General features: G+C 65.0%; 103 protein-coding genes, 3 tRNA genes and 4 pseudogenes (1 of these 110 running past the window's edge). 66 read left to right on the top strand and 44 right to left on the bottom strand.

What is annotated here, in order from left to right:
* The 10 genes from WAX14_RS07325 to rpmH form a co-directional block, all read right to left on the bottom strand.
* On the bottom strand, positions 1–219 hold the 5' portion of the coding sequence (locus WAX14_RS07325) for a GNAT family N-acetyltransferase (protein WP_422627429.1). It extends 477 nt beyond the left edge of the window; 219 of the gene's 696 nt are visible here — the first part of the coding sequence; the start codon lies at positions 217–219; its stop codon lies beyond the left edge, outside the window.
* Between the two features lie 73 nt (positions 220–292).
* Positions 293–1,432 carry a ParB/RepB/Spo0J family partition protein gene (locus WAX14_RS07320; protein WP_422627427.1) on the bottom strand — a complete coding sequence of 380 codons (1,140 nt, stop codon included), beginning with the start codon at positions 1,430–1,432 and terminating at the stop codon, positions 293–295.
* Positions 1,429–2,400: a ParA family protein gene (locus tag WAX14_RS07315; protein ID WP_422627426.1), complete on the bottom strand. Its 972-nt coding sequence runs from the start codon at positions 2,398–2,400 to the stop codon at positions 1,429–1,431. Before WAX14_RS07315 ends, WAX14_RS07320 begins: the two co-directional genes overlap by 4 nt.
* Before the next feature lie 373 nt (positions 2,401–2,773).
* Positions 2,774–2,896, bottom strand: a complete 123-nt coding sequence (locus WAX14_RS07310; RefSeq protein ID WP_422627425.1) for a hypothetical protein — start codon at positions 2,894–2,896, stop codon at positions 2,774–2,776.
* 9 nt (positions 2,897–2,905) lie between these two features.
* The gene (gene rsmG / locus WAX14_RS07305; RefSeq protein ID WP_422627424.1) at positions 2,906–3,586 is read right to left on the bottom strand and encodes a 16S rRNA (guanine(527)-N(7))-methyltransferase RsmG; all 681 of its coding nucleotides are present in this window, start codon (positions 3,584–3,586) and stop codon (positions 2,906–2,908) included.
* A gap of 129 nt (positions 3,587–3,715) precedes the next feature.
* Positions 3,716–4,276, bottom strand: a complete 561-nt coding sequence (locus WAX14_RS07300; protein WP_422627423.1) for a protein jag — start codon at positions 4,274–4,276, stop codon at positions 3,716–3,718.
* A gap of 22 nt (positions 4,277–4,298) precedes the next feature.
* Entirely contained in the window at positions 4,299–5,399 is a 1,101-nt protein-coding gene (gene yidC, locus WAX14_RS07295) for a membrane protein insertase YidC (protein ID WP_422627422.1), read from the bottom strand.
* A gap of 80 nt (positions 5,400–5,479) precedes the next feature.
* Entirely contained in the window at positions 5,480–5,746 is a 267-nt protein-coding gene (gene yidD / locus WAX14_RS07290) for a membrane protein insertion efficiency factor YidD (RefSeq protein WP_422627421.1), read from the bottom strand.
* Entirely contained in the window at positions 5,743–6,120 is a 378-nt protein-coding gene (gene rnpA / locus WAX14_RS07285) for a ribonuclease P protein component (protein WP_422627420.1), read from the bottom strand. Before rnpA ends, yidD begins: the two co-directional genes overlap by 4 nt.
* A 21-nt stretch (positions 6,121–6,141) precedes the next feature.
* Positions 6,142–6,285, bottom strand: a complete 144-nt coding sequence (rpmH, locus tag WAX14_RS07280) for a 50S ribosomal protein L34 (protein ID WP_040744549.1) — start codon at positions 6,283–6,285, stop codon at positions 6,142–6,144.
* A gap of 583 nt (positions 6,286–6,868) precedes the next feature.
* On the opposite strand from rpmH, the gene dnaA reads away from it, so the two are divergent.
* The 15 genes from dnaA (at position 6,869) to WAX14_RS07205 (ending at position 25,488) form a co-directional block, all read left to right on the top strand.
* Entirely contained in the window at positions 6,869–8,473 is a 1,605-nt protein-coding gene (gene dnaA / locus WAX14_RS07275; protein ID WP_422627419.1) for a chromosomal replication initiator protein DnaA, read from the top strand.
* Positions 8,474–9,064: 591 nt separating this feature from the next.
* Positions 9,065–10,249 (top strand): DNA polymerase III subunit beta, encoded by a 1,185-nt coding sequence (gene dnaN, locus WAX14_RS07270; protein WP_422627418.1) that lies wholly within the window; start codon positions 9,065–9,067, stop codon positions 10,247–10,249.
* A gap of 24 nt (positions 10,250–10,273) precedes the next feature.
* Positions 10,274–11,491 (top strand): DNA replication/repair protein RecF, encoded by a 1,218-nt coding sequence (gene recF / locus WAX14_RS07265; RefSeq protein WP_422627417.1) that lies wholly within the window; start codon positions 10,274–10,276, stop codon positions 11,489–11,491.
* A complete protein-coding gene (locus tag WAX14_RS07260; RefSeq protein ID WP_422627415.1) occupies positions 11,488–12,054 on the top strand; it encodes a DUF721 family protein in 567 nt (188 codons plus the stop codon). Before recF ends, WAX14_RS07260 begins: the two co-directional genes overlap by 4 nt.
* 246 nt (positions 12,055–12,300) lie before the next feature.
* A complete protein-coding gene (gyrB, locus tag WAX14_RS07255) occupies positions 12,301–14,337 on the top strand; it encodes a DNA topoisomerase (ATP-hydrolyzing) subunit B (protein WP_422627445.1) in 2,037 nt (678 codons plus the stop codon).
* Positions 14,338–14,665: 328 nt separating this feature from the next.
* Positions 14,666–18,127, top strand: coding sequence for an ATP-binding protein (locus WAX14_RS07250; RefSeq protein ID WP_422627414.1), 3,462 nt, complete (start codon positions 14,666–14,668; stop codon positions 18,125–18,127).
* Positions 18,124–18,540, top strand: a complete 417-nt coding sequence (locus WAX14_RS07245) for a roadblock/LC7 domain-containing protein (protein WP_422627413.1) — start codon at positions 18,124–18,126, stop codon at positions 18,538–18,540. Before WAX14_RS07250 ends, WAX14_RS07245 begins: the two co-directional genes overlap by 4 nt.
* A gap of 13 nt (positions 18,541–18,553) precedes the next feature.
* On the top strand, positions 18,554–18,928 hold the full coding sequence (locus WAX14_RS07240) for a DUF742 domain-containing protein (RefSeq protein ID WP_422627412.1): 375 nt from the start codon (positions 18,554–18,556) through the stop codon (positions 18,926–18,928).
* Positions 18,929–18,941: 13 nt separating this feature from the next.
* Positions 18,942–19,496 (top strand): GTP-binding protein, encoded by a 555-nt coding sequence (locus WAX14_RS07235; RefSeq protein ID WP_422627411.1) that lies wholly within the window; start codon positions 18,942–18,944, stop codon positions 19,494–19,496.
* Entirely contained in the window at positions 19,496–20,323 is an 828-nt protein-coding gene (locus tag WAX14_RS07230) for a signaling protein (RefSeq protein ID WP_422627410.1), read from the top strand. Before WAX14_RS07235 ends, WAX14_RS07230 begins: the two co-directional genes overlap by 1 nt.
* 166 nt (positions 20,324–20,489) lie before the next feature.
* Positions 20,490–21,323: an MHYT domain-containing protein gene (locus WAX14_RS07225; protein ID WP_422627409.1), complete on the top strand. Its 834-nt coding sequence runs from the start codon at positions 20,490–20,492 to the stop codon at positions 21,321–21,323.
* A 155-nt stretch (positions 21,324–21,478) separates the two neighbouring features.
* A complete protein-coding gene (gene gyrA, locus WAX14_RS07220) occupies positions 21,479–23,983 on the top strand; it encodes a DNA gyrase subunit A (RefSeq protein ID WP_422627408.1) in 2,505 nt (834 codons plus the stop codon).
* Complete coding sequence (locus tag WAX14_RS07215; protein WP_422627407.1) at positions 23,984–25,129, top strand: DUF3566 domain-containing protein; 1,146 nt, start codon at positions 23,984–23,986, stop codon at positions 25,127–25,129.
* A gap of 75 nt (positions 25,130–25,204) precedes the next feature.
* Positions 25,205–25,278, top strand: a tRNA-Ile gene (locus WAX14_RS07210).
* 137 nt (positions 25,279–25,415) lie between these two features.
* Positions 25,416–25,488 (top strand) — tRNA-Ala (locus WAX14_RS07205).
* A 99-nt stretch (positions 25,489–25,587) separates the two neighbouring features.
* Here the strand turns inward: WAX14_RS07205 and WAX14_RS07200 are convergent.
* Both WAX14_RS07200 and WAX14_RS07195 read right to left on the bottom strand, forming a co-directional pair.
* Positions 25,588–26,667: a tyrosine-type recombinase/integrase gene (locus tag WAX14_RS07200; protein ID WP_422627406.1), complete on the bottom strand. Its 1,080-nt coding sequence runs from the start codon at positions 26,665–26,667 to the stop codon at positions 25,588–25,590.
* Positions 26,654–27,343 carry a hypothetical protein gene (locus WAX14_RS07195; RefSeq protein WP_422627405.1) on the bottom strand — a complete coding sequence of 230 codons (690 nt, stop codon included), beginning with the start codon at positions 27,341–27,343 and terminating at the stop codon, positions 26,654–26,656. Before WAX14_RS07195 ends, WAX14_RS07200 begins: the two co-directional genes overlap by 14 nt.
* Between WAX14_RS07195 and WAX14_RS07190 the strand changes: the two genes are divergently transcribed.
* The 10 genes from WAX14_RS07190 to WAX14_RS07145 all read left to right on the top strand — a co-directional run bounded on the left by WAX14_RS07190 (position 27,342) and on the right by WAX14_RS07145 (position 33,034).
* Positions 27,342–27,518, top strand: a complete 177-nt coding sequence (locus WAX14_RS07190; RefSeq protein ID WP_422627404.1) for a helix-turn-helix transcriptional regulator — start codon at positions 27,342–27,344, stop codon at positions 27,516–27,518. The genes WAX14_RS07195 and WAX14_RS07190 overlap by 2 nt on opposite strands.
* A complete protein-coding gene (locus WAX14_RS07185; RefSeq protein ID WP_422627403.1) occupies positions 27,515–27,772 on the top strand; it encodes a hypothetical protein in 258 nt (85 codons plus the stop codon). The genes WAX14_RS07190 and WAX14_RS07185 overlap by 4 nt, the downstream gene beginning before the upstream one ends.
* Entirely contained in the window at positions 27,769–27,915 is a 147-nt protein-coding gene (locus WAX14_RS07180; protein ID WP_422627402.1) for a hypothetical protein, read from the top strand. The genes WAX14_RS07185 and WAX14_RS07180 overlap by 4 nt, the downstream gene beginning before the upstream one ends.
* Positions 27,916–28,215: 300 nt before the next feature.
* A complete protein-coding gene (locus tag WAX14_RS07175) occupies positions 28,216–30,168 on the top strand; it encodes an AAA family ATPase (protein ID WP_422627401.1) in 1,953 nt (650 codons plus the stop codon).
* Positions 30,165–30,455: a WhiB family transcriptional regulator gene (locus WAX14_RS07170; RefSeq protein WP_422627400.1), complete on the top strand. Its 291-nt coding sequence runs from the start codon at positions 30,165–30,167 to the stop codon at positions 30,453–30,455. Before WAX14_RS07175 ends, WAX14_RS07170 begins: the two co-directional genes overlap by 4 nt.
* Positions 30,452–30,625, top strand: a complete 174-nt coding sequence (locus WAX14_RS07165) for a hypothetical protein (RefSeq protein ID WP_422627399.1) — start codon at positions 30,452–30,454, stop codon at positions 30,623–30,625. Before WAX14_RS07170 ends, WAX14_RS07165 begins: the two co-directional genes overlap by 4 nt.
* Positions 30,622–31,020, top strand: a complete 399-nt coding sequence (locus tag WAX14_RS07160; RefSeq protein WP_422627398.1) for a hypothetical protein — start codon at positions 30,622–30,624, stop codon at positions 31,018–31,020. Before WAX14_RS07165 ends, WAX14_RS07160 begins: the two co-directional genes overlap by 4 nt.
* A gap of 112 nt (positions 31,021–31,132) precedes the next feature.
* Complete coding sequence (locus WAX14_RS07155) at positions 31,133–31,276, top strand: hypothetical protein (RefSeq protein ID WP_422627397.1); 144 nt, start codon at positions 31,133–31,135, stop codon at positions 31,274–31,276.
* A gap of 8 nt (positions 31,277–31,284) precedes the next feature.
* Positions 31,285–31,503, top strand: coding sequence for a hypothetical protein (locus WAX14_RS07150; RefSeq protein WP_422627396.1), 219 nt, complete (start codon positions 31,285–31,287; stop codon positions 31,501–31,503).
* Between the two features lie 265 nt (positions 31,504–31,768).
* The gene (locus tag WAX14_RS07145; protein WP_422627395.1) at positions 31,769–33,034 is read left to right on the top strand and encodes a phage major capsid protein; all 1,266 of its coding nucleotides are present in this window, start codon (positions 31,769–31,771) and stop codon (positions 33,032–33,034) included.
* Positions 33,035–33,524: 490 nt separating this feature from the next.
* On the opposite strand, the gene WAX14_RS07140 is transcribed toward WAX14_RS07145, so the two are convergent.
* A complete protein-coding gene (locus tag WAX14_RS07140; protein WP_422627394.1) occupies positions 33,525–34,514 on the bottom strand; it encodes a pirin family protein in 990 nt (329 codons plus the stop codon).
* A 48-nt stretch (positions 34,515–34,562) separates the two neighbouring features.
* On the opposite strand from WAX14_RS07140, the gene WAX14_RS07135 reads away from it, so the two are divergent.
* Positions 34,563–35,036 (top strand): carboxymuconolactone decarboxylase family protein, encoded by a 474-nt coding sequence (locus WAX14_RS07135; RefSeq protein ID WP_422627393.1) that lies wholly within the window; start codon positions 34,563–34,565, stop codon positions 35,034–35,036.
* Positions 35,037–35,071: 35 nt separating this feature from the next.
* Here the strand turns inward: WAX14_RS07135 and WAX14_RS07130 are convergent, their stop codons facing one another.
* Positions 35,072–35,656, bottom strand: coding sequence for a TetR/AcrR family transcriptional regulator (locus WAX14_RS07130; protein WP_422627392.1), 585 nt, complete (start codon positions 35,654–35,656; stop codon positions 35,072–35,074).
* Between the two features lie 96 nt (positions 35,657–35,752).
* On the opposite strand from WAX14_RS07130, the gene WAX14_RS07125 reads away from it, so the two are divergent.
* The 3 genes from WAX14_RS07125 to WAX14_RS07115 all read left to right on the top strand — a co-directional run bounded on the left by WAX14_RS07125 (position 35,753) and on the right by WAX14_RS07115 (position 38,029).
* Positions 35,753–36,247, top strand: coding sequence for a hypothetical protein (locus tag WAX14_RS07125; RefSeq protein ID WP_422627391.1), 495 nt, complete (start codon positions 35,753–35,755; stop codon positions 36,245–36,247).
* An 83-nt stretch (positions 36,248–36,330) separates the two neighbouring features.
* A complete protein-coding gene (locus WAX14_RS07120) occupies positions 36,331–36,843 on the top strand; it encodes a copper chaperone PCu(A)C (protein ID WP_422627390.1) in 513 nt (170 codons plus the stop codon).
* Positions 36,836–38,029, top strand: coding sequence for a Dyp-type peroxidase (locus tag WAX14_RS07115; RefSeq protein WP_422627389.1), 1,194 nt, complete (start codon positions 36,836–36,838; stop codon positions 38,027–38,029). Before WAX14_RS07120 ends, WAX14_RS07115 begins: the two co-directional genes overlap by 8 nt.
* A gap of 65 nt (positions 38,030–38,094) precedes the next feature.
* Here WAX14_RS07115 and WAX14_RS07110 read toward each other — a convergent pair whose 3' ends face one another.
* Positions 38,095–39,285 (bottom strand): hypothetical protein, encoded by a 1,191-nt coding sequence (locus WAX14_RS07110; protein ID WP_422627388.1) that lies wholly within the window; start codon positions 39,283–39,285, stop codon positions 38,095–38,097.
* 139 nt (positions 39,286–39,424) lie between these two features.
* Between WAX14_RS07110 and WAX14_RS07105 the strand changes: the two genes are divergently transcribed.
* Positions 39,425–41,068, top strand: a complete 1,644-nt coding sequence (locus WAX14_RS07105) for an alpha/beta hydrolase (RefSeq protein WP_422627387.1) — start codon at positions 39,425–39,427, stop codon at positions 41,066–41,068.
* A gap of 132 nt (positions 41,069–41,200) precedes the next feature.
* Complete coding sequence (locus WAX14_RS07100; RefSeq protein WP_422627386.1) at positions 41,201–42,496, top strand: lipase family protein; 1,296 nt, start codon at positions 41,201–41,203, stop codon at positions 42,494–42,496.
* A gap of 74 nt (positions 42,497–42,570) precedes the next feature.
* Here the strand turns inward: WAX14_RS07100 and WAX14_RS07095 are convergent, their stop codons facing one another.
* Positions 42,571–44,514, bottom strand: a complete 1,944-nt coding sequence (locus WAX14_RS07095; protein ID WP_422627385.1) for an acyl-CoA dehydrogenase family protein — start codon at positions 44,512–44,514, stop codon at positions 42,571–42,573.
* Between the two features lie 279 nt (positions 44,515–44,793).
* Here WAX14_RS07095 and WAX14_RS07090 point away from each other — a divergent pair, with 279 nt between their 5' ends.
* Positions 44,794–44,949, top strand: a complete 156-nt coding sequence (locus WAX14_RS07090; RefSeq protein WP_422627384.1) for a hypothetical protein — start codon at positions 44,794–44,796, stop codon at positions 44,947–44,949.
* A 37-nt stretch (positions 44,950–44,986) separates the two neighbouring features.
* Here WAX14_RS07090 and WAX14_RS07085 read toward each other — a convergent pair whose 3' ends face one another.
* Positions 44,987–45,415, bottom strand: a complete 429-nt coding sequence (locus tag WAX14_RS07085) for a hypothetical protein (protein ID WP_422627383.1) — start codon at positions 45,413–45,415, stop codon at positions 44,987–44,989.
* A 94-nt stretch (positions 45,416–45,509) separates the two neighbouring features.
* Between WAX14_RS07085 and WAX14_RS07080 the strand changes: the two genes are divergently transcribed.
* Together WAX14_RS07080 and WAX14_RS07075 are read left to right on the top strand one after the other, a co-directional pair.
* Positions 45,510–46,037, top strand: a complete 528-nt coding sequence (locus WAX14_RS07080) for a peptidylprolyl isomerase (RefSeq protein ID WP_422627382.1) — start codon at positions 45,510–45,512, stop codon at positions 46,035–46,037.
* A gap of 11 nt (positions 46,038–46,048) precedes the next feature.
* Positions 46,049–46,975 (top strand): rhomboid family intramembrane serine protease, encoded by a 927-nt coding sequence (locus WAX14_RS07075; protein WP_422627381.1) that lies wholly within the window; start codon positions 46,049–46,051, stop codon positions 46,973–46,975.
* On the opposite strand, the gene WAX14_RS07070 is transcribed toward WAX14_RS07075, so the two are convergent.
* Together WAX14_RS07070 and crgA are read right to left on the bottom strand one after the other, a co-directional pair.
* Positions 46,960–47,409 carry a PH domain-containing protein gene (locus WAX14_RS07070; protein WP_422627380.1) on the bottom strand — a complete coding sequence of 150 codons (450 nt, stop codon included), beginning with the start codon at positions 47,407–47,409 and terminating at the stop codon, positions 46,960–46,962. The two genes, WAX14_RS07075 and WAX14_RS07070, sit on opposite strands and share 16 nt — an antisense overlap.
* Before the next feature lie 80 nt (positions 47,410–47,489).
* Positions 47,490–47,753: a cell division protein CrgA gene (gene crgA / locus WAX14_RS07065; protein ID WP_422627379.1), complete on the bottom strand. Its 264-nt coding sequence runs from the start codon at positions 47,751–47,753 to the stop codon at positions 47,490–47,492.
* Between the two features lie 104 nt (positions 47,754–47,857).
* Here crgA and WAX14_RS07060 point away from each other — a divergent pair, with 104 nt between their 5' ends.
* Together WAX14_RS07060 and WAX14_RS07055 are read left to right on the top strand one after the other, a co-directional pair.
* Entirely contained in the window at positions 47,858–48,583 is a 726-nt protein-coding gene (locus tag WAX14_RS07060; protein WP_422627378.1) for a DUF881 domain-containing protein, read from the top strand.
* Between the two features lie 21 nt (positions 48,584–48,604).
* Positions 48,605–49,267: an aminodeoxychorismate/anthranilate synthase component II gene (locus WAX14_RS07055; RefSeq protein WP_422627377.1), complete on the top strand. Its 663-nt coding sequence runs from the start codon at positions 48,605–48,607 to the stop codon at positions 49,265–49,267.
* Between the two features lie 98 nt (positions 49,268–49,365).
* Here WAX14_RS07055 and pknB read toward each other — a convergent pair whose 3' ends face one another.
* From pknB to WAX14_RS07020, 7 genes are all read right to left on the bottom strand, one after another.
* A complete protein-coding gene (pknB, locus tag WAX14_RS07050; RefSeq protein ID WP_422627376.1) occupies positions 49,366–51,273 on the bottom strand; it encodes a Stk1 family PASTA domain-containing Ser/Thr kinase in 1,908 nt (635 codons plus the stop codon).
* Positions 51,270–52,829, bottom strand: coding sequence for a serine/threonine-protein kinase (locus WAX14_RS07045; protein ID WP_422627375.1), 1,560 nt, complete (start codon positions 52,827–52,829; stop codon positions 51,270–51,272). The genes pknB and WAX14_RS07045 overlap by 4 nt, the downstream gene beginning before the upstream one ends.
* Before the next feature lies 1 nt (position 52,830).
* On the bottom strand, positions 52,831–54,315 hold the full coding sequence (locus tag WAX14_RS07040; RefSeq protein WP_422627374.1) for a peptidoglycan D,D-transpeptidase FtsI family protein: 1,485 nt from the start codon (positions 54,313–54,315) through the stop codon (positions 52,831–52,833).
* The gene (locus WAX14_RS07035; RefSeq protein WP_422627373.1) at positions 54,312–55,760 is read right to left on the bottom strand and encodes an FtsW/RodA/SpoVE family cell cycle protein; all 1,449 of its coding nucleotides are present in this window, start codon (positions 55,758–55,760) and stop codon (positions 54,312–54,314) included. The genes WAX14_RS07040 and WAX14_RS07035 overlap by 4 nt, the downstream gene beginning before the upstream one ends.
* Complete coding sequence (locus WAX14_RS07030) at positions 55,760–57,274, bottom strand: protein phosphatase 2C domain-containing protein (RefSeq protein WP_422627372.1); 1,515 nt, start codon at positions 57,272–57,274, stop codon at positions 55,760–55,762. The genes WAX14_RS07035 and WAX14_RS07030 overlap by 1 nt, the downstream gene beginning before the upstream one ends.
* Entirely contained in the window at positions 57,271–57,732 is a 462-nt protein-coding gene (locus WAX14_RS07025; RefSeq protein WP_422627371.1) for an FHA domain-containing protein FhaB/FipA, read from the bottom strand. The genes WAX14_RS07030 and WAX14_RS07025 overlap by 4 nt, the downstream gene beginning before the upstream one ends.
* A gap of 157 nt (positions 57,733–57,889) precedes the next feature.
* Complete coding sequence (locus WAX14_RS07020) at positions 57,890–59,260, bottom strand: DUF3662 and FHA domain-containing protein (protein WP_422627370.1); 1,371 nt, start codon at positions 59,258–59,260, stop codon at positions 57,890–57,892.
* A 201-nt stretch (positions 59,261–59,461) separates the two neighbouring features.
* Between WAX14_RS07020 and WAX14_RS07015 the strand changes: the two genes are divergently transcribed.
* From WAX14_RS07015 to WAX14_RS06965, 11 genes are all read left to right on the top strand, one after another.
* Positions 59,462–59,544: transfer RNA gene (locus WAX14_RS07015), tRNA-Leu, on the top strand.
* A 385-nt stretch (positions 59,545–59,929) separates the two neighbouring features.
* Positions 59,930–60,238: a type II toxin-antitoxin system RelE/ParE family toxin gene (locus WAX14_RS07010; RefSeq protein WP_422627369.1), complete on the top strand. Its 309-nt coding sequence runs from the start codon at positions 59,930–59,932 to the stop codon at positions 60,236–60,238.
* Between the two features lie 14 nt (positions 60,239–60,252).
* Positions 60,253–61,350: a HigA family addiction module antitoxin gene (locus tag WAX14_RS07005; RefSeq protein WP_422627368.1), complete on the top strand. Its 1,098-nt coding sequence runs from the start codon at positions 60,253–60,255 to the stop codon at positions 61,348–61,350.
* A 95-nt stretch (positions 61,351–61,445) separates the two neighbouring features.
* The gene (locus tag WAX14_RS07000) at positions 61,446–62,393 is read left to right on the top strand and encodes a type I restriction-modification system subunit M (protein ID WP_422627367.1); all 948 of its coding nucleotides are present in this window, start codon (positions 61,446–61,448) and stop codon (positions 62,391–62,393) included.
* Positions 62,374–63,837 carry a site-specific integrase gene (locus WAX14_RS06995; protein ID WP_422627366.1) on the top strand — a complete coding sequence of 488 codons (1,464 nt, stop codon included), beginning with the start codon at positions 62,374–62,376 and terminating at the stop codon, positions 63,835–63,837. The genes WAX14_RS07000 and WAX14_RS06995 overlap by 20 nt, the downstream gene beginning before the upstream one ends.
* Positions 63,834–65,636 (top strand): hypothetical protein, encoded by a 1,803-nt coding sequence (locus tag WAX14_RS06990; RefSeq protein WP_422627365.1) that lies wholly within the window; start codon positions 63,834–63,836, stop codon positions 65,634–65,636. The genes WAX14_RS06995 and WAX14_RS06990 overlap by 4 nt, the downstream gene beginning before the upstream one ends.
* The gene (locus tag WAX14_RS06985; protein WP_422627364.1) at positions 65,633–67,768 is read left to right on the top strand and encodes a hypothetical protein; all 2,136 of its coding nucleotides are present in this window, start codon (positions 65,633–65,635) and stop codon (positions 67,766–67,768) included. Before WAX14_RS06990 ends, WAX14_RS06985 begins: the two co-directional genes overlap by 4 nt.
* Positions 67,768–68,181, top strand: coding sequence for a hypothetical protein (locus tag WAX14_RS06980; protein ID WP_422627363.1), 414 nt, complete (start codon positions 67,768–67,770; stop codon positions 68,179–68,181). The genes WAX14_RS06985 and WAX14_RS06980 overlap by 1 nt, the downstream gene beginning before the upstream one ends.
* Before the next feature lie 55 nt (positions 68,182–68,236).
* The gene (locus WAX14_RS06975; RefSeq protein WP_422627362.1) at positions 68,237–70,921 is read left to right on the top strand and encodes a DNA methyltransferase; all 2,685 of its coding nucleotides are present in this window, start codon (positions 68,237–68,239) and stop codon (positions 70,919–70,921) included.
* Positions 70,918–72,882, top strand: a complete 1,965-nt coding sequence (locus WAX14_RS06970) for a DEAD/DEAH box helicase (RefSeq protein ID WP_422627361.1) — start codon at positions 70,918–70,920, stop codon at positions 72,880–72,882. Before WAX14_RS06975 ends, WAX14_RS06970 begins: the two co-directional genes overlap by 4 nt.
* Positions 72,879–74,030: a GIY-YIG nuclease family protein gene (locus WAX14_RS06965; RefSeq protein ID WP_422627360.1), complete on the top strand. Its 1,152-nt coding sequence runs from the start codon at positions 72,879–72,881 to the stop codon at positions 74,028–74,030. Before WAX14_RS06970 ends, WAX14_RS06965 begins: the two co-directional genes overlap by 4 nt.
* A 45-nt stretch (positions 74,031–74,075) precedes the next feature.
* On the opposite strand, the gene WAX14_RS06960 is transcribed toward WAX14_RS06965, so the two are convergent.
* The 4 genes from WAX14_RS06960 to WAX14_RS06945 are packed head-to-tail and all read right to left on the bottom strand — an operon-like array spanning position 74,076 to position 76,073.
* Positions 74,076–74,930 carry a hypothetical protein gene (locus tag WAX14_RS06960; protein WP_422627359.1) on the bottom strand — a complete coding sequence of 285 codons (855 nt, stop codon included), beginning with the start codon at positions 74,928–74,930 and terminating at the stop codon, positions 74,076–74,078.
* On the bottom strand, positions 74,927–75,199 hold the full coding sequence (locus tag WAX14_RS06955; protein ID WP_422627358.1) for a DUF7701 domain-containing protein: 273 nt from the start codon (positions 75,197–75,199) through the stop codon (positions 74,927–74,929). Before WAX14_RS06955 ends, WAX14_RS06960 begins: the two co-directional genes overlap by 4 nt.
* Before the next feature lie 2 nt (positions 75,200–75,201).
* Positions 75,202–75,732 carry a RipA family octameric membrane protein gene (locus tag WAX14_RS06950; protein WP_422627357.1) on the bottom strand — a complete coding sequence of 177 codons (531 nt, stop codon included), beginning with the start codon at positions 75,730–75,732 and terminating at the stop codon, positions 75,202–75,204.
* On the bottom strand, positions 75,687–76,073 hold the full coding sequence (locus tag WAX14_RS06945) for a TIR domain-containing protein (protein WP_422627356.1): 387 nt from the start codon (positions 76,071–76,073) through the stop codon (positions 75,687–75,689). The genes WAX14_RS06950 and WAX14_RS06945 overlap by 46 nt, the downstream gene beginning before the upstream one ends.
* A gap of 168 nt (positions 76,074–76,241) precedes the next feature.
* On the opposite strand from WAX14_RS06945, the gene WAX14_RS06940 reads away from it, so the two are divergent.
* From WAX14_RS06940 to WAX14_RS06910, 7 genes are all read left to right on the top strand, one after another.
* Positions 76,242–77,372 carry an HsdM family class I SAM-dependent methyltransferase gene (locus WAX14_RS06940; protein WP_422627355.1) on the top strand — a complete coding sequence of 377 codons (1,131 nt, stop codon included), beginning with the start codon at positions 76,242–76,244 and terminating at the stop codon, positions 77,370–77,372.
* Positions 77,369–78,667 carry a restriction endonuclease subunit S gene (locus WAX14_RS06935; protein WP_422627354.1) on the top strand — a complete coding sequence of 433 codons (1,299 nt, stop codon included), beginning with the start codon at positions 77,369–77,371 and terminating at the stop codon, positions 78,665–78,667. The genes WAX14_RS06940 and WAX14_RS06935 overlap by 4 nt, the downstream gene beginning before the upstream one ends.
* Positions 78,668–78,670: 3 nt before the next feature.
* Positions 78,671–82,126 (top strand): type I restriction endonuclease subunit R, encoded by a 3,456-nt coding sequence (locus WAX14_RS06930; protein ID WP_422627353.1) that lies wholly within the window; start codon positions 78,671–78,673, stop codon positions 82,124–82,126.
* Entirely contained in the window at positions 82,126–84,372 is a 2,247-nt protein-coding gene (locus WAX14_RS06925) for a 3'-5' exonuclease (protein WP_422627352.1), read from the top strand. The genes WAX14_RS06930 and WAX14_RS06925 overlap by 1 nt, the downstream gene beginning before the upstream one ends.
* Positions 84,373–84,383: 11 nt before the next feature.
* Entirely contained in the window at positions 84,384–84,767 is a 384-nt protein-coding gene (locus WAX14_RS06920; protein ID WP_422627351.1) for a hypothetical protein, read from the top strand.
* Between the two features lie 104 nt (positions 84,768–84,871).
* Complete coding sequence (locus tag WAX14_RS06915; RefSeq protein WP_422627350.1) at positions 84,872–88,648, top strand: GTPase; 3,777 nt, start codon at positions 84,872–84,874, stop codon at positions 88,646–88,648.
* Between the two features lie 56 nt (positions 88,649–88,704).
* Positions 88,705–90,267, top strand: a complete 1,563-nt coding sequence (locus tag WAX14_RS06910) for a GTPase domain-containing protein (RefSeq protein ID WP_422627349.1) — start codon at positions 88,705–88,707, stop codon at positions 90,265–90,267.
* A 727-nt stretch (positions 90,268–90,994) separates the two neighbouring features.
* On the opposite strand, the gene WAX14_RS06905 is transcribed toward WAX14_RS06910, so the two are convergent.
* Positions 90,995–91,465, bottom strand: a complete 471-nt coding sequence (locus tag WAX14_RS06905) for a hypothetical protein (protein WP_422627348.1) — start codon at positions 91,463–91,465, stop codon at positions 90,995–90,997.
* 1,326 nt (positions 91,466–92,791) lie between these two features.
* Between WAX14_RS06905 and WAX14_RS06900 the strand changes: the two genes are divergently transcribed.
* Positions 92,792–92,965 (top strand): hypothetical protein, encoded by a 174-nt coding sequence (locus WAX14_RS06900; RefSeq protein WP_422627347.1) that lies wholly within the window; start codon positions 92,792–92,794, stop codon positions 92,963–92,965.
* A 13-nt stretch (positions 92,966–92,978) separates the two neighbouring features.
* Here the strand turns inward: WAX14_RS06900 and WAX14_RS06895 are convergent, their stop codons facing one another.
* The gene (locus tag WAX14_RS06895) at positions 92,979–93,644 is read right to left on the bottom strand and encodes a FadR/GntR family transcriptional regulator (protein ID WP_422627346.1); all 666 of its coding nucleotides are present in this window, start codon (positions 93,642–93,644) and stop codon (positions 92,979–92,981) included.
* An 11-nt stretch (positions 93,645–93,655) separates the two neighbouring features.
* Between WAX14_RS06895 and WAX14_RS06890 the strand changes: the two genes are divergently transcribed.
* Positions 93,656–94,894 (top strand): MFS transporter, encoded by a 1,239-nt coding sequence (locus tag WAX14_RS06890; RefSeq protein ID WP_422627345.1) that lies wholly within the window; start codon positions 93,656–93,658, stop codon positions 94,892–94,894.
* A gap of 35 nt (positions 94,895–94,929) precedes the next feature.
* Here the strand turns inward: WAX14_RS06890 and WAX14_RS06885 are convergent, their stop codons facing one another.
* The 3 genes and pseudogenes from WAX14_RS06885 to WAX14_RS06875 all read right to left on the bottom strand — a co-directional run.
* Positions 94,930–95,580, bottom strand: coding sequence for a nucleotidyltransferase domain-containing protein (locus WAX14_RS06885; protein ID WP_422627344.1), 651 nt, complete (start codon positions 95,578–95,580; stop codon positions 94,930–94,932).
* A gap of 123 nt (positions 95,581–95,703) precedes the next feature.
* A complete protein-coding gene (locus WAX14_RS06880) occupies positions 95,704–95,901 on the bottom strand; it encodes a zinc-binding dehydrogenase (protein WP_422627343.1) in 198 nt (65 codons plus the stop codon).
* An 85-nt stretch (positions 95,902–95,986) separates the two neighbouring features.
* Positions 95,987–96,214: pseudogene (locus tag WAX14_RS06875) on the bottom strand (zinc-binding dehydrogenase); the annotation flags it as partial.
* A gap of 528 nt (positions 96,215–96,742) precedes the next feature.
* Here WAX14_RS06875 and WAX14_RS06870 point away from each other — a divergent pair.
* Positions 96,743–97,430 (top strand): annotated as a pseudogene (locus WAX14_RS06870) (IS982 family transposase); the annotation flags it as partial.
* Positions 97,431–97,653: 223 nt separating this feature from the next.
* Here WAX14_RS06870 and WAX14_RS06865 read toward each other — a convergent pair.
* From WAX14_RS06865 to WAX14_RS06855, 3 genes are all read right to left on the bottom strand, one after another.
* Complete coding sequence (locus WAX14_RS06865; RefSeq protein WP_422627342.1) at positions 97,654–97,908, bottom strand: Txe/YoeB family addiction module toxin; 255 nt, start codon at positions 97,906–97,908, stop codon at positions 97,654–97,656.
* The gene (locus tag WAX14_RS06860; RefSeq protein WP_422627341.1) at positions 97,905–98,153 is read right to left on the bottom strand and encodes a type II toxin-antitoxin system Phd/YefM family antitoxin; all 249 of its coding nucleotides are present in this window, start codon (positions 98,151–98,153) and stop codon (positions 97,905–97,907) included. Before WAX14_RS06860 ends, WAX14_RS06865 begins: the two co-directional genes overlap by 4 nt.
* Before the next feature lie 244 nt (positions 98,154–98,397).
* Entirely contained in the window at positions 98,398–98,667 is a 270-nt protein-coding gene (locus WAX14_RS06855) for a helix-turn-helix transcriptional regulator (protein WP_422627340.1), read from the bottom strand.
* A 281-nt stretch (positions 98,668–98,948) separates the two neighbouring features.
* On the opposite strand from WAX14_RS06855, the pseudogene WAX14_RS06850 reads away from it, so the two are divergent.
* Positions 98,949–99,449 (top strand): annotated as a pseudogene (locus tag WAX14_RS06850) (transposase); the annotation flags it as partial.
* Between the two features lie 113 nt (positions 99,450–99,562).
* Here WAX14_RS06850 and WAX14_RS06845 read toward each other — a convergent pair.
* On the bottom strand, positions 99,563–100,009 hold the full coding sequence (locus tag WAX14_RS06845) for a MarR family winged helix-turn-helix transcriptional regulator (protein ID WP_422627339.1): 447 nt from the start codon (positions 100,007–100,009) through the stop codon (positions 99,563–99,565).
* A gap of 64 nt (positions 100,010–100,073) precedes the next feature.
* Here WAX14_RS06845 and WAX14_RS06840 point away from each other — a divergent pair, with 64 nt between their 5' ends.
* The gene (locus tag WAX14_RS06840) at positions 100,074–101,312 is read left to right on the top strand and encodes a multidrug effflux MFS transporter (RefSeq protein ID WP_422627338.1); all 1,239 of its coding nucleotides are present in this window, start codon (positions 100,074–100,076) and stop codon (positions 101,310–101,312) included.
* A 145-nt stretch (positions 101,313–101,457) separates the two neighbouring features.
* Here the strand turns inward: WAX14_RS06840 and WAX14_RS06835 are convergent, their stop codons facing one another.
* On the bottom strand, positions 101,458–102,360 hold the full coding sequence (locus WAX14_RS06835) for an aldo/keto reductase (RefSeq protein WP_422627337.1): 903 nt from the start codon (positions 102,358–102,360) through the stop codon (positions 101,458–101,460).
* A 282-nt stretch (positions 102,361–102,642) separates the two neighbouring features.
* On the opposite strand from WAX14_RS06835, the gene WAX14_RS06830 reads away from it, so the two are divergent.
* The 5 genes from WAX14_RS06830 to WAX14_RS06810 all read left to right on the top strand — a co-directional run bounded on the left by WAX14_RS06830 (position 102,643) and on the right by WAX14_RS06810 (position 107,158).
* Positions 102,643–103,380 carry a TetR/AcrR family transcriptional regulator gene (locus WAX14_RS06830; protein ID WP_422627336.1) on the top strand — a complete coding sequence of 246 codons (738 nt, stop codon included), beginning with the start codon at positions 102,643–102,645 and terminating at the stop codon, positions 103,378–103,380.
* Positions 103,377–105,929 carry an excinuclease ABC subunit UvrA gene (locus tag WAX14_RS06825; protein WP_422627335.1) on the top strand — a complete coding sequence of 851 codons (2,553 nt, stop codon included), beginning with the start codon at positions 103,377–103,379 and terminating at the stop codon, positions 105,927–105,929. The genes WAX14_RS06830 and WAX14_RS06825 overlap by 4 nt, the downstream gene beginning before the upstream one ends.
* Entirely contained in the window at positions 105,899–106,318 is a 420-nt protein-coding gene (locus WAX14_RS06820; RefSeq protein WP_422627334.1) for a (R)-mandelonitrile lyase, read from the top strand. Before WAX14_RS06825 ends, WAX14_RS06820 begins: the two co-directional genes overlap by 31 nt.
* A complete protein-coding gene (locus tag WAX14_RS06815) occupies positions 106,315–106,707 on the top strand; it encodes a hypothetical protein (protein ID WP_422627333.1) in 393 nt (130 codons plus the stop codon). The genes WAX14_RS06820 and WAX14_RS06815 overlap by 4 nt, the downstream gene beginning before the upstream one ends.
* A gap of 85 nt (positions 106,708–106,792) precedes the next feature.
* Positions 106,793–107,158 (top strand): DUF2255 family protein, encoded by a 366-nt coding sequence (locus tag WAX14_RS06810; protein ID WP_422627332.1) that lies wholly within the window; start codon positions 106,793–106,795, stop codon positions 107,156–107,158.
* Positions 107,159–107,177: 19 nt separating this feature from the next.
* Here the strand turns inward: WAX14_RS06810 and WAX14_RS06805 are convergent, their stop codons facing one another.
* Complete coding sequence (locus tag WAX14_RS06805) at positions 107,178–108,152, bottom strand: pseudouridine synthase (protein WP_422627444.1); 975 nt, start codon at positions 108,150–108,152, stop codon at positions 107,178–107,180.
* Positions 108,153–108,241: 89 nt separating this feature from the next.
* Here WAX14_RS06805 and WAX14_RS06800 point away from each other — a divergent pair, with 89 nt between their 5' ends.
* On the top strand, positions 108,242–110,269 hold the full coding sequence (locus tag WAX14_RS06800) for an Hsp70 family protein (RefSeq protein WP_422627331.1): 2,028 nt from the start codon (positions 108,242–108,244) through the stop codon (positions 110,267–110,269).
* Positions 110,270–110,569: 300 nt separating this feature from the next.
* On the opposite strand, the gene WAX14_RS06795 is transcribed toward WAX14_RS06800, so the two are convergent.
* Together WAX14_RS06795 and WAX14_RS06790 are read right to left on the bottom strand one after the other, a co-directional pair.
* Positions 110,570–112,036, bottom strand: coding sequence for a hypothetical protein (locus tag WAX14_RS06795; RefSeq protein ID WP_422627330.1), 1,467 nt, complete (start codon positions 112,034–112,036; stop codon positions 110,570–110,572).
* A gap of 42 nt (positions 112,037–112,078) precedes the next feature.
* Positions 112,079–113,032: a TetR/AcrR family transcriptional regulator C-terminal domain-containing protein gene (locus WAX14_RS06790; protein ID WP_422627329.1), complete on the bottom strand. Its 954-nt coding sequence runs from the start codon at positions 113,030–113,032 to the stop codon at positions 112,079–112,081.
* A 192-nt stretch (positions 113,033–113,224) separates the two neighbouring features.
* Here WAX14_RS06790 and WAX14_RS06785 point away from each other — a divergent pair, with 192 nt between their 5' ends.
* Complete coding sequence (locus WAX14_RS06785; protein WP_422627328.1) at positions 113,225–114,463, top strand: FAD-dependent monooxygenase; 1,239 nt, start codon at positions 113,225–113,227, stop codon at positions 114,461–114,463.
* Here WAX14_RS06785 and WAX14_RS06780 read toward each other — a convergent pair.
* Positions 114,451–115,343: pseudogene (locus WAX14_RS06780) on the bottom strand (Hsp70 family protein); the annotation flags it as partial. The gene WAX14_RS06785 and the pseudogene WAX14_RS06780 overlap by 13 nt on opposite strands.

The raw sequence follows: 115,343 nt of genomic DNA, 5'->3' as shown, positions 1-115,343 counted from the left end.
GCAGCCGGCAGGCTTGTCGTCGACCGTCGCAACCTGAGCGCACGAACCCCACTCCAGCAGGACCATCGACAGCCACGCCTCTTTCTCGAATTCCGGGTCGTAGAAGTCGCGGGTATTGCCGGACGCCGGCGGATCCATTTCCCAGAACACACAGCGCCGTGCATGCGCAGGCAACTGGTCGATCCCACTCAGCGTGAGTGATGTGACTCGAGTCGACACCGGTCTACTTCGCCTCCCCGTCCGTATTCTCGACTGTCGTCATTCTCGACTGTCGTCCTGCATGGGCGGCCCGTCAAGAAGGGTCGACCTGCGACTCCATCATTGTCACGATGCGTTGCAGATCGTCGACCGATCCGAATTCGACGACGATCTTTCCTTTGCGCTTGCCGAGACTCACGGTGACGCGGGTGTCGAACGAGTCGGAGAGTCGGTCGGCGACATCCTGAAGGCCGGGCATCTGGATCGGCTTGCGACGCGGCGCCGCAGCGGAATCAGGGCCGTCACCACGGTTTGCGAGGATCACCGCTTCCTCTGTCGCACGCACCGACATGCCCTCCGCAACGACACGCGCGGCGAGAACCTCCTGAGCATCGGCACCGGCTTCGAGGGACAACAAGGATCGCGCGTGCCCGGCCGACAGGACGCCTGCGGCGACGCGGCGTTGTACCGCGACCGGAAGCTTGAGGAGCCGGATCATGTTGGTTACGACGGGCCGCGACCGGCCGATGCGTGCCGCAAGTTCCTCATGAGTCACCTCGAACTCCTCGAGCAACTGCTGATATGCCGCGGCCTCTTCGAGAGGGTTCAGCTGGACACGATGAATGTTCTCGAGCAGCGCATCCCGCAGCAGGGCGTCGTCGTCGGTGTCACGGACGATCGCCGAGACCGTTTCCAGCCCCGCCTCCTGGCATGCCCGCCAGCGGCGCTCGCCCATGACGAGCTGGAAACGATCGTCGTCGAGGCGGCGGACGACGATGGGCTGCATGAGTCCGAACTCGCGGATCGAATGAACCAGCTCCGCGAGTGCTTCCTCATCGAACACCTGACGGGGCTGGCGCGGGTTGGCTTCGATTCGGTCGATCGGCACTTCCAGATACACCGCGCCGGTGGGGGAGGGGAGGGGTTCACTCGCGGGTGCGGCGGAGGCGACCGGAACGGACGGTGTTCCGTCGCCGATGATCACGTCGGCGGCGGCGGTGCCGAGTCCGGACGGCGGGATGGTCATCGCGGGCGCCTCACCCGCCTTCCTCGGTGCAACGGTCTTGCCGGGAGTCGTGATCGGCACCGTTCCGGACGGTGCCGGTGCGGCAGGCGCGGTCGCGGTGCCGGCGACGGCGGAAACCGTCGCTGGCACCGGTGATCCGTCGACCGGCCCGGTCGGGATGAGCGCCGCCAGACCCCGTCCGAGACCACCCTTGCGTGTCGCGCTCATGCATTCCCCTGATTCTTGTGGTGACCCCGTGCCGCCAATTCACGCCCGGCGTCGAGGTAGCTCATCGCACCGCGCGATCCTGGATCGTAGTCGAGAACGGTCATCCCGTACCCGGGAGCCTCGGAAACCTTCACACTGCGGGGAATGACGGATCGCAGTACCGCAGCCCCGAAGTGGGACCGCACTTCTGCCGCCACCTGATCGGCGAGTTTGGTTCGTCCGTCGTACATGGTCAGGAGGACGGTCGAGACGTGCAATTCGGGGTTCAGATGTGACTGCACGAGTTCGATATTGCGCAACAGTTGGCCTACACCTTCGAGGGCGTAGTACTCACACTGAATCGGGATCAACACTTCTTTCGCCGCAACGAGCGCATTGACGGTCAACAGGCCCAGCGACGGCGGGCAGTCGATAATGACGTAGTCGTAGTCGCGGTCACCGAGCGCGGCCTGGTTCAGCGCGTTCTTGAGCCGGTTCTCTCGTGCGACCATCGACACCAATTCGATTTCCGCACCGGCGAGGTCGATGGTCGCCGGAATGCAGAACAGGCGCTCACTGTGGGGGCTTTGCTGCACGGCCTCCGACGCCTTCACGTCGCCGAGTAGGACCTCATAGCTCGATGCGATGCCGGAGTGGTGAGGAACTCCGAGGGCTGTGCTCGCATTGCCTTGCGGATCGAGATCGACGACGAGCACTGTCAGACCTTGCACCGCGAGTGCGGCCGCGAGGTTCACGGTCGTCGTGGTTTTACCGACCCCGCCCTTCTGGTTCGCGACCGTGAGGATCCGCCGTTCCGAAGGCTTCGGAAGCGCGTTCGTCGCATTCGGATGGAGGATTTGGCTCGCGCGATGAGCCGCTGCACCGATCGGTGTATCCGCGGCGGAGATCCCGTCGAACGGCACCGGGAAGAAATCGTCGTCGGTGTCTTCGGTTTCACGTGAAACAGCAGGCTCGGATCCACCCGACATTGAACGCTCCTTTGTCGTCGACCCGCACCCCGGGACGGTCGGCGTTGAAGTGGTTGAGGCGTGAGTTCGACAGTCTCGATGTGACGCCCGAGGTCCATCGACCATCGTTGCCGCATCGTCCCCGTTTCGTTCAGTATTCCACCCAGCATTCTAGGGTGGCACGGTGACATCGCAGACTCTTCTGTTTCACGTGAAACATGCCCGACTCGATGTTTCACGTGAAACATCGAGTCGGGCATCGTCCACACGGTCCACACGAAGATCCGACACGGGAACGAATCGAAGAACTCACTTTGGACGCAAATCTGCGCGAATCTACTGTCGTTCAAAGAATCGAATAGAGCACTGTCGATTCCGTACCCTCGTTGTGGCGTCACAGTGACGAAATGCGATCGACCTTCCATCTACCGCCTCCCGCGACCATTCCCGCCTTCTCCATGACCGTGTTGCTCATCGAGTTACCGACCGGGATGCAACCCACCAGGGCGCGGGACATGGAACAGACCTATCGCTTCTTGTGTCGTCGCGTTCCTCGGCTCATCCGCTCGGCCTTCACCACGACGGTGGGAACTTCCAACAGGCCGACACCGCATTCGAGCACCTCGAGTCCGCCGGCCCCGAGTCGCGTCAGTTCCGCGCGGTCACGTTCGATCTCGTCCGCGGCCGAACTACCCTTGAGCGCGAGCATCCGCCCACCCTCCCGGATCAACGGCAGCGACCACTTCGCGAGCTTCGCAAGGGGCGCGACGGCACGAGACGTGACGACGTCTGCACCACCCGCCTCCTGCAGAACTCCCGGCTGCTCGGCGCGTCCCCGCACCACCAGAACATTGTCGAGTCCGTGTGTTTCGACGAACTCCGCAAGGTAAACGGAGCGGCGCAGCAACGGCTCGACGAGCGTGATGCGGAGATCGGGACGCGCGATCGCAAGCGGAATACCGGGGAGACCGGCGCCGCTACCGACATCGACGACGCTCTCGTCCTTCTCGATGAACTCACCGAGGACCGCGCAGTTCAGCAGGTGCCGGTCCCATAGGCGCGGGACCTCGCGGGGCCCGATGAGTCCTCGTTCGACGCCGTCGGTCGACAACGACCGGTGATACGCCTGCGCGAGTGCACACCGCTCGCCGAACACCTGATGCGCCACCTCGGGGACGCGCTCCTCAACATGTTCCACGTGAAACATCCTCTCCCCGCCACCCGCCCGCCACAAATGCCGCGGGACGTAAACGAACGGAGGGGACCGGCGCGACCGCCGATACCCCTCCGCTGACAAATCTCACCGAAACCGGTGACGCTCAACCCTTGAAAGCGTTCAGTCCTTGATGACGACGACCCGCCGCTGCGGCTCGGCCCCTTCGCTTTCGCTGGACACACCCTCGATCTTCGCCACTGCGTCGTGCACGATCTTGCGTTCGAACGGAGTCATCGGCGCCAAGGATTCACGCTCACCGGACTCGCGCACACGCTGTGCCGCGGCAGTGCCCAGTTCGGTCAGCTCTGCCCTCTTGCCCGCGCGCCAACCTGCGATATCGAGCATCAGCTTGCTGCGTTCACCCGTGGCCTGTTGCACCGCAAGCCGCGTCAGCTCCTGCAACGCGTCGAGCACCTCACCCTGCCGACCGACGAGCTTCGCCAGGTCGGTGCCGCCGTCGATACTGACGACCGCGCGATCACCTTCGACATCGAGGTCGATATCTCCGTCGAAATCGAGCACGTCGAGTAGTTGCTCGAGATAGTCGCCGGCGATCTCACCTTCCTCGACCAGGTAGTCGTCGTCCTCCGAGTCGTCCTGGGAATCGAGGTCCGCGTCGAGCTGCGCGGATTCGGCGGTCACGTCGATGTCCTCCTGTGCCTTGTCCAGGTCACTGGCCATGGTTCGCCCTCTTCTACTTCGGTCAGCGCCGCTTGCGCTTGGAGTTCTTGGAACCGCCCTGATTCTTCCGTGCCGACGTTCCGGAGCCACTCGAGGGCTTCGCAGGTTCGTCGCTCGCATCGGGCTTCTCGAGCGACAGGTTGTTCCCGTCGCCCCCGGAAGTCGCGGGATTCTCGGGAGTATCAGGATTCACGGCAGTCGCGTTCTTCTTCTTCGCACGGTCGGGCCGAGCACCGGGCTTCGGTGCATTCTCGTTGCGACGCGCGACCACGGCTGCCTTCTTCTCGGCTTCTTCCTGGTCGATCTTGCGGAACACGAGGTGCTGCTGGGCATAGGTCCAGATGTTGTTGCTGACCCAGTAGATCAGAATGGCGATCGGAAGGAACGGACCACCGACGAGCACACCGAGCGGGAAGACATACAACGCAAGCTTGTTCATGATCGCCGACTGCGGGTTCGCAGCCGCCTGCTCGCTCTGACGCGCGACGGATGCGCGCGAGTTGAAGTGCGTCGCGACGCCCGCGATCACCATGAGTGGAATTGCGACCGCGGCGATCTCCCAGCGACTAGGGATACCACCGAACGGTGCGAACGCTTCGAGAGAGGCCATCGGCTGCGTGATCCATGCCGAGATCGGAGCGCCGAAAAGTCGGGCACTCAGGAAGGACTGCACGTCCTCGGGACTGAATGCGTAGTTGCCGATCTGTGCGTTCGTCACGGGGTCCAGACCGAGCTGTCCCATACCGGTGCCGGTTCGGTTGAACGAACGGAGCACGTGGAACAGACCGATGAACACCGGAACCTGCAGCAGGACAGGCAGGCAGCCCATCAACGGGTTGAAGCCGTGCTCCTTCTGCAGCTTCTGCATCTCGAGCGCTTGCCGCTGACGATCGTTGGAGTACTTCTTCTGCAGCGCCTTGATCTGCGGTTGCAGTTCCTGCATCTGTCGGGTCGTGCGGACCTGCTTGACGAACGGCTTGTACAGGATCGCTCGGAGCGTGAACACCAGGAACACCACGGCCAGTGCCCAGGAGATGCCATTGTCGGGACCGAAGAGGGCACCGAAGGCTTTGTGCCAGACCCACAGGATCCAGGACACGGGATAGTAGATGAAGTCGAGCACGGCTCTGTGTACTCCTCTGGTCGTCCATGATCGCCGTCCGCGGCGTCGGTCTCGAGGTCTTCGCTCGCCCTGCCGAGAACTCAGCCGGGTGAGCGGGACCGACGGTCGGGAACCGGATCCCACCCACCAGGGTGCCAGGGCCCACACTTGAGCAAGCGCACGATCGCCAGGGACAACCCGACGACGACACCGCGGGTGCGCAACGCCTCGACAGCGTATTCGCTGCACGTCGGAGTAAATCTGCAGGTCGGCATCCGTGTCGGCGACACATATGTGCGGTAGACCTCGATACAGCCGATCAGTGCCCGAGTGGGCGCTGATCGAATCCTGGACCAGACGACGGTCATCCGGATGGCCGTTCGGCTTCGAACAAGCCCAGCTTGGCCAGACCTGTGCGAATCTGTCGGTCGAGATCCCGTGATGTTGCAGTCGCAGCGCCGGGAAGCGCGCGCAGGACGACGTCGGTGCCGGAGGGCACGTCGCTCACGATTCCGGCACAGATATGACGAAGCCGGCGAGCGACTCGATGTCGAATCACCGCCGGCCCGACAGCTTTACTCACAACCAGCCCGAAACGGGGGCCGTCGCTACGCACCACGAGCTCCGACCGATCACGCACGATGGCATGAACGACAAGATCGCGTCGCCCCTGCCTGCGTCCGCGGCGGACTGTTTCGGAGAAGTCCGCGCGGCGACGTAGACGATGCGGCTCAGGCAGCACCCCGAGCTCCCGTAACCGGGATCAGGCGGTGAGAGAGGCGCGGCCCTTACGGCGACGCGCCGTCACGATCGCGCGACCCGCACGGGTACGCATCCGGAGACGGAAGCCGTGAACGCGCGCGCGGCGGCGATTGTTCGGCTGGAACGTCCGCTTGCCCTTGGCCACGGTCGACACTCCTCGAGTCTGTGACGCCTGAGTGCGTCAACGGTCTAACATTTACGGAAATCGCATGACCCGGACGAACGATGCTGTGAAGCAACGCAGCACGGATCCGTCACTGCCTTATGAGTGACTGTTCGAGGCTACTCGGAGGGCGACGCGAAATCAAACCGCGTGCCCGTCGCGAGCGCAACCCGACACGCCGCCCGTCGGCCGTTCACCCTGCCGCGCAATGCGTGTGATGACAGTCACTCCGGGTGTAGGCTCCGCTCATGGTTTCGCAGGGGACGAATATCCGTGCGTGCTGTCGGCCCGTGTATTGCCGGCTCTCGCGGCTTCCCGACCATCGTCGATGCGCCCGGCCTCCGGTCGTAGGTTCGACGCGAGAATCCTGATCGAACCGCTGTCCCGGAGTCCGAACGACAGTCGCCTCGCGCAGTCCAGATCGGCACCGGTCTCGTGCCGGACAGATCCGAAGTTCACCCGCGCCCCGCCACCTCCCGCGACGTAACAGGGCGTGGCACCATACTTGTCCACACCTGTGGATAATCATGTGGAATTCGAACCGTGGGACAGGGAGGACAACTACGTGACCGACGAGCCGAACGCGCTTGCCGATGTGTGGTCGGACGTCGTCGCCGAACTCACCGCCGACGGCGGTGCGCTGACCAAAGGGCAGAAGGCCTGGCTTGCGCTGGTCAAGCCGCTGACCCTGGCACAGGGATTCGCCCTGCTGTCGGTCCCGTCGTCGTTCGCGCAGGAAGCCATCGAACGGGATCTGCGCGAGCCTATTCTGCGGTCACTCAACCGCAATCTGGGTCGCCGAGTGGAGGGCCTCGGTGTGCGTATCGAACCTACCGAGGACACCACCGATCCCAGTGAGGATCCGTACGCGGTTCCACGCGACACCCTTCCATTGGAGGGCCTGCCGATCGAGTCCCGGACGGCTGAGCCGCGCTCTCGCAAGCCCAGCCCACGCGACATGGTCCCTCCGTTCCGGCACCGACGTGCGGCGTCGCTCGACCACGAAGTGCTCGAGGTCGAGGCAGGCGACCTCGAGGAGGTGGACGACGATCGGGAGGCCATCACGGCCGTCCGCGAGTCCTGGCCGTCGTACTTCACGCAACCACCCGCCCCCGCTTCGCCACCACCGACGGGTGGCAGCAGCAGTCTCAACGCCAAATACACCTTCGACACCTTCGTCATCGGTGCGTCGAACCGCTTCGCCCACGCTGCGGCGGTCGCGATCGCGGAGGCGCCTGCCCGCGCCTACAACCCGCTGTTCATCTGGGGGGCGTCCGGTCTGGGCAAGACCCATCTGTTGCACGCGGCCGGGCACTACGCTCAACGACTGTTCCCCGGCTTGCGGGTCAAGTACGTCTCCACCGAGGAGTTCACGAACGACTTCATCAACAGTCTGCGTGACGACCGCAAGGTGGCGTTCAAGAAGCGCTACCGCGAGACCGACATCCTGCTGGTCGACGACATCCAGTTCATCGAGGGCAAGGAAGGAATCCAGGAGGAGTTCTTCCACACCTTCAACACGTTGCACAACGCGAACAAGCAGATCGTGGTGTCGTCGGACCGTCCACCGAAGCAGCTCGCGACGCTGGAGGAACGCCTGCGCACCCGGTTCGAGTGGGGATTGATCACCGATGTACAACCGCCGGAACTCGAGACGCGCATCGCGATTCTCAGCAAGAAGGCCCGGATGGACCGGCTGGACGTGCCGCACGATGTGCTCGAGCTGATCGCCAGCCGGATCGAACGCAACATTCGAGAACTCGAGGGTGCCCTGATTCGGGTCACGGCGTTCGCGTCGCTCAACCGGCAGCCACTGGACCTCACCCTCGCCGAGGTGGTGCTGCGCGATCTCATTCCGGACTCGACAACGCTCGAGATCAACTCGGCCACGATCATGGCGGTGACCGCCGAGTACTTCGGCATCTCCATCGACGACCTGCGCGGTCCTGGTAAAGCCCGTCCGCTTGCGCAGGCACGACAGATCTCGATGTATCTGTGCCGGGAACTGACCGACCTGTCGCTACCGAAGATCGGGCAGACATTCGGTCGAGACCACACCACAGTCATGTACGCGGACAAGAAGATTCGCAAGGAGATGACCGAACGGCGCAAGGTCTACGACCAGGTGCAGGAACTCACGGCACGCATCAAGCAGCGTTCCAAACGCTGATCGGCACAGCATGAGAGCAGGGTCCGGACTTCCGAGTCCGGGCCCTGCTCTCGTTTGTCCACAATCTGCCCACAGGCCGTGCACACCTGTGGGGAATCCCAGATCTCGAGACCGCGCAATGCGTGCTCATCTGTGGATTAGCATGTGCACAACGTGGAATCTCTGTGGACGAACGGTGCACCGAACGTGGATAGTCTCGAGATACTCACATCCATCCTCGAGTAGTCCTCGAGTTCATCCTCGAGTAATCCAGGGGGTGGGGGCGCGCTTCACCAGCGTAGACGGTCGTTCATCCACAGATTCCACAGCCCCTATTACTGTTTTTGAGTTCCTTTCAAGAAAACTCTTTTGAAAACAGGGATGTGGAGCACTCGAGTCCACAGGCTCTCGCGAGCATCCACTCGTCGGAGCGCTCGGCTTTCCAACCCGCAGCAGAAGGCCTACCGTGAAGCGACGTTCCCGACGCCGCCTTCCCGGCACACATCCAGATGCCGCGTCCCGGTGTCGGAGCCCTGTGTCAGACTTCTAGGACTTGTCAGCCCACCCGACGTGCCGACGCACGTCAGCTCGGACGAGAGGATTCCCCGGCAGATGGAGCTTGGAACCATGAAGTTTCGTGTTGCCCGCGAGGACTTCGCCGACTCTGTCGCCTGGGTGGCGCGTAGCCTCCCGTCACGTCCCCCGGTTCCCGTTCTCGGCGGCGTGCTGCTCGCCGCGGAGGAGCAGGGCCTGACCGTGTCCGGATTCGACTACGAGGTCTCCGCGCAGGTGCACGTCTCGGCCGAGGTGATCACTCCCGGTCAGGTACTGGTGTCCGGCAAACTGCTCGCCGACATCACCCGCTCGCTGCCGAACAAGCCAGTCGACGTCGTCCTCGACGGCACCCGCGTGCTCATCAACTGCGGCAGCGCGAAGTTCTCGCTGCCCACGATGCCGGTCGAGGACTACCCGCAACTGCCGGAACTGCCGCAGCAGACCGGGTCGCTGCCCGTCGATGTGTTTTCCGAAGCGATCAGCCAGGTCGCGGTCGCCGCAGGCAAGGACGACACGCTGCCGATGCTCACCGGCATCCGCGTCGAGATCGACGGCACCGACATGGTCCTCGCGGCCACCGACCGGTTCCGTCTCGCGGTCCGCAAGGTCGAGTGGATGCCCACCACGGATTCCACCAGTTCAGCGGTCCTGGTTCCCGCCAAAACGTTGTCGGAAGCCGCAAAAACTGTTGGTGGATCCGGTAATTCGCCGGTTCAGCTCGCTTTGGGCAGTGGATCGGCGGTTGGTGCGGACGGGCTTCTCGGCATTGTCGCGGACGGCAGGCGCACCACTACCCGGCTGCTCGACGCCGAGTTCCCCAAGTTCCGCCAGCTGCTGCCGAACGAGCACACCGCGATGGCGACGGTGGTGATCGCGCCGCTCGTGGATGCCATCAAGCGCGTCGCCCTGGTCGCCGAGCGCGGCGCTCAGGTCCGGCTCGAGTTCGCGGACGGTGGCCTGCTGCTGTCCGCCGGTGGCGACGACGCCGGTCGCGCCGAGGAATCGCTGCCCGCCGAGTTCTACGGCGAGCCGCTTGTGATCGCATTCAATCCCGGTTACCTGCTCGACGGTCTTGGTTCGCTGCACACCGAGAAGGTCTCGTTCGGCTTCACGACGTCGAGCCGGCCCGCCGTGCTGCGGCCGGCCGTCGACGACGAGCCGGAGCCCGATGCGTCGGGCACGTTCGCGGCTCCGGAGAGTGACTACACCTACCTGTTGATGCCCGTTCGTCTTCCAGGCTGACCGGTACGGACGAGGTGAGCGGCCGTGTACGTTCGCACCTTCGCACTGCGCGACTTCCGATCCTGGGATGCAGTCTCGGTAGATTTGGCACCTGGTCCGACGGTGCTGCTCGGGCGCAACGGCCACGGAAAAACCAATGTGCTCGAGGCCCTGGGTTATCTGTCGACACTGACCTCGCATCGAGTTTCCGGTGATGCACCGCTTCTCCGCGCAGGCACCGCGCGGGCACTGGTGAGCGCACACGTCGTGAATGCGGGCCGCGAACTGGCCCTCGACGTCGAGATCAACGACGGCAAGAGCAACCGGGCCCGGATCAATCAGTCACCCACGCGGCGGCCCCGCGACATCCTCGGAATCCTGCAGACCGTGTTGTTCGCCCCGGAAGACCTGTCGTTGGTACGCGGTGATCCTGGAGAGCGCAGGCGCTTGCTCGACGAACTGCTCACCACGCGCGTCCCGAGGCTCGGTGGCGTCCGCGCGGACTACGACAAGGTTCTGCGGCAGCGTTCGGCGTTGCTGAAGACCGCAGGCGGTGCGTTGCGGCGGAACGCACGTGCGGCGGACGGCGCCGGGGCACTGGCAACACTGGAGGTGTGGGACGGACATCTGGCGTCGCACGGAGCCGACCTTGTTGCGGCACGCATCGCGCTGCTGCACGATTTGGCCCCGCATGTGGCCGCCGCGTACCGCTCGATCGCGCCCGAATCACGTCCTGCGCTACTGCGTTACCGCAGCAGCCTCGGCGACGCGCTCCCGCCCGAGTTCGCAGATCCGGCGCGCAGGCCCCAGCCCGAGGACCGCGAGACGATCGAAGGGGCGTTCACGGTGGCCCTGTCGGACGCCCGGACCCGGGAGATCGAGCGTGGAGTCTGCCTGGTCGGTCCGCACCGCGACGAACTCGAGTTGCTCCTCGGGGACCAGCCGGCGAAAGGCTATGCCAGCCACGGCGAATCGTGGTCGTTTGCGCTGTCGTTGCGGCTCGGGGCATTCGAGTTGCTGCGGTCCGAGGGCACCGATCCGGTGCTGATGCTCGACGATGTGTTCGCGGAGCTGGATCGCAGGCGGCGTACCGCGCTCGCGTCGGTCGCCGCCTCCGCCGAGCAGGTACTGATCACCGCGGCGGTTCCGGAGGACGTGCCGCCGGAATTGTCTGGCGCCCGGTTCTCGGTGCGTGCCGAGGACACCGACCGCGGCCGCTTGTCGGTGTTGAGCCGGACCGAGGTCGAGGAGGTGTGGTCGTGAGCGACGGCGGTGCAGGTGCTTCTCCACATGATCCACAGAATGATCCACAGGAACCGTTGCGCGGCGTCGATCTTGCGCGCCGGGCACTCGAGGAGGCTCGAGCGGCGGCGAAGGCCAGCGGCAAGTCCGTCGGGCACGGTCGAGCGTCGCGGGGCTCCCTGCGTCCGCGTCGTCGCCGGCGTGGGTGGTCCGGACCAGGCCCCGACGATCGCGACCCGCAGCCGTTCGGTGCGCTCGTGAGTTCCGTGTCGAAGCAACGTGGTTGGTCCGGGCACGTGTCGGAAGGCACCGTGCTCGGCAGCTGGTCTCGTGTCGTCGGCGAGGACATTGCCGCACACGCGTCGCCGACGACGCTGCGCGACGGGATCCTGCACGTGTCTGCCGAGTCGACGGCGTGGGCGACCCAGCTACGGATGATGCAATCTCAGATTCTCGCGAAGATCGCCGCAGCGGTCGGGAACGGCGTGGTCAAAGAACTGCGGATCACGGGACCGGCCGCGCCGAGCTGGCGCAAGGGCGAGCGGCACATCCGTGGCCGCGGACCACGGGACACCTACGGCTGATCGCGGACCACAGATCTACCGGTCACCCATTTGTTCGGATGAACTTCGTCCGATAGGCGGCCGAATGGGCATCCTGTAGCAAATTTGATGCACAGAGCTGTGCGATAGCCGCTGTGAGGCAATGAGCGGTACCGCACACCCATCCTGTGTCGTCCCCGGGAGTTACCGTTGCTGCAAGTAGGATGAGTGGACATGCGTGGCGCGAACGCGCGCGAGGCCGAAGCGGAGAAGGAGAGCTACCCACCCGTGGCTGCCCAGAAGTCGAACACGAACAAGAGTGAGTACGGTGCGTCGTCCATCACCGTTCTCGAGGGTCTCGAAGCGGTGCGCAAGCGCCCCGGCATGTACATCGGCTCGACCGGTGAACGCGGTCTGCACCACCTGATCTGGGAGGTTGTGGACAACTCTGTCGACGAGGCGATGGCCGGATACGCGACAAAGGTCGAGGTGACGCTCCTCGAAGACGGCGGCGTGCAGGTCGTCGACGACGGTCGTGGTATTCCCGTCGGGATGCATGCGTCCGGTGCGCCGACCGTCGAGGTCGTCCTGACACAGTTGCACGCAGGCGGCAAGTTCGATTCCGATGCCTACGCCGTTTCCGGTGGTCTGCACGGCGTCGGTATCTCGGTCGTCAACGCGCTGTCCACGCGACTGGAAGTCGACATCGACGTCGACGGCTACCACTGGTCACAGACCTACCATGCGTCCAAGCCCGGTGAGCTCGTCCAGGGATCCGAGACCAAGGACACCGGCACCACGGTCCGTTTCTGGGCGGACCCGGAGATCTTCGAGACCACCACCTACAACTTCGAGACCGTCGCGCGCCGCCTCCAAGAGATGGCGTTCCTCAACAAGGGCCTCACCATCACGCTCACCGACGAGCGTGTCACACCCGAGGAAGTCACCGAAGACGTCGTCAGCGAGCTCGCCGAGGCGCCGAAAACCGCAGACGAGCAGCAGAGCGAACAGTCGACCGAGGCGCCGCACAAGGTCAAGTCCCGCATCTACCACTATCCGGGTGGTCTCGAGGACTACGTGCGGCACATCAATCGCACCAAAGCACCCATCCACAACTCGGTCGTCGGCTTCACCGCGCGCGGTACCGGTCACGAACTCGAAATCGCGATGCAGTGGAACTCGGGCTACTCCGAATCCGTCCACACCTTCGCCAACACCATCAACACCCACGAGGGTGGTACACACGAGGAAGGCTTCCGTGCAGCGTTGACCACCGTGGTCAACAAGTACGCGAAGGACAAGAAGCTTCTCAAGGAGAAGGATCCGAATCTCACCGGCGACGACATCCGTGAGGGACTCGCGGCGATCATCTCGGTGAAGGTGTCGGAACCTCAGTTCGAGGGCCAGACGAAGACGAAGCTGGGTAACACCGAGGTCAAATCGTTCGTGCAGAAGGCGTGCAACGAGCATCTGACGCACTGGCTCGAGTCGAATCCGGCCGACGCTAAGACGATCGTGACCAAGGCCGTCTCGTCGGCACAGGCGCGTGTCGCGGCGCGGAAGGCTCGTGAACTCGTCCGACGCAAGAGCGCGACGGACCTCGGCGGTCTGCCGGGCAAGCTGGCCGACTGCCGTTCCAACGATCCGGGCAAGTGCGAGATCTACATCGTGGAGGGTGATTCCGCGGGTGGTTCCGCGAAATCGGGCCGCGATTCGATGTACCAGGCGATTCTGCCGCTGCGCGGCAAGATCATCAACGTCGAGAAGGCACGCATCGACCGGGTCCTGAAGAACACCGAGGTCCAGTCGATCATCACGGCGTTCGGAACCGGCATCCACGACGAGTTCGACCTCGCGAAGCTGCGTTACCACAAGATCGTGCTCATGGCGGACGCCGATGTCGACGGCCAGCACATCGCGACACTGCTGCTGACGCTCCTGTTCAGGTTCATGCGCCCGTTGGTCGAGAACGGTCACGTCTACCTCGCTCAGCCGCCGCTGTACAAGCTCAAGTGGCAGCGGTCCGAGCCGGAGTTCGCATATTCGGATCGTGAGCGCGACGGGCTGCTCAAGGCGGGTCTCGAGTCCGGTAAGAAGATCAACAAGGACGATGGTATTCAGCGATACAAGGGTCTCGGTGAGATGAATGCCACCGAGTTGTGGGAAACCACAATGGACCCGAGCGTCCGGGTTCTCCGGCAGGTCAGTCTCGACGATGCAGCTGCGGCAGACGAGCTGTTCAGCGTCCTCATGGGGGAGGACGTCGAGGCTCGTCGCAGCTTCATCACCCGGAATGCAAAGGATGTCAGGTTTCTGGACGTGTGATGCCTGTGTGACAGCAGGGTACGAGGCGGTGACGTAAATCACGTCTTTAACCCTGCTGTTCTCGCGTGTCGGTGACGTGTGGAATGGCGCGCACGCATTACCCGTGAGTACTATCTGACAAGATCGTGTGTCCGCGATTGTCGATCGGGGGACGGTGGCCGGGAATCGGAAGGTTCTTCCATATTTCCTGTATGTCCAGATAAGGTGCCCTCACCCAGAAACGCCTCATTCGACTGCATCCACGCGGTACCTTGCGCTCGGTCTTCGAGCGTGTCGTGTGGAATAGCCGTGCGGAGTCGTGAACGGGGTGGAAGGAGAGCTTGATCCAATGAGTGACGATTCGCCGCCTCGGCAGCGGTGGTGGAACATCGAGGCCTGGGGTCTTCGCTGGAAGGTCACCGCGGTCCTCGCTATTCCGGTGACGGTGGCGATGGTGCTGGGCGGTCTCCGTGTTCAGCAGGAACTCTCCAATGCCGTCCACTTCTCGGCGGCAGCAGACCAGGTCGCAATCGTCCCCGACCTCGTCGATCTGGAAACCACGGTCGGAACCCTGGCCGGATCGACCGCCGCGGGCATGAGCACGGCCGAAGAAGTCGACCGGCTCGACGAAACGATCGACCGCGTGCGTGACGTTGCGGCGAGCCCCGATCTCGATCCGGCCATCGCCGCAAGCCTCACCGAGGTGCTGACCTCCGCTGAGGCCCTGCGCGATCGGCTCAAGGCCGGCCAACTACCGATCACCGAACTCCGAGACCGCGCGAACACGGTGCGATTCGGGCTCTCCGACATCGTCAGCGAGATCGTCGAACCGATCCAGGACGAAGACGTCCTCATCGAAGGTTCCCGGCTCGTCGATGCCTGGGCATCGCAGCGTTACCTGTTCGATCAGGTCCTCGGTATGGTGGCGATCCTGCAGGACCCCACGCAGCCCGGCACCGAACTGGTGTCGGCATCGGGCGCGGAACTCGCCATGCTGGAAACACTCGCGCGCTCGTACCCGACAGCGGACGCCCAGATCGAGGAACTTCGCACCGCCGTGCAGACGCGCGCGGGCATGGTCGAGGCCGCGGGTGAAGGCCCGCTACCGCTGTTGAATCTGCGCACCTCGATGCTGCGCAGCCTCGAAATCTACGGCTCATTGATCCACGGAGCCTCCGATTCCATCACGTCGAAGGTTCAGGATCGCGCAGCCGAAACTCGATCAGCAGCACTGCGTGACACCGCAATCGTGCTCGCAACTCTGCTGGCGGCGCTGGTGCTGGCCCTGCTGGTGTCGCGGTCGCTGGTCGGTCCGATTCGTCGGCTCCGCTACGGCGCACTCAAGGTCGCACGTCACGAATTGCCCGAGGGTGTCGATCGGATCAAGCTCGGCGACAACATCGAGGACATCGAATTCACTCGCGTCCCGGTGAACACCACCGAGGAGATCGGTCAACTCGCGCGTGCGGTGGACGACATGCACGGCCAGGCCCCGCGTCTCGCCGGCGAGCAGGCGCGCCTTCGACTCCAGGTCAACGAGATGTTCGAGACGCTGGCGCGGCGAAGCAAGTCGCTCGTCGAACAGCAGCTCGGCCTCATCGAACGGCTCGAGTACGAGGAAAAGGACCCGAGCCGACTCGAGAGCCTTTTCCGTCTCGACCATCTCGCGGCCCGCATGCGCCGTAACGGCGACAACCTCCTGATTCTGTCCGGTACCCGAGCGCGTCGCGGCCACTCCGCGCCGGTTCAGCTCGGCGACGTCCTGCGTGCGGCGATGTCCGAGGTCGAGGACTACCAGCGGGTCCAGATCGGTTCGACGCCCGACGGAGCGCTCAGCGGTGCGGTGGCGACCGACATCGTCCACCTGCTCGCCGAACTCGTCGACAATTCACTGCGCGCGTCTCCGCCGGACAGCAACGTCACCTTCAGCTTCGCGCGTGCCGTCGACGGCGGCCTGCTCGTCGAGATCGCCGACCGGGGTATCGGAATTCCGCCCGAGGATCTCGACGTGATCAATCATCGCCTGTCGCAGGGCGGCGAGGTCGGTCCCGACTCCGCTCGTCACATGGGCCTGTTCGTGGTGTCGCGGCTAGCGGACCGGCACGGTCTCACCGTGCGGCTGCGGCCCACCTTCGACACTGCTCGCAACCCCGGTATCACCGCCAGTGTGCACATCCCGGACGTTCTCCTAGTGTCGCCGCTCGCGCTGTCCCAGACCGGTCCCCAGCCGTGGCTCGGTACCGACTTGTCGAACGAATCTCCGGAACAGCCGGCGCTGCCGCGCGCAGAGCGTAATGTTCCGCAACTTGCGGCGTCACCGCGGGAGGACCACCCGTCGGGCGACTTCCAGCAGTTGTCACCGCAGTCCCGAGCCGAAACACAGTCCCGAGCCGAAACACAGCCGCGCTCGGAAGCACAGCCCCGCGTCGAAACGTCGGGCGAGTTTCCGGTTGCTCCTGCCCGGCCCCAATCCCTGCAGAAGCCCATACAGAACGGTCACCAGCAGGCACCTGCCGGTAGACCGCTGGACGGCCTCCCTCAGCGCCAGCCGGGATCGACTCCAGGTCTGCCGCGTCGCCAGCCCGGCGCGACCCCCGGCCTGCCGACTCCGCAGGGCACATCGGTTCCTTCGCCGTCGCCGTCGCCGACGCCACGGGTTCAGCCTGACGCGGCAGCGGCCTTGGCGTCCGCATTGCCGTCGCGGCAGCGGCCTCCGGTCGAGCCGGACCAGGAACGCACGGTGATCACGCCGAGCATCGCAGATTTGGGCCAGGCCCAGCGTCCTCCGCAGACGGGTCTGCCGCAGCGTCAGCCCGGTTCGACCCCCGGTCTACCCGATCGGACGGCGCATCAGGACGTCCCGCAGCAGTCTGCCCCTCGACGTCAGTCGCCGCCGCCCGGTCTTCCGCAGCGTCAGCCCGGCGCGACGCCGGGTCTGACTCCGGCACCGGCGGGATCGGGTATGTCTGCACCGACGTCCGATCCGGTGGAGGCCGAACCGACCACCGGTTCGGCGCTGCGTCCGCGAGACGTCATTCCGGCGCTGCGTCCGCGCGATGCTGGTCTGCCGCAGCGTGAGCCGGGTGCATCTCCGGGTCTGCCGCAGCGACCGCAGGACGCTGGTCTGCCGCAGCGACCGCAGGACGCTGGTCTGCCGCAGCGTGAGCCGGGTGCGACTCCGGGTCTGCCGCAGCGTGAGCCAGGTGCGACTCCGGGTCTGCCGCAGCGCCAGCCCGCTGCGCATGCCCGCCCAGCGCCGCTGGTCACCAACGGCGCTGCGGCCGCTGATCCTGCGTCGGTGTCGACGCCGAGCATCGCCGAGGGCGACTCGGTTGCCGCGCACAGTGAGGACGGCCAGGCCGCACGCCACAGGTACCGGACCAAATCGGCGAAGACGGCCTCGTTCTTCCAGCCGCGCGGCGACACCGGAGCCCTTCGACGACCGCCCGCGGGGACGCCGATCTACTCCGACATGATGTCGGATTGGCTCGTCGACCCGACAAGTCTGCCGGCGGATCGACGTAAGCGGGAGTGGACGTCGATGGCCGACGCGGGGTGGCACGCGGCTCAGCGTGCAACCGAGGTTCCGGTGGAGGATCACACCACTGCCGGTCTTCCTCGCCGCGCCCCTGGTCATCGTCTGGTGCCGGGAGCGGTCGAACCGGTGGTGCCGAACGAGCGGCCGTCCAGCCGCGGGCGCGACCCGGAAGCCATCCGGGCGAACCTCAGCCGCCATCAGCAGGGCGTCCGCAACGGCCGGACTACGGTGAACACGACCACACGTGAGAACGACGAACAGGGAGTTCGATGAACATGGACCACGGATCCGATGTAGCTCGTCCTTTGGACTGGTTGGTATCGAATTTCGCGCGCGAGGTTCCCGGCGTGTCCCACGCCGTACTCGTGTCCGCCGACGGCCTGCTCATGGCCGCCAGCGCACACCTTCCGGTCGACCGCGCGGAGCAGCTTGCAGCTGTGACGTCCGGACTTGCCAGCCTGTCCAACGGCGTTTCGCAGCTCTTCGACGGTGGCGGTGTGCTGCAGTCCGTCGTGGAGATGCAGCACGGCTACCTGCTGCTCATGAGTGTCGGCGACGGTTCTCATCTGGCCGCTCTGACCGCGTCGGAATGCGATATCGGACAGGTCGGCTACGAGATGGCACTCCTGGTCGACCGGGTGGGAGCGTCGGTCGAGGCGACCCCGCGGGTCGGCCAGGGGTCCTGACGTCGAGGTGGCCATGGAATCGCGCAAGCCTGAGTCGGTACCGGACCAGCCCAGCCTGGTCCGCCCGTATTCGTTGACGTCGGGACGAACCAGTCCCGCGGTCGAACTGGCGTTGGAGGCGTTGATCCAGGCGATCCCGGGTACCGATAGCCGGGCTCGGGACTTGGACAACATCAACGCCACCATTTTGGAGTTGTGCAAGGAATCCCCGTCGGTAGCCGAGATCGCTGCTCGGGTAGGTGTGCCGATCGGGGTGGCACGCGTCCTCGTCGCGGATCTCGTCGAGGCCGGACATGTCCAAATCTTGGCCACGCTCAAAGACGATTCGAGCGACGCCGAGCGTCGCGAGCTGATTGAAAGGGTCCTCAGTGGACTTCGCGAACTCTAATGACACCAAGCGGGTGACCTCGACCAAAATCCTGATCGCCGGCGGCTTCGGGGTCGGTAAGACCACGTTGGTGGGGGCAGTGTCGGAGATCGTCCCGCTGCGAACGGAAGCTTTGGTGACGAACGCCAGCGATGGCGTGGACAACCTGAGCGCTACGCCGCAGAAGGCCACGACGACTGTCGCCATGGACTTCGGTCGTATCAGCCTTGCCGAGGACCTGGTCCTGTACCTGTTCGGTACGCCGGGTCAGCATCGGTTCTGGTTCATGTGGGACGACCTCATCGGCGGTGCCATCGGGGCGATCGTGCTCATCGACACCCGTCGGTTGGACGAGAGTTTCGCTGCCGTCGATTTCTTCGAGGCGCGGAACCTTCCGTTCATCGTCGCGATCAACGAGTTCGACGACGCCCCGCGCTACCCGGTCGAAGACATTCGTCAGGCCCTCGCCATCTCGGCGGAGGTCCCGATCGTCTCGATCGACGCCCGGGCCCGCGAGTCGGCGAAGTCGGCTCTGGTCACGGTCACCGAGTACGCACTGAGGAAGTTGCACCAGCCGGTGGCTCAGTAGTGGACGCTGACGTCCAGCTGTTCTCCATGGGGTCGTGGGTGGTGATACTGGCGTTCGCGACATCGTCGATCGGCATACTGGTCGGACTCGTGAGCGCCAGGAAGGCACGTTCCGCCGTCACCGAACGGCAGCGGCTGTACTGGCTGTTGCTGTCCGCGTCGACGGTCGGTGGTGTGGGAGTCTGGCTGGCACTGCTCCTCGCTGTCGCGGGGTTCGGTATCAGCGGAAGTGTCGTGCGCCACGATCTGTTGACCATCGCGTTCTCGCTGGCGGCTGCGTTGGTGAGCGCGTTCGTCGCACTCGTCGTGTCGGTGCCTCGTGGCGGCGAGCATTCACCCGGTCGGCTGCTTGCCGGCGGGGTGCTGTTCGGTCTCGGGATTTCCGCGGTGTTCCTGTCGCTCATGTGGTCGGTGCGACTGCAGGGCACCTTCACCTTCGAGGCGCTGTTCGTCGTGGCGTCCACTGCGGTGTCGCTCGTCGTGGCGTTCTCGTTCCTGTGGCTCGTCGAGGTTGCCGACAATTTCCTGCTGCGTGTCTGCGGCAGCGTGGTGACGAGCGCGGCTGTCCTGGGCGTCTACTTCCTCGGGATGGCGTCGGTCGATGTGACGCCGGATACCGCGATGCCGATGCCCGGCGGGACCGAACTGTTCTCGGTGCTGTTCGTGGTGTTCGTCGTGGGCATGGTGGTTCTCACGTTGCCGATCGTGCTTGCGCTCATGGATCCCGATCGGGTTGCGGCGCAGCTCGAGCGGGAGGCCGATCAGTGGGTGGCCGGTCGTGGGGTTGCCGGTAGCAGTGGCAGCGACGAGGGCATGTCGGTCCGCTGAGAGTCGCTCCCCGAACTCACAGTGAACGTGCTCACGATGTGAGTCTGGAATATGTGGGATATGGTATGGGCGCTGCGCGGGGGCCAGAGAGGGTTGCAGCCCGTTTCGGCCGGTGCGGCACGCCACCACGTCGCGGACAAGGTCGCGTGCCTCAGTCGAGGGAATCATGTCGCACGAAATGCACCACTTCTCCATGGGATCGTGGGTGTTCTTTCTCGCCTACGCCACGTCCGTTCTCGGATCGTACGTAGGTTTGTCCTGTGTCCGTCAGTCGGTCAGCGTCAAGTCCGGTCACCGCACCGGATGGATCGTCCTGGCATCGGTGACCATCGGGGGCATCGGTATCTGGCTGATGCACTTCATCGGCATGATGGGGTTCGATGTTGTCGACTCGGTTGTGCGCTACGACCTGGTCCTGACGCTCGTGTCGGTGGTGCTGGCGATAGGCGCGACGCTGATCGGCCTGTGGATCGCCGGCTTCGGTGACACGGTGATTGCCGCGATTCCGCCGGTGGTCCGACTGTTGATCGGCGGGACGATCATGGGTCTCGCAGTGAGCCTGATGCATTACACCGGCATGGCTGCGGTCCGGATCCAGGGCACGATCGATTACAAGCCGGGATTTGTGGTGGCGTCGGTGATCATCGGTTTGGTCGCGGCGAACGTAGCACTGTGGCTCGGCCGTGTCTCCGAGAAGACGATCGTGCGGGTGCCCGCAGCGTTGGTCATGGGTCTCGCTGTCGTGGCGTTGCACTACACCGGCATGGCCGGTGTGGACGTGACGGTGGATCCGTCCGCGCCGCGCCCCGAAGGACTGACTGTGCTGTCGCTTCTGTTCCCGGCGTTCACCATCGGCATTCTCGTACTCGCGTTGGCGATTGTCGTTCTCGGTACGACACTGAGCCGTGACGATGCCAAGCTCGAGGAATCTCTCACTCGCTGGAGCGCGGAAGGCGAGAGCGCGAGCCCTGCTGCCCCCGACAACGCTCCGACGGTGTGATTGCCGGGCCGTAGCGTCCTGGAGCAATGTGACCGACGGAAAGTGTGGTCCTTCTCGGTGATCGCTGACCTGCACCTATAGACTCGGGTGGTTGCGAGACGTCCACCGGGCGATGGTCCCGGGCAGACGTTCGAGCCGAGTAGAAGAAGGAGCTCATGACCGACACCACGTTGCCGCCGGAGGGGCCGGGGCACGACCGCATCGAGCCCGTCGACATCCAACAGGAGATGCAGAACAGCTACATCGATTACGCGATGAGCGTGATCGTGGGCCGCGCCTTGCCCGACGTTCGCGACGGCCTCAAGCCGGTGCATCGCCGCGTCCTGTATGCCATGTACGACAACGGTTTCCGACCGGACCGCGGTTACGTGAAGTCGGCCCGAGCCGTCGCTGAAACGATGGGCAACTACCATCCGCACGGAGACTCCTCCATCTACGATGCGCTGGTGCGACTCGCACAACCGTGGTCGATGCGCTACCCACTCGTGGACGGTCAGGGCAACTTCGGTTCTCCGGGCAACGACGGTGCGGCCGCGATGCGGTACACCGAGTGCAGGCTCACACCGCTCGCGATGGAGATGCTCCGCGAAATCGACCATGAAACGGTCGATTTTCAGCCGAACTACGACGGCCGCACACAGGAACCGACGGTTCTCCCCAGCCGTATCCCCAACCTGTTGATCAACGGGTCGAACGGTATTGCCGTCGGTATGGCCACGAACATTCCGCCGCACAATCTGAACGAAGTCGCCGACGCGGTCTACTGGGCGCTCGAGAACTTCGAGGCGGACGAACAGACCACCCTCGCTGCTGTCATGGAGTGCATCAAGGGACCGGACTTCCCGACGTCGGGTCTGATCGTCGGCAGCCAGGGCATCCACGACGCCTACACCACCGGCCGCGGCTCGGTGCGGATGCGCGCGGTCGTCGAGATCGAAGAAGATGCCAAGGGCCGCACCACGATCGTCGCCACCGAACTGCCGTATCAGGTGAATCCGGACAACCTGATCACGTCGATCGCGACGCAGGTCCGCGACGGCAAGATCGCCGGCATCTCCGACATCCACGACGAGTCCTCCGACCGGGTGGGCATGCGGATCGTCATCACGGTCCGTCGTGATGCGGTCGCGAAGGTCGTGCTCAACAATCTGTACAAGCACACCCAGTTGCAGACCAGCTTCGGTTGCAACATGCTTTCGATCGTCGACGGCGTGCCGCGCACGCTGCGCCTCGACCAGATGATCCGGTTCTACGTCCATCACCAGATCGAAGTCATCGTCCGCAGGACGCGGTATCTGCTGCGCAAGGCCGAGGAGCGCGCGCATATCCTGCGTGGTCTGGTCAAGGCGCTCGATGCGCTCGACGAGGTCATCAAGCTGATCCGTGCGTCGCAGACCGTCGACATCGCTCGCGCGGGTCTGATGAACCTGCTGACCGTCGACGAGATCCAGGCCGACGCGATCCTCGCGATGCAGTTGCGCCGCCTCGCCGCGCTCGAACGCCAGAAGATCGTCGACGAACTGGCCGAGATCGAACGCGAGATCGACGACTACAAGGACATCTTGGCGAAGCCGGAGCGGCAGCGCGCGATCGTCCGCGACGAACTGAAGGAAGTCGTCGACAAGTACGGCGATGCGCGCCGCACCAAGATCATCGCGGCGGACGGTGATGTGTCCGACGAGGATCTCATCGCCCGCGAGGACGTCGTCGTCACGATCACCGAAACCGGCTACGCCAAGCGCACCAAGACCGACCTGTACCGGTCGCAGAAGCGGGGCGGCAAGGGCGTCAAGGGCGCCGAGCTCAAGCAGGACGACATCGTGAAGAATTTCTTCATCACGTCGACCCACGATTGGCTGCTGTTCTTCACGACGAAGGGTCGCGTGTACCGGGCCAAGGCATACGAACTGCCCGAAGCGAGTCGTACGGCACGTGGTCAACACGTCGCGAATCTGCTTGCGTTCCAACCGGACGAGCGCATCCAGGGTGTCATCCGTATCAAGACCTACGAGGACGCGCCCTATCTGGTGCTGGCCACCCGAAACGGTCTGGTCAAGAAGTCCCGTCTCGCGGACTTCGATTCCAACCGGTCCGGTGGCATCGTCGCGATCAACCTTCGTGACGAGGACGAGCTCGTCGGTGCGGTGCTGTGTTCGTCCGACGACGATCTGCTGCTCGTCTCCGAGCAGGGTCAGTCGATCCGGTTCGCTGCGACCGACGAGGCGCTGCGGCCGATGGGGCGTGCGACGTCCGGGGTGCAGGGCATGCGATTCAACGGCGACGACAAGTTGCTGTCGCTCACCGTGGTGCGTGACGGAACGTATCTGCTGGTCGCGACGTCCGGTGGCTACTCCAAGCGCACGGCGATGGAGGACTATCCGGTCCAGGGGCGCGGCGGTAAGGGAGTCTTGACGATCCAGTACGACCGCAAGCGTGGCACTCTGGTCGGAGCGCTCATCGTGGACGATGTCGACGAGCTCTACGCGATCACCTCGGGCGGTGGGGTCATTCGTACCGCCGCCAAGCAGGTGCGCAAGGCCGGCCGCCAGACGAAGGGCGTTCGGTTGATGAACCTGGCCGAGGGCGACACGTTGCTGGCAATCGCACGCAACGCCGATGAGCCCGAGGAGGGCGCCACACCAGATGCGAAGGAGTCGTAAGTGAGCACTCCCCAAGGACCGAACGGTGCCGAGAAGGGGTCCCCGGCACCGAAGGGCCCTAACGGGCAGGAAGCCGACAACGTTCCGGTCAAGCCGGACACCGCGAAGCCGTCGTCGGCGAAGACGCAGGATGTCGCACCGCCTGCGGATTCTCCGAAGGAACCGCCCGCTTCGTCGGGTCCCGCGGCGAAGCCGGTCGGTGCAGACGAACGGGCCGAAAAGCCTGATCCGTCCGACGGTGACGGCAAACCGGCGGGTTCCGGCGGTGCAGGCAAGGCGGTTCGGCCGAATCCGACCGCGCAGACGACACCGACGGTCCGCAAGCCGGCAGACAAGAGTGCGACGTCCACGCAGTCCGGTGCCCAGCGCCCCGCAGCCGGCAGTCAGGCTCCGCCGTGGCAGCGGGGGCAGCAGGCGCAGTCTGCGCCGCAGAGCACGCCGCAGACGAATCTGCCGGGCCGGGGACAGAGTGTCGACAAAGCCGGCACCGGGAACGCCGGTGCGCAGCGTGGGTCGGTGAAGCCGGCGGGTGGTGCTCCTCGGCAGAGCGCACCGGCGGCACCCACGCGACCGGTCGTGACCGGATCGGCTGCTCCGTCCGCAGCGAAAGCGAAATCGGCTGTGATCGACGGGCCGACGCGGCACATCGAACGCAAGGATCTTGCGAAGGACCTGCCGGATCTGTCGACGGTCAAGCACCCGCTTCCGACTGCGACGCCGGTGGCCGCGGAGACCGCGCATGCTGTTCCGGCGGCGTCGGTGGCGGTCACGGCGGTGCCGATGGCCGGGGATCCGTTGCGTGCGACCGTCCAGGTCCGTCGTATCGATCCGTGGTCGATGCTGAAAATGTCCTCCGTGATTTCCCTCTCGTTGTTCTTCGTGTGGATGGTCGCGGTGGGTCTGCTCTACGGCATCCTCGCCGGGATGGGTGTGTGGGAGCGACTGAACAGCGCATTCACCGATATCGTCTCCGAATCCGGTGGTGGCGGGCTGATCAGCGCCGGTCAGGTCTTCGGCTATGCGACGGTGATCGGCCTGGCCAACACGATCCTGTTGACCGCGATGGCGACGCTCGGCGCGTTCATCTACAACCTCTGCACGGATCTCGTGGGGGGAGTGCAGGTGACTCTCGCAGATCCGGACTGACCTGGGAAAATGCTGCCCCACCGAGTCGATTTTGTTGTTCACGGTTCGGTGGGGTAGTGTTCCGAATCGGTTCGAGGGCCTATAGCTCAGGCGGTTAGAGCGCTTCGCTGATAACGAAGAGGTCGGAGGTTCAAGTCCTCCTAGGCCCACTCCCCGTGCCGAAAGGACAAGCAGCATGAGGGTTCTCGCAATTGTGGGAGCTGTGGTGCTGGTGGTCGTCGGAATCGCTCGGATGCTCCGGAGCGAAGACGAATGGCACGAGGTCACCAGTCGCTGACTGGTAGACGGGGCCTTATCTCAGTTGGTAGAGCGCTGCCTTTGCAAGGCAGATGTCAGGAGTTCGAATCTCCTAGGCTCCACAGGTTAGACAGCAGGTCAAGGGCACTTTCCGGGAAACCGGGAGGTGCCCTTCACTCGTTCGTGGGCACACTCTGGGCACACTCGGTGCTCGAGGACTGTTACTGAGTGGCAGGTCGAGCGAGGTCGTGAAGCCGTTGCGCGACCATCCCGAGATCGTCATCGAACAGGTGTCCATACCGGTCGAGCGTCAGTGCAGCGCTCGCGTGCCCGAGCATCCGTTGCACCGCCTTGATGCTCGCGCCGGCACTGATCGCCAACGAGGCCGCAGTGTGCCGTAGCTCGTGCGGAGTGAGTCCGTCCGGAACACCCGACTCCTTCACCGCGTGATCCCACCAGCGACGCCGCACGTTGTTCGACCGCAGGTATCCGCCGCGGGAATCAGGGAACACCAGCTGCTCAGGTGACATGTCTTCGATCCGCTCAGTCAGCATCTCCCCGAGGAACTGGGGGATCGGTACGTCGCGGCCCTTGTTCGACTTGGTGCCGGACACGACGATCTTCGAGTCCACGACCGTGGCCGATCGGTGAATCCGCAGCCGTGCACGCTCAAGATTCACGTCGGTCACCGTGAGCGCGGCGGCCTCGCCGAACCGCAGTCCGCAGTACGCGAGGACGTACACGAGCACGGCGTGATCGTCCGCAGCCTTCGCGAGGAGGTCGACTTGCTCGAAGCTCAGGTACCGCCGTTCCTCGTGTTCGATGCGGGGGAGGTCGAGGCCGGCCGCAGGGTTCGACACGATCCGCGAGTCCTCGACGGCCTGGTCGAGAATCTGAGAGAGAACGCCGACATTCTTCTGCACCGTCGCGGCCGAGCTCGTCGTCGACATCGCCGTGACCCAGTCTCGTAGACGCTCGCGGGTGACGTCGGAGATCGATATACGGCCGAACGTCGGGAGCACGTGCACGTCGAGTGCTGACCTGTACCGGGAGCGTGTCGATGCCGACAGGTTCACCTTCGAGGAGAACCACTTCTCCGCGACGACCTCGAGGGTGATTCGGCCGGCCGATGGTGCGACGTACGACCCGGTCATCTTCTCGACCTCGACGGTCGCGGCGAACGCTTCCGCTTCACGCTTGGTGCGGAAGCCGCGTTTCTTCGACTGGGTGCGGTCTGGCGTACGGAAGCGGACCATGTACCGCTTCCCGCCCGCAGTCTCGTACGACTCAACTGTGGCCACTGGTCACCGAACCTTCGAGCTCGTCGAGCATGCGGAGATCTCGAGCGCGTCGAATCCATCGGGACGCGGTGGCAGAAGCAAGTCCGAGGACGTCCTGTACGTGCTTCGCTGGCCGAAGCCCTACCGCATGTGCATACGAGTACAGATCAGCGACGAGCCGCATGGTGTCCCCACTGGCAGGGCCCTGCGCGACGAGGTCGGCGATCCTTACCGAGTCCGGCTGAACGGCGCTTCCGTCGTACCTGAAGGCGAGCGCAGGAAGGTGCTGCGCTGTCAGCTCCGCCACGCGCACAGCTCGAAGGTCGGTGCCGGTGATGGACTCCTGGCTACGGGAGGACTTCACCGCCACCGTGACGACATGAACCTGCCGTCGTTCGTGTTGGTAGTCGAACTCGATCAGCGTGTCGAGGCCGGCCGATGGTGAGTTCTCGACGATGCACCGTGCGGGTAGCCGCATGAAGATTCCCGGCGCTATCTCCTGGGTTGCTGCGTTGGCTGCGTACTCGATACTCACGCCGCAAGTGTGCGCGATAGAGCCTTGACGCGCCAATGTCGTGATTGAGTGTTGATGAAACTGCATCAGTGAGGGTAATCTCCGGATCGTCGAACTGATCGAGGTTTGACGTAGCGCTATCACTGGAGGGTTGATGGACGACATGATCGCCTCGCGGGACATGCCCGTGAGATTCCCGGGCACCACCGATGCGTCGTGGGCACAGCACCGCTACCGGGGGACCGGGCCGAAGTACGTGAAGGTCGGACGCAAAGTCTTCTACCGCGTCGCGGACCTCAATGAGTGGCTCGAGCGCCACACGATGACCCGCACCGACGATCGTCCGGGCGCAGCGTGACCGCCGCCTTCTGGATCGACGAGGACGGCACTGAGTATCAGATCGACTCGTCTCGTCCCGGCGCCCCCGGATGGTCCGTCGTGCACTTCGTCGACGAAGACATGGCGCTCTCGATGGTCCAGAACCGCCACGTCGTCATCCGTGAACAAAGAGATGCCCCCGGGTCGGGTGCCACCGACTCCGAGGGCGAAGAAACCGACACCTATCAGGAAGAAGGTTCCGACATGGAGTCTACCGTTCGGGAGGGGCTGTGAGTGACCTCGAGTTCATCCTCGTCGTCGTGATCGTCACGCAGAACGTGTTCCTGCTCGTCAGCGGCTTCGTGGCCTACCGTCCGAACCCCTGCCGCGACACGTTCGGAGAATCGGCCACCGAAGCAATGAGGCGATCACCGTGACGTAACCAACCGTCCGCATTTCGTGAGCTGCACCTCGGCGAAATGGGAAGAACACCAACCATTTCCGAGAGCGGCCGGGGGTCGACAAACCCCCGGCCGCAATGCCCAGAAAGGCAACCAGATGCCTACCCACGATATACCGATCGGACCCGAACCGCTCGCAGCTCTCGACGCCGAGGTACGCCGCCACGGTGCCCGCGTCGCCACTCGCTGTCGAGTGTGTGGCCGGTGGCTAGTAGCCACCAAATCGCGTGCAGCACACGAAGGCCCGAAGTGCCGCACCAAGTCGGGGGAGGGTAAGTGACCGCCCTCGATCGACTCCGCGACCACTGGCGTGATCAAGGCTTGGCATGGAAGGACGGGGCCGGTGACACTGCCACGGCCCAAGCCCCCGGGCATTCGCCGGCCGATCGATCGGTGACGTTCAAGCAGATCGCCGGCCAGGTCCTCATGAACAGTCACGCTGACGACAAGGCCGCTGTCCTCGACGCACTCGGGCTGACCATGCGGGACCTGTTCGACGACGCAAACGGCAACACCTACCGCTACAGCGACGGGCGCACAGTCAAACGGTCCTATAGCGACGCTGGAAAGAAGCAGTTTTCACAGTCCGGCAACAAGACTGGAAGGGCACTCTTCCGTGCGGAGCGGCTCGACACGCACCCCACCGGCACGCCCGTCTACGTCGTCGAGGGTGAGCAGGACGTTCTCGCCCTCGAATCGGTCGGCGCGGTCGCAGTGTGCAATGCAATGGGTGCCGGTAAGGCTGACCGATTCGACTGGTCACCGCTGACCGGACACACCGTGGTGATCGTTGCCGACGACGACGCGCCCGGCCGCAAGCACGCCCTACAGGTACACGCGATTGTGGAACCGATCGCAGCTGGTGCCGTCATCGCCACCGCGAAGGCAGGCAAGGACGCCGCCGACCACATCGCCGCCGGGTACGGACTCGACGAACTCGAGCTCGTCGACCTCGGAGGGCAGGCAGGCCGACGACTGAAGGTCACCCGCGGCTCCGATGTGAAGATGCAACGCGTCCGCTGGGTCATGGAGGACTGGATACCGGCCGGGTCGCTCACGCTGCTCGCCGGACGAGAGGGACTCGGTAAGTCCACCATCGCCGCCGAGATCTGCGCACAGGTCACCAGAGGCAAGCTCGAAGGGGAATTGCACGGCAGTCCTCAGAACGTGCTGTACGTCCATTCCGAGGACTCGCGAGAGTTCACAGTCGCGCCGCGATTGAAGGCCGCAGGGGCCGACATGGACCGCGTGCTGTTCGTCGACGTCGAGACCTCACACACCGACTCCGGGACGCTGATCCTGCCACTCGACACGCTGGCGCTCGAGAAGGTCATCGCACAGGAGAAGGTGGCGTTCGTCGTCCTGGATGCCGCGACGTCGAGCATGTCCTCGGAGTTGTCCGGCAAGGACGACCGCGCGGTCCGGCAGTACCTCGAACCACTCGCGCAGCTCGCCTCGCGACAAGGCTGTGTCGTGTTCGGTCTGTGCCACTTCGGTAAGAGGGACGGGGCCGACACGGGCAAGCTGATCCTCGGGTCGATCGCATGGTCTCAGGTGGCCCGGTCGGTGCTCTCCGTGGCTAAGGACGAGGACAGCGGCAACCTCGTCGTCACCAACACCAAGGGCAACCTCGCGCCGCGTATCCGGTCGATGGAAGCGGCGATCGTCTCGACGAGCATCACCACCGACGACGGGACGACGGAAGTCGGTGCACTGCACTGGCTGGGGGAGACCAACCGGGACGCCCGGGACCTACTCGCCGAACCGGACGGGACCGACCGCGAGGACCGCAACGAGGCCGAGGTGTGGCTCGAGGACTACCTCACCGAGCACGGGCGCACCCCCGGCAAGGACGTGAAGAACGACGCCCGAAAGGCCGGCATCGCCGAGCGGACACTCAAGCGCGCAGCGAAGGACTTGAGCGTCGTCTACACCACGGAAGGGTTCCCTCGGACGACCAGTTGGGCACTGCCCGCACAGTCGGGCCACGACCAACAGTCGGACCTTACGCATGGCCCCACTGGCCCAACTGGCCCAACTGGGTCTGACCTGCATAAACAGGATGGCCCCACTGGGGTGGAATCACAGTCGGGCCACACACCCGTGAATGGCCCCACTGCTGAACCGACTGTGTTCGACACCCCTACGGCGCCACCCGTCCGCACCCCCGGCCGACGTCCCGGGCAGTGGCTCGGGTCCGGCGAACCGATCGGAGATCCCGCCGCATGAGCCGCACCAGATCGAAACTGCCCCGCATCCCGGACACGATCGCCGGACTCGTCGACCCCCGACTGTCCGGTGCCCGATGCGCCGGCAAGGCACCACTGTTCGACACCGAGATCGAAGAGGAGTTCACCGAGGACCGCTCTGCCCGCCTCGCATGGGCAGCGCAGCAATGCACCCGCTGCCCCGTGCAATCCGCGTGCCGCACCGCAGTCACCGAACTCGGGCACCCCACCGGCATGTGGGCCGGACGAGTACACGGCCGGCTGGGACGACCCGAGGAGGCAGCGTGAGACTCCGCGGCCCCGACCCCATCCTCACCGTGACAGCCGAGTCCACCGGCCGACAGTGCATCCGACTCAACCTCGGGAGCTTGTACATCGCACTCAGCCCACAAGAGGCCCACACCATCGCCGACCAGCTCCACGACGCCGCCGAGCACACACAACAGGAGACCCAATGACCAAACCCTCCCGGCACAAGCGCGGCCTCGGCACACGACACGACGCGATCCGCACGCGACTGCTCGCGCACCACGTAGAAGGCTCACCGTGCTTCTGGTGCGGCAAACCGATGCACCGTGAGGCCATCCACAACTGGGACGGCTACCCCCTCGCCGCCGACCACAGCACCGCCCGGGCCGAGGGCGGACTCGACCCCGACCGACTGCTGCACTTCCGCTGCAACTCGCAGCGCGGCAAGGGCGACCGCGACCACCTCCGCCCCGCACTCGGAGAGCAGACGCCACAGGTGCTCGACGACCGCAACGACCCGCAACGCCCCGGTGAGACCGCCGCCGAGTACCTCACCCGCCGCCGCTGGACCCGCGACTGGGACCACTGGAGCCCAGGGGGGTAGGCCGGCTGGGATCACCAGCACCCGGCCGGACCCGTACCCCTTCGGCCGCTGGGTCCTCCGGTTTTTACGGCCCCCCTGTAGCCACGTGCAGGCCCCCTGAGAGGACGACGACATGACCGACGACAAGCAGCCGAGGAAGGCCCGCGAGGTGTGGGCCGTCATCGACCACGACGAGTGGGGCGAACCGATCTACGGCTACATCCCCGCAGACACCGCAGACCACTGGCGTGCCGACATCTGGCACCGGAAACCGTAGGAGAACCGATGAACCCCCACGCCCAGCTCGCCGCCCGCTTCCTCGTGGCGACGCTCGACAAGGACACGACGATTCAGCGCATGGTCGCCGAGGAGGTCTCACAGGCCGAGTGCTGGCCGCAGTTCGCCGCCGCCCTGGCCGGCCTCGCCGCCGCGGTGTGCCGTGAGATCGACGACCCGGATGGTGCCCGGGCGCTGTGGCTGCACTCTGTCGCAGCGGCCCTGTAAGCTTGAGTTGCCTCTCAATGGAGAAGGCGGGGAACGGTTTCAATCCGTCCGCCCCCGGGGTCACGTCTTACGTGGCGCTCGGTGTGAGCCAGCGGTCACGCTGTTCCCCGCCTGATTCAAGAGGTAAGACCAGGACCAGGCCACATAAGCCCGTCCGCCTCCCCGGCCTCACGGCGCGGGTGCAGGCCAGCGGTAAACCCGTCTCCCTGGCGAATCCCAAGAACTTATTCGGCGTGCTCACGTACGCCATACCCCAGGAGCAGACGTGAATCTGAAGGAAAAACGGAAGGCCACACTCAAGGCCGCGAAGGACGTCGTCGACGGCGCGAAGGCTGAGCGTCGTGAGATGTCCTCCGAGGAGGCGGAGATCGTGCAGAAGCTGATCGATCAGGTCGAGGAGTTCGACCGCCTGATCGTCCAGCTGTCCGAGACGCTCGGATCCGAGGAGCCGCCGGCTGATCCTGCCGAGTCGGGTCCGTCGGACGCGGAGAAGGCACGCGGTGATGCGCTGCTCGCCAAGCTCTACGGGGGCGGTGGCACCAAGTCGGGCGGTCGATACGACCCTCTCGCAGGCACGTTCACATCGAAGGCTCAGAAGAAGGACGGGGTCATGGATTTGTCGGCGAAGGGTTTGCGGACGATCGCACGGGACGCTGCGGGTAGCGCAGTGTTCGGTACGACCCCGATGGGCCAGAAGGCTCTCGTCACCGCGGGCCAGTCGATCACCTCCATTCCGATGCTCGGTGATGTGGTGGCGGACGGTAAACCGCCGGCCTCGCTGCTGGAGGTGTTGCGGTCGCGTGTCACCACGACGCCGACGTGGCAGTACCTGCGTCAGACGGGCCGTACCACGAACGCTGCGTTCGTCGCATCCGGTGGTGTGAAGCCCACGTCGGACTACGCGACCGCGACGGTCGACGGGAAGCTGTCCGTGCTCGCGCACATCTCCCAGCCGGTCGACAAGTACGTGCTCGGTGATGCGCCGGCACTGGAGCGGTTCCTCACTGACGAGATGAACTACGGCATCCGGCAGAAGCTCGAGGCGGGTCTCCTCTCCGGTGATGGTGTCGCCCCGAACCTGCTGGGTCTGCTGAACACCGGGAGTATTCAGACGCAGGCGTTCGCGACGGACGTGCTGTCGACGACCCGGTCGGCGATCACCGCGGTGGAAACCCTCGGGTTGAATGCGGACGTGTTCGTGATTCATCCGACGGACTGGCAGGCGATCGAGCTGCTGCGCACCGACACCGCGGGCAACCTCGAGTTGGGTGGTCCGGTTGATCGTGCGGCCCGCAAGCTGTGGGGCGTGCAGGTCGTCGTGTCCAACGCCCTGACCGCCGGTACCGCGGTGCTGCTGGACTCGACGAGTGTCGAGGTCGTCACGGACGGGGGCCTGGCGGTCGAGTGGTCGGATGCTGTCTCGGATGACTTCGAGCGCAACCAGAAGCGGGTACGTGTCGAGGGCCGGTTCGGGCTCGATGTGTTCCGTCCGCTCGGTGTCGTGAAGATCGCCACGGCCACAACGCCGTAACTCTCTCGAGCGTGTCGACTCCGGCCGATATGCTCACAGTGCGATCCCGAAAGGCAGCACCCCCGGTCAGTATGAGGCCGGGGGTGCTGCGCTGTGTGGGCACATTTTGGGCACACTTGCCGTCGAATCATGTCAGTCGGTGTTATCGAGTGAATGCCATATCCGCAGGTAGTGGCGATGCCGAAGCCCTGACCTGCACCATGCACCGCATTTGCAAGGCAGATGTCAGGAGTTCGAATCTCCTAGGCTCCACAGTTGAAGATTCAGGTAGAGGGTGTTTTCCCCGGTCGGGGAAGGCGCCCTTTCTGCTTTCGTGGACACCGTGTGTAGCACACGTGCATTCGGCGAACTACTCGTCACCATCGCCCACGCCGTCGACTCAGGCGGCTGGGATCGACGGCGACTCGCTATTTCGAGCACATCGCACCGTACCGCGGTGCATCGAGGTCAACGCGGCGGACGACTGGGGGTCCCGAGTGGGACGCGCCGCCTACCGAGGATTCCGGCGCGGGCGTAACTGCGCGTTCGGAAGGTCGGGAGCGGGAAGCCTCGCGACCTTCCCCGCGTATCCTTCGACCCGGCCGAACCGGTCCGATTCGCGTTCCCACGCGTCACGGAAGGCGACGATCTCGTCGTGGCTGCGGCCCACGAAGTTCCACCACATGACGATCTCCTCACCGAACGGGGTGCCGCCGAGCAGAACGACGCGAGCTGCGGAGTCGGTGGGATTCGCCAGGGTCAGTGACGGCACACCGGTGCCCACGTAGCCGAGCATGCCGGACGACAGTGTGTTGTCGCCGAGCCGGATCGTGCCGGTGTCGACGAGGACGCCGTGCTCGAATGCCGCGTCGACGTCGAGGTGAAGTTCGGTGCCCGCGTCGAGGATGATTTCGGCGCCGAGCAGCGGGGTGAACGTCTCCACCGGCGATGTGACGCCGGCGAGGGAGCCCAGGAACACCGTGGCGGAACCGCCGGTGATGACCGTCGTTTCGGGTCTGTGGTGCTGGAAGTTGCGGGGTGCGTCGCGGGCGTGCTCGGGTAATGCGACCCACAGTTGGACACCGTGCAACGTTGCGGTGGCCGAGGTGGAGACCTCGGAATGACAGATGCCGTGGCCGCCGGTCATGAGGTTGACCTCGCCGGGCCGGACGATCGCGTGCACACCGTGACTGTCGCGGTGCTCGATCTCCCCTGTGAACAGCCAACTCACCGTCTGCAGTCCGGTGTGCGGATGCGGTGCCACATCCATCCCGCCCGTGGCGACGACGTCGTCGGGGCCGTAATGGTCGACGAAACACCATGCGCCGATGAGCGATCTCTGCCGCTGGGGGAGTGTCCGCCGGACCCGCATCGCACGGGGGCCGCCGAGCGGTACCTCACGCGATGTGATGATCTCGACACGAGGGTGACCGGTGTCGTCGGGTGGGCGCGGGCCGGTCGCGCAGGTTGTTTCGACAGGCTGGGCGTCGAGGTTGCTCATCCTGTCGAGCCTGCCACCGATCCGGCGCCGATAGGCGACAATCGAACCGTGGCACATCCCGCACGGGTTCCGATCGACAAGCAGACCCGTGCGGTCTATCGGGCACAGGTCGCGGTGGCGGTGGCCGTGCGGGATGCGGTGGCCGAGGCCGGCCTGGATCGCACGCTCGTCGAACTGGTGAACCTGCGGGTGTCGCAGATCAATGGATGCGCGTACTGCCTGGACGTGCATACCCGCGACGCGCTGGCGGGTGGTGAAAAGCCACAGCGCATCGCGGTGCTGCGGGCGTGGCGGGATACCGAATTGTTCGATGACGCCGAGCGGGCTGCTCTCGAATTGGCTGAAGCAGTCACGACGCTGCCGTCGTGGTACGAGCAGGATCGTGCCTACGTCGAAGCGCGCCTGCACCTGACCGACGATCAGTTCTCGGCCGTGGTGTGGGTCGTGATCGCGATGAACGCGTTCAACCGGGTGTCGATCGTCAGCAGGCACCGCGTCGCCGCGACATCCTGGAAGACGTGAGCCGGACAACCGTGTTGTTTCACGTGAAACGCCGATCAGTCGATTGCGCGTTCCGGTCCCGGTGTGGCGAGGGCGCGGACGGTGCCCAGCACCTCGTCGAGGCTCCGGCCCGAATCGATCAGTTCGGTGCCTGTGCGGACGAGCGCGTAGATGAACTCCGCGGTCAGATCGGGGTCGGGCACACCTTGTTCACACAGCGCATCGAGAAGGGGCAGGAGTAGTTGCCGGTGCAGCGCGTGCATGTGCTCGCTGGTGAAAGCTCGCGGTGTGAAGTTCGCAAGGACACCGATGGCGGCGTGCCGCCCGTCCGCAACCAGTCGCAGGTTCACCTCGATGTAGGCGAAGACCCGCTCGGTCGGATCGTCGATCGCGTTCATCGCCGCGACCACCTTGGCGTTCCAGCGCGGGAACATGTCCTCGACGACGGCGCGCAGCAGGTCGTCGCGTGACCCGAAGTAGTGGTAGATGCTGGACCGCGCCAAGCCGGCCCGCGCGGCTACGTCACCGAGGGACGGGGCCCCGTCCGGCGTCTCCGACAGGAGATCGAGCGCCGCGTCGAGAAGTGCCCGTCGTTGTGTGGCGCGATGTTCGACGACCGTCGCCGCAGAAATCTTGGGCACGGACACTCCTCCCTCGATCGTGACGGCACTGCGCGCGCACCGATACTGCCCGCACCGATACTACGAACAGTAGTACGGCGTGGGTATCCTGTGAGCATGGGTGTTGCCGAGATTCTCGTCGCGCGAATGCGCGGTGGGTTTGCCGGCGCCACCTCCGGGGCCATGAGCATCGCCGCCCACGGCTTCGGCGGCGGGGGTACTCCCTCCCAGAGCACCGTCGCGCTGTTGATCGCGACGACTCTCGCGCTCGGCGTGCCGGCCGCCGGCACCCGTCTACCGGTCGCGGTGATCCTCGGGACCGGCCAGGTGCTCGGACACGTCGTGCTGACGTTCGACGACGGCCACACCCACGTTCCCGGCCCGGCGATGATCCTCGCTCACGGGGTCGCCACCGCGGTCGCCGCCCTGCTCGTCGTGGCCGCCGAACGCGGATGCCGCCGTGCCCTCACCGCCCTGTGCCGTATCGCATCGACCCCACCGCCGCGCCTCGTGGTGCCCACCGTGGTGCCGATTCCTCCGCGGATACCGGTCCTGCGCAGCTTCTTCCGAGCCGCAGGCATCGCGCCGCGCGCGCCACCCGTCACGGTCTGACATCGACCCCTCTACTACCACGATTGCCCCTGCGGGCGATCGCATACCTGTGCGTGCGCACAGACCGATTCGGGAGAACACCCATGAAGATGCAGACCACATTCCTCGCCGCGGCCACCCTTGTAGCCGCTGCGTTCACTGCGGGATGCGGATCCGATGAACCCGCTACGGCGGCCGACTCGATCGTCGTGTCGTCGGCGTGGACCAAGGCCGCCGACTCCGGCATGACCGGCGCATTCGCCGAACTGGACAACACCGGCGATCAGGACGTCCACATCGTGGCGGTCTCGAGTCCGGTCTCGAGCCGTTCCGAACTTCACGAGATGGCCCCCGGTGCCGGCGGCGCGATGTCGATGCGCGAAATGGACAGCGGATTGATCGTGCCCGCACACAGTCAGCACAGCCTCGCGCCCGGCGGCGACCATCTGATGCTGATGGACCTGATCGAGCCCGTCGCACCCGGCACCGACATCACGTTCGTCCTCACCTTCGACGACGGGTCGTCGACCGAATTCACCTCGCAGGTACGTGACTTTGCAGGTGCACGCGAGGACTACTCTCCGGGATCAGCCGAGGGGGCGACCCACGGTGGCTGAGCTGACGCGGCGTCGTCTGCTCGGCGGTGGCGCCGCTGCACTCGGCGTCGCAGGATTGGGTGCTGCGGGATTGGGTGCCGCCGGTGTCGGCCGTGCCACCTCCCGTGACGAGAATCCGCGCATCGTCGAGTTCCACGGCGACCACCAGGCCGGCATCGAGACCGAACCGCAGGCGTTCGCCTCGTTCGTCGCACTGGACCTACACCCGGATACCGATCGACGCGCACTCGTCGGTGTCCTGAAGGTCTGGGCGCAGGACGCATACCGGTTGACCACGGGCACCGGGGGGTTGGGGGACAGCGAACCCGAACTCGCTCGGGACCCGGCCCGGCTGACCGTCACCGTCGGATTCGGTCCAGGGGTGTTCGGAACCGGAATTTTCGAACCCGCAGACGCGGCGCGGGTGCGCCCGGAATGGCTGCGCCCCCTGCCCGCGTTCGGGATCGACCGGCTCGAGGACCGCTGGAACGGTGGAGATCTCGTACTCCAGGTGTGCGCCGACGACCCCGTTACGGTTGCGCACGCGGTGCGCGCACTCACCCGGACGGTGCGTTCGCAGGTATCGGTGCGATGGGTGCAGCGCGGCTTCCGGCACGCACTCGGCACCCGGCCCGCGGGCGCGACCATGCGCAACCTGATGGGGCAGGTCGACGGGACTGTCAATCCGGCGGCAGGCAGCACGGAGTTCGCCGGCCAGGTATGGAATCAGGGATCTCCGCCGTGGCTGGCCGGTGGCTCGTCGCTGGTGCTGCGACGTATCGGTATGGAGCTCGACACCTGGGAGGAATTGGACCGTCCCGCACGGGAACTCACGGTGGGACGCAGCCTGGAGACAGGTGCACCGTTGACCGGTTCGGCGGAGCACGACGATCCCGATTTCGCGGCTGTCGACCGGCACGGCATTCCCGTGATCCCACCGGAATCGCATGTGGCGCGCGCTCGGCCGCGCAACGCGGGCGAGCAGTTTCTGCGCCGCGGCTACAACTACGACGACATCGACGGGACGGGTTTGCTCTTCGCGGCATACCAGGCCGACGTCGATCGGCAGTTCGTGCCGGTGCAGCAACGTCTGGCCGAACACGACGCGCTGAATCCGTGGATCGTCCCGGTCGGTTCGGCGGTGTTCGTGATTCCACCCGGATTCGCCGTCGACGGGTATCCCGGCGACACACTGCTCGAGGGCTGACAACTCTGGTCGATGGAAGCGCAACGGGGGTTGCTAGGGCGGAAAATGCTCTGGTACAGGGTGGTTCACAGGAGTAGGACGAGCAGGAGTGCGACGATCAGCACGAGGCCCGTCGTGATGAGGACCATCCGGCCCGGGGAGGACTCGCCGGAGCCGCGCTCGGTAGCGCGGCGGTCCTCCCCGCCCGGCGTGCGCGACGACCCTCCGCGACCGGCGTCCGCCGGACTGTCGTACTCGGCGTCGTTGTCCTCGGGGTCGTTGTCCTCGCGGTCGTACTTCGGCACGGCGGGCAGTCGTGCCACGACCACGTCTTCTTCGCCCGCGTCGAGCAGTTCCTTGGCGCGGATGCGCGCGAGCCCGCCGGTGAGCACATCGGTCGCCTCGTACGACGGGGGAAGCCCGATGCGGGCACTGTTCGTTTCACGGGCGGGCACGAATCCGGCTGCCAGGATGGCCGCGCCCAGCGCGGCGGTCTGCTCCGGGCCCGGGCCGACGAGCGTGCGGACCATGAGCTTCGTCGAGATGCTGTTCGCGATCTCCTGAATGCGCGACCGGTCGCGGGCGACGAGACCGTCGCCCATCACCACGACCGCGTCGAGATTCGGGGGCAGCCATCCGAACGAGCCGAGTGCGCTCGCGAGCTGCGAGGCAGGCGACGGCGCGCCCTTCGTCGGCATCCGGAACGCCTTGCCCGCCGGCACCCCGGAGCGCACCAGCGTCACCGTCGAACCGGTGTCGTCGATGTGGAAGACGCCGATCAGTTGGCCCGGGGATTCGGAGATCTCCGAGGCGTACCAGATCGCCGCGCCCTGCGCGTCCGACACCAGATCGATGTGCCGCAGATCCGCGTAGTCGAGTGCCGCGCGCAACGATGCGACGGTTGCGGGATCCCAGTGCGACGGGTAGGTCGCGGTGTGACCGGGGTCGGTCCCGTCGTCAGCGCCCCCGAAGGTGGGCAGCGGCTCGGTTTCACTCAGCAGACACTGGATTGCGGTCGCCATCGCGTCTTCGGATCGGTACGTACGACCGTCGCTCGCGGTGACGCCCGCGTTCTCGCCGACGTGGGCGAGGAACCCGGCGAGCGTGCGTGCCTCGTTGTCGGACGGTCGTGCGCCGAGGGAGGTGGTGCCGTCCTCGTCGATGTGCAGCACGGTGTCCCGGGCGATGACCACCGGATCCTGGGTGCCGGGCTCGTTGGACGCGACCACCGCCGTGGACACGACTCGTCCGATCCGGAGCCCGACTCCGATCGCCATGACAGCCCTCTCCCTTCACAGGTAACGAACCGCCTACATCTTGCTACCGAAATCGCTGATCGGGGCACATACCGCGCAGTAGCCGTGCTACGGGCGTGTCGGGACCGACTATTCGGTTCCACCCATACACTTCTCGCCTATGAGCGCCACCACGCACGCCCGGGCTTTCGCCCGCACCTTCCATCCGGTAGGTCTTTCGTTTGCGCTGCTGTTCTTCGTGTGGTCGATGACCCCGTCGTTGCTTCCCCGCGCGTGGTACCTGCAAGGGGTTGCGACGGGCATCGGCATCGTCACCGGCTACGGCATCGGCTGCCTGGTCGCGTGGGCGGTGCGCCGTTGCGGACTGCACCCCGACTGGTCGCCGCGGACTCGTCGGACCGGCTGGTGGGTCCTCGCGGGCCTCACCGCGGTGGTGGTGCCGGTGTTCCTGGTACTCGGATCGTGGTGGCAGCAGATCGTCCGCGACCTCGTGCACACGGAACGGGTCGAACGGTCCCTCTATATCCCGGTGCTGTTGGTGGCGCTCGTGGTGGCGCTGCTGTTGCTGTTCATCGGGCGGGGCCTGCGCGCGGGCACGAACAAGCTCAGCCGATTCATCGACCGCTACACGCCGGCTCCGGTCGCGCGGGTGGCCGCGCTCGTGATCGTCGTCGCGTTGCTCGTCGTGCTCGTCAACGGTGCGTTGTACCGGGGGTTGCTCGGCTCTGCGGAAGAAGCATTCGCGGTCTCGGACACGGGAACTGCGGACGGGGTGCAGCAGCCGACGGCACCGGAACGGTCCGGATCGCCGGAGTCCGCCGAGGGGTGGGACACTCTCGGTCGGGAGGGGCGCACGTTCGTCGCAGGGGGCCCGGATGCGGCGCAGATCGAGGCGGTGACGGGTCGTCCCGCGATCGAACCGATCCGGGTGTACGCGGGCCGGGTGTCGGCGGACACGATCGAGGGCATCGCGGACCGGGTCGTCGCCGAACTGCAGCGGACGGGTGGTTTCGACCGCGAGACCCTCGCGGTGGTGACCACGACCGGCCGAGGCTGGGTCAACGGCAACGTCGCGAACTCCTTCGAGTACCTCAACGGCGGGGATTCGGCGATCGCGGCGATGCAGTACTCGTATCTGCCGAGCCCGCTGGCGTTCATCGCGGACCGGGAATCACCGCAAGAGGCGGGGCGGGCACTGTTCGAGGCCGTGTACGACGTCTGGCAGGACATTCCGGAGGATGCCCGGCCGAAGCTGGTGGTGTTCGGGGAGAGCCTCGGCTCGTACGGCGGGCAGGCGGCGTTCGGGTCCGGGGCTGACATGGTGGCGCGGACCGACGGGGCACTGCTCGTGGGTACCCCCAACTTCGCGCAGCCGTGGGGACGGATCACCGAACAGCGTGATCCGGGTTCACTCGAACGGCTGCCGATCGTCGACGAGGGGCGCAACATCCGTTTCGCCTCGCATCCGGACGACGCGAATCTGCCTGCGGAGTGGGATTTTCCGCGGATCGTGTTCTGGCAGCACGGAAGTGATCCGATCACCTGGTGGTCGTTCGATCTGCTGCTGAACAAGCCGGACTGGCTGCGCGAGCCGCTCGCGCCCGATGTGGATCCCGGCATGCGCTGGATTCCGTTCGTGACGTTCTGGCAGGTGACCCTGGACATGGTGTTCTCGGCCGACGTGCCCGACGGGTTCGGCCATTCCTACGGACCGGAGGCCGCAGATCTGTGGGCGGACATTCTCGTCCCCGAGGGATGGACGCAGGCGGACACCGACCGGGTGCGCGACGCGATGGGCGGCTGACCTGCGTTTTGTTGATCTTGAACAGGGATCGACCAAACCTTACGGACCGGTAAGTTGCGTGTTACAGTGCCTAGCGCTGTGTCGTACGGCACATGAACTTTCGGGTCGACTGCAGAACATCTGGGGGGAAGTATGGCGATCGGACGTGTCGGAAGATGGTGCTCCGCGGCGGTAGCCTCCGCCGCGGTGGTGGGGAGCATGCTCGCTGCTCCCGCGATCGCCAACGCCGAGGGAGACTTCTACGCACCGCCGAGCCCGCTGCCCTCCGGGAACCCCGGTGACGTGCTGCGCAGTGAGCCGTCGGACCTCGCGATCCGTGTCCCGACGTCGACCGGAATCTTCCCCGCCCAGGGCACCCGGCTGCTGTACCGGAGTAACGACGCGAACGGTGCACCGAACGCGGTGAGCGGCACCTACCTCGAGCCGTCCGTGCCGTGGTCCGGTTCGGGAGAGCGACCGCTCGTCGTGTTCGCCCCGGGCACCATCGGGCAGGGCGACCAGTGCGCACCGTCGAAGGCTCTGAACTATCTGCTGACCTACGAACCGCCGCTGGGGCTGTTCACCGAGTACGAACTGCTGTCCATCGACGCTCTGCTCGTCCAGGGGATCGCCGTCGTCATCACCGACTACGACGGCATCGGAACTCCCGGCGTCCACACCTATGTCAACCGGCTCGCCGGGGGACAAGCGGTTCTCGACGCGGCGCGCGCGGCGCAGCGACTTCCCGGCACGTCCGTCCCGGACGACGGCCCGGTCGGCTTCTTCGGATACTCGCAGGGTGGTGGCGCCTCCGCGTCGGCCGTCGAGTTGGCGCCCAGTTACGCCCCCGACCTGGATGTGCGGGGCGCCGTGGCGGGCGCGCCCCCGGCCGACCTCGCCGCGACCCTCGCCCAGATCGACGGAACGTCGCTGGCCGGTGTGATCGGCTACGCGATCAACGGGCTGCAGGATGCCTACCCGCAGGTCAAGGACGAGATCGACGGCGAGATCAACGACGCCGGCCGCGCGATGCTCGCCGAGGTCGCGAACGAGTGCGTCCCCGAGACGATTCTCCGGCACGGATTCCAGCGGACCAGCAACTACACCAAGTCCGGTGAACCCATCTCCGCGATCCTCGAACGACTCCCCGAAGCGAAGTCCGTCGTCGAGGAGCAGCGCATCGGACGGCTGAAGCCGGAGGCTCCCGTCCTGATCCAACACGCCGTCGTGGACGACAGTGTGCCCTTCGGCCAGGGCAGGCAGCTCGCTCTGGACTGGTGCGCGCAGGGGGCGACCGTCCAGTTCTCGCCGAATACGACCCCGCCGATCTTTCCCGGTCTCGGTGCGAATCACATGATTCCGATGTTCACCGGACTGCCCGAGTCGGTGCCGTACCTGGTCGACCGGTTCAACGGACTCCCGGCGCCCTCGAATTGCGGCCAGTTCTGACAGTGCGGCCGATTCCGATCTGCTGACGAAGGACCCGCACTCGTTTTCTCGAGTGCGGGTCCTTCCTTCGGGCTCTACGTCGTCCGGTCCCGGGTTTCGGTGTAGGGGCGGGCCACGTTCTCCTCCGCCGATGGACCCGGTGTCCACTCCGCGATCCACGGTCCGGTGCCGTCGCTGATGTCGATCACACCGTGCTCGAGCCAGGTGTACCGGCCGTCGAGCACACCGCCGGTCAGGTTCCGGTCGGCGTCGTCGGTGTTCGCCCACAGCCCGTCGAACAGCGTGTCGATGCGCAGCCGGGCCTGCCTGCAGAAGACGTCCGCGAGTTCGAACGCGCCGGACGCGTCGGGATGCCGGTCCACGCGTTGCCGTTCGGCTCGCGTACAGACCGCGGCCATCGCGAACAATTCGGCGCCGATGTCGACGATCCGCCCCAGGAAGTTCTGTCGCTTCTCAAGTCCCGCCTGCCACCGTGCCATGCCGTAGAACGTGGACCGGGCGAGCTTGCGGGAACACCGTTCGACGTAGCGCAGATGCTGGCCCAGGTCACCGAATTCGGCGTATGCGGTGGGCAACTGTCCCTTGCCCGCAACGAGTTTCGGTAACCATTTCGCGTAGAAGCCACTGGCCTGTGCGGCAGCCTTGGCTTTGTCCTCGACCGTGGCCTTCGGGTCCGCGAGATCGCCGGCCGCCTTCAGATGCGCGTCGACGGCCTCGCGTGCGATGAGCAAGCGCATGATCTCGCTGGAACCCTCGAAGATCCGGTTGATGCGCAGATCGCGGAGCAGCTGCTCGGCCGGAACCGCCCGTTCGCCGCGGGCCGCGAGCGACGCCGCCGTCTCGTAGCCACGGCCGCCGCGGATCTGGACGAGTTCGTCGGCGATGCGGCAGGCCGTTTCGCTGGACCACAGTTTCGCCAGAGCCGCTTCGATCCGAATGTCGTTACGGTTCTCGTCGCACATCTGCCCGGACAGTTCGACGACGGATTCGAGCGCGTAGGTGGAGGCGGCGATGTAGGAGATCTTCGCGGCGACGGCGGCGTGCTCACCGACGGGTCGGCCCCACTGCACCCGCTCGGCGGACCATTCGCGGGAGATTTTCAGCGCCAGCTTGCCTGCGCCCGCGCACATCGCGGGAATTGCGAGCCTGCCCGCATTCAGTGTCGTCAACGCGATCTTGAGGCCGTCGCCCTCACGCCCGATGAGATTCTCCTTCGGAACGCGGACCCGGTGCATTCGGGTGAGGCCGTTCTCGATTCCGCGAAGTCCCATGAACGCGTTGCGGCGTTCGACCATGATGCCGGGCGAGTCCGCTTCGACGACGAATGCCGAGATGCCGCCTCGATGGCCGTCACTGCGCGGTACCCGAGCCATGACGACGAGCAGTTCGGCGACAACGCCGTTGGTGGTCCACAGTTTCACGCCGTCGAGTTCGTATGCCGCGCCGTCGTCGATCGGGGTCGCGGTCGACGCGAGCCGTGCCGGGTCCGATCCGACGTCCGGTTCGGTGAGCAGGAACGCCGAGATCGCGCCGCGCGCGCACCGCGGCAGGAACAACCGCTTCTGCTCCGGGGTTCCGGCCAGTTTCAACGGTTCCGGGACACCGATCGACTGATGCGCCGACAGCAGGGCGCCGATGCTGGGATGCACGCACGCGACGAGCATCAGTGCGCGGTTGTAGGCGACCTGCGACAGGCCGAGTCCGCCGTACTCCGGTGAGATCTTCATGCCGAAACAGCCGAGTTCGGTCAACGCGGCAACGTATTCGTCGGGGATTCGTGCGTCGCGTTCGATGCGGGCACCGTCCATCTCGAGGCACGCGCGCCGAAGCTTCGTCAGAAATGCCTCCGTGCGGGCGTCCTCGTCGGGGGTGGGCCGCGGAAACGGGTGGACGAGGTCGAGGTCGAGTCGACCGAGGAACAGTTCCTTGGCGAACGAGGGCTTGTCCCATCCCGATTCGCGGGCTTCCTCGGCAACCGCACGGGCTTGCTCTTCGCTGATCTGGATTGGTTCCGGCATCACGCGCCCTCCCGATCGGATTCCTACCGGCCAGTATCCGCCTCGATGTGAGACAAAACACGTGTTCGGGAATATCGGTACCGGTCGGTAATACGAGGTCACCGTGGCATGTGAACGGAATCACGGCCTCGAGCCGATTGTGAACAGTGGCGTCTCGCGACGAATACGTAGTGTGGGCTACGTCAGTCCGGGTTACGTCAGTTCGGGACCAGTCGACGCAGACATCCCCTCGACCGTCCACATCCCCCGGCGTGCGAGAGCCGCCGACGGAGGCGTCACATGGAAATCCTTGCCGCAGTACCGATCCTGTTCGTGGTCATCGCACTGTTCTACGCCCTGTCCTGCTATATCGTCGACCGTCAGATCCGCGTCACCGAGCGTGAATTCGCTCGGCAGACCGACAACGACGACCCGGTCGCCTGCGCAGGCAGGTGACCGGGTCGTCGTTGTCGGAACCGCGCGATCGCCTGTGTCAATCGGTGTTTGCCGACGCCGGATCGATACGAGGAATCTGTTCGATACGGGGAGGCTCCGGCGCGACCGGAGGATGCTCGAAACGCCGGGAGCGGAAAAACGCCACACCCCCGACCACGACGGCGCCGACGATTCCCACCGCGATCAGCGATGTGCGTCCGCGGCCCGTCCCGGTGGCCGCCGGATCGGACACGAGCGCCACCACGTCGGAAGGCGACCGACGACGAGCGGTGCTCGTCACCGCCTTCACCAGATCCACCGACTTGCGAGCCACATACGAACCCGCACTCAGAGAGGTGTGCGCCACCGCGAGCGCACCCTGACCCACCACCTGCAGCGCACCGCCGAGGCTGGACGATTCCTTCGGCGGATGCACGAACTCGGCATCGGGGCCCGCGTGACTGCTGCACACTCTCGAACGTGTCATCACACCACTGTGTCACAGGTGAGATGTCCCATCACCGGTCACAGCGCCACAGCCGCTCGACCCGTACGAGAAGCACAGATGGCACGATGGAGAGGTGACTTCACCTCATCAGACCGCAACCGCCACGCTGCACACCAACCGCGGCGACATCGTGATCTCGCTGTTCGGCAATCACGCACCCAAGACCGTCGAGAACTTCGTCGGCCTGGCGAACGGCACCAAGGAATACAAGACGCAGAACGCCAAGGGCGAGACCACCGGTCCGTTCTACGACGGCGCGATCTTCCACCGCGTCATCGCCGGCTTCATGCTCCAGGGCGGCGACCCGACCGGCACCGGCCGCGGTGGCCCGGGCTACCAGTTCGGCGACGAGTTCCATCCCGATCTGCAGTTCGACCGCCCGTACCTGCTCGCCATGGCGAACGCGGGCCCGGGCACCAACGGTTCGCAGTTCTTCATCACCGTGGATCGCACGCCGCACCTCAATCGTCGCCACACCATTTTCGGTGAGGTCGTCGACGAGGAGTCCCGCAAGGTCGTCGACGCGATCGGGAAGACCGCAACCGACCGGAACGACCGTCCCGCCGACGACGTCGTCATCGAGAGCATCACCATCGCCTGAGAAGGAAACCCATGACGAACCCCGGCTGGGGCCCGGCGGCCGAAGGGGGCGGCCCTCCGCCCCAGCCGCGGTGCGTTCGCCATCCCGACCGTCCGACCCTGCTTTCCTGTACCCGTTGCGGGCGGCCCGCCTGCCCCGACTGTCTGCGTGACGCCTCGGTCGGTCAGCAGTGCGTGGACTGTGTCGCCGCGGACCGCCGCGCCGCGCCGCAGGCGCGCACCGTCGCCGGTGCCCCCGTGCGCGACGCACATCCGACCCCGTTGATCACGTACATCCTCATCGGATTGAACATCCTCGTCTTCGCGGTCACGGCCGCGCAGTCGTCGAGCGTGATGAACAATCACCTGCGGTCCGGGCTGTTCTTCGATTTCGCGCTGTGGCCGCCGATGATCGCGGGCAACGACGAATATCTGCGCCTGCTCGGCAGCGGCTTCCTGCATTTCGGGCCGATCCACCTCGCGGTCAACATGTTCGCGCTGTGGGTGATCGGCCGCGACACCGAGATCGTTCTCGGTCGCGCCCGGTACATCGCCGTGTATCTGCTGTCCATCCTCGGCGGGTCGGCGGCGGTGATGCTGATGCAGACCGACGCGGTCACCGCGGGTGCGTCCGGTGCGGTGTTCGGGCTCATGGGTGCGCAGGCGGTGATTCTGCTGCGGCTGCGCCGCAGTCCCGCACCGGTGCTCACCGTCGTCGCGGTGAACGTCTTCATCAGCATCACCATCCCCGGTATCTCACTGTGGGGGCATCTCGGTGGTCTCGTGATCGGCGCGGCATCGACAGCGGCGTTCCTGTACGGCCCGCAACTCCTCGGTGCCGGCACCGATCGTGGTCGCGTGGTCCGGACCGGGTGGCTCGCGTTCGGCGCGGTCACGATCGTGACCGCGCTGGTGATCGTGCTCGGGGTGCTGCGGTTGCGGTCTCAGCTCGGTCTCTGATCCGGCGCGAGGTCGCGCAGTGCGAGTGCGTCGTACACGTCCCGCGGATCGGCACCCAGATCCCAGCGGCCGAAGATCATGAGCCGTTCGGTGCCGCTGCCGGGGTCGCGCGCGTCGATCTCGAGCATGGGTACCCGGCGGCCGAAGCGCGGGTACTCGACGATCCGTACGCGCATCAGCGCGGCCCGAGGGAAGACCTGACGCCCGGTCACCCGTGTGCAGGCAAGCCCGGAATTGTCGTCGAGGACCTCGAGGCGGGGCCGCTGCCGGGCCGCCAGCGCGGCCGTCGCCAGGACGAGCAGCGCGGCAGCACCCACGAGGAAACGTCCCGCCGGGTCCGTCGTGAACGCGACCGCGGCCACCGTCAGCACACCGCCACCGAGCACGAGCGCGGCGATCGCGACGGGTGGCGTGGACCATCGCAGCGCGCTCACCGAGGAACGCTCCCCGGCACGGACGCGCTGGTAATGCACAGGTTTCTCCACAGGTGGGGATGAATCACAATTGTGTAATCTCAGCGCCACTTCATGGTCATGATCAGACCCACGACCATGAAACCGAACCCGATGAGAAAGTTGTACGCACCCAGATCGTTCATCCACGAGATCTGCTCGGCGGCCAAGTAGTACACGACCAGCCACAGCAGGCCCACGATCATCAGGCCGAGCATCACCGAGACGTACACGGTGCTGGACGGACCCGCCTTGACCTTGACGGGAGTGCGACTCACCGACCTGAGCGGCTGATCGCTCTTCTTCCGGACCTTCGACTTGGGCATGTTGTCCTCGCTCGTGCGGAACCGCCCGCGCGGCGGGCAGAGTAGGTTGGGCAGCTACATGTGTTCAGTACACGCTAACGCAGACCGGCGACGGGAGGATCGGGGTGTCCGACGGGCGGATACGTGCGCTGGCCTGGGGTTCCGCTGCGCTGGCTGTGTGCCTGGTCGCCGGGCTGCTGCTCGGAACCACCCGCGGTGTGTCCGACGGTGACGAACTGCGCGCCTCCGATTCGACCCGGCTGTCCGATCTCGTTCGGGCCGCCCAAGCGAAGGTCGACGAATTGGGCGAGCTGCGCGACGATCTCGCGACCCGCGGTGCCGAGCTGCAGGATCGGGCGGCGGCCACCGACGACGACGTCGCACACGTCGTATCCGATGCGAACGCGCTCGCCGATCCGGCGGGGCTGACCGCCCTCCGCGGACCGGGCATCACCGTCACCCTCACCGATGCTCCGCGCGGACCGGACGGCCGCTACCCGACCGGTGCCGCCCCCGACGATCTGGTCGTGCACCAGCAGGACGTGCAGAGTGTGCTCAACGCCCTGTGGGCGGGCGGCGCCGAGGCGATCGCAATGCAGGACCAGCGGATCGTGGCGACCTCGGCGCCCCGCTGCATCGGCAACACACTGCTGCTGCACGGGCGGACCTATTCGCCGCCGTACGTGATGACCGCGCTCGGCGACCGCGCGCGGCTGGAGGCGGCACTCGCCGCGGAACCGGGCGTCACCGTCTACAAGCAGTACGCGACCCGCTTCGGTCTCGGATACACCGAGCAGGCCTCCGACGATCTCGCCGTCCCCGCCTACACCGGCCGCGCATCCGTTCGCTGACCGGTCGGTACGCTGCGTGTCATGCGCATCCTCGTGGTCGACAACTACGACAGTTTCGTGTTCAACCTGGTCCAGTATCTGGGTCAGCTCGGAACGCGAGCCGAGATCTGGCGCAACGACGACGAACGCCTCACCGCGCCCGGCGCGCTCACGACCGTCGCGAAGGACTACGACGGGATCCTGCTCAGCCCCGGACCGGGCACCCCGGAACGAGCGGGTGTGAGCATCGACCTGGTGCGGGCGTGTGCCGACACGACGACGCCACTGCTCGGTGTCTGCCTGGGACATCAGTCGATCGGTGTCGCATTCGGCGGGACCGTCGACCGGGCCCCGGAGTTGCTGCACGGCAAGACCAGCCTGGTGCACCACAACGGCACCGGGGTGCTGGCGGGGCTGCCCGATCCGTTCACCGCGACCCGCTACCACTCGTTGACGGTGCTGCCGGAGACGATGCCGGCCGAGCTGGAACCGACCGGGCACACCGAATCGGGCATCGTCATGGCGTTGCGGCACACCGAGCTGCCGATTCACGGTGTCCAGTTCCATCCGGAGTCGGTGCTCACGCAGGGTGGTCACCGGATGCTCGCGAACTGGATGTCGTTGTGCGGTGAGGCCCCGGACGAAAGCCTCGTCGCGCAGCTGGAGGCCGACATGGCGCGCGCCCTCGACGGTGGTGCCGCCTGACCCCGCACATCTCGCGGCCGGGTACCGCACACACGAGAGCCGGGCACACGAGAGGGGCTCGGGCGTAATGCCCGAGCCCCTCGCTCGTTCCGGTTCCGTCAGCGGATACCCAGCACCCCGACCCCAACCGTGATCGTCTGGGTCTTGGAAATCTCGGAGCCCGGCGGCTGCTGTTGCGTGACGACCGTGCCGACCAGTTCGGGGGCGAGCGTCGGCTCGCGGGTCTGCTGCAGCTGTGAGGCCGACCCCGTCCATCCCGCGGCACGCAGCGTGGCGAGTGCCTCGGACACCGACCGGCTCGTGATCACCGGCATCTCGACCCGGTCCCCGTTGGAGACCTGGATCGTGACCGTCTGCCCCTTCGTGGCGTTGGCGCCGCCTGCCGGACTTGTGGAGACGACGGTTCCCTCGGTCTGGCCGGATTCGATCTGCTCGGTCTCGACGGTGAATCCGGCGCTCTCGATGTTCTCCCGGGCGACTGCGAGAGTCTGACCGGCCACGTTCGGAACCCGCACCTGTTCCGGTCCGGAACCGAGCGAGATCGTGACGGCGCTGTCGCGGTCGGCTTTACTCCCGGACGCCGGGTCCTGCGAGACCACCGTGTCGACCTGCGCTTGCGTGGACGATGCCGTCCCGACGTTCGGATCCAGACGCAGACCGATCTCGGTGAGTGCCTCCGCGGCCTCCTGCCTGGTCATCCCGCTCAACTTCGGCACTTGCAGTTGTTCCGGGCCGCTGGACACCTCCAGCGTCACCGTCGAATTCTCCTCCGCCTGGGTGCCGGGGACCGGGCGGGTGTTGACGACGTTGCCGGACGCGACGACCGCATCCGGTTTCGGTTGCACGGACACGCGGAAACCCGCGTCCTGGAGTTGGGCTTCGGCGACGGCCTGCGCGAGGTTACGGACGTCGGGCACCGCGACCTGCGCCGCGGACGATCCGGGACCGAGCGACCACAGGAAGACCCCGACGATGCCGACGACGACGGCCGCGGCCACCCCCATCAGGACACGCTTCGTGACCGAACCACCCCCCGAGCCGCCCCCCGAACCACCGGCCGCCGCCGCAACGGGTGCAGCGTCGTCCCGGTAGTTCGAATCGGTGTCGACGGCGCCGAGGAAGGTGGTGCGTTCGTCGTCGGTCATCACCATCGGGGCGCTGGGCCGCTGCCCGCTGAGCACCCGGATCAGGTCGCTGCGCATTTCGGCGGCACTCTGATAGCGGTTGGCAGGGTTCTTCGCCATCGCCTTCAGGATCACCGAATCCAGTTCCGGCGGCACTGCGGGATTCACCGACGACGGCAGCGGCGGATCCTCCCGCACGTGCTGGTAGGCCACCGCGACCGGGGAATCACCCTTGAACGGCGGCTCGCCGGTGAGGATTTCGAACAGCACACAGCCCACCGAATAGACGTCGGAGCGGGCATCGACCTGCTCACCACGCGCCTGCTCCGGCGACAGGTATTGCGCGGTGCCGATGACCGCGGCGGTCTGCGTCATCGGGCTCGCCGCATCCGACAGGGCGCGGGCGATACCGAAGTCCATGACCTTGACGGCACCGGCCTTGTTGATCATGACGTTCGCGGGTTTGACGTCGCGGTGCACGATCAGGTTGCGGTGGCTGAAGTCCAGTGCCGCACAGACGTCGGCGATGACTTCCATCGCCCGTTTCGGCGGCATCGGGCCGGTGCCGCGCACGATGTCGCGCAGCGTGTCGCCCTCGACGAACTCCATGACGATGTACGGCAGCGGCCCGGCGTCGGTTTCCGCTTCGCCGGTGTCGTAGACGGCCACGATGGCCGGATGGTTCAAGGCCGCCGCGTTCTGCGCCTCGCGACGGAACCGCAGGTAGAACGTGGGGTCGCGGGCGAGGTCGGCGCGCAGGACCTTGATCGCCACGTCGCGGCCGAGCCGTAGATCGCGAGCCAGGTGCACTTCGGACATGCCACCGAAGCCGAGGATCTCACCCAATTCGTAGCGTGAGGAGAGCTTGCGCGGTGTGGTCATGAAGTTCCTGTTTCCGGCTCGTTGTTCGAATTCGTGTTGTTGCTCGCCCCCGGTTCGACTTCCCCGTCACCGCTGCCCTCGGCTCCGCCTCCGGCTCCGGCTCCCGGTTCGGTGGTCGTGGTCGTGGCTGCGGTGGTTGTGGTGATGGCCGTGGTCGTTGTCGTCGTGGTGGTCGGTTCCGGAGTCGTGGTGGTCGGTTCCGGTGTGGTCGTCGTCGGCGGTGGTGGGGTAGTGGTGGTCGGTTCCGGTGTGGTCGTCGGAACAGTAGTGACCGGCGGCGGCACCGGGATCGTCGGTTCCACGGTCGCTGTGACCGTGGGCGGCCGGGTGGTCGTCGTCGGCTTCGGCGCTGTCGTCGTGGTAATCCGTGTCGTCGGCGACGGACCGGGTGTCGGCTCGTCCGAGCCGGACCGGTCGAACAACACGACACCGAGCGCGATCGCCGCGAGGGCCACCGCGACCGCGGCGGCCCACAGCAGCGCCTTCGGTGAGAGGCCGCCACCGGAGTCGCCGATCGGCGGTTGTGTGCCCGTCACCTGGGTCTGACCCGTGTACGGGGTCTGTGGCGGCGGGGTCGGACCGGTGTACGGCTCGCCGGCGTACGGCTGCTGCGCCGACAACGCCCGGGTCGCGACGGTCGGTGGCGTCGTGCCCGGCACACCGGGCGGCAGCACCCGGTTCGCACCGGTGACCGGCGGGACGTTGCCGGGTGGCGGCACCGGCCGGCCCGCGCGGACGGTCGCGACGGCGTCGGCGAATTCGCCGCCACTCGAATAGCGCTGCGCCGGATCCTTGGCCATGCCGATCTCGATGAGGTCCCGCACACCCGCCGGCAGGTCCCCGGGCAGCGGTGCGGGCACCTCCTGCACATGCTTCATCGCGACGGTGACGACGCTGTCGCCGAGGAACGGACGCCGGCCGGACAGCGCTTCGTAGCCGACGACGGCCAGCGAATACACGTCGCTCGCCGAGGTCGCTTCCTGACCGAGTGCCTGCTCCGGCGAAATGTACTGGGCGGTGCCCATCACCATGCCCGTACGGGTCACCGGGGAGGCGTCGACGGCCTTCGCGATACCGAAGTCGGTGATCTTGACCTGACCGGTCGGGGTGATGAGGATGTTGCCCGGCTTGACGTCACGGTGCACGACCCCGGCATCGTGCGCGGCCTGCAGAGCACGGCCGGTCTGTTCGAGCATGTCGAGGCTGTGCGCCAACGACAACCGGCCCACCCTGGCGAGCACCGCGTTGAGCGGTTCACCGTGCACGAGTTCCATCACCAGATAGGCGATGGACTGCCCTTCGGCGTCGATGATCTCGCCGTAGTCGAACACCCCGGCGATACCGGGGTGATTCAGCTGGGCGGTGGTGCGCGCCTCGAACCGGAACCGGGTCAAGAAGTCCGGGTCGTCCGACAGTTCTGCCTTGAGGATCTTCACCGCGACTCGGCGGTCGAGCCGGGTGTCGAGTCCTTCCCACACCTGGCCCATACCGCCGGTCGCGATGAGCCGCTGCAGACGATATCGGTCGGCGATCATGGTGCCGCTGTTCACAGCCATGTCAGCCTCCCTGTAATCCGGCCGAGATGACGGCACGTCCGATGGGTGCGGCCACGGAACCGCCGGTCGCCGCGAGTGCCCGGTTGCCGCCGTCCTCCACGATCACCGCCACCGCCACCGTCGGCTGCTGCGCGGGCGCAAAAGCGATATACCAGGTGTGCGGCGGAGTGTTACGGGGGTCGCTGCCGTGCTCGGCCGTGCCCGTCTTGGATGCGATCTGGACACCGGGGATCTTGCCCTCTCCACCCGCATAGTTCTCGGCGCCGATCATCAGGTCGGTGAGCGTCGCCGCGACCTCGGGGGCGATCGCCTGACCCGCGGACTCCGGCTGGGTTTCGGCGAGAACCGACAGGTCGGGGGACTGCAGTTGGTCCACCAGGTACGGCTGCATACGGACACCGCCGTTCGCGACGGTCGCCGCGATCACCGCGTTCTCCAGCGGCGTCAATGCCACGTCGCGCTGCCCGATACTGGACTGTCCGAGCGCCGCACCGTCCGGGATCGGGCCGATAGTGCTCTTCGCCACAGACATCGGAATCGACATCTCCTCACCGATCCCCAATGCCTCGGCCTGCGCCTCGAGCGCATCCTTGCCGGTGTTGATGCCCATCTCCACGAACGCGGTGTTGCACGACCGGGCGAATGCCTCCCGCAGCGTCGCGGTGGGTTCTGCGCCGCACGTCGAACCGCCGTAGTTCTCCAGCGTCGTCGTGGTGTCCGGGAGCGTGATGTTCGGGGCGGCCGTGAACCGGGTGTCCGGGGTCACGCCGCTCGCGAGTGCCGCGGCGGTGCCGACGACCTTGAATGTGGACCCGGGCGGGTAGGTCTGCGAGATCGCCCGGTTCAGCATCGGCTTGTCCGGGTCGGCGTTCAGTTCCTCCCAGGCGGCGCTGGTGGCGGCCCCGTCGTGACCGGACAACCGGTTCGGGTCGTAACTCGGAGTGCTCACCATCGTCAGGATCTTGCCGGTGCTCGGTTCGATCGCGACGACTGAACCGGTGTAGCCCTTCGAGGTCAGTTCGTCGTACGCGACCTGCTGCATCACCGGATCGATGGTGCTGACGACGTTGCCGCCGCGCGGATCGCGTCCCGACACCAGGTCGAAGAAGCGCCGCCCGAACAGGCGATTGTCGGACCCGTTGAGGATCGCGTCCTCGGAGCGTTCCAGGCCGGTGCTGCCGTACTGCATCGAGTAGAAGCCGGTGACCGGCGCATACGCGAGCGGGCTCATCGGCGCTTCGGGTGCGGCCGGATAAATGCGCGAATACTTGTAGCGGCTGTCGGTGGGCACCGACACGGCCAGCATCTGACCGCTCGCGGAGATCTGGCCGCGCTGACGCGAATACTCGTCGATCAGCACCCGTGAGTTGCGCGGATCGGTGCGCAGGTCGTCGGCCTTGATGACCTGCACGTATGTGGCATTGGCCAGGAGCGCGGCGACCATGAACATCACGGCCATCGCGACCTTGCGGAGTGGACCGTTCATTCGCGCCCCATCATCTCCGTCTGCGCATCCGCGATCGGCGGCGCGGACTTCGTGCGCGGCTGGGCGGGTTCGCGGGCGGAGTGCGAAATCTTCATCAGCACGGCCAGCAGCAGGTAGTTCGCGAGCAGCGACGAACCACCGTACGAGACGAACGGTGTGGTCAGACCCGTCAGCGGGATCAGTTTGGTGACGCCGCCGACGACCACGAAAATCTGGATCGCGAGCGTGAACGACAGGCCGGCCGCGAGCAGCTTGCCGAAGCTGTCCCGCACGGCCAACGCCGTGCGCAGGCCCCGCACGATGAGCACGAGGAACAGCAGCAGAATCGCGGTCAGGCCGATGAGGCCGAGTTCCTCCCCGATTGTCGCGACGATGAAGTCGGTCTTCGCGAACGGCACCTGCGCGGGCCTGCCGCTGCCGAGACCGGTTCCACCGACGCCTCCGGTCGCCATCCCGAACAGGGACTGCGAAATCTGATAGCCGGTGTTCGCGTAGTCGGCGAACGGATCGAGCCAGGTCTGCACGCGTACCCGCACGTGGCCGAACATCTGGTACGCGAAGAAGAAGCCGACGGCGAGCAGACCGAAGCCGATGAGCAGCCAGCCCACCCGTTCGGTGGCGATGTACAGCATCACCAGAACGGTCGTGAACAGCAGCAGCGAGGTGCCCAGGTCCTTTTCGAACACCATCACGCCGATGGACAGGATCCATGCCGCGAGGATGGGCCCGAGATCGCGGGCGCGCGGAAAGTCCATCCCCAGGAAGTGTTTGCCCGCAGTGGTGAACAGGTCGCGCTTCGCGACGAGCACCGATGCGAAAAAGATGATCAACAGGATCTTCGAGAATTCGCCCGGCTGAATGCTGAACCCGGGCAGTTTGATCCAGATCTTCGCGCCGTTGACTTCGGACAGGCTCGACGGCAGCAGCGCCGGGATGGCCAGCGCAACGAGGCCGACCAGACCGAGCGTGTAGCTGTAGCGGGCGAGCAGCCGATAGTCGTGCAGCAGCACCAGGACCGCGACGAACCCGGCGATGGCCAGCGCCGTCCACAACACCTGCTGATTCGCGTCGGGCGACGGAATCGGCGTGCCCATGAACAGGGCGTTCTCCTCGTCGGCGAGGTCGAGGCGGTGGATCAGGACCAGACCGAGCCCGTTGAGCAGCGCGACGATCGGCAGCAGCAGCGGATCGGCGTACGGCGCGAACCGGCGCACCGCCAGATGCGCGACGAGGAACATGGCGGCGTAGGTGAGGCCGTACTTGGCGAGGTCCCAGGTGATCGCCTGTTCCTGGCTGGCCTCGACCAGCATCAGCGACACCAGCGTGATACCGATCGCGGCGAGGATCAGCAGCAGTTCGGTGTTGCGGCGAGTCGATTGCGGTGGTGCAGGGGCGAATCCACCCGGTGGGCTCGGGAAAGCCCCCGCGACGTGAGACACCGACATCAGGCGCCCACCCTGCAGTTCTGGCCGGGTACCTGCGGTACCGCCGGGGTCGGTTCGGGTGTCTGCACCGGAGTTTCGGGGGCCGGTGTACCGGGCGGGGGAGTGCCCGGAGTTTCGGGTGCGGGCGTCTCTGCCGGCGGCGGCGCTTTCGTGGTGACCGGCTCGGTTTCCGGTTCGGGTGGCGGAGCGGCCGTGCCGTCCGGACCGGGCGCACCGTTCACCGGGGTTTGCGGTGTCGGGGTCGGTTCCGGCTTCTCCTCGACACACACCGGCAGCAGATCACCGTCCACGAGTCGGCCCATCTGCGTTTTCGCGTCGTCGAGGGTGCCCGCCGGAAGACCGGTCCGCACCTGTTCGCGCGCGGCCGGCTGCAGATCGTCGACGAGCATGACCCGGCAGTTGGCGTGATCGGGTTCCATCAACGTCAGCATGCCCTCGTCGGTGACACACCCCACGAGCGCCTGTTCCTGCAACGAGTAGCCGAGCACATTGCCGGGCACGCCCCGCAGCACGGTGACCCGGCTGTCGTCCGCACCGACGTAGTAGTAGTTGCGGATCATCATGCGGCCCACGACCACTGCCGTCACGAGCAATGCCAGCACGACGAGCCCGGCGATCGGCCACCACAGGCGGCTGCGTTTGCGTTTCGGTGCGGGTTCGGTCTTGCTGATCACGCGTTTCGGGGTGGCCCGCGGCGGTCGCATCGCCGCGGCGCGGCCGGCGGCGGTGTTCGGTGGCGGCGTGTCCTCGTCCTCACCGGACGCGGCGCCCGCCACGATCGGATGGCTCTGCCCGTAGTCCAGATCGATGACGTCGGCGATGACGACGGTCACGTTGTCGGGTCCGCCACTGCGCAACGCCAGCTCGATGAGGCGGTCGGCGCACTCGTCGTGGCCGCCCTCACCCATCGTGTTGGCGATCGTCTCGTCGCTGACCACATCGGACAAGCCGTCCGAGCACACCAGGTAGCGGTCGCCGGCGCGCGCCTCCCGCACCGTCAGGGTCGGCTCCACTTCGCTGCCGGTGAGGGCACGCATGATCAGCGACCGCTGCGGATGCGAATGGGCTTGCTCGGCGGTGATGCGACCCTCGTCGACGAGGGACTGTACGAACGTGTCGTCGCGGGTGATCTGGGTCAGTTGACCGTCGCGCAGCAGATAGGCGCGCGAATCACCGATGTGGGCGAGACCCAGTTTGCTGCCGGCGAAGAGAATCGCGGTGAGTGTTGTGCCCATCCCGTCGAGTTCGGGTTCCTCCTCGACCTGATCGGCGATGGAGGCGTTGCCCTCACGAACCGCGGCGGCCAGCTTGCCGAGCAGATCGTCGCCGGGTTCGTCGTCGTCGAGGTGGGCGAGCGCCGCGATCATCAACTGGGAGGCGACCTCACCGGCGGCATGACCACCCATGCCGTCGGCGAGCGCGAGTAGTCGCGCACCGGCGTACACGGAATCTTCGTTGTTGGAGCGGACCAGTCCGCGGTCACTGCGCGCGGCGTAGCGCAATACCAGGGTCACGGGCGGAGCTCGATCACGGTCTTCCCGACCCGGACCGGGGTGCCCAGGGGTACGCGGACAGCGGTGGTGACCTTCGCGCGGTCGAGATAGGTCCCGTTCGTGGAACCCAGGTCCTCGACGTACCAGTCCGAACCCCGCGGCGACAGCCGAGCATGACGAGTGGACGCGTAGTCGTCGCTGAGCACGAGCGTCGAATCGTCGGCGCGTCCGATCAGCACCGGCTGGGTACTCAGCGTGATACGGGTGCCTGCGAGTGCGCCCTGCGTCACCACCAGGTACTTAGCGGACTTGCCGCGGCTCAACGACGGCAGCACCGACTGCTTGCCCGAGTAGCGCGGTAGCGGACGTGCCGTACCGGCGTAGATGTCCGAACGCAAAGTTCGTAGAACAGCCCAGATGAACAGCCACAGCAGGAGGAGGAAACCCGCCCGGGTCAGCTGCAGTATCAGCCCCTGCACGGCTCGTCCTCCTTCGGCGTGGTCGACCGATGCGATCGTATTCGGTGTGCTGAGGTCACCCACAATACGGACTGTGCACGGCTCGACGCACCGTCCGACGCGTCGGTGACGTGTCGGACCGTTTTCGAGTCGGGTCCGGTCGGGTGTCGATACCCGTTCAGAGGATGCGGACCAGGATCTCCGAGTGCCCCGCGCGGACCACATCGCCGTCGGCGAGCTGCCAATCCTGCACGGCCGCACCGTTGACGGTGGTGCCGTTGGTGGAACCCAGATCGGACAGCATCGCGACCGCCCCGTCCCAGCGGATGTCGATGTGGCGGCGCGACACACCGGTGTCGGGGAGGCGGAACTGGGCGTCCTGTCCGCGGCCGATGATGTTGCTGCCGTCACGGAGCTGGTAGTAGCGGCCGCTGCCGTCCTCGAGTTGCAGCGTTGCGGTGAGCACACGGCCTGCCGGCGCAGCGGCCGGTGGGTAGGCGCCGCCGCCGTAGTTGCGGTCGTCGTAGCCGCCCTGCTGCTGGCCGTAGCCCTGCTGGTCGTAGTTCTGCTGGTCGTACGCCGGATCCGCGTAGCCCTGCTGGTCGTAGCCCTGATCGGCGTAACCTTGCTGTTGGCCGTAGCCCTGCTGGCCGTAGTTCTGGTCCTGGTAGCCCTGGTCGGCGTAACCCTGCTGGTCGTAGCCCGCGCCACCGGCCTGGCCGTACCCCGCGGCACCGCCCTGGCCGTACCCGGCCTGGTACCGGTCGTCGCCGTACGACTGCTGCTGATAGTCGTTGCGGCCGTAGTCCTGGCTGTACGCCTGCTGCTGGTCGCCGTAGCCACCCTGCTGCTGGCCGTAACCCTGCTGGTTGTAGCCCTGCTGGTCGTAGCCCTGATCTGCATAGCCCTGGTCGGCGTAGCCGCCACGCTCGGCGCCGTAGGCCTCCGCCTGCGGCTGGCCGGCACCGCCGTCGTTGCGGTAGCCCTGCGCGTAGCGCTGCTCCTGGCCGCCATGCGCGTGACCGTTGCGCGCGTACTGCGGCTCGCGGTCGGCGGGCTCGCGGCCTGGTTCGTAGCCGGGGTTCTGCGTCATGGGGGTAACTCCTGGGTCAGGTTTCACGGTCGGGCGATTCTGGGGCGAACGCGAGGCCGGAGCGCGCGCGGAGGCGCGCCCGGTATCGGGATCGACCGAGCCGCGAGTGCGGTACTGCCCAGTGTGCAGCGCCGACGACGACTCGAAGGCAACATGGATCTCACCGTAGGTTTGCCACCCTTGTTCGCGAATGAAGTCCTCAAGGTGACGGGAGAATGCCTTCACCGTCAAGTCGCGGTCCGCGGCCAGGCCCTCGTGATCGGATTCGCTGATGGTGATGACGTACTTGTTCGGTGCGAGCATGAGCCCACGATCGAGCTGCTGGACACCGTCCGTCGCCTCCTGCTGAAGAGCGGCTTCGACTTCCTGGGGGACCACACCGCCGCCGAAGACGCGTGCGAACGCGTCGCCGATGGCGGCTTGCAGTTTGCGTTCAAAACGCTGCGCGATTCCCATGGCGACCCCCTTCCGGACTGTGCGTGTCGCGATGCAGTTCTCGCCCCTGCATGGTATCGACATTTTGCCCGATCCGGCTCCGGGGCGGGTGAACGAATGTCCAACATGATGCCTCCTGGCGGTCGAGGACATCACAAAATGTGCTGTGACCTGGCGAATCGTGATATTTCCAGAGGTTGTGTTACTGTTCTCCAGTCGCTCGGGCGAGTGGCGGAATGGCAGACGCGCTGGCTTCAGGTGCCAGTGTCCTTCGGGACGTGGGGGTTCAAGTCCCCCTTCGCCCACATTGAGCAGTTCCACGAACTGCGACGAACGAGGTCACGAACTCGAGAGAGGTCGTGACCTCGTTTTTTGTTGGATTGGGACGTCGAGGCGAACCTTCGGCACGACCGCCCGACCGCAGGTCTTTCGAGACGCAGTTTCTGTGTATCTCCGAATCTATTCTTCTGCTGCGGTGCGCTGTGGGCCACCGGGCGGCGATTCGCTGTCACGAGTTCGGTCGAGGAGGCGGTACGGGCCCTTGCTCGGAGATTGCGGCGCGTGTTACTGGTGTGCCGTCTTGGGATCGGCGACGATAGGCGGCGGCGTGGTGCAGGTGATGGGCGTCGTTGACTGGGCATTGTAAGCCTTGACGGTGCGTTAGACTGTAACGAGATCGGTGACACCTGAGTGGAAGTACGGTACGGGGACAAGAAGCTCGAGAAGCTGTGCACGGACGAGCGTGAGATGCGGAAGCAGAGGTCAGACATCGCTGACAAGCTCCGACGCCGCATCAAGGCTCTTGAGACGGCCAACAGCGTCGGAGAGTTGGTAGCCCACGACCCGCTGGGGAAGTGGCACCCCCTGAGCGCGAATCTCGACGGCTTGTGGGCAGGAAAGCTCAGCGCCAATTACCGGCTGCTGGTTCGGCCGGAGAGCTCGTTGGACCCGCGATCTGCGGTCACTGTGACGGTGATCGACATCGACGACTACCACTGAGAGGAGAAGCAACCATGACCGCGACCAACTACGCCGTACCTCCGGGTGAGTACTTGGAGGAATGGATTGACGAGCAGGGTTTGTCGCAGCAGCGGGTCGCTGACCTCCTGGGCTGCAGCCGCAAGCAGGTAAACGAGATCGTGAACGGACGCGCGCCTGTCACCAACGACACGGCTATCCGGTTGGAACGTGTCGTCGGAATCCCCGCTGATTCGTGGCTGCGGTACGAGGCGGCCTATCGGGCTGACCTTGCCCGGATCTCCGATCAGGAAAACCTTGCGGCACACGTCGTTGAGATCGAGCCAACCGCCGTCGCCTACCTTCGAAGTCTCGGAGCGACCAAGGCGACGCGACGGACTCCGGGGGCGCTCGTCTCGGACTTCCTTGCCTTCCACCGTTGTGGAACGTGGGACGCGTATGTCCACCTCCACGAGTCGGCATCGACTGGCGACTACGCACTTGCCGCGTTGAAAGAGTCGGGAGCCACGATCGCCCCGACGATTCTGACGACGTGGCTGCGTGCGGGAGAACTTGCTGAGCCGTTCGAACGTGGTCGGCGCTATGTCTTTGACGCGGACCAGCTTCGAGCGATCCTCCCGCAACTGCGCGAGCGGGCAGCGACCCCTGACCCGACGATGCTCCGGGATATCGCGGAGTCACTCGCCGACGTCGGCGTGGTCTTCATGGTCGTCGAGCCCCCCAAGAGCTTTCCCCTGCTTGGAATGACTCGTTGGATCGACCAACGAGTACCCGTGATTCAGCAGACTGGACGATGGGGCAAGGACGGTTTCATCATCTGGACGTTGTTCCACGAGATCGGCCATGTCCTGAATGATCCCCGGGGCGAAATGCACTTGGACTACCGCACAGAGACGATGCGCAACAGTGCAGCGGAGAAGTCGGCCAACAGGTTCGCGATGGACGTGTTGTTCGGTGAGGCCGGCATCACACCGTTCGAAGGGCTCACGCGGGATAGCGATATTGCCGCAGAAGCGAAACGACTCGGCATTGCACCGGGCGTTGCCGTCCATCAGATGCACCGTCGCAGGATTCTGGACTACAAATTCGGCAACCAGCTCTGCGTTGACTTGACCGGTACTTTCACCTCGTAGGCGTCCGGTTCGCCGAGTCCAACACCGCGTCCTTTTGGTTACCCAATGCCGGTAAGTTGAGTGATCGACTACCGGCGAAAGGGATGCACAACCTCATGGCGACGACGAACGCTTCGTTGATCTGGAAGATCGCGGAATTGCTCCGCGGCCCGTACCAGCCGAACCAGTACGGCGACGTCATCTTGCCGTTCACCATCCTGCGTCGTCTCGATGCCATTCTCGCGCCCAACAAGGACGAGGTGCTCGCCGAGTACAAGAAGGCCCAGGGGCTGAAGTTCGACCCGTTCGTGGTGCTGAAGTCGAAGTTCAAGCTGCCGTTCTTCAACACCTCCGTGTGGGACTTCGGGAAGCTCGCCGCCGACCCGGCCGGCCTCGCCGACAACCTCGTCGACTACATCGAGGGCTTCTCCGCGAACATCCGCGACGTCTTCGACGGCTACAAGCTCACCGAGCTGATCGGCGACCTCGACAAGAAGGACCGGCTGTTCCTGATCGTCAAGGAGTTCGCGAACGTCGACCTGCACCCGAATCGGGTCAGTGGCCATGACATGGGCTACATCTTCGAGGAGCTCATCCGGAAGTTCGCCGAATCCAACAATGCCGCCGCCGGTGACCACTTCACCCCGCGTGAGGTCATCGCCCTCATGGTGGACCTGCTGTACGCGGACAAGGACCTCGAACTCACCGCCCCGGGCATCGTGCGGACCATCTACGATCCCGCCGCCGGCACCGGCGGCATGCTCTCGACGGCGTTCGACCATCTGACGGAGATGAACCCGGACGCGAAGCCGGTGCTGTACGGGCAGGAGATCAACGCTCGCTCCTACGCGATGTGCAAGTCCGACATGGTCATCAAGGGGCAGAGCGTCGACAACATCTACCTCGGCGATACCCTCGCCGACGATGGCTTCTCCGGTCACCACTTCGACTTCCTGTTGTCCAACCCACCTTTCCGTAAAATGTCGGCGTGTTGTGGCAGTGTGTGTTGCTGTGGAGCAGAGCGACGGCACTCACGGGTGGAGGATGTCCTATGCGCGGCCTAGCCGCCGGCGCCTGACCTCCGCGGTGGCGCTCGAGTACGCGCCCACGATCAATGCCCGTGAAGCTGCGGTGGGAATCCGTCCGGGTCAGCCGTTCCTGCTTTCCCCGACCGGCCAGCCGGACGTCGATGTCTCGTTGTTCTTGGCGTCCGACACGTTCAAGCGACTGGCCGCCGACTCGCAGGTCTCGTATGCGATGGACCTCAAGGTGTTCCTGTCGTTCCTCGCCGTCCAGGAGGTGGATTGGCGGGATGCCACCCGTGATGACCTTGTCGACTTCGAGTTCTGGCGCAGGCGTGACGACCGCAATCCTCGGCGGGTGAGTGCGGCCAAGTTCTCGCGGGAGCTTGCTGCGATCTCGAAGTTCTACACCTGGCAGCAGTACCGGGGCAGAGTGAGCCGCTCACCAGTGGTGATGATCGACCAGCGACAGCATTCGGGGCCGCCGAGTCTGCGTCCGGAACTGCTGCCGAAAAGCGTGCGCTCGACCCGGGTGAAGTGGTTGACCCCACGCGCATACGTGCGGTGGCGGGACATCGGACTCGGCGGATACCTCCCCGACGGGACGCGAGACGAGCGGTGGCGCGGCCGCAACGACGGCCGCAACCTAGCTTTCGCAGAAACCTTGTGGTCCAGCGGATTACGGCTCCGCGAAGGCGGCTCCCTGGTGCTCGACGAGCTGCCGTCGTTCACCTCGGAACTGCAGTATGCCCGTGGCCGCGTGGGCGAATCGGTGGCCAAGGGTGGCCGTGGACGGGACTTCTGGATCTCGGGCCGCACCCTGAACCTGATCGACAACTACCGAGAGTCGACCCGCCGTGAGGCCGTCCAGCGTGCCCAGCGCGAAGGCCGCTACACCGCGATCACCACAAGGAAGGTGGTGGACCGGGTCGACAATCGCCGGATGGTCCACTACCGGGATGGTGACGGCCGGCCGGGCACCGTGCCGTTGGACAACCTCGATTGGAAGGACCGGCTCGACTTCTTCGTCGAAAGCGAGAGCGGTCTCGAGCCGTGGACGTTGTGGCTGTCGGAAGCCGGACTGCCTCTGCCGTACCGCACCTGGGAGGCCGTGTTCTCTGCGGCCAACGCACGCTGCCACGGACTCGGGGTCGACATTCGGTGCCACCTGCACATGCTTCGGCACTCGTTTGCGCTGCGCATGTTGGTCGCGCTCATCTACGCCCATGACCGGCGGATGGGGATCACAGCAGAGGACCGCCGTGAGTTCCGGCATCTGTTCGGCGATCCGTGGGTGCTCGTGCAAACGATGCTCGGGCACGCGAACCTGGCGACGACCCGGGACTGCTATCTCGAGCCGGTATCCGGACTGCAGGTCGAGTTGTTCCTCAACTCCGACCCGGTCGACGGGTCGCTGATCGACGACCTTGTTGCCCGGGTCGCCCAACTCTCGCCCCGAATCCAGGACAGCGAGGATCGGCGATGAGCCCGTCGACATCGGCAGCGTTGCCGCCCGCAAAGTACGCCCGGCCGTCCCTGGTCGACGGCGCGGTGAGGCAGGTGAACTTCGTCGACCAGGACGGTCGCAGCAAGGTTTTCGCCTTCACCGATATTCCTGCAGCACCAACACTTCTCGATGACCTCGTTCGTGCGTTCGCCAGCGGGGTCGCACCGGGAGGGCGCTGGCAGTCCGTCGCGACAGCAGAAGCGGCGGCCGGAACGGTCAAGCACCTGGCCCGCTACCTGACCGAGTTCCATCCGCACGTCGTCTCGTTGGCCGATCTGAATGCCGAAGTGTGGTGGGCGTGGCGATCGGAGAAGGACAAACACACTCGCTGGCCAGGGCAGGTGACGATGATGCGGGCCCTGCTGTCGGAAGCGACAATGCTGCCGCAGTCGACCCGTCGAGCGATGCGTGCGAAGGCCGTGAAACCGCGCAAGCGTCTCCCGGCAAATGACGCCTACACCCGGGAAGAGTTCACCGCGATCCGCACTGCGGCGAATCAGATTGTGAACCAAGCTCTTCGCCGAATCGAGGCGAACACCGCGGTGATGCAGCGCTACCTCGACGGTGACGAACCCGCCGACGCTCCGTCGTTCCGGGCTCAGGGCACACGGTGGACCATCGGATCCCTGCTGGCCCACCTGTCCCGCACCGGAATGATGCCGTCCCAGTACCTCGCCTGGGCAGTGAGCCAGAAGAGCTGCTTCGACCTGCGCGGTGTCACCACCCCAGCGCAAGCACTGTTCCCGAGCATCGACGAGGTGCAGTGCCTGATGGTCCTGCTCGTGTGCGAGCGAGGATTCAACCTGTCGGTGATGAACTCGCTGACCGTCGACTCGTTCCGGGCATCGGACCCGGACACTGAGGAACCCATTCACACCGTAGAAGTGGACAAACCCCGACGGGGAAGCCGGCGATACTCCAACGAAATTCTCGCCGGCGAAGCCGGAAAACTCTGGGAACGGGCGGTCACCCTGACACAGCCGTGCCGCGAAGCCCTGGCCTCGCTGGGCCACCCCACCGACACACTGCTGGTCGCCCACCGGCACAAAAACCTGAAGTCGGACGGTCCGTTCCGCACCGATTGGACGACCGCGTGCCTCGGCACCTCCAGTGCAAGCCGGACGGCAGACGGTCCGACGTGGACGTTTCGGCGGCTCCGCTTGACCGAGCAGGTCTTGAACCAAACTGCACGCCAGAACACCGAAACCGAGAGCGAGGACATCTACCGCCGCCCGGACCCGCTCACCGCAGAGGCAGCCTCCGAGACGATCGCCGCCGGGTTGAACGATGCCGTCGCACATGCACACGCCTCGATCCACGTCCGCGCGATGAGCACCAGTGAGGTTGAGCATGCGAGGCAGAACCCGGAAGCTGCGGCCGCAGCCCTCGATGTCCCAGTCCACACACTCAAGCTGCTCATGGCAGGGCGCCTGGATACACCGACGACGGCGTGTACGGACTTCTTCGGCAGCCCGTTCGTCGACGAGGCCGGCCAACCGTGCCCGGCCTCGTTCTTCGCATGCTTCGCATGCGCCAACGCAGTGATCACCCCGCGGCATCTGCCACGACTGGTCGTCCTCCTCGACACACTCGACGACATCGCGACCGTGGTGACCCCAACCCGGTGGGATCGGGACTTCGCCGAACACTACGCACGGCTGCGCACGGTCATCACGACCAACGCCACGACCGCCGAGATCGTTCAAGCACGCAGTGCTGCCTGCGACGAGGACCGAGAGATGGTCCGTCGGCTGCTGGGTCGGAGGCTCGACGGATGAGGGCACGCATCTCCGCGGTCCGGGCGGCCCCCATTGCTGTGGCCCTGTCGGACTCCGATCCGATCGTCCTCGACAAGGCCCGTATCGCACCCGCCCACACCGAGCCGATCTCGCGGGTCGGAGAGAGCCGCTGGGATCTGGTTCCACTGCTGCACAAGCCCACCGTTGCGGGCTCGCGGTCCATCAACTTCGACACCTTCCCGCTGTCGTTCCGTTCGGCAGCGAAGCGGCTCGTCTGGCTCTGTCTGAACGTGCCCACTCCCATGGAGGACCTGGAGCGGCCGACCGCGACGCGTTCGCAGCTGTCGGTCGGCTCCATCGTCGTCTATGCCGGTTTCCTACGACTGTGGATGGCATGGCTTGATAAGCAGGGCATCCACCGGCTCGACAGTGTTACCGACGACGTGTATCGACGCTACTGCTCCGAGGTCGCCGCCAGTGGGCTCGGCCGCGAGAGCCAGGCAAACCGACTGTTCGCGATCACACGATGCTGGCTGTACGGGCCGTATCTGCCCGACTCCGACACCTTGATTCGACCCTATTGGGAAAACGCACTCACCCGAGCGGACGTTCTCGGAGACGCCAAGTGGTCCGCGGAGAACCGTACCCCGCCGATCCACCCGCAGACCATGTCGGCTCTGCTCGTCTGGGCGATTCGGTTCTGCACCGACTTCAGCGCGGACATCCTCGCAGCGACCCGCACGAAGTCGAACCCGCCGCATCGTCCGCACCTCGATGGCTTGACCCCCAGCGAGCGTTTCGACAACTACGCACAGCAACAGGGGACGTCGTCCAAGAGAATTCCAGGGTTCTACCCGACCAATCGACCCGATCAACGCTGCATCGCCAAGCAGTTCATCGGTTGGCAGCTGGGCCTGGGCACGGACGATGTCCTTCACCTCGGTTCGATGGATCGGGTCTTCGGCGACCTCGATCCGGTCGACGAGGCAGTGCTGCCGGTATCGATCACCGGCACCATCGATACCCGGCCGTGGACCGGCGGCATCAACTTCTACGACGTCGACAACCTGTCCCGCCTGTTGGCGACCGCAGCATTTATCGTGGTGGCGTACCTGACCGGTATGCGCGGCGAGGAGTGCCGAGCATTGCGCCATGGCTGCTGCCGCACGACCCTCGAGGAGAAGACCGGGCAAACCCGGCACCTGATCTACGGCCACGTATTCAAGAACGCACTCGACGAGTCCGGCAACGCCCTTCCAGCTGGCAGCGAGCGCGACCATCCATGGCAGGCAATCGCGCCGGTTGCCAAGGCCATCGAGGTGATGGAGGCGTTGCATCCCGACAGCGACCTAGTGTTTCCGCTCCGGGCGTACACGCCGCTGCGGAACGCTGACGGAGACAAGGCCGTGCATCCACGCATGATTCGTGACCGCACAGCGGACCTGATCTCCTGGTGCAACGCCAAGGCCGAGAAGTTTGATCGTCCACACGAATCCATTCCCGCCGATCCCGACGGTCCAGTTGTCGTCAAACGATTCCGCCGCACCCTCGCCTGGTTCATCTACCGCCAGCCTGGGGGACGGATCGCCCTGGGGATCCAGTACGGGCACCTTCGCGGACACAGCACCGACGGCTACGGCTCCCGAGTCGCCAGCGGTCTGCGGGACGTGTTCCCCATGGAAGAGGCCTTGGCCGCGGCCGAGTACCTTGAAGCCGCCGCCGCCCGCCTCGACGACGGCGAATCCGTCACCGGGCCGGCCGCCCAGCGATATCGGGACGGCGTCCGCCTCTACCACCGACAGTTCGGTGGCCGGTACCTGACCAACCGCCAAGCCGCAGCCCTGAACGCGAACCCGCGACTGCGGATCTACGACAACAGCGAGCAGTTCGTGACCTGCTGCTACGACCAGTCCAAGGCCCTGTGCCACCCCGATCGGAACAAGTCCGTGGGGGTTGAGGCGTCACCGGATATCACGAACTGCCAACCGAACTGCGGCAACATCGCCCGCACCGACCGCAATATCGCCGACGTCGAAGCTGCCATCGAACAGACCCGCGACGAGATCGCGAGCACCACCATCCCGCTACCGCTGAAGGTGCGCCTGGAACAACGCATCGACAATCTTCAACGGGTCATCGACCACCACCGACACGCTGAAGGACGTCGATGATGACGGCAAACGCGGACGACGACGTGCGGCGGGCGATCCGCGACGCGATGGACCGTCTTATCGCAGGAGAACCCCTGCACTCCGACGGCAAGCTCACCATCAAATCGCTCGCCGAAGAAGCACAGACCAAACGCTGGCTGCTCACTCACCGCCACACCGACCTTCAAGCAGAGTTCCGAGCACGGATAGCAAACATCGACGCCCCAGCCGCTTTAGTGGTGCTTCGCGATGAGCGGGACGACGCACAGCGACGCATTGTCGAACTCACCGCAGACGTCACAGCCCTGCAGGAAACCGTCCACCAACTCGAACGGATCATTCAGATGCTGGCGCTGGAGAACGATCAGCTGCGTGAAGGTCAGCGCCCCGGACGAGTTGTGCCGATCGGGCCACGTCAGGGAGAGAAACAGTGAACAGAGATCGTTCCCTCACCATCTGGTCAGGAAAGAAAGAAGCAGGAGCATCGACATGCGGCTAAACCTCAAGTCCGTCGAGGAACGCGTGAAGCCGCTGGCGAATCGCACGTACTACGACCGCGAGTTCATCTTCGAGCTCCTCGCAGCCTACGGACGCTCAGCTGGCAACATCACCAGGTTGCGCAACGGCTCCCTGAATATCGCTGACGACCCGACCACCGAGGTCGGGCAGAAGAACGTCGTCTACTTCAAGTCGACCACCGACGATCTGTACGGCGTCATCGACGAATTACGGACATCACCGACCGTCGTCCGATACAGCTGCCGATTTGTCATCGTCACAGATTTCAAGGACCTGCTGGCGGTCGACACAAAGACCAACGAGACGCTAGCAGCGCCAATCGCCGACATCGACAAGCACTTCACCTTCTTCCTGCCGTGGGCAGGGATGGAGAAGGCACAGTACGTCGGCGAGGCGCATGCGGACGTCAAAGCAGCCGAACGTATGGCGAAGCTGTTCGACGAACTGGTCGCGATCAACCCCGGGATTCACGGGTCACCGCAGGCCCGCCACGCCCTCAACGTGTTCTTCACCAGGCTGCTGTTCTGCTTCTTCGCTGAAGACACGGGAATCTTCAAGCCGAGCCAGTTCACCGAGGCGGTCAGTAACCTCACCCAGCCGGACGGCTCTGACGTCGACCAATTCTTGACCGACCTCTTCAATGTTCTCGACACTCCCGAGGGCTCCCCGCGGCCGGCCCATCTTATTGCTTTCCCATATGTGAACGGCCGTCTCTTCACGGTCGAGGCACACCACACGGTCCCGAAGTTCAATAAGAAGGCCCGTGACCTGTTGATCGAGTCCGGTCGACTGCTCTGGAGCGAGATCAACCCCGACATCTTCGGATCGATGTTCCAAGCTGTGGTGACGCCTGGGCAACGATCGGATCTTGGGCAGCATTACACGTCGGTTCCGAACATCCTGAAGACGATTGAGCCCCTGTTCCTCGACGATCTCAAGGAGCAACTGAACGCCGGATTCGACAGCATTGGGAAGCTCGAAGCACTACTAACGCGTATAAGCATGATCAAGGTGTTCGATCCAGCATGTGGGTCGGGGAACTTCCTGGTCATCGCCTACAAGGAGCTACGCAAACTTGAACATGCGATCCTTGAGCGTCTCCAAGATCTACGTTCGGACCGTCAGCACGCAATGTTCCTTGGGTCGCGAATCAACATCGAGAACTTCTACGGCATCGAACTTGACGATTTTGCCGTCGAGGTCGCGATCCTGTCCATGTGGATCGCAAAACACCAAATGAACGTCGAATTCTTCGACAAGTTCGCTATCGATCTGCCGCTGATCCCGCTCAGAGAGACAGGGCGTGTGCGTCAAGGTAACGCAGCACGCTTGGACTGGGAGGCTGTGTGCCCGCGGGACAGCGCTGAGGAAATTTACCTCATCGGAAATCCCCCCTATTACGGGGCGCGAATTCAGTCCGCGGAGCAAAAAAAAGATTTCCAATACGCCTTTGCGGGCCATCCATTCTCTAAGAACCTGAACTACATCGCTATCTGGTTTTTCAAGGGCGCCAAGTATATCTCGGATGCGCAAGCCGAACTTGCTTACGTTACGACGGACTCCGTTGCCCAGGGGGAACATGTGGGCATCATGTTTCCCATGTTGTTCGAAATGGGGCTGGAAATCTGTTTCGCTTACCCATCTTTTGAGTGGGCGAACAACGCGAAAAAGAACGCGCACGTTACGGTGGCGGTCGTCGGCCTCCGAAATAGGGGATCAAAGGCAAAGTTCCTGTACATCGACGGACTGCGAATCGAAGCGAATAACATCAACGGATATCTAGCTGACGGACCCAATGTGGTGGTTGAAACCCGACGTGCTCCGATTAGCAAGCTGCCGCCAATGGCGAATGGAAGCATGCCGAACGATAAAGGGGGGTTAGTTTTATCGGCAGCCGAGCGAGATAAACTCCTTGAGCGATACCCACTCAGCGCGAAATTCATTAAGCGATTCCCCGGCGCAACAGAGTTCATTAACGGAGACGAGCGATATGCGCTATGGATCGACGATTTGAATGTCGCAGATGCCTCTGTAATTCCTCCGATATCAGAGCGTCTTGAGCGGGTGAAAGCTCACCGCCTTGAGAGCAAGCGCGCTGCAACGAAGAAATTGGCTGGATCACCGCACAAATTTGGAGAGGCTCGCTACAGGTGTACTGAATCGATTCTTGTTCCACGGCACTCTTCGGCAAATCGGGAATATATCCCGATCGGCTACCTTGATGGGGATACTGTGGTCGCCGATTCGGCTAATGCGATCTACGATGCAGAACCCTGGGTCTTTTCGATATTGACCTCCAACATGCACATGACGTGGGTGCGTGCGGTGGGTGGTCGACTGATTTCCGACTACAGATATTCGACGACAATCGTGTACAATAACTTCCCGGTGCCTCCGTTGTCTGATCTACACAAAGCGAAACTGACTAACGCAGCCTTCCGTGTCCTGGATGTGCGTGAGTACCACGCCGAAAATACTCTCGCCGAACTCTACAACCCTGAATTGATGCCCGACGATCTCCGCTTGGCGCATCAGGAACTTGATGAGTTGGTAGATTCGATCTATCGCAAGCGTGGATTCGACTCCGATGAGGATCGCTTGTCATTCCTGTTCGGCATGTACGAGCAAATGGTGAACGCGGAGGCGAAGAAGTGAGCAGCGTGAAGCAACCAGTGAACGTCGTCGACGTCGCATATGCCCAGACGGGTGGGAGCGTCAATACGGACTCGCTCGGAATGCGGGAGATGCAGCAACGCGTGTTCGCGGAACGAGACGCTCAGTACCTGCTTCTGAAGGCGCCTCCGGCGTCTGGCAAGTCGCGGGCCTTGATGTTCGTCGCCCTGGACAAGCTCTACAACCAGGGACGTAAGAAGGTCATCGTCGCTGTGCCGGAGCGTTCGATCGGTGGATCGTTCGCGAGCACCGAACTGACCCGGCACGGGTTCTGGGCCGATTGGGAAGTGGAGCCGCACAACAATCTCTGTATGCCTGGCGGTCCAGCAAGCAAGGTGCAGCACTTTGTCGACTTCCTCGCAGGTAGCGATCCGATTCTTGTGTGCACGCACGCAACGCTTCGATTCGCCTATGACAAGCTTCCCGCGACAGCCTTCGACAGTGCGGTCCTCGCCATCGACGAGTTCCACCATGTCTCAGCCGACACGCAGAGCAGCCGGCTAGGCGAGCTACTCAAGGGAGTGATGGCCGGGTCGGACGTCCACATCGTCGCCATGACCGGCTCCTACTTCCGTGGCGACACAGTGCCTGTGCTCCTGCCTGAGGACGAAGCGAAGTTCACCCCGGTCACGTTCAACTACTACGACCAGCTCAACGGCTACCAGCACCTGAAGTCCCTCGGAATCGGTCACCACTTCTACCAGGGCCGCTACACGAGCGCGATCCACGAAATCCTCGACCCCGGAAAGAAGACCCTGGTTCACATTCCGAATGTCAACAGCGGTGAGTCGACGAAAGACAAGATCGAAGAAGTCGGATTCATCCTCGACGCGATCGGGGAGGTCATCAGCCAGGACGACACCGGAATCCTGAACCTCCGCACCGATGACGGCACTATCCTGCGAGTGGCAGATCTCGTCGACGACAGCGACCAGATCAAGCGTGCTGAGACCCTGCACTATCTCACCATCGTGGCATCCAAAGACCGCGATGCTGTCGATGTCATCATCGCGCTTGGGATGGCCAAGGAAGGCTTCGACTGGCCGTACTGCGAACACGCCCTGACAGTCGGCTACCGGGCATCACTTACCGAGGTCATCCAGATCATCGGCCGCGTCACCCGTGACAGCCCAGGCAAGGCGCACGCACAGTTCACCAATCTGATCGCGCAACCTGATGCAACCACCGACGACGTCAAACTTTCAGTGAACAACATGCTGAAAGCAATTACAGCCTCGCTGCTCATGGAGCAGGTACTCGCGCCGAACTTCACGTTCAAGACCAAAGTCAGCGACGACGACAAACCGAAGGCCGGCGAGCTGAAGGTCAAGGGGTTCAAGGAGCCTAGCTCCGAGCGCGTGAAGCAGATCGTCGCGACTGACCTGAACGATCTCAAAGCGACGATCCTCCAGGACGAGACGTTTACCAAGGCCGCCGCGGGCAACCTCGATGCTGAGGTGACGAACAAGGTACTGATCCCGAAGATCATCCGCGAGCGGTACCCCGACCTGAGTGAATCCCAGGTCGAAGAGTTGCGTCAGCAGGTCGTGGTCGACTCGGTCATCAAGAACGGAGAAGTGAGAGAGGTCGGTGACAAACGTTTCATTCGTATGGCGGACAAGTTCGTCAACATCGACGACCTCGACATCAACCTCATCGACAAGGTCAACCCGTTTCAGCGGGCCTTCGAAGTGCTGTCGAAATCGGTTACCCCGCAGGTACTCCGCATCATTCAAGACCAGATCACGGCTACTCGTGTCGAGGTCACAGAGGACGAAGCACGCCTACTGTGGCCCAAGATTCAACAGTTCGCGAAGGTCAAAGGTCGGAAACCCGACCTGCGCAGCGATGACCCGACCGAGAAGCGGTACGCGGAGGTGCTTCTCTTCCTTCAGAAGAAGAAGCGTGAGCACGACGAACGGCAGAGGATGGTGCAGGAATGATTTCCGACGACCTTCAGAGCATCTTCGACTCGGACGACAGCGGGCTCCTCGACGCACCCGAGAAGACTTCCAAACTCACGACAAGTGATCGTCTGGAACGCTCGTTCCTCGAGATCATCTCGTTCTACCGCGAGCACGGCAGGATCCCGCGATCCGACACTCGGGAAATCGCTGAGCGTAAGCTCGGGGCCCGGCTCGACGGAATCCTCGCGAATGACGAGAAGATCGCGGCGCTGACGCATCTCGACGAGTTCGGACTGCTCGCTGTCCCTGAGCCGCCGCAATCGATCGATGAGTTGCTCAAGAGCGACGACCTGGATCTTCTCGACGACACCAGTGGGCTCCTCGACACTTCGGATTTGCCTTCTCGTGCACCGCGATCTGAGCCGGACGAGATCGCGCAGCGAGTCAAGAGCGCGGACTTCGCGGCGTTCGAACCGCTGTTCAAGCAGAAACACGCTGAGCTGACGGCCGGCGTTTCGAAGCTCATCGACTTTCCGGGTGAGAAGTACGTCAAGGAGGGTGCGTTCTTCGTCCTTGCCGGCGTCATGGCATTCGTGGCCGAGGTTCGCGAGCCCACAGAAGACGGTAGCGCGAAGGAGCGGCTGCGGTGCATCTTCGAAAATGGCACTGAGTCCTCGATGTACCGTCGGTCGCTCGCCACACGACTCTACGAAGCTCGTAGAAAGAACGAAGGCTCCTACGCTGTCATCAATGCAGAGCTCGACGGCATCCTCGAGGACGATCAACACACCGGGCACATCTACGTCTTGAAGTCTCTCAGTGACGACCCGCAGATCTCCTCGATCGAGAACCTCTACAAGATCGGTTTCACGACGGGATCCGTCGAGAAGCGGATTGCGCACGCCGCTGACCAGCCGACCTACCTCATGGCCCCTGTCGAGGTTGTCGCGACCTATCGCACGTACAACATGAAGACATCCGTCCTGGAGCACCTGCTGCATCGTGTCTTCAGCGACGTCAAGCTCGGTATCGAACAGGTTGGGAAGGACAGTCGGGTCTACGTTCCGTCCGAATGGTATGTAGCGCCCTTAGACGCAATCGACGAGGCGATCAGCATGATCGGATCGGGCGACATCGTGAACTACGAATACAGCGCGCAGCGAAGACGTCTTGAACGCCGGTAGGCAGTAGTTAGGAACCCCGTCTGCGAGAGTCAGCTACTCACACGCTCATTCCACTGGGTTCAAGAGTGAGATGTCGCCAGTCACAAGAGGATTGATGATATCGTCAAGAACATAGGATTCGGACAGTCGCATGCGCTGTTCCAGCTCCAAGCGCGCCATGGGACGCGATGCTTCTCGCGCCCACTCGGTGACGTCCAGCACGTTGCTCGTCGCATTCGAATAGTCAATGTGACCGCGAATCTGCATTTCGTTCCAGCCGAGTGGAGCCTTGAACTCAAGGATCGGTGTCGGCCCAGATTCATCAATCGGGATGGCTCGGAACGGGTCAGGGACCAGCGATCGAACCAACTGCAATGGTTCAGCCAGGCCGACGCGAATGTCCACAACGTGCGCGGCGAGCGCGTGCCCGCGCCGGTGTCGATCGATCATGGCGAGCCTGTTCAGCCACCACAGGACGTTCGACATATGGTCAGGTTCTGCGTTGAACGGTTGTATGTGACGGAGCAGGCGGAAGGTGTCGTCCGACAGTGCCTTCATCCGGCCACGATGATCCCTGCTGTCGAACTTCTCGGCATCGGTGAAAATCGGAAAATAGATGCCCGGCTCAGCTGGCGGCGGATTCTTCCCGCTGTCTCGGACCGCGAGATGGTAGGCGAGTCCGTCCAGTGCCGACCGCAGCTCGTACAGCCATTCTCCGAACAACGTGCTGAGGCGGGTCGGCATCGGTTGCACAGTCTTGATCACAAAGAACCAGGAGTCGTCGCTGGATGGGACGGCGCCGAGCTGTCGGGGCTTCGTATCCAGGTATTCATTCCAAACGTGGCCGATCTCAGCGCGGAGTTCACCAGCACGGTCGACGCGGTCACGGAGGATTTCGACAGGCCAGTCGTCGACGATCACAGTGACTCGAGGATCGCACGGAGAAACGGGGCGTCCTCCCCCTGGATAGCGTGTGGCAATTCCGCGAAGGGCACACTGGATTCGTGTTGTTTGCCTTGCATCGACATCCAAGCTGTCCATGCATCGTGGACATCCTCGAGAGTCGTTTCCGGCCCCTTCACCTTGGCGAGTACCGCGTACATGAGAAGCAGGGGGTACGAGTCGTCCGGCAGGATGTCGGCCGACAGATTGCTCTTGATCCGCTCAGCAATCTGCTCGATGTAGTTCACGGTCACCGCCAATTCACGTAGATCACCAACGTTGCGTACAGCACTGCAAAGAGCAGCGGGACAAGCCGCTCGATCTGGCCGAGCTCTGCATAGCGTTTACGCCAGCTACTCACCGGGTCTTGCTTGAGGTGCTCCCATTCGTCCTTGAAGAGATGGATCTGCAGATGCCCCGCCTCAAGCTGGTTGATGACCGCGAACTTCGCGCTGTTGAGGTCACGATACGAACGGAGCAGCATCCACCATGAGCACGCGATGAGGACGCCTGCGATCGCGGCAAGAGTGAGGACGAATCGGTCCGGCGTCGGATCGTCCTTCGTTCCGGTGTTCACTGCAAAAGCGCCGAGTGCGACCGCAAGTCCAGCCTGAATCGAGAAGAAGAATGTGTTCGCAGTCGCTCGTCGAGCGGAGACGCGGTCGGCCATCTCCACGGCGAGTTTGTACTGTTCGAACACACATGGGTCAAGTGGCTGCGCCGGATCAGCGGGCGTCATCGACTGCCGCCGATCAGGGCCTTCAGGTTGTCCCAGGTCCACTTATAGATCTGGTCCGTAGTCCTCGCTGAAGACGGCTTTCGGCAGGTCTGCCCCGACCGGCCCCAGAGGAGGAAGTAGTTGATTCCTTCGTCCTGGGCGAGGGACAGCTCGTACGCAACACCACTCGCGGAGTTGGTGTTCGTCCCGCAGATGACCGTAACGACGTCGGACGCGCGGATCCTTCTCCGGGCTTCCTCCTTCCACCCCGGCGACGCTGTCTTGATTGACCAGTCACTGATCTCGAACGGAGAACCGGGGTTCTTCGACTGTCCGATCAGGAAGTTCTTCAAGTCGAGGTCGTAGTCGTAGTCGAAGCTGACGAACACGCGAGTCTTGGCCACTGCACGCCTTCCAGCGAGATGAGTTCGGGTAATGCACAGAGTCGGGGCCAGGCGGTAAACGACCATGGATCCGACCAGGGGCATCAGGTTACATCCAGCGTCTGACAGGCTCCGGCTCGAAGATTCCACCGCGACTTGAACCCGGCAGGCAACACGTCGAAACCCTGCATGGAACCGCCGTTCGGCGTGGAGTGGAAGACGCAGCAGAAGACGGTGACGGCCGAGCACGAGCAGCGTGGACATGCGGGCCGATTCGGGCCCGGCCTTCCCCGCGTCTCCGACGGCTCCCTGCTGTTCCTGCTGCATCTCATCAGCAAGATGCGCCCCGTTCGCAACCCGGATGACAACGGCTCCCGAATCGCGATCGTCCTCAACGGCTCACCCCTGTTCACGGGTGGCGCCGGCTCCGGTGAGTCGAACATCCGGCAGTGGATCATCGAGAACGACCTGCTCGACGCGATCATCGCCCTGCCGACCGACATGTTCTACAACACCGGCATCTCCACCTACATCTGGATCCTCGATAACAAGAAGACCGAGCAGCGCAGGGGCAAGGTTCAGCTCATCAACGCCGCCGACATGTTCGGCAAGATGCGAAAGTCTTTGGGCTCCAAGCGAAAGCAGCTCCGCGACGAGGACATCAAGCTGATCTGCCAGGTGTACGACGAGTTCCGGCACGACGAAAACCCCGACGTACCCGCGCTATCGAAGGTATTCGCAAACCAGGACTTCGGATACCAGACGATCACCGTCGAACGCCCGCTGCAGTTGAGCTTCACTGTCCACGAGGAGACCGCCGATCAAGTCCTCGCCAACAAGGCGATCGTGAAGCTCCCCGAAGCCGAGCAAGCGGCCGTTCGGGACGCCGTGGCGGCGCTGGTTGGGTGGAGTTGGTCGAACCGAGACGTATTCGTCACTGAGCTTAAGGCCGCGCTCAACAGGGCCGGTATGCCGAAACCCGCTGCGCCGGTGGTGAAGGCGATCTGGACCACCGTCGGCCAGCACGATCCCGACGCCGACGTCATCACCACCAGAGGCAAGCCGGAAGCCGATTCCTCGCTGCGTGACACCGAGAACGTCCCCCTGTCCGAGGACATCGAGGACTACTTCGCCCGCGAAATCGTCCCGCACGTGCCGGATGCGTGGATCGACTACGACAGGACCAAGACCGGTTACGAAATCCCCTTCACGCGTCACTTCTACCGCTACACCCCACCTCGGCCGCTGGACGATATCCAGAAGGACCTCCGCGGTCTCGTCACCGAGATTCAGGCCATGCTCGCGGAGGTGGGCGCATGAACTGGCCTGCCTATGCCCACTATGTGGAGAGCAACGTTCCATGGCTCGGGGCTCTCCCTGCACATTGGGCGACCCCCCATTTGGGCCACATCACTGACTGTCTCGATGCAGTCCGGATCCCGCTCAATGCGGCCGAGCGGGCCGAAGTTCCTGGTGACGTTCCATACTGGGGCGCCAACGGCGTCGTTGGCTCGGTCGACCGGCCGCTGGTTGACGGCGAGTTGGTGCTGCTCGGTGAGGACGGAGCACCGTTCACTGATCGGACAAGAGAGAAGGCATTCTTCGTCAACGAGCCGATCTGGCCGAACAACCACATCCATGTACTGCGGCCATCATGCGGACTCCACCCGAAGTTCCTAACCCATGCACTCAATGCGACGGACTACTCCTGGTTCATAGAAGGCTCGACACGAGAGAAACTGACTCAAGGAAACATGTCGTCGATTCCCATCGCGTTGCCGCCGACTACTGAACAGCGTGCGATTGTCGACTTCCTCGACCGCGAGACCGCCAAGATCGATGCGCTGATCGCCAAGCAGGAGCAGCTCGTCGCCACCCTGCGCGAGGACCGTTCCGCCACGATCACCCAGGCCGTCACGAAGGGCCTCAACTCGAACGTCGAGATGAAGGACACAGAGGTGCAGTGGATGGGGTCGGTACCAATCCACTGGCTGGTGGATCGGATTAAGAACTCCGTTGAGTCGGCTCGAAACGGGATTTGGGGATCGGAGCCAGACGGTGGCGTTGATGATATTCGTTGCGTTCGAGTGGCTGACTTCGATCGTCCCCAGTTGGCGATCCATGACCACGACGTCACCCTTCGCAAGGTCACGAAATCTGAGCGGGACGGTCGGATCCTTCAGAACGGCGACCTGATACTGGAGAAGTCAGGCGGTGGTGACAAGAATCCCGTCGGGTTCGTGGTGCTGTACGAGGCGGAAGAGCCTGCTGTCTGCTCGAACTTCGTCGCTCGTGTACGTCTTGCTCGCGGGCAATGCCCAAAGTTCTGGACGTATGTGCACCATTGCCTGTACCAATCACGGCTCACGTTCCCGTCAATCAAGCAGAACACCGGGATTCAGAATCTCGACCAACAGAGCTACTTCAACGAGCGAGTGGCGTTCCCGCCCCTCGACGAACAAGAGCAGATCGTCGGTTTCCTGGATGCTCAGTGCTCAAGAGTCGACTCCCTGATCGCGAAGTCGAACGAGATGATCGCGACATTGCGTGAGTACCGCTCGACCCTCATCACCGATGCAGTGACCGGAAAGATTGATGTGCGAGGGGTGGCGTAGCCGATGCCGCAGCATCACGAGTCGGTTCTCGAGGTCGAGATCTGCCAGCACCTCAAAGACCATGGTTGGCTGTACTCACCGAACGACGCAGGCTACGACCGTGACCTCGCCCTTTTCCCCGAAGACGTGTTCGCGTGGCTAGCGGATACCCAGTCGGCCGAGCTGGAGAAGCGGATCAAACCCGATGCCTCCATCGGTGAGCAGGAGAAGGCGAAAGCGGCTCTGCTGCAACGCCTCGCGAAAGCACTGTCGGCGGATCTGAAGGCAGACGGCGGCACCCTCGCGGTACTGCGGCGCGGGTTCAGCGACTTCAACGCCACGTTCGCGATGTGCCAGTTCAAGCCGAACTCCGGCCTCAACGTGTCGACGTCAGCGAGATACGCGGCGGTGCGGTTGCGGGTGATGCGGCAAGTGCACTACTCGAAGGCGAACACCAAGAAGGCCATCGACCTGGTGTTCTTCGTCAACGGAATTCCCGTTGCCACAGCGGAACTCAAGACCGATTTCGTTCAGTCCGTGGCGCATGCGGTCGAGCAGTATAAGAAGGACCGACTGCCCAAGGGGGAACCGCTGCTTGCGTTCGCTAAGGGTGCGCTCGTGCACTTCGCGGTGTCGAACAAGGAAGTGCACATGACGACCCGGCTGGCCGGGGAGTCCACCGTATTCCTGCCGCTCAACCGCGGCAACAACCACCACGCCGGCAACCCGCCTAACCCGGACGGGTCGGCGTCGTCGTACCTGTGGGAGACGATCCTGCAGCGGGACACATGGTTGGAGATCCTCGACCGGTTCCTGCACCTGGAGGTCACCGACCGCCGCGACCCCGACACCGGCAAGAAGATCCGCAAGGAAACGCTGCTGTTCCCGCGGTACCACCAGTGGGAAGCCGTCACCAAGCTCGTCGACGCCGCCCGCACCGAAGGGCCCGGGCACAAGTACCTGATCCAGCACTCCGCCGGCTCCGGCAAGACGAACTCCATCTCCTGGCTCGCGCAGCGCCTCGCCAGCCTCTACAACGATGCAGACGAGAAGGTGTTCTCGTCGGTCATCGTGGTCACCGACCGCACCGTCCTCGACATGCAGTTGCAGGAGGCGATCCACCAGATCAACCGCACCACCGGCGTCGTCGCACACATCGACGGCCTGTCCGGCTCCAAGTCCGCTGAGCTTGCCGATGCACTGGAGTCGGGGACGCACATCATCATCGTCACCATCCAGACGTTCCCCTACGCGCTGGACGTGATCGCGAACAAGAAGGCCCTGCATGGCAGGAACTTCGCGATCATCGCCGACGAGGCCCACTCCTCCCAGGCCGGTAGCGCGTCGAACAAGCTGAAGCAGATCCTCACCCAGGCCGAGCTCGCCGACGTCGAGGATGGCGGCCCGGTGTCGTCGGAGGACGTGCTGGCGGCGGAGACGAAGGCGCGGGCCGAGGCGAAGAACATCTCCTTCTTCGCGTTCACCGCCACCCCGAAGACGACCACACTGCAGTTGTTCGGCCGCCCTGGCCCGGACGGCACGCCGCGTCCGTTCCACCTGTACTCGATGCAGCAGGCCATCGACGAGGGCTTCATCCTCGACGTGCTCCGCAACTACACCCCGTACAAGACCGCATTCCGGCTGTCCCACAACGGGAAGACCTTCAGCACCGACGACACCAACGAGGGCACCGTGTCCGTCACCGGCGGCGGCTCCGATGCCGACCTGGTCGATCGATCGGAGGCGGTGAAGTCGGTGATGAACTGGGTGAAGCTGCACCCGACGAACATCGGCCAGAAGGTCGCGATCATCGTCGAGCACTTCCGCCACAACGTCGCCTGGCGGCTCGACGGGCACGCCAAGGCAATGGTCGTCACCAGCTCCCGCAAGGCCGCCGTCCGCTACAAGCTCGCGTTCGACAAGTACGTCACCTCCCACGGCTACACCGACGTCGCCGCGCTGGTCGCGTTCTCCGGTGAGGTCAAGGACCCCGAATCCGGGACGGACGAGCCGTTCACCGAGACGAACATGAACCCCGGCCTGAAGGGTCGGGATCTGCGCGATGCGTTCGCCACCGACGAGTTCCAGGTGATGTTGGTGGCCAACAAGTTCCAGACTGGGTTCGACCAGCCGAAGCTGGTCGCGATGTACGTCGACAAGAAGCTCGGCGGCGTGCAGGCCGTGCAGACCCTGTCCCGACTCAACCGCACCTTCGCGCCGCTCAAGGATCAGACGTTCGTGATCGACTTCGCGAACGAGGTGACCGACATCGTCGACGCCTTCTCCCCATACTACGAGGTCACCACCCTCGCCGACGTCACCGACCCGAACATCGTCCACGACACCGAACGCAAACTCGCCGTCACCGGCATCTACGAAGCGTCGGAGGTCGACGGCCTCGTCGCCGACTACCTCGCCCGCAAGGGCAACAGCGCACTGGAGAAGTGGATCGCCCCCGCAGCGGAGCGGTACACCGTCCGCATGAAGGAGGCCGTCGACCACTCGGACACCGCGACGGTCGACGAGTTGGAGATGTTCCGCAAGGACGTCGGCACCTACGTCCGGCAGTACGAGTTCCTCTCGCAGCTGTTCGACTACGAGAACCCGTGGCTCGAGAAGCTCGCGATCTACCTGAAACTCCTCGCCCCGCAACTCGTCGGTGGCGAGAAGCAGACCCCGATCGACCTGTCCGCCGTGACGATCGACTACCTGAACCAGCACGAGCAGGCGCAGCAGCACGGCCAGCTCACCGCCGGTGTGCAGTTGGAACCGGCGAAGGAAGCCGGCACCGGCACCGTCAAGGACCCCGACATGGTTGCCCTCGAGGAGGTGATCGCGAAGATCAACGACCTGTTTTCCGGTGACCACCCCGACTCGTCCGTCCGCAACGTCGTCACCCACATCAAGGACCGGCTCGAAGAAGACGAGAACCTGCAGCAGCAGGCCAAGTCGAACAGCCTCGCCCAGTTCTCCGCGAGCCCCGACATCGAAGGTGCGTTCGTCAGCGCCGTCATCGGGGCGATGGACTCCTCCGCCGACCTGTCCGCGCAGATCCTCAACAACCCGGACATCGCCCAGAAGCTGCTCGGTGAGCTGCTGCCGACCGTCTACAAGCATCTCAACACCGAACCGCAGCCGCCTGCGGCCAGCGGGCCTTCCCAGAATGAGCCGATAGCGGTCTCCCTACCCGACCCGGACGCCGAGCCCGGTCTCACCGGCGCGTGGCGTGCGATGTACGACGACGTGAGTGCCGCTGAACGGCATCTCGTCGCGTTGCTTGCCGAGGCAGAAGTACCTGTCCCCGTGATCGGTGAGGAGGTCGACGGCGTCCCGCTCGAGATCTCCTGGCCCGATCAGAAGGTCGTCGTGGACACCGGACTCGACGACACCGATCGTGCGGAGCTGGCGAAGGCCGGCTGGATGCTGTGCGCAGCGGACGCCGCCGCCGTGAAGGCCGCATTGCAGGAGGCAGGAGCGTAATGCCGCAGATCATTCTCGGCCCGGGACTGTCCGCGATGGACGGCAGCCTGCACCAGGCGACATACCGGTTCCTCACGAAACTCGCGGCCGACGACACCGCGCCGGGACTGCACATCGAGCCGATCAACAATTCCGCCGACCCCCGCGCCCGCACCGGTCGCGTGGACATCTCCAACCGTGCGGTGCTGTTCAAACTGCAGGGCAGCCAGCAGAGTGCGTCCTACGTGTTCATCGGCACCTTCCAGCACGACGACGCGATCGCCATCGCGCAGAAGTCGCGGGTGAACATTAACCCGCGCAACGGTGTCGCCGAGTTGATCCCGGTCGACGACCAGCCCACTTTTGCTGCTCCGACGGCGACGGCTCAACCACGGTCCCTCGCCGTCTCGACCGATGCCGAGGTGGACGGCGAACTCAGTCTGCGGGCCCGTGAGTTCACGGTCGCCGACTTCACAGACCTCGGAATCGAGGCTGCCTTTGCGGAAGGCGCGCTCGACCTCTGCAGCAGCGACGCGGTACTCGACTACGCCGAGCAAGCACCCGCGGCCTGGCAGGCCAGCGCTCTCCTCGACATCTACACCGGCGAATCGTTGACGACGGTCCGGGAGAAGTACCAACTCGACGAACCGGACGCTGCCGACGCCACCAACGACGACGACGTTCTCGCCGCGCTCAAACATCCGGCGGCGCAAATGGAGTTCGCGTTCATCGACGACGACGAAGCGCTCCGCGCAGCCATCGAGAACCCCGACTTCGCGGCCTGGAGCATCTTCCTGCACCCCGAACAGCGGGAATACACGACCCGCAACTTCAACGGCCCCTTCCGGTTGTCCGGCGGTGCAGGTACCGGGAAGACGGTTGTGCTGCTCCACCGCGCGCGAGAGTTGCATCGCCGCAATCCCGAGGCGCGGATCGTCCTCACCACATACAACCGCACCCTTGCTGAAGCACTCAAATCTCAACTGGCCATTCTCGATTCGAGCGTCACGATCGCCAGTGATCTCGGTAAGTCGGGAATCTACATCGCCGGCGTTGACGCGATCGCGGCCCGGATGCTCGGCTCGTTCGCCGCTGATCTGAGTGCGTCGGGGGAGAGCCCGGGCAGCGTCGCGCAGGTCGTCGGGTCTCGGGCCGTGAAGCTGAACAAGCGAACCCATAAGGGGTCGTGGAAGGCAGCCGTCACGGGACACGGCGACGCCCTGGGATCGGATCTGCGGACCGCCTCGTTCTTCGAGGCCGAGTACGCCATGGTCGTCCTACCATGTCTGGTGACGACCCGTGAGGAGTACCTGAAGGTACGTCGAACCGGTCGCGGCGTCTCGCTCAACCGTGCCCGCCGCAACGCGGTGTGGGACGTGATCGAGGCCTACCGCGCCGCGGCCGCCGCCGACGGAACCCTCGACTTCGAGGAGAAGTCCGCCGTCGCCGCGCAGGTACTCCGCAGTCACGCCGACGAGGGCCTGGCCGATCACGTCCTGGTCGACGAAGCCCAGGACCTGAGCCCGTCACGGCTGATGCTTCTGCGAGCACTGGCAGCGCCGGGCCAGAACGACCTGTTCATCGCGGAGGATTCGCATCAGCGGATCTACGGGCAGCCAATCGTGCTGGGACGCTACGACATCAGCATCGTCGGACGTTCCCGCCGACTCACGCTGAACTACCGCACCACCGAGCAGAACCTGCGCTACGCGTTGGGCATCCTGTCCGGGGCCGAGTACACGGACCTCGACGACGAGCCGGACAGCACCGAGGGATACCGGTCGGCCCGACGTGGACCGAGGCCGAATCCGATTGCGGCGAATTCCCTCACCGACGAGTACGACATCGTGGCTCGCACCGTCAGTGGATGGCTAGATGGCGGAGTCGACCCGGAGACGATCGGATTGCTCGTCCCCACTCTGAAGGAAGGCGAATCGCTGCCGCAGGAACTCAGCGACCGCGGTGTATCCGTCACGTTCGTGGACCGGGACACCGCAGGCATTTCCAAAACCCCGCAAGTGATGACCATGCACCGCGCCAAAGGCATGGAGTTCGCGAAGGTCGTCCTCGTCGGTGTCGGGGCCAAGAACGTTCCCCGCACGTACTTCATCGATGTGCTGCCCAAGGGTGACCGAGCTGACGCACTGCGCCGGGAACGCTCGCTCCTGTACGTCGCTGCAACGCGGGCGCGGGACGAACTGGTGGTGGTGTACGCGGGCCAGCCGAGTAGCCTCCTGCCAGGCCGCACAGTCGAAATGCCCAAATAGGTTAACTGGGAATGGGTTTGGCGATTCCGATGGGCGATAACAGGGCTGAGATGTTGCTGACACCTGACGAGAAGCTTGTAGTCGCGCTGTTCCGCGATCGGCTGTGGGTGACGATCAACAGGCAGTGGCGGCGTGGAAAAGATGACCTTCTGGAACGAAGCGTGACAATCGCCCGCCAGACCGCCGCGCCGAAGATCGTGGCGATTCCTAAAGCCCGACGACAGGCAGAGGCGACGGAGCGCATGAGCCGGCTCACCGCGATCCTTCGTCGACTCGGGTACAACGGCGATGACCCGATCGTTGAGGTCGCTGTCGAGGTGATCGAAGCGTACGAGGCGACCATTCGGCCGGCTCGGACTGTTCGCGGAGGGCTTCCTGGATCGCGAACCAGCTAGCGAAGTTGAGTGGCTGTCCGTTTCGGCGCCCGTGTCAGCTCGACCTGGCATATTACGGCGCAGTTCAGATGAGTAAGTAGATCGTCTTGAGGAGGGAAGGTGGCATGACCCTGGACGTGGTGTCACTCGAGGACGCGGTCCATATGGCGGTTGAGCAGGGACGAGCGGAGCTGTCCCGGCTGGATCACGTTGTCGACGGTCTTGTCAGTGCCTTCGTCGGCGTGGCGGCGTGTCCGCATCCGATGTCGCCGTTGGTCGCAATGCTCGACGACCTCGCTCGGGGTCTGCCACGTGACCTTCGCCGTCACCTCGACCGAGAGCGCGACTCTCTCGGATCGTTCAACATCGCGTTCTTCGGGCGGACCGGAGTCGGGAAGAGCACCCTGCTGTCGGCGTTCGGGCAGCTCGACGGCGAGTACGTGTCTCCCGGTGCCAGCGACTGGACCACCGACGTGCACCACGTCGAGTGGCGCGGGTGCCGTCTCTACGACACCCCAGGCATCAACGGGTGGGGCCGCACCGAGAGCCGCGATGATCTCGAGTCGAAGGCTCGCCGGGCCGTCGAGATCGCTGACGTCGTGTTGCTGTGCTTCGACAACCAGAGCCAGCAGGCGCTGGAGTTCGACAAGATCGCCGCGTGGATCCGTGACCACGGGAAGCCTGTGGTGGCGGTGCTCAATATTCGAAACCCACGCTGGCGGCACCCCGCCAAGGTGTCCGACGAAGTCCGCCGCAAGACGCTGTCCGAATCGGTTCGTCAGCACACCGACAACATCCGGACCGAGCTCGCGCAGATCGGCTTGCCGGACACCCCGGTTGTCGCGATCCACAGCAGGCGAGCCTTGTTTGCGCGCGCCACCACACCGTTTCACGGACCAGCCGAGAAGGAATTCCTCCGCGAACGAGACGAGTTCGGGGTCGACTACCTCGCGCGCTGGTCGAACTTCGGGACACTCGAACAGTTGATTGCCGCCTCCATCACGGAAGGCGGCGCCGACCTTCGCCTGTCCGCACTCCGAGAGGACGTCCGCGGTCGGTGTACCCGCACGGTCACCGAGCTCGAGCGCCTGGCGGTCGACATCGAACACGAAGCCGAGGAACTGGAGCGTCAGATCGAGTCGCTGTTCGCGGTGCTCGGCTACCCCGAACGCGAGGAACGAGCAAAATGGCTACACGAGTCCGACCGGGACCTCGTAGCGGCTTCTGAGGCAGCGCGGGGCCGGCCGTTCACATCGAGGGCGGAGGGCTCACTCGACCGCTATGTCCGCGACGTCGCCGCGTCACATCTGGCGGTGTGCAGGAGCAAGGCGAAGACAGCGGCGGACGAGCTGATCCAGAGTGCGTTCGACGAGGGCAAGTCGGTCGACGGATCCGATTTCACAAAAGCTGTGTTCGACGACGACGCGGTCGCCACGGCTGAACAGACGATCTGGGCGGACCGTGGCAAATTCCTGCACCGTGAACTCGAGATCGCCGTCGAGCACAACCACACCCACAGCTCGAGTTCGATCGGCCACACCGCCTCGATTCTCGGCGCGGAAGGCACCGGTGTGCTCGGCAAGGTGATCCAGGGCGGAGGCATCGCCGCCGGCCTCGGTGTCCTCGCGGTACCCGCCCTCATGAACTTCTGGAACCCCGCGGGTTGGGCAATCGGAGTAGCGATCGCGGGTGTCGGAATCGCGAGTCAGGTACAGCAGTTCTTCGGCAAGCGGATGAGCGATCAGGAAGACGAACGAGGACGTAAGGCGAGAGCCCAGGCGATCGCCGATTCCCATCGTGCCGTCGAGCAAACCTTCGACGACCGCGAGGAACTTGTCGTCGCGACGAGCCGGGACGCGGCTTGGCAGATTCTCGCCGGGGCACTTCGTGAGTCCCTCAGCAGTGCAATCGAATTGCGCGACGCTTGCCGCAGGATCGAGCAGTTGGTTGGCGCACTGTACGCGGGTGCGACCTCGGTTGAGGCCGCGCCGCGTGTGTCCGACGTGCTGCGTCGCGCGCAGCATCGAATGGCCGACACACCCGCAGCTCTGACCAGCATCATGCTTGGTGAGGATTGGCTGACGAACCCGCAATCCGAATACGGTTCAGCTGAAATCGATCCCGCTGTCGAAGCCCTGTACGACGCCCGCCACGACCACGACAAGAGCAGGCTGCAATGCGCGATTGCCAGCGCGTGGAGTACGCCCCAGGTGGAGAACATCCGAGCGTGGCGCGAAGATCTCGAGGACGCCGCCATGCGCGATCCCTCGATCCTCGAAGTTGCACGCGAGTTCTCGCGTGTCTCCCGGATGAAGCCGACACTGTCGGTGCTCGGAGACTACAACTCGGGAAAGTCGTCGCTGATCCGCCGAATCCTCGTCGAGAACGGTCAGTACACGGGCGCACGACTCGACATCCGTGCTGTACCGGCGACCGACACCGCCCAGAGGCATGAGTTCACTCGGTTCGACCTCGTGGACACCCCAGGGCTGCAGAGCGGCCATGCCGACCACGACGCACAGGCGTTGGAGGCGGTGGTGGAGTCGGCGCTCGTGTTCGTCGTCGTTCACATCAATCTGCTGGTCGGGGACACCCTCATGTTGGAACAGATCGCACGCGGCTCCGATGCCATCGCCGCGAAGGGCGGGCGGATGCTGTTCCTCGTCAATCGATGTGACGAACTCGGTGTGGATCCCCTCGCTGCATCGGACGCGTACACGAACTTGCAGGACCGCAAGCGCGACGAGCTTCGCGCTGCCTTTTCGGGCCGATCGATCGAGATCGACAGCGACAGGATTCACTGCCTGTCCGGCGACCCGTTCGGCCTCGTCGGAAGTGCGGTGACGGCGGAACCGCAGGATTTCGCAGAGAACCGGCTCTGGGACGGGGTGGCAGCGTTGACGGAGGCGATAGCGGACCTGCCCGACAATCAGTTGGCCTCGGCAACTCTTGCCGGCGCATTCGACACCGCGATCACCGGACTCAAACGTCACTGGCTGCGACTGCAGCGGACGAACGACACCGCGGCGGAGGAGTTGCGGGCCCTGGAACCGATCATCGCGGCAGTGCAGGCCGCTCTCGATGACGCAGCGGTCCTCGGCGCGTCGCTGCGAGAGGAGGTCCGTCGGATCGTCGACAGGCATGCATCGACGGCGAAGTCCAGAATCCACGAGATCGACCGGGACGACAGCAAGAAGTTGAAGGAGCTGGTCGAATCCTGGTTTGCGGAGCCCGATTTCGAAGTGAGTCTGAACAGATTCCTCACCGAAGCGAAAGAGAGGCTGGACTCGTGGCAAAGCGAGCACGCCTCCGCGATTGAACGGGAGAGCCGAGCAGCGGAATTCCAACTGTCCCACAAGGTCGCCGACGAATTCCAGGTTCAAGGCGACCCGCTGTACGAAGACGCGGCAGAAGTTGCCGGCATGGTCGTGGCGGCTGCAGCGCCACTTGTGAAGGCTTTCGGGAACAGGGACGCCGTATACGCAATCGGCAAGACGTTCGGCCACAAGTTCAAGCCGTGGGGCGCGGTGAAGGGTGGGGCGAAGGTCGCCAAGGCTGGAGCCGTACTCGCGGTCGTCGGTGCTGCGGTGGACGCGGCCGTGATGGTCAACGATGCCATCAAAGCCGATGACCACAAGGACACTCAGTCCGCGGCAGCTCAGGCCGTTGACGAATACGCCGCAGTACTGATCGACACGATCGTGCAGGGAGAAGACGGGTCTGGGCCACTCGGCTACCTCGAACAGAGGACAACTGAGCTGGAGTCACTCCTTGCCGACCACACCGGTCACGCGAAAGTGAAGCGGCAGACGATGGACGACGGGGACTCCCGAATGGAAGTGGTGGGGGTATTGCTGGAATCGGCTGACAACCTGATGGAAGCCCAAGCGAGGGAGAAATGACCGTGTTTGACATCGAGGCAGTGCAGGACTGGCTGGCACGGCTTCCGGGTGGGTCGTTGGCCAAGCAGTACGCCGACAGGTGGGCGGCGTTCGCGACGCCTGACCACCCGGTGGTGACGCTCTTCGGCTCCTATGACACGGGGAAGAGCTCCCTGCTGCGTCGCGTGCTCGTCGATTCCGGATCGCAGGTTCCGGATTGGCTCACGATCAGTGCCCGCCACGAAACCTTCGAGGTCAACGAGGTCGAGACCGCCGGCTACACCATCCGGGACACGCCGGGATTTGTCGTCGGAGCGGCGGACGCTCGCGGTCAGAACAACTCACAACGCGCCATGGCAGCGGTGGGACTGACCGACATCGGCATCGCCGTCCTGACACCGCAGCTGGCAACTGCCGAGCGCGACCTACTCCAGAAGGTCGTGGCCGAGGGGTGGCCGCCGGGTTCATTGTGGTTCGTCATCTCGCGATTCGACGAGGCAGGCGTGGACCCCGAATACGACCTCGACGAGTACCGCGAGCTGAGTGCTCGAAAGGTGAAGGAGCTCCGCGAGGTATTCGACCTGAGCGCGGAGGTTCCGGTTTTCGTTGTCGCGCAGGACCCTTTCCAGACGGCAGGCCCGGCCACCGACATCGACCGTGGGGAGTGGGACGCGTACAGGGACTGGGACGGGATGCGCGACCTCACAGCGTCCCTCGATGCGATCTCCCTCGCACAGGTGACCGCACTCCGAGAGGCGGCCGGCAGACGGCACTGGGGAGGCGTTCTGGCCGATGTCCTCGACGAGTTGCGAGGACAGTTGGTTGAATACAGGTCAAGCGCCGAAGTTGCCGCAACCGGCGTAGCGAGACGTGACGGCTGGAAAGACGAGCTGGATGCACTTGACCGAGCAGCCCGCGCAAGCCTCGACGGCCTCCTCATGGAGGTGGTGCGACAGGCTGATTCGGGGTTGGACACCGGATACCTGCAAGGGGCGATACCACGGCAGGCCGAACAGTGGTTCACAAAGTACGAAGGCCGCCTGGAGCGGTTGAAGCAGTCGATCGGCAAGGCCGCCAACCGTGAGCGAGCTCGGCCATCGTGGGAGAGCTTCGCTTCTCTGATCGTATCCGTAGGCGCGGAGTCGGACGCCAGCGTGAGCGAACCGAGGGAACAGATTGCTCCTCATGTGGAACAAATCGGCCAGATGCTGATCGGCGTTCTCAAGGCCGCGGACGGTCAGCGATCACAGCAGGCGAAGGCGCTCACGGCCAAAGCTGCGAGTGGCGCGAAGGCCGCCGGAGGATTGAACCGCCACATTGGGATCGCCGAAGCTGCGCTTCCGCTGGCGGTACACATCGCGAAATGGGTGGACGACAGCTCTGCAGACCGTGCGACGCAGGGCAGCGGCCGGTCGGCGCAGACAAGAGGCCCTCGACAGCTCGTCGACACCTGCACGGCACATGTGACCGCCATCTGGCAGCCCTTCGTCGACGACGTCAGGGACGTCATCGATGGGGAGACAGCCGACCAGGTTGCCCTCTACGGCGGCCTCTGCCGACTCGTCGAACAGTTGCAGGATTCCATCGCGGAGGGTGAAAGCCTGAATCCGATAGGGACAGTGCCGGTGCGGGAGCAATAATTCGCCGTCACCCTCATCGACCACGGTTCACATGCCTGCGTGCTGGAAGGTGAGGATGTTGTCGACGGCGATATTGGTGAGTGTCCCGTAGGTCAGTTCGTGGAGTGGGGGAGTTGCCGTCGAGGAGTTCGGTGGCTGTGAGCCACCAACTGGCGATACCGTAGGGGTCAACGGTGGCATGGAGGGCGCAGTTCGCGTAAGCGACGACGGGGTTGACTCGGTGCTGGTGGCGGTCGAGTCGGAACGCTGGATATAGGTCGCTGCTGGCTCTGTCGGGAAGCCCGATGACATGTCCACTGACCCGCGACTCACGCACCGTCGGCACCTGGTGCGAGGCGTCGTGGACAAGGATGGTCTCGACTTCATTCGCGGTCAATGGTCCAGTATGTCGCGGATGCACTGCTTGGAGAGGTCTGAGGCGGTGCTGCGTGCTACCTCGGCTCGCTGGTGGTGCTCGCAGCGAGAGGTGGAACGGGTGGGCTCGGCGTCCCGATTGCTTGCTGACATCTCGGACTCCCTCTATGTCCGGCGACCTACTCGGAATGGCTAGTGAAGCTGAATGGTGACGGTTCCTGCGCTGCGGATCAGAGGCGTCGCGGGCGGACAGGAGGGCGTGCTCGATTGCGTAGGAGGTGGTCCCCTTCGCGACGGGAGCCAGGTCTGAGTCGAGAAGTGTTACGGCAAGGCACCTTTCGACGGTGGCGATGAATTCCATGATGAGTAACGCTTACAGGCGGCGGGCGGCGGATGCCTCGGCGACATCGATGAGCAGTTGCCGGATCGGCTCGACGACCACCGCGCGCGAGACGGGTACACCGCGTGCGTCGAGGGTGACGCCGATGTCGGTGGCTGCCTCACCTCGGAGGGTCGGCTGCATCGTCCCGGGCAGCATGCCGTGGTAGTCGGCGAGCAGGTTCGCTTCAATGTCGGTGGCGATGTGCTCGGCTGTCGGCAGCAGCGTGGACCAGTCAGGGTCGGCTACGGAGTTCTGTTGCTGCGGTGTGGACGATGGAGGAGCCGTCTCAACGCGACCGCCCTCGACCATGGCACGGAACACCACGGTCCCGGCAACCCACCGGGGGATCTCCATTCCCTGACGACGGGTGTTTCGCACGACAACGCGCCGTGGGTCGTGGCCCACGGAGGTGAGCGCCTGATCGATGATCGCCTTCGAGTCGATGCTCCACCGGACGACCACGTCACAGGAGCCGAAGTAGCATCGTGCGGCTATGGGGGTTCGCCGGGCCAGGGCGGCTGTTTGCCGTCGATCGCGAAGGTCGCGTTGCCCGGATGGTGATGGTTGTCGGGATGGGGGCAGCCAGCACGCCGGTCCCGCCGCAGTCGTAGCAGTGACGGCGGGAGTGGCCGGTACCGGCGCACGTCGAGCAGTCGGGACTCGGCGCGTACGGACCCGCCGGTTCGGTGGTGGCCGCGTCGAGGTCGACGATCTTCGGTGGCCCCAGGTATATGCAATGGCATTCGCCCAGGACCTCCCCGGCGCCGCGGCAGTCGCTGCATTCACATTCGGACAGCGGCGGACGGTGACGCAGGAGACTGGTGGCGTCCTGGGCCAGCGCGTCGGCATGCCGGGCGATGACGTCTCGCACGGTTCGCGGCCACTTCTGGGCGGTATCCCGCTGGCGTCGGTCACCGAGATTGGCCCTGGGCTTGTGCGCAGCCGCGCCACTACCGATCTGATCGACAGAGTGCGGGTCCGAGGTGGCGCAGCAGGGCAGGTGCGCTCGAGAACGCCGGGCCTGACTGAAGTCGGCGTTCGGGTTGGTCGCTGATGTAGATGCGGTCACCGACGCTGAGCGATCGGTAGTCGGTGCCTCCGGTTTCCACCGCTTCCAACAGGCGGAACTGCAGTCCAGCGTCACCGAGTTCGAGTCCGATCCCGCCCCGGCGGCTGTATCGCGGGCCGAGCATCGTCACCGCGGAGGTGAGTGCTGCAGCGTCTGAGTCGGTCGATGGTTCGGATGATGTCATCCGTGCCCTCCGATCACATTCCTGCGGCGATGCGAACATCTAGGAAATGCCCGGGACGATCATTCGGACATGTGTTCGAGCATGTTCGAGTTCAGCTCTGCGTCGTCGGTGAGACCCTCCCCGGCGCGGCGGCCCTGAACCGGTCGGGAAGGTGAATCTGGGCGGATCTGCGGATCGGCAGGGATCGGTGTACGGCCGGGTCGGGGCTGCGGAATATCTCGGGAACCTATGGATCAAAGCTCTGGTCGGATCTGTGGTTTGGCTGGGCTGGCCTGGATTCGTGTACCGCCCACATTGAGCAGTTCCACGAACTGCACAGAACGAGGTCACGAACTCGAAAGAGATCGTGACCTCGTTTTTTGGGTTGTAGGCCAGGGAAATAGACCAGTTTGTGTGTTCGACGAGATCGACTTGAGCCTGCACCCGAACGCGGTGCGCTACCTTGTGGCACTTTTCACCGACATGCGCACCAACCCCAAACAAGCGCAGCTCGTGTTCACCACGAACGATGTGTCACTGCCGGCGCTGATCGCTGGTGAGGACGCCCGCCGTTCTGCGCGACACGAGGGGCATTTTCGTCGCGTTCAGCAACCCGTGCGTCGCGGTGTGGCCCATCCTGCACTTGTCGGACCACCGTGCCGCGATCACGAGCGCCCAGCACGGCACCGCCCTCGCGCGTGCCGCCTCGCTCGTAACCCTCGACGGATGAGCCGCGACCCCGGTCAGGCGGTGAGCTCCGCGAACAATGCCCGCGCCGCCCGCACGGTCGCGTCCTCGTCGCCGTCGATCACGGCACTCACCAGCGCGATGTGTTCGGACTCGAACGCGAGGCCGGTGACGCGGACGTGCCGGTCGATGGTGCGGCGGATCGACGGGAGCAGTGAGTCGTAGAACTCGAGATACACGGCGTTGTGGCTCGCCTCGACGATGCTGCGGTGCAGGGCGACGTCCGCGTCGACGGCGGCGTCGACGTCGGTGCCCGCGAACAGGTGGTTGCGTTCGGCGAGCAATCGTTCGAGGCGCGCCGCGTCGTCGGGGGTGCGGCGGCGGGCGGCGAGGACGGCGGCGGTGACGTCGAGGGCCTGCCGCAATTCCATGACGTCGTTCTCGTGGGCGGTCGCGAAGTAGGTGCCGAGGGTGCCGCCGATGACGGAGGTGGCGACGACGTACGTGCCCGAGCCCTGCCGGCGTTCGAGCAGACCGCTGTGCACGAGGGCTTGCACGGCCTCGCGGACGGTGTTGCGGCCGGTGCCGGTGAATTCGCTCAGTTGTGGTTCGGTGGGGATGCGGTCGCCGACGGCCCATCGTCCGCTGCAGATTTCGTGGCGCAACTGCTCGGTGACCTGCTCGATCAGGCTCGCGCGCCGAACCGGCTTTCCCAAATTCATCCCATCATCCTATGATTTTCGGTGTGAGTGTGCTGCGGGGTCGTCTGCTGGTGTTCGGTGCGATCGTGATGTCGGCCCTCGTGTTGCGGCTCGCGGTCACCTCGTTCAGCCCGCTCGCCTCGCAGATCGGCGCCGAGATCGGCTTCTCGTCCACCGTCGTCGGCGTGTTCGGCATGGTCCCGACCGCCATGTTCGCGGTGTTCGGCCTGGCCACGCCGATGTTCAGCCGCAGGCTCGGACTCGAACGGACCGCACTGCTCGCCATGCTGCTCGCGGGCATCGGCATGGCCACCCGCGCCCTGACGACCGAGACCTGGAGTCTGCTGATCCTGTCGGGTGTCGCGCTCGGCGGCATGGGAATGGGCAACGTCGTCATCCCCCCTCTCGTCAAGCGCTACTTCTCCGACCGGCTCGCGCTCGTCAGTTCCGTGTACATCGTGGGTGTGCAACTGGGCACCATCGTGCCCGCCTTCGTCGCAGTGCCCCTCGCCGATGCCTTCGGATGGCGCATCTCCATCGGCGTGTGGGCATTGGTCGGGTTCGCCGCGGCATTCCCGTGGATCGGAGTGTTGCTGCGTCGCCGCGGCGCCGACGCCGAGGACACGCCCGCCGCCGAACACCATGCCCCCGGCAAGGTGTGGCGATCGCCGGTGGGTTGGGGGATGGCCGGCATGTTCGGCATGACGTCGCTGACCACCTACTCGATGTTCGCGTGGATCCCCGACATCCTCGCCGACGCGGGCGCCAGCGCCGGATTCGCTGGTGCGATGGTCGGGCTGTTCGCCCTGCTCGGCCTGATCGCCGCGCTCGGCGGTCCCGCGTTGTGTATCCGGATGGCGAACCCGTTTCCGATCGTGATGGCCTGTTCTGCTTGCTTTCTCATTGCCTTCGCCGGTCTGTGGCTCGCGCCGATGAGTGTTCCCATCCTGTGGATCGTGCTGCTGGGATTGGGACCGAGCACCTTCCCGATCGCCTTGACCCTGATCAACCTGCGCTCGCGCACCCATGTCGGCTCCGCCGCGCTCTCCGGCTTCACCCAGGGCGTCGGCTACAGCGTGGCCTGTCTCGGTCCGCTGCTGTTCGGGGTGTTTCACGATCTCACCGGCGGCTGGACCGCGTCGTTCGCGTTCATGACCGCGGCCGTCGTGATCTTGTTGGTCGCCGCTTACCAGGCGTGCAAGCCCCGCATGGTCGAAGACAGCTGGCATGCCGGCAGACCCGAGGAAACCGCGGAAATAGGAGTCGGATAGCTGCGACCGCCGACAGAACCGAAGTGGCGGCCCGACTATCGGAGTTCCTGCACCCAGGGGTGGGCCGGGTCCATCCGGGCAACAACGTCGCGCAGCCACCGCCGCGCCCGAGCGTCGAGTCGTGGAAGGGCGATCTCGGCGTCGACTCGGTCCTTCTCCCGGACCTGTGCGGCCTTGAACATCAACGTCACCTCGGGACGCGCATACCGTAGGCCGTCCGGGGCGATCCAGGTGACGTCGTCGAGGTCTTCGGTATGTGTGCGGTGACGCTTGTTCGTCCAGCGGCCGTCGGTATCCGGGGTGAAGGGCACATCCAGCACCCACGGCGACCGCGCGTCGCGACGGACCCACACTTGGCTGTCGGGTGCGACTTCGGTGAATCGGGCGTCGAACGGGCGGAACCAGCCCTCGTCGACATTCCACGGTGTCCAGCGGTCGCCGAGGAAGCACCGGAACGCTTCGGCGTCGCTGGACAGGATCGAGACGTCCATGTCCTCGTGCGGGCGCGGCACGGTGGTGAACACTTCGATGCTCCACCCGCCGACGATCCACCACGGACGGTCGAATCCGTCCATGAACGCGGCGATGGTGGATGGGTCGAGGGGATCCCAGCCGCCGTACCAGCGGTCGAATTCGTCGGGTGGGAGCGAGCGGGCGGAGGGTGGCTGTGCAGTGGGCGGTGGCACAGTCGGGCAGATTACCGAAGAGCGCAATCGGTTTTCGTGGAACGTCGTCGGCCTGTGTGACAGGTCGGCGCAGGTCGGATCGGCGCGCGTGCACTGCCGATGCGCGACGGCAGACCGGGACCCTCAAACAAGAGTGAATACGATCTTGCCGACCGCATTGCCGGACCGCAGCCGGTGGGCGACCTGCCGAAACTGCTCGATGCTCACGGCCTGGTCGACGACGGGGTGGATCTCGCCGCGCGCGACCGCCGGGATCACCTCGGGGAGGAGCCCTGCGATGATCGCGGTCATCTCCTGGTCTCGGGTGAAACCGAAGGACACTCCGTGGACGGTCAGGTGTCGATAGGACAAGGGCGTCGAGGTCGATCGTCGAGGCCGGGCCGGCGAGTCGTCCGATGTTGACGACGTGCCCGTCGACCGCGGTTGCGGGCAGGCAGTCGGCGAACGTCTGCCCGGCCACATGGTCGAGCACCACGTCGGCGCCCCTGCCGTCGGTGGCGGCGAGGGTGGCCGCGGCCAGGTCGTGCTCACCTGTCACGATCACGACATCAGCCCCGGCCTTCGCGAGTAGATCACGCTTGGCGGCGGTGCGGGTGGTCGCGATCACCCGAGAAGCGCCGAGCGCCTTGGCCATCTGAACGCCGATCAGTCCGATACCGCTTGCCGCGCCGGTGCTGAGCACGGACTGACCGGCTCGGAACCCTGCGACGGAAAGAGCCCCGTGCTCGGTCAGCAGACCGGTCGGCAGGGCGCAGGCGATCTCGGGCGCGAGGCCGTCCGGGCGGGGCAGCACGAACCTGTGGTCGGCGACGACGTACTCGGCGAACGACGACGGGATCGATCCCATCACCGGATCGCCGATCCGCCAGTCCCAGGCGTCCGCACCGACCGCGACGATCTCTCCGGTCGTATTCGAATCCGGCGATGGATTCGTTGCCGTGCCCGCCGTGGGTGGGGTCGGCCTCGGCGAGCATCGGCAGGTCGGCGTTGTTCGTCGCTGCCGCCGAATTCCGGATGAGCACGTCACCCGGGCCGGGGCGCGGCACGGGAACGTCGTCGAGGACCCATTCGGGGCCGCGTCCGAGAAGTAGTGCCTTCATGGTGCCGGTCATGGCTACCAAAATGTGCGCTAGATGACTGATTCCTTGAAAGGGTCGCCGAGTTGTTCCCGTATGTGCCCGGCCAGTCCGGCTACCACAAACGTTTGAAGGCAGCACGAGGCTTGCTGTGCAAGGCAATTCGGATCCTGGCTGAGCTCTCGCCCTCGTGGTGTGACGATGTGTGGATCACCGATGCCACCCCCGTCCCGTGCGGGATGTTCCGCGCAACAGCGAAGCGATCGGACCTGGCCGGGCATGCCGGCTACGGCTACTGCGCGTCCCATTCCCGCTACTTCTGGAGTCTGAAGCTGTACCTGGTATGCGCCGGCGACGGCATGGGCGATCATGTGGGCGCTGGCGAACCCGAAGATCGGCGAACGGGAGGTCGTCGCCGCGATGCTCGAACGAGACCACCACCTGATCCGGTCGGGGCAGGTCCTGCTCGCCGACAAGGGATTTTCCGGCAAGGCGTTCGTCGTCGAGACCGCCGCACTCGGTGTGCGGTTGCTGCGCCCCGACCGCAAGGACGAGACCTACAAGAACGGGAACCTCGGTGGGGTGCGGCAGTGGATCGAATCGGTCAACGACACCCTCAAAGGCCAGCTCGGCCTGGAGGAACACGGTGGCCGGACCACACACGGGGTCTTCACCCGTGGCGCGCAGCGTCTGCTGGCGATGGCGGAAGGGATCTGGCACAACTGGAACATCGGTAATCCCGTCAAACGGTCGTTGATTGCCTTCGACCACTGACACTGATCAAGGAATCAGTCATCTAGACCGTCCGAACAATTGCTGCGACCGGCGGTGATGGCCTGTCCCGCGCGGGGACGGGTCGGAGCTGAGGGTGTTCGTCGTGTCGAGTCTGGATCTCGACCATGAGCAAGCAACCCCCGACCATCGGCAAGGATGTCGGCGGTTGCTCGGTCAGGAGCGAGGATTCCGCACGGATTCGGTCGTCGGACCGTGGATCGGGTCAGTAGTGGTAGCGGGTGGCGATGATGACCAGGGCACCGTCGATGACCTCGTAGACCAGGCGGTGTTCCTTGTCGATACGTCGAGACCACAGTCCTGACAGGGCGTGTCTGAGCCGTTCGGGTTTGCCGATCCCCGAGTACGGATCTCGTCGGCAATCCCTGATCAGCTCGTTGACACGCTTGAGCTGTTTTCTATCGGTCGAGATCCAGAACTGGTAGTCGTCCCAGGCTTCGTCGGTGAAGGTGATGTTCACTCGATGAGTTCCCTTTCGGTGTATTCACCTCCACGAGCCCTTTTCATGCTGGCTAGCAGTCGTTGGGCGTTGGCCGGGGACTGCATCAGGTACGAGGTCTCGAGCATGGCGTCGTAGTCATCCTTCGACATCAGGACGGCATTGCCCCGCTTGGATACGATTTCCACAGGGGTGTGGTCCTCGTTGACCTGTTCGACCAGCGGAAAGAAGTTTTTCCTCGCTTCGGAAGCAGTGATGGCGGTCATAGATACTCCTTCCCCGGAGCCTCTCGGTTCAGCTCGTGGACCGGTACATTAAACGGTACCACTTCGGTACAGTATTCGGTACCAAAAGGTTCGGGGTTCTGCTTTCGTTCCCTCTGCTCGTCCATCTGTCGGCGCCGTGCTCCGGGTGTACGCACGCAGGCTCGTCTCCGGATGTCACGCGGGAGTGACGTGCTTCTAGAAATATGCGTTGAGCTGCGGTGATGGCACGTCCCGGGTGGGATCGCTAGCTGCTGGTGTCCGACTGATCGGTCGCCCGGGTGCGCCGGCGTGGCTTGCGCAGGTCGGTACGCGCGCCGCGGCCGGGCCGGTTGCGGGCCCACTCGACGATCTCGCTGCGCTTCCACAGGGGTGTGTTGCCGATCTTCTCAACCGGCTTGGGGGCGTGGCCTCGGTTGACGTAGGAGTGGAAGGTCACCGGCTTGATCTCGTCGCCGGTTTCCTCTTTCAGTACCTCGACGCATTGCTGAGCCGTGAGGCGGTTCGGGTTCGCCATCGCTTCTGGCCTTTCGTTTCTCGGGCACGGTCATCGCGGGTGTGCCGGGGTCCGGTTCTCGAAACTTTACATATCAGGATTGCTTTGTGGATACGTGTGTGCGCCTGGAGCAATGATCAGAACCTGTGGATCCCGGGAGGGCGTGCCTTTCCGGAAGATGATCTGCAGGGAATCGAAAATTCTGATCAAGACCAGCGTTGGCGCGCTGGCGGGAAGGCACGCCCGTGCTCACGGGAGTGGACAACAACGACGACTCCAACGCGACCGCCGCAGGCAGGTCGCTGCTCGACGAGATCGTCCTTGGGCGGCGCCCGTCAGATGCTCGCCGCCGCACTGCAGCGGGCGCGGTCACCGTGAAAGCCCCGCGGGTCAACGACAAGCGCGTCGACCCGGACGCCGGTGAGCGGCAGAAGTTTTCGTCGGCGATCCTGCCGGCACGGGTGCGCAAGTCCCCGCAGATGAACGAGGTGCTGCCGCTGCTGTACCCGCAAGGGTTGTCGACCAGCGAATTCGGTCCGGCGTTGGAGCAGTTCCTCGGATCCGGTGCCGGGCTGTCTGCGGCCTCGATCACCCGACTGACCGCGCAGTGGCAGGACGAGGCGAAGGCGTTCCAGGATCGGGACCTGTCGGGCACCGATTTCGTGTATCTGTGGGTCGACGGCATCCACCTCGAGGTCCGGCTCGAGCGGGAGAAGTTGTGCCTGCTGGTGATGATCGGGGTCCGCGCAGACGGACGCAAGGACCTCGTCGCGCTCACCGACGGCTATCACGACGCCGAGCAGCAGCTCGTCGTCTGGACCGCCGAGTCGGGTAGTCCCACCCACGACGCCCTGCGATTCCTCGCCTCCTGGGCTGCGAGCCAGGACCACGACCCGGCGCGGGCTCGAGGTTGCGGTCAGGACGGCTGTTTCCCACCGGCGTGAAATCGTGCGTCGATCTGTTCGAGCACGGCTACCACCGACGTGAGGTCGGCGTCCGGCGGGATCACTGGTGCAAGCGTGCGGATCCACCCGGCCCGCAGCATCTCGATGTTGACCGCGGCCTTCGGTGTCGGGAACACCCGGACCGCCCGGCGGTCGTCCGGGTCGGGAGAGCGCAGGATCAGGCCCTTCGCGTCGAGGGCACGTAATGCGGCGCTCATGTTGCCGCTGCGCAGACCCAGTTCGGAGGCGATCTCGGATGGACCGATCCCGGGATGCCGATCGATGCACCGCATCACAACGGCCTCCAGGTTGCTCAGTGGCACGAACGACTCGTCGTCGATCTCGTGAGCGGTGATCTTGCGGGCGATCGTCAGGATGAGATCGGCCAGGTCGGAAATTTCGGAGTCGTCGGTGTGCATACTGCCCTTCTCCAATGTATCTCTGTTAATATAGCTATGTTCCTATAGCTAAATGGAGTAGCTCATGTCCGTCACCAGTCCACCGCATCCGAGCCCCCCGCCAACCACCACGTCACCGACCACCACGTCGTCGACCATCTCGCTGCCCCTCCTCATCACGCTGGCGTTGCTCTCGGCGGCCGCACCGTTCGCCACCGACCTCTATCTTCCGGCCTTTCCCGACATGGTCTCGGACCTCACCACGACGACCACGGGCGTACAGCTGTCGCTGACGACGTTCCTCATCGGCGCCGGGATCGGGCAGGTGGTGTTCGGCCCCCTCTCCGACCGTGTCGGACGCCGGACACCCTTGATCGTCGGCAGCATCCTGTATGTGCTCGTCGGAATCGGCGCGGCGATGGCACCGACGATCGGGGTTCTGGTGGCATTGCGCTTCCTTCAGGGCCTGTTCGGTGCTGCGGGAATGGTCATCGGCCGGGCGATCATCTCCGACCGGGCACACGGCGCGGATGCCGCTCGCGCCTTCAGCCTCATGATGCTCGTGGGCGGCATGGCGCCCATCGTGGCTCCGGTGCTGGGTAGCGTGCTCACCGAGACGATCGGCTGGCGGGGACTGCTCTGGATCGTGGTGGCGCTCGGCGTGATCGCCGCAGTCGCGGTGCTCGTGGTGGTGCGCGAGACCCGCACACCCGAGGCCATCCGCGAGGAGCAGACCGAAGGCTCGACGGGGGTGCTGCGCGAGCTGACCTCGCGCCGCTACCTCGGCAATGCGTTGGCCTACGGGTTCAGCTTCGCCACCATGATGGCCTACATCTCGGCGTCCCCGTTCCTCTATCAGGACATGATGGGGCTGTCGACGCTCCAGTACGGCCTCGCGTTCGCCCTCAACGCGACAGCTCTGGCGGTGGTCAGCGCGGTGGCGGCCAAGCTTGCCGCCCGCATCAGCGCCGCCCGCTTGGCGGGCATCGGATTGGGCCTGAACCTGCTGGCCATCCTCGTTCTGCTGGCAATGGTCCTCGCCGACGTCACGCCCGTTCTGCTCGCCGCGCCGATCCTCGTCGCAGTGGCCTCACTCGGTCTCGTGCTCGGCAACACGACCGCACTGGCGCTCGATTCAGCGCGGCACGCGCCCGGCGCAGCGTCGGCCGTGCTGGGTCTGCTGCAGTTCGGCCTGGCCGGTGCCGTCAGCCCGCTCGTCGGCATCGGCGGTGAGCAGACCGCACTGCCGCTGGCAGTGGTGATGGTCGTGGCCGCCGTCGTGGCGTGCGCCGGCTTCGCGATTGCGAGTCGACGGTCACGATAGATCGGTATGGCACCACGGCCGGGCGACCGCAGGATCGCCTGGCCGTGGCGGCCTGCATCAGGAGTCGGTAGAGATCAGTTGTGGTCTGCGCAGATCCGGGTATGGCCGCTGTCGGCGGTCAGGTCGATGCCGTTGAGGTTCTCGTTCATCTCGACGCGGTGGTCGGGTGCCAGGCCTCGGGAATTTCGAGGCCGAACGAGTCGAAGTCGAGCTCATCCGGGACCATCGTCATGCCCTGCTCGAGTGCGTCGATCCGGGCGATATCCTCGGCGGAGAGTTCGAAATCGAACACATCGAAGTTCTCGGCAATACGCGTCGGGTGCACCGACTTCGGGATCACCTGGCGTCCCGACTGGATGTGCCAGCGCAACATGATCTGTGCGGGGGACTTGTCGTGTGTTTGTGCGATCGCGACGATGGTGTCGTTCGTGAGGGGCGTGTCGCCGTTGCCGTACGTGCGCAGACCACCGATGGGTGACCACGCCTGCGTGAGGATGCCGTGATCACGGTTGAACGCCTGCAACTCTCGCTGCTGCGTGTACGGATGCACCTCGATCTGGTTGACCGCCGGGACGACGTCCGTCTCGTTCAGCAGTCGCTCCAGGCGTACGGGCAGGAAGTTGCTCACGCCGATCGCGCGGACCTTGCCATCGGCGAGCAGGGTCTCGAGCGCCTTGTACGCCTGGATCGTCTTGTCGAACGCCTTCGGGTGGGCCTGGTGCAGGATCAGCAGGTCGATCCGGTCGATGCCCAGCTTCGCCGAGCTCTTCTCGAACGCATGCAGGGTCTGGTTGTAGCCGTAGTCGACGACCCAGACCTTCGTCTCGACGACGATATCGGAGCGGTCGAGTCCTGAACGCTTCAGCGCCGTGCCTACGCCTTTCTCGTTCCCATACGCGGCGGCGGTGTCGATGTGGTGATAGCCGGTCTCGAATGCGGTCTGCACCGCTTCTGCTGTCTCGTCGGGCGGGGTCTGGTAGACGCCGAATCCGATCTGCGGGAGCGTGACGCCGTTGTTGAGGGTGAAGTGAGGTTGTGCGATTGTCATCGTCGATTCCTTCCGAGATCCTATCGACCAGTAAGTGGACCTTCTTTATCCACATATTCACGGTATCACTCATGCGGATTTGATCTCGTCCGGTTGTGGCAACTTTTTCCGCAGATCGACGATCCGACGTGCGATCCACATCCGCCGGCGAAGGGCCGGCTGAAGGTCTATCCCGACAGCACCTCTCCCTCGGCACCGTCTTCGATACGGATTTTTGATATCCGGGTAGCTAGAGTATCCATTATATGGATATTGTCCATCCGTTTGATGTATCGTTGCGTCATGACCTCGACGAGTGCGACCGATCGAAAGCTGCGCAAGGACGCGGCGCTCAACCGCGAACGTCTGCTCGTTGCCGGTCGCGAGTTGTTCGCGCAGCGCGGGTTGGGCGTCACGCTCAACGACGTCGCCCACCATGCGGGTGTCGGCGTCGGAACTGCCTACCGACGGTTCGCGAACAAGGACGAGCTCGTCGACGCGATCCTGGAACGCCAGAACGAGGAGATCGAGCAGATTCTGCGTGCCGCTCTGGACGAGCCGGACCCCTGGGTCGGGCTGGTTCGCTACCTCGAGCAGTCCTTGGCTCTGCAGGCGCGGGATCGCGGGATGGCGCAGATTTTCGCCGGCCGGCACGGCCGTCCTGCGAAGTACGACGAGAGCCGAGACCGCCTCGCCCCCTTGGTTGATCGTGTGGCAGAACGTGCCCGATCGGCAGGGGTGTTGCGCGCCGACGTCACCGGCACCGACCTGATTTTCCTGCAGATCGCATTCAGTGCCGTGGCAGTGGTGGCGCAAGACGGCCCGGTCCTCGACGGCCGCGACGACGTCGAGCAGCTGTTCCGCCGGTACCTGTGGATCGCGATCGACGGACTCAGGGCGCACCCCGGTGCCCGGTCGGAGTTGCCGGTTCCACCGTTGACGACTGCCGAGGCACACACACTGCTCCAACCGGAGCGGACCGGGCAGTCGGCCGGGAGCCCCGGCGAGACGATCGAGGACCGAGACCGAGGCGTGTCATGACCGGATCGCAGCCCGACCACATCGCGGTCCGAGGTGCTCGGGTACATAATCTGCGCGGAATCGACGTCGATGTACCGCTGCGCTCCCTGGTCGGGATCGCCGGGGTATCGGGCTCCGGCAAGTCCTCGCTGGCGCTGGGAGTGCTGTACGCCGAAGGGTCCCGCCGCTACATCGAGGCCCTGTCCACCTACACGCGCCGCCGGATGTCCCAGGCACCCCGTGCAGCGGTGGACTCGATCGAGCACGTGCCCGCAGCGCTGGCGTTGCGGCAACGCCCTGGTGTGCCGAACATCCGCTCCACCTTCGGCACCTCCACCGAACTGCTGAACGTGCTGCGGTTGATGTTCTCCCGGCTCGCCACACACGTGTGCCCCAACGGACATCGGGTGCCACCGACGATCGACGTCGCCGCCGAGGTCGCGTTCAGCTGCCCGACGTGCGGCGAACAAGTACATCCGCCGAGCGCCGAAGACCTGTCCTTCAACTCCACCGGCGCGTGCCCCGGCTGTCAGGGCACCGGCGTCGTGCGCGCGGTCGACGACGCGGCGCTCGTCCCCGACCCCACCAAGACCCTCGACGGCGGGGCCGTGCTCCCGTGGCAGATGTTCGGGTTCAACGTGCAACCCGACATCGCCCGTGAGTTCGGCGTACGCACCGACGTGCCCTGGAACGAGCTGACCGACGACGAACGGCAGATCGTGCTCGACGGTCCGGAAGAGAAGAAACACATCGTTGTCACCAGCAAGAAGGGGATCCATGAACTCGACTTCACCTTCCGCAATGCTCGGCTGACGGTCACCGCGGAACTCGAGCGCGCCGACACGGAGAGGCGGCTGTCCAAGGTCGGTCGCTTCCTTCGTGAAGGTGTCTGCCCCGACTGCCAGGGCAGCCGACTCGCCCCCGCAGCACGGGCACCGCGGATCGGCGAGCTCAACCTGGCGGAGGTCACCGCGAAGACCCTCGACGACGTGCTTGCGTGGATACCCGATGTTCCCGCAACGTTGCCGGCCGACATGCAGGGCATGGCCCGCGCACTGACCGAGACCGTGCTCGACATGGCACACCGATTGGTGCAACTGGGCCTCGGCTACCTCACCTTGGACCGAGCAGGCTCGACCCTGTCCACCGGCGAGCGACAGCGCGCCCAATTGGCCCGGGCCGTCCGCAACCGCACCACCGGCGTCCTCTATGTTCTCGACGAGCCGTCCATCGGCCTGCATCCGGTCAACGTCGACGGTCTGCTCGGGGTGATGCGCGACCTGCTCGCCGACGGCAATTCGGTGGTCTTCGTCGACCACGACGTGCAGGTTCTCCGGGAGGCGGACCGGCTGATCGAGATCGGCCCAGGCTCCGGCACCGAAGGCGGCACCGTCATCGCCGATGCTGCGCCCGGTGCTCTCGCAGACGCCCCCGGCTCGCTTCTTGCGGGCTTCCTCACCGGCGACGAACCAGTCGTTGTCCGCGCCACAGCCGATCCGGCGAACGTATTCGCCCACGGGACGATCCACCTCGCGACCGATGCCATCCACACCGTTCACCCCCTCGACATCGACATCCCACTCGGCCGGCTGACTGCGGTCACGGGAGTCTCCGGATCGGGCAAGAGCACGCTGATCCTCGAATCCCTGGTCCCCGCTCTGCACGCACGGTCCGGCACGGACCGCGCGGCGGTTCCGGCGCACGTGCGGGAGCTCACGGCACCGGACGGCATCAGAGTCCATGTGGTCGACGCGACCCCGATCGGCCAGAACGTCCGCTCCACGGTGGCCACCTATTCCGGGGTGATGGACGAATTACGCAGGGCGTACGCCGACACCGACGCGGCCCGCGACGCCGGACTGGCCGCATCCGACTTTTCCTACAACACCGGCTCATTGGCCTGCCCACGATGCGGTGGCACCGGTGAAGTCTCCCTCGACGTGCAGTTCCTCCCCGATGTCGACATCGTCTGCCCCGACTGCGACGGGAGCCGCTTCGCGCCCCGTGCAGACGCGTACCTCCGCGACGGCATCTCGCTGCCGGCTCTGCTGCGCTGCACGGTCCGTGATGCCGCGGCGCACACCGCCGATCTGCCGCGGGTGCGCCGTCGGCTGTCCGGCCTGGACGAGTTGGGGCTCGGATACCTCACTCTCGGCGAGGCGACCCCCTCGCTGTCCGGCGGCGAGGCACAGCGTTTGAAACTTGTGAGCCAGATGCACCGCGACCAGGCCGATGCGGTGTTCGTGCTCGACGAACCGAGCGTGGGGCTGCATCCACTCGACGTCCGCGTGCTGCTGACCGTGCTGCAGAGTCTCACCGACCGCGGTGCCACCGTCATCGTGATCGAGCACGATCTCGACCTGATCGCGAACGCCGACTACCTGATCGATCTCGGTCCCGGCGGCGGGGACGAGGGCGGCCGGGTCGTCGCCACCGGAACACCGCGTGAGGTCGCGCACGATCCTGCATCGCTCACTGCGCCGTATCTCGCCCGACATCTGCGAAGTGATGAAACGATTCGTACAAAGGAGGCAACACCGTGCAGAAGAACCAGCCGACACCGACGGTGAAAACACCCGCGGCCAACTTCACCGGCGATGTGTACCTGAACATGCTGTTCGACGGCGACGGCACCTCGGAATTGACCTGCGGCCTGGTCCGTTTCACGCCGGGTGCCCGCACGAATTGGCACACCCACGCCAACGGTCAGTTGCTGGTCTGTACCGACGGGGTCGGCTTGGTCGGCTCCCGCGGCGGCGACACCGTCGCCCTGCGTGCCGGGGAGAGCGTATGGATTCCCGCGGACGAGGAGCACTTCCACGGCGGCACGGCACAGACGATGATGTGCCACTACGCGATCGTCGACGGCTCCGGCCCCGAAGATGCCACCACGTGGCTCGAACCGGTCGCCGACTCCGACTACACCGCGGCACACCATGCGGCGGGAGTGGACCGGTGACGGCGACGAGCGACGACGCCCGACGCAACCGCACCGAGCTCTTCGGCGAGCACGCCTCGACTCTGGCTCGCACCGACCCGGAAATGGCCGACTACTTCGACAACTTCACATACGACGAAACGCTTTCCGATGCAGCCGTATTGGATGAATCGCTCGACGTGCGGACCCGATTGCTGGTGCAACTCGGCGCGACACTCGCGGCGGGCGGACTGAGCCAGTTCCGGGTCCTCGCCGCCGCCGGCATCGAACTGCCGCTGCCCGGCCGGTCCTCGTCCACTCCGGAAACACGCGTGGAATTCGGCAAGAGCGTGCAGGCGCAGATAGTCGGCGGTCGCGACGCGGTGGAGAAGCGGATCGCCGCCGCCCGGCCCGCCTGCTGGCCGTGCTGACGGTCCTGGTGCCGTTCATCGGCTACGGCGCTCACGAACTGGTCTCCACCGCACGCCGTCGTTGACATCCGAGAAAGGAAGAACTGTGAGTACCTGGAACGAGAACGATCGTCGCTCCCTCGAACGTGTCGGCGAGATCCGCGTCGCAGGCCGGCGCCGCGACGGAACGGTGCGGACCCCGGTGATCGTGTGGCACGTCGTCGTCGACGGTGACGTCTACGTCCGCTCCGTGCGGGGCTCCGACGGACAGTGGTATCGCGGCGTACTCCGATCCCTGGAGGGCACCATCAGCTGGGACGGGACGACCCGCGACGTCACCTACATCCCGGACGATTCGGCCGACGACGCCGTGGATGTGGCCTATGCCGCCAAGTACGGCGAGAGTTCCGCGACCCGTTCGATCACGAGTCTCGACGCGCGTGCCACCACCTTGCGGGTGGAACCGCGATAGGCACCCACCCCGAGGTACGTCACCGCCGTACGGGTGCCTCACTCAACGTCCGGCCGGTGACGAAGTGTCGCGGTATCTCGGACAGAGGATCGGTGAATTCCAGTTCCCGAGCGAGCAGTTGGAGCGGGAGGCCGTGATCATCCGGTTCCTCGGGTAGCAGGTCGGGATACCAACGGTCGCCGAGAATACCGGCGCCGAGCGCCGCCAGATGCACCCGCAATTGGTGCATCCGCCCGGTGTGCGGGCGCAGGATCGTGTGCAGCACCGCGCGGCCGGACACACTCGAACCGGTCGCCGCCACGTCGATCACCGTCTCGGAGTTGGGTTCGCGCGACGGATCGACGACGACCCGCAGTTCGCCGCGGCGCGATTCGATGTGGTTGCGGTAGACGACGGGCACGGCGCGGCCGGCCAGCACGGGTGCGTCGTCGTCCCAGTCGGCAGGCAACGCCGACACCGCCTCGTAGACCTTCCCGACCTGTCGCTTCTCGAACAGGGACTGGTAGGCGCCGCGCGTCGCGGGCCGCGCCGAGAACATCACCAGGCCGGCGGTCGCCCGGTCGAGTCGGTGGATCGGCGTCAGATCCGGGTTGTCGAGGCGCGTCCGCAGACGCACGAGCGCCGACTCGCGCAGATAGCGTCCGCCCGGTGTGGTCGGCAGGAAATGGGGTTTGTCGATCACCACGAGATCGTCGTCGATGTGCACGATCGTCTCGCGGAACGGCACCGGGTCTTCTTCGGGGAGGTCGCGGTAGTACCAGACGAATAGGTGCGTGCCCAACGCTGCGGTCCGGTCGACCGGACCGCCGTCGGCACCGACGATCTGTCCGGTGTCGAACCGTCGGCGCAGGTCGTCGGGGTCCAGGTGGTCGAATTTCGCGACCACGTACTCGGCGATCGTCGCCCACGGGCCGGCGACGGGAACGCGCAGTCGGGTGGGTCCGATCCCGTTCCGGACGGGCAGCGGTGAGGGCATCGGCACACGCGTCATCATCCCACCGAGTGGCGGGCGTCGAGTATCGCGGGCGGCGTGCGGCATGATGTTTCCGGCACGGGCCGAGCGGTACATCGAATGGGAGTGTCATGAACGGCTGGGCGTTGTCGATCGACTTCGGCACATCCAATACCGCGGCGGCGCACACCAGCGCGGTGTCGGGGCGTATCGAAACGTTGGCGTTGACCCATCACGGCTACTTGCTGCCCTCGTCCGTGGCGATCGGCGCCGGGGGAACGGTCCTGACCGGAGCCGCGGCGGCCGCGGAAGCCGACCGGAATCCCGCGGTGTTCGTACCGTCCCCGAAACGACTTGTCGGGCAGGTTTCGTCGGTGCGGATCGGCGGTGCCGACATCGCCGTCGAGGCGATGATCTCCGGGGTTCTCGCCACCGTCCTCGATCGGGCGTTGGCGGCGCACAACCGGCAGATGCCGAGCCGGGTGGTGCTCACTCACCCGGAGGCGTGGTCCCCCGGTCAGATCGCGGTGCTCAGGAACGCCGCCGCCCGTGCGGGCATCGACCCGCGGATCGTCATCACGGTGTCCGAACCGCGGGCCGCGGCGCACCACTACAGTCGTGCTGCCAGCACCGAACCCGGTACGAAGCTGGCGGTGTTCGACTTCGGCGGCGGCACCCTCGATGTCGCGGTCCTCACCGCGACCGGCGCGGGCACGTTCGAGGTGGTCGCTGCTCGCGGCGACAATGGTCTCGGCGGCAAGAACTTCGATGCGCGGTTGCATCGGTGGGTCGAAGCAGCACTGGCCGACGAGTCGGAGGCTGCGCATGCGCTGCGCGCCGCCCCGATGCACGTGCAACGGGCGGTCGACGAGCAGGTTCGGCGGGCGAAGGAACTGTTGTCGGAGTCGCCGAGCGCGTCGATTTCCGTCGACACCGGCCGGTACCGGAAGACGGTCACCATCACCCGTGCCGAATACGAAGAGTTGATCGCGGGGGACATCGACAAGGCCGCAACGCTGGCCCGGACCACGTTCACCGATGCGGGTGTGATGCCGGGTCAGCTCGCGGCGTTGTATTTGACCGGGGGGTCGGCGCGCACCCCGCTGGTCCACGCGCGTATCGGGCAACTCGGCCCGATCGCCACACTCGACGATCCGAAAACTGTTGTTGCACAAGGTGCTCTGCTCGCTGTTGATCGGTCTCCGGTCGCGGATCGTGTGGTGGCGCCGCAGCCCGCGCCGACGTGGGTCATGCAGAACCCGGTCCCTGCGCCGGGGCCGGCGTCGTCGTTCTCGGCCCCGGAGCCGGCTGCACCGGCACCGGGACGCCGGACGTGGCCGATCGTGGTGGCGTCGGCTGTCGCGGTCGCTGTTGCGATCGGGGCCGCGGCCGCGGTGGTGTGGAGCAATTCCGGAACCGACACCGCCGACGCGGACGCCGCGGTGACCGGCACGCTCACCACCACCCAGCAACTTCCGGCGACCGACGTTTTACAGGTCGGCACCGACATCGCACCAGGCGAATACGCGGTGCGCCCCCTGGATTCGTCGGGCGGCTACTGGGAACGACTGTCCTGCCTCGGCGGAGCCACCGACTGCATTCTCGAGAACGCCGTCGTGGAAGGAAATGGCTACGTCAAGGTCGCGCCCGACGACTTCGCGCTCGGTCTGCGGAACCTGCAGCTCACGCCCATCGCCGGCGCACCGACCACGACGACCGCAACCACGACCACGACGACGACGACTCGGGCGACTCCGGTCGAGGCCAATCCGGACGACTACCGCAGCGCCGACCAGACCACCTACTATTTCGTCTCCGAAAACAGCAGATTCGAGTGCGCGATCCTCATGAGGAGCGATCCGATCGTCGGTTGCCAGGGCACGATGCCCGAGAACGCCCCGAAAGTGGCGGGCAGTGGCGCCCCCGACGCGTTGGTACCCCCGAACTCGGTGGTCATGGCCGTGGCGGCGCGTCCCGAGTTCGTCAGCATCGGCGACATCATGTTCATGGATCCGGACCGGCTGGCGCTGACCCTGCCGTACGGAGAGTCACTGATCGTCGGGCCGTTCACCTGCTCCGCTGCCGAATCGGCCGGTATCACATGTGGGGCAGGCAAGCACGGATTCACGGTGTCCGACAGCGATCACGAGATCTGGTGATCGGGCAACGCGGGTGATCAAGTGGTACGACGGGGGAGTCGGTCTTCCGACGAACGTCCTCGATCGGCCCTATCATGTGCGAATGACGTGGGTTCACCACTCGAAGGAGGACGCTCGTGTTCGCTCGTATTTTCGCGACCGCCGCAATCGCAGTCGGGGCCCTTCTGACAGCAACCGCGGTGGCCTCGGCGGAACCCGCCGACGACCCGTACGGTTTCAATGCGGTTCGTGACCGCACCGACTACTTCGTCGCACCTCTCGACCCCGGCGCTCTGATCGGTGTGAACGTCTACAAGCCGATCATCCTGAGCCCGTACGGCGCCGCCCGCACCATCGAATGTCGCGGCGACGGGCACTACGTGCAGATCCACGAGTGCGTTCAGTACGACACGAACGATGTTCCGCACGACCTACGGCTGATTCCCAACCCGATCCGTCCGATCTACGTGTACTTCTGACCTTCCTGATACGAAAACTGTTGGTGCTCAGTCGTTCATCGGTGGGTGCCTCGGTACCAACGGCCGTAGGATGCCGAATGCCGCGACGGCGACGGTCACCGCTGCGGCGACGACAGCACCCGGAAGCGGTGTGACAACGCTGATCACGATCCCCGGGCTCGATGGGGGATATCCGTTCGACCACGCCAACTCCACCGGCGCGGTGGGAGCGGAAACCGCGAAGAACGTCATCGCGAGCGGAAGTGTCGCGGCGCTCAACGGTCGGCGGATGCACCGTGGTGGTGGACAGGACAGATGCGACGGAAAGCCCGAGTATGCCCGGCAATACCAACGCATACGCGGCGATCATCACGTGACCGGCACTGCCGCCGCTCGGAAGCAGTCCGGTGGCGGTCACGACGACGAGCAGCGCCAACCCCACCGGCAGCGCCACGCTCGGATATCTCCGCCCGGTAGCGGCTCCCGCGAGCAGGAAGACACCGCCGAGGAGCCACCGTTCCGAGCCGGTGGAATAAGAAACCTGACCGATCGTCACAGCGGCGAATGCCAAGCCCAGCAATAATACTCGCCCATGTAGAGTGGGAAGCCACCATGCTGCACCGATGACCGCGGCGACCGCGAGGACGACCGCGAGCGTCCATGAGATCGGCCCCGACTCGGTGGAACCGAGGACGATGTACAGCATCAGGAAGATCACGGGCAGGCCAATTCCGGCGAGCACCGACCGGCGGTCCACAGCCGAACCGGGCGGGTTCGTCGTGAAGATCACCGCGCCGAGAACCACCACCGCGGCGATCAGGATCGGTAGTGGAACGGTGGCTGCGACATAGAATGGTTCACCCGGCAGCGTGACCGCCCACCGGTCGGTCGGGACGCGCCACAGCCCGGTCACCCCGAAGAACATCGTTGCGGCGAGTACGCCGATGGACAGGGCGACCAACCGATCGCGACTCCCGGCCGCTGTGTAGCCGGCCGCGGCGAGCAACAACCCTGCACCGATCGCGTTGATGGTGCCGGCCGGCGCGGTCGCCACCGAGGCGATATCGGGCGCGCCGATCGCCACCGCGCCCGCGAGTGTCGTCATCGCGACCGCAGTTCGATTTCCGCTGTGCAGCAACGCCGCCAGCGTGCCGCCCGCGGTTACTGCCGCGACCGTCCCGGCCCATTGCGGGGTGACGAAGATGCCGGTCCATCCGAGGTGGGTCGCGTATTCGAAGTCGAACGCCGCCGACTCCCGGATCGCGAACGCGGCGAGCGCACCGCTGCCGAAGAGTACAACTAGAGCAAACCAGCGAACAGTAGGTGCCACAGGCAGAACCGTAGCGGCATTTCGTCGCTACCGGCCAGCGGCTCAGACCCCGTGTGCCCTTTGGGCCGTCGGAGGGGTCACAAAGGCACACGGGGCATCACCTATCCGGGTGGCGATCCCGTCGAGCATCGTGGCAAGTGCCGTGGCGAAGACATCGTCGAGGTCGAGGTCCACGCTGCCGCCGAGGAACACGTGCTCCGCGTACGGGTAGTACCCGGACGTGATCAGTGCGACGCCTCGCTCGTGGCGGCGACGGACCCACCGGTCCGCGTCCAGACCCGTCGCGGCCTGCTCGTGTGTCTCGGCTTCGAGGCTCGCCGCCGTGCCGTGCACGAGGTTGAACAGCGTGACATGCAGCAGGAACGCGGTTTCCGCGTCGAAGCCGAGTTCGGTGAGAACCCGCAGGGGCCACTCCGAATAGCGCAACTGGTTCGGCCCGGCGTGCGGCCTGGTCAGCGACGACGTGCGCGCCAGCCAGGGATGCTGCCGATATACCTTCCACAGCGCGACGGCGGACAGTTCGAGTTGTTCCCGCCAGGTTCGATCCGCAGGGTCGGGCAGCGCGATGTCACCGAAGGCGCTCTCCCGCATGAGCAGCAGCAATTCCTCCTTGTTCGTCACATGCCGGTACAGCGACATCGGTGCGATACCGAGGTCGGCGGCGATCCGCCGCATCGACAGCGCCTCGATACCTTCGGTGTCTGCTATCCGCAGGGCACACAGAACGATCGGACCGTGCCGCGTGTGCGGCGGCGACATCGGTGGATCGTTCGCGTCTGTACCGGACTGCTCGGCGACCACGGTCCCCACTCCGGGCAGCATGCGAACGAGTCCTTGGTTGCGTAGCTCGGTGAGGGCTTTCGTCGCCGTGGCCATCGCCACGCCCCACTCCGAGACGATCTTCCGGGTCGAGGGCACCGGTTGCCCCGGTCGTAGTGCGCCCGACGTGATGCGGTCGCGGAGTGATTCGGCGATCTGCAGATACGGCGGGGTCATGGGGTTCCTTCGCTCACTGTACTAGTGCGGTGCGTACGTAGATTCTGATACGTGCCGATCGTACTAGTGCACATACTGCGATATCGAGGCACTTTTGTCGATGCACCACTGGTAGTGCACACGCGTACATCGTAATTTGGACGGTAGATCGAGAGGACGTCCATCAGATGTCCCGCGAGCGAGGAGTCCGACATGACCCGCACAAACACCGCCTTGATCAGCGGAGCCGGCATCGCCGGTCCGGCACTCGCCTACTGGCTCCACACGTACGGATGGACCGTCATCGTCGTCGAATCGGCACCGGGCATCCGTCCCGGCGGTCAAACGGTCGACCTGCGGGGCGCGGGTCGCACCGTCGTCGAGAAGATGCACCTGATGCCGGTCGCCCGTGCGGCCTCATTGGATCAGAAGGGCATCACGTGGGTCGACGCTGCGGGCCGGCACCGTGCCGAGATGCCGGTCGACGCCTTCGGCGGACACGGCATCGTCAGCGAAATCGAAATCCTCCGAGGCGATCTCGCCGGCCTCCTCTACACTGCCACCGCCGATCACGCCGAGTATCTCTTCGGCACCCGAATCACCGCACTTACCGGCACCGCCGATGCGGTGACCGCCACGCTGTCCGACGGAACCACCCGGACAGTCGATCTCGTCGTGGGAGCGGACGGCCCGCATTCGGCGGTGCGACGCATGGCCTTCGGCCCCGAGGAGCGTTTCGTACGGCCTGTCGGCGGCTATACCGCGTGGTTCACGGCCCCGAGTGCGGTGGGGACGGACGGTTGGTACGAGATGTTCCAGGCGCCGGGCGGGCTGGTCGCCTCCATACGCCCGGATCGCGACCCGGCGACGATGAAGGCGTCGCTGGCATTCGCGTCGAAGCCGCTGGTCTACGATCGGGACGATCTCGATGCCCAACGCCGCCTGATCGCCGAGAGGTTCGCCGGTGCCGGTTGGCATGTCCCGGTGCTGGTGGATGCCGCCCGGGCTGCCGACGATTTCTATCTCGACGCGATCGTGCAGGTGCACATGGATCATTGGTCGCGAGACCGGGTCGTGCTTGTCGGCGACGCCGGGTACTGCCCGTGCCCCCTGACCGGCATGGGTACGAGTCTCGCACTCGTCGGGGCATACGTGCTGGCCGGGGAACTTGCCGACGCGCACGGCGACCACCGTCGCGCGTTCGAGCGGTACGAAACGACCATGCGCCCGTATGTGAAACGGGGACAACAGATGCCGGGTGGCGGAATGAGGATGTACGCACCTGCGAGCGCACTCACGATTCGTGCCGGGCAGTTGCTCACCCGCGCGATGACGAGTCGCCTCGGTCGGCCCATCGCGCGGCGCCTCTTCTTCGCCCCGGACGGTGTGCCTTTTGGGCCGTCGGAGGGGCCACAAAGGCACACGGGTGTTGGCCACGTTCAGGCGGTGTAGCCCAGTTCCTTCAGCAGCGCCGTACCCTGATCGACGGTGCGGCTGGGGAACTCGACGAGCAATCCGCGGGACGTGTCGACAAGTTCGAACGAGGTGACCGAGCCGTTCGTGGTGTATCGGACGACACGGTTCCCCTCGGGTGACGTGATCGTGGTGGAATCGTCGGTCATGTTGTCCCGCAACTCGATCAGATGCGACCGCGCGTACTTGTCGTCGCGCCATGCGGTGACACCCAGGTAGTCGCTCGGTTCCATGCCGATCGCCTTGCCGAGACCCGAGTTCACGTTGATCAGGCAACGCACCTGCAGTGCGTCGTTCTCCGACGTACCCGACTTCGCGCACGTGCTCGACGACATGACGAGTTTCGACGGCAGCAGCGCGGTCACGTCGTCGGTGGATTCGCTGATGAACGTCGAGTCCGCGGTCGCGGCGGGAGCGGAACTGTCCAGAGGTTCCGTTCCGTCGACCACGGCGAGAGCGCGGGCCGATGCGGTCGCGGCCGCCGGGGCCGTATCCGGTCGGGTGACGAAGAATACCGCCCCGGCGGCGACGAGAACGGCCGCGACCGCGGCACCGGCCACCGCCAGCGGCTTACGAGATTTCTTCGGTGCCGCGGAACGAGGAGACGCCGGGACGGGACCGCGCACCCCGACCGGAGGAACCGGCTGGGGCCGACCGGCCCCCCGGGCGAGAATCTCGGTGTCGCGCAGCAGAATCGGATCGGTGGCGCGTCCGCCGGAGACGAACCCCGCAGCGCCCTTGGCCACCACCGTTTTCGGGTCGTCCAACGTCGCGATCGGACCGAGCTCCGCCAACCGCCGATGCACATACGGGATCCGCGACGAACCACCGGTCAGATACAACGCCTGCAACCCACCCC

This window comes from Rhodococcus sp. (in: high G+C Gram-positive bacteria), from assembly GCF_049299235.1.
Lineage (GTDB): Bacteria > Actinomycetota > Actinomycetes > Mycobacteriales > Mycobacteriaceae > Rhodococcus.
The sequence above is the reverse complement of the archived record's forward strand: the minus strand, read 5'-3'. Positions and strand labels throughout refer to the sequence as shown.

Bases quoted from the DNA above. Each gene is read 5' to 3' on its own strand.
- WAX14_RS06925 (WP_422627352.1), top strand. From the start codon at position 82,126: ATGCCGCAGATCATTCTCGGCCCGGGACTGTCCGCGATGGACGGCAGC.
- WAX14_RS07245 (WP_422627413.1), top strand. From the start codon at position 18,124: ATGAACATGGACCACGGATCCGATGTAGCTCGTCCTTTGGACTGGTTG.
- dnaN (WP_422627418.1), top strand. From the start codon at position 9,065: ATGGAGCTTGGAACCATGAAGTTTCGTGTTGCCCGCGAGGACTTCGCC.
- WAX14_RS06835 (WP_422627337.1), bottom strand. From the start codon at position 102,360: ATGACAATCGCACAACCTCACTTCACCCTCAACAACGGCGTCACGCTC.
- yidD (WP_422627421.1), bottom strand. From the start codon at position 5,746: ATGACCGTCGTCTGGTCCAGGATTCGATCAGCGCCCACTCGGGCACTG.
- WAX14_RS07315 (WP_422627426.1), bottom strand. From the start codon at position 2,400: ATGTCGGGTGGATCCGAGCCTGCTGTTTCACGTGAAACCGAAGACACC.
- WAX14_RS07000 (WP_422627367.1), top strand. From the start codon at position 61,446: ATGGCGACGACGAACGCTTCGTTGATCTGGAAGATCGCGGAATTGCTC.
- WAX14_RS06940 (WP_422627355.1), top strand. From the start codon at position 76,242: ATGGAACCGCCGTTCGGCGTGGAGTGGAAGACGCAGCAGAAGACGGTG.
- WAX14_RS07160 (WP_422627398.1), top strand. From the start codon at position 30,622: ATGACCAAACCCTCCCGGCACAAGCGCGGCCTCGGCACACGACACGAC.
- WAX14_RS06840 (WP_422627338.1), top strand. From the start codon at position 100,074: ATGTCCGTCACCAGTCCACCGCATCCGAGCCCCCCGCCAACCACCACG.
- WAX14_RS07035 (WP_422627373.1), bottom strand. From the start codon at position 55,760: ATGTCGGTGTCTCACGTCGCGGGGGCTTTCCCGAGCCCACCGGGTGGA.
- WAX14_RS07170 (WP_422627400.1), top strand. From the start codon at position 30,165: ATGAGCCGCACCAGATCGAAACTGCCCCGCATCCCGGACACGATCGCC.
- WAX14_RS06935 (WP_422627354.1), top strand. From the start codon at position 77,369: ATGAACTGGCCTGCCTATGCCCACTATGTGGAGAGCAACGTTCCATGG.
- WAX14_RS07320 (WP_422627427.1), bottom strand. From the start codon at position 1,432: ATGAGCGCGACACGCAAGGGTGGTCTCGGACGGGGTCTGGCGGCGCTC.
- WAX14_RS07085 (WP_422627383.1), bottom strand. From the start codon at position 45,415: ATGACACGTTCGAGAGTGTGCAGCAGTCACGCGGGCCCCGATGCCGAG.
- WAX14_RS07100 (WP_422627386.1), top strand. From the start codon at position 41,201: ATGGCGATCGGACGTGTCGGAAGATGGTGCTCCGCGGCGGTAGCCTCC.
- WAX14_RS07150 (WP_422627396.1), top strand. From the start codon at position 31,285: ATGAACCCCCACGCCCAGCTCGCCGCCCGCTTCCTCGTGGCGACGCTC.
- WAX14_RS07310 (WP_422627425.1), bottom strand. From the start codon at position 2,896: ATGTCCCGCGCCCTGGTGGGTTGCATCCCGGTCGGTAACTCGATGAGC.
- crgA (WP_422627379.1), bottom strand. From the start codon at position 47,753: ATGCCCAAGTCGAAGGTCCGGAAGAAGAGCGATCAGCCGCTCAGGTCG.
- gyrA (WP_422627408.1), top strand. From the start codon at position 21,479: ATGACCGACACCACGTTGCCGCCGGAGGGGCCGGGGCACGACCGCATC.
- WAX14_RS06930 (WP_422627353.1), top strand. From the start codon at position 78,671: ATGCCGCAGCATCACGAGTCGGTTCTCGAGGTCGAGATCTGCCAGCAC.
- WAX14_RS06915 (WP_422627350.1), top strand. From the start codon at position 84,872: ATGACCCTGGACGTGGTGTCACTCGAGGACGCGGTCCATATGGCGGTT.
- WAX14_RS07120 (WP_422627390.1), top strand. From the start codon at position 36,331: ATGAAGATGCAGACCACATTCCTCGCCGCGGCCACCCTTGTAGCCGCT.
- WAX14_RS07140 (WP_422627394.1), bottom strand. From the start codon at position 34,514: ATGAGCAACCTCGACGCCCAGCCTGTCGAAACAACCTGCGCGACCGGC.
- WAX14_RS07020 (WP_422627370.1), bottom strand. From the start codon at position 59,260: ATGGGAATCGCGCAGCGTTTTGAACGCAAACTGCAAGCCGCCATCGGC.
- WAX14_RS07045 (WP_422627375.1), bottom strand. From the start codon at position 52,829: ATGGCTGTGAACAGCGGCACCATGATCGCCGACCGATATCGTCTGCAG.
- WAX14_RS06965 (WP_422627360.1), top strand. From the start codon at position 72,879: ATGATTTCCGACGACCTTCAGAGCATCTTCGACTCGGACGACAGCGGG.
- WAX14_RS07090 (WP_422627384.1), top strand. From the start codon at position 44,794: ATGGAAATCCTTGCCGCAGTACCGATCCTGTTCGTGGTCATCGCACTG.
- WAX14_RS07225 (WP_422627409.1), top strand. From the start codon at position 20,490: ATGTCGCACGAAATGCACCACTTCTCCATGGGATCGTGGGTGTTCTTT.
- WAX14_RS06975 (WP_422627362.1), top strand. From the start codon at position 68,237: ATGCGGCTAAACCTCAAGTCCGTCGAGGAACGCGTGAAGCCGCTGGCG.
- WAX14_RS06860 (WP_422627341.1), bottom strand. From the start codon at position 98,153: ATGACCGCCATCACTGCTTCCGAAGCGAGGAAAAACTTCTTTCCGCTG.
- WAX14_RS06830 (WP_422627336.1), top strand. From the start codon at position 102,643: ATGACCTCGACGAGTGCGACCGATCGAAAGCTGCGCAAGGACGCGGCG.
- WAX14_RS07095 (WP_422627385.1), bottom strand. From the start codon at position 44,514: ATGCCGGAACCAATCCAGATCAGCGAAGAGCAAGCCCGTGCGGTTGCC.
- WAX14_RS07250 (WP_422627414.1), top strand. From the start codon at position 14,666: ATGAGTGACGATTCGCCGCCTCGGCAGCGGTGGTGGAACATCGAGGCC.
- WAX14_RS06790 (WP_422627329.1), bottom strand. From the start codon at position 113,032: ATGACCCCGCCGTATCTGCAGATCGCCGAATCACTCCGCGACCGCATC.
- WAX14_RS07075 (WP_422627381.1), top strand. From the start codon at position 46,049: ATGACGAACCCCGGCTGGGGCCCGGCGGCCGAAGGGGGCGGCCCTCCG.
- WAX14_RS07240 (WP_422627412.1), top strand. From the start codon at position 18,554: ATGGAATCGCGCAAGCCTGAGTCGGTACCGGACCAGCCCAGCCTGGTC.
- WAX14_RS07110 (WP_422627388.1), bottom strand. From the start codon at position 39,285: ATGGCGATCGGAGTCGGGCTCCGGATCGGACGAGTCGTGTCCACGGCG.
- WAX14_RS06845 (WP_422627339.1), bottom strand. From the start codon at position 100,009: ATGCACACCGACGACTCCGAAATTTCCGACCTGGCCGATCTCATCCTG.
- WAX14_RS06920 (WP_422627351.1), top strand. From the start codon at position 84,384: ATGGGTTTGGCGATTCCGATGGGCGATAACAGGGCTGAGATGTTGCTG.
- WAX14_RS06990 (WP_422627365.1), top strand. From the start codon at position 63,834: ATGAGCCCGTCGACATCGGCAGCGTTGCCGCCCGCAAAGTACGCCCGG.
- WAX14_RS07105 (WP_422627387.1), top strand. From the start codon at position 39,425: ATGAGCGCCACCACGCACGCCCGGGCTTTCGCCCGCACCTTCCATCCG.
- WAX14_RS07190 (WP_422627404.1), top strand. From the start codon at position 27,342: ATGCCCGTGAGATTCCCGGGCACCACCGATGCGTCGTGGGCACAGCAC.
- WAX14_RS06800 (WP_422627331.1), top strand. From the start codon at position 108,242: ATGAACGGCTGGGCGTTGTCGATCGACTTCGGCACATCCAATACCGCG.
- WAX14_RS06890 (WP_422627345.1), top strand. From the start codon at position 93,656: ATGATTTTCGGTGTGAGTGTGCTGCGGGGTCGTCTGCTGGTGTTCGGT.
- WAX14_RS07155 (WP_422627397.1), top strand. From the start codon at position 31,133: ATGACCGACGACAAGCAGCCGAGGAAGGCCCGCGAGGTGTGGGCCGTC.
- WAX14_RS06785 (WP_422627328.1), top strand. From the start codon at position 113,225: ATGACCCGCACAAACACCGCCTTGATCAGCGGAGCCGGCATCGCCGGT.
- WAX14_RS07195 (WP_422627405.1), bottom strand. From the start codon at position 27,343: ATGTCCCGCGAGGCGATCATGTCGTCCATCAACCCTCCAGTGATAGCG.
- WAX14_RS06980 (WP_422627363.1), top strand. From the start codon at position 67,768: ATGACGGCAAACGCGGACGACGACGTGCGGCGGGCGATCCGCGACGCG.
- pknB (WP_422627376.1), bottom strand. From the start codon at position 51,273: ATGACCACACCGCGCAAGCTCTCCTCACGCTACGAATTGGGTGAGATC.
- WAX14_RS06895 (WP_422627346.1), bottom strand. From the start codon at position 93,644: ATGAATTTGGGAAAGCCGGTTCGGCGCGCGAGCCTGATCGAGCAGGTC.
- WAX14_RS07300 (WP_422627423.1), bottom strand. From the start codon at position 4,276: ATGGCCAGTGACCTGGACAAGGCACAGGAGGACATCGACGTGACCGCC.
- rsmG (WP_422627424.1), bottom strand. From the start codon at position 3,586: ATGTTTCACGTGGAACATGTTGAGGAGCGCGTCCCCGAGGTGGCGCAT.
- WAX14_RS06825 (WP_422627335.1), top strand. From the start codon at position 103,377: ATGACCGGATCGCAGCCCGACCACATCGCGGTCCGAGGTGCTCGGGTA.
- WAX14_RS07005 (WP_422627368.1), top strand. From the start codon at position 60,253: ATGACCGCGACCAACTACGCCGTACCTCCGGGTGAGTACTTGGAGGAA.
- WAX14_RS06985 (WP_422627364.1), top strand. From the start codon at position 65,633: ATGAGGGCACGCATCTCCGCGGTCCGGGCGGCCCCCATTGCTGTGGCC.
- WAX14_RS06995 (WP_422627366.1), top strand. From the start codon at position 62,374: ATGTCCTATGCGCGGCCTAGCCGCCGGCGCCTGACCTCCGCGGTGGCG.
- WAX14_RS06805 (WP_422627444.1), bottom strand. From the start codon at position 108,152: ATGATGACGCGTGTGCCGATGCCCTCACCGCTGCCCGTCCGGAACGGG.
- WAX14_RS07125 (WP_422627391.1), top strand. From the start codon at position 35,753: ATGGGTGTTGCCGAGATTCTCGTCGCGCGAATGCGCGGTGGGTTTGCC.
- WAX14_RS07040 (WP_422627374.1), bottom strand. From the start codon at position 54,315: ATGAACGGTCCACTCCGCAAGGTCGCGATGGCCGTGATGTTCATGGTC.
- WAX14_RS06855 (WP_422627340.1), bottom strand. From the start codon at position 98,667: ATGGCGAACCCGAACCGCCTCACGGCTCAGCAATGCGTCGAGGTACTG.
- WAX14_RS07055 (WP_422627377.1), top strand. From the start codon at position 48,605: ATGCGCATCCTCGTGGTCGACAACTACGACAGTTTCGTGTTCAACCTG.